Source organism: Cupriavidus pauculus (assembly GCF_008693385.1).
Classification (GTDB): Bacteria; Pseudomonadota; Gammaproteobacteria; order Burkholderiales; family Burkholderiaceae; genus Cupriavidus; species Cupriavidus pauculus_D.
This window is the reverse complement of record NZ_CP044067.1, coordinates 966,640-1,077,718: the sequence shown is the minus strand read 5'-3', so window position 1 is coordinate 1,077,718 and position 111,079 is coordinate 966,640. Positions and strand designations below refer to the sequence as shown.

Annotated in this window: 105 protein-coding genes (2 of these 105 running past the window's edge); 52 read left to right on the top strand and 53 right to left on the bottom strand. The window is 67.3% G+C overall.

Annotated features, from left to right (window positions below; all coding sequences use genetic code 11):
* Positions 1-933 carry the 3' portion of a putative bifunctional diguanylate cyclase/phosphodiesterase gene (locus FOB72_RS23200; RefSeq protein ID WP_150375039.1) on the top strand. 396 nt of this gene lie to the left of the window's left edge, so only the last 933 of its 1,329 coding nucleotides appear in the window; its start codon lies off the left edge, out of view; the stop codon is at positions 931-933.
* Positions 934-1,235: 302 nt separating this feature from the next.
* Positions 1,236-4,007 (top strand): DUF6600 domain-containing protein, encoded by a 2,772-nt coding sequence (locus FOB72_RS23195; protein WP_150375038.1) that lies wholly within the window; start codon positions 1,236-1,238, stop codon positions 4,005-4,007.
* Between the two features lie 13 nt (positions 4,008-4,020).
* Here the strand turns inward: FOB72_RS23195 and FOB72_RS23190 are convergent, their stop codons facing one another.
* A complete protein-coding gene (locus FOB72_RS23190; protein ID WP_150375037.1) occupies positions 4,021-5,457 on the bottom strand; it encodes an MATE family efflux transporter in 1,437 nt (478 codons plus the stop codon).
* A gap of 159 nt (positions 5,458-5,616) precedes the next feature.
* Between FOB72_RS23190 and FOB72_RS23185 the strand changes: the two genes are divergently transcribed.
* Positions 5,617-6,264, top strand: a complete 648-nt coding sequence (locus FOB72_RS23185) for a 2-hydroxychromene-2-carboxylate isomerase (protein ID WP_150375036.1) — start codon at positions 5,617-5,619, stop codon at positions 6,262-6,264.
* A 3-nt stretch (positions 6,265-6,267) separates the two neighbouring features.
* Here FOB72_RS23185 and FOB72_RS23180 read toward each other — a convergent pair whose 3' ends face one another.
* The 11 genes from FOB72_RS23180 to FOB72_RS23130 form a co-directional block, all read right to left on the bottom strand.
* Positions 6,268-7,041, bottom strand: a complete 774-nt coding sequence (locus FOB72_RS23180) for an ABC transporter permease (RefSeq protein ID WP_150375035.1) — start codon at positions 7,039-7,041, stop codon at positions 6,268-6,270.
* Positions 7,025-7,801, bottom strand: coding sequence for an ABC transporter ATP-binding protein (locus FOB72_RS23175; protein WP_150375034.1), 777 nt, complete (start codon positions 7,799-7,801; stop codon positions 7,025-7,027). The genes FOB72_RS23180 and FOB72_RS23175 overlap by 17 nt, the downstream gene beginning before the upstream one ends.
* 17 nt (positions 7,802-7,818) lie before the next feature.
* A complete protein-coding gene (locus FOB72_RS23170) occupies positions 7,819-9,171 on the bottom strand; it encodes an acyl-CoA thioesterase/bile acid-CoA:amino acid N-acyltransferase family protein (RefSeq protein WP_150375033.1) in 1,353 nt (450 codons plus the stop codon).
* Complete coding sequence (locus FOB72_RS23165; protein ID WP_150375032.1) at positions 9,168-10,247, bottom strand: ABC transporter substrate-binding protein; 1,080 nt, start codon at positions 10,245-10,247, stop codon at positions 9,168-9,170. Before FOB72_RS23165 ends, FOB72_RS23170 begins: the two co-directional genes overlap by 4 nt.
* Before the next feature lie 16 nt (positions 10,248-10,263).
* Entirely contained in the window at positions 10,264-11,823 is a 1,560-nt protein-coding gene (locus FOB72_RS23160) for a class I adenylate-forming enzyme family protein (RefSeq protein ID WP_150375031.1), read from the bottom strand.
* Positions 11,824-11,841: 18 nt separating this feature from the next.
* Complete coding sequence (locus FOB72_RS23155; protein WP_109584981.1) at positions 11,842-12,261, bottom strand: PaaI family thioesterase; 420 nt, start codon at positions 12,259-12,261, stop codon at positions 11,842-11,844.
* Between the two features lie 41 nt (positions 12,262-12,302).
* The gene (locus FOB72_RS23150; RefSeq protein WP_191002418.1) at positions 12,303-13,307 is read right to left on the bottom strand and encodes a zinc-binding dehydrogenase; all 1,005 of its coding nucleotides are present in this window, start codon (positions 13,305-13,307) and stop codon (positions 12,303-12,305) included.
* A 62-nt stretch (positions 13,308-13,369) separates the two neighbouring features.
* Positions 13,370-14,350 carry an ABC transporter substrate-binding protein gene (locus tag FOB72_RS23145; protein ID WP_150375029.1) on the bottom strand — a complete coding sequence of 327 codons (981 nt, stop codon included), beginning with the start codon at positions 14,348-14,350 and terminating at the stop codon, positions 13,370-13,372.
* A gap of 5 nt (positions 14,351-14,355) precedes the next feature.
* A complete protein-coding gene (locus tag FOB72_RS23140; RefSeq protein ID WP_150375028.1) occupies positions 14,356-15,192 on the bottom strand; it encodes an ABC transporter permease in 837 nt (278 codons plus the stop codon).
* 12 nt (positions 15,193-15,204) lie between these two features.
* Positions 15,205-15,957 (bottom strand): ABC transporter ATP-binding protein, encoded by a 753-nt coding sequence (locus tag FOB72_RS23135; protein ID WP_150375027.1) that lies wholly within the window; start codon positions 15,955-15,957, stop codon positions 15,205-15,207.
* Positions 15,954-16,691, bottom strand: a complete 738-nt coding sequence (locus tag FOB72_RS23130) for a GntR family transcriptional regulator (RefSeq protein ID WP_150375026.1) — start codon at positions 16,689-16,691, stop codon at positions 15,954-15,956. The genes FOB72_RS23135 and FOB72_RS23130 overlap by 4 nt, the downstream gene beginning before the upstream one ends.
* A gap of 464 nt (positions 16,692-17,155) precedes the next feature.
* On the opposite strand from FOB72_RS23130, the gene FOB72_RS23125 reads away from it, so the two are divergent.
* Together FOB72_RS23125 and FOB72_RS23120 are read left to right on the top strand one after the other, a co-directional pair.
* Positions 17,156-17,602, top strand: coding sequence for a MarR family winged helix-turn-helix transcriptional regulator (locus FOB72_RS23125; protein ID WP_223851762.1), 447 nt, complete (start codon positions 17,156-17,158; stop codon positions 17,600-17,602).
* 68 nt (positions 17,603-17,670) lie between these two features.
* Positions 17,671-18,666: an alpha/beta fold hydrolase gene (locus FOB72_RS23120; protein WP_150375024.1), complete on the top strand. Its 996-nt coding sequence runs from the start codon at positions 17,671-17,673 to the stop codon at positions 18,664-18,666.
* 29 nt (positions 18,667-18,695) lie between these two features.
* Here the strand turns inward: FOB72_RS23120 and FOB72_RS23115 are convergent, their stop codons facing one another.
* A complete protein-coding gene (locus FOB72_RS23115) occupies positions 18,696-19,274 on the bottom strand; it encodes a GNAT family N-acetyltransferase (RefSeq protein ID WP_150375023.1) in 579 nt (192 codons plus the stop codon).
* Between the two features lie 119 nt (positions 19,275-19,393).
* On the opposite strand from FOB72_RS23115, the gene FOB72_RS23110 reads away from it, so the two are divergent.
* The 12 genes from FOB72_RS23110 (at position 19,394) to FOB72_RS23055 (ending at position 31,145) form a co-directional block, all read left to right on the top strand.
* Positions 19,394-20,278 carry a LysR family transcriptional regulator gene (locus FOB72_RS23110; protein ID WP_150375022.1) on the top strand — a complete coding sequence of 295 codons (885 nt, stop codon included), beginning with the start codon at positions 19,394-19,396 and terminating at the stop codon, positions 20,276-20,278.
* 159 nt (positions 20,279-20,437) lie between these two features.
* The gene (locus FOB72_RS23105; protein WP_150375021.1) at positions 20,438-21,676 is read left to right on the top strand and encodes an MFS transporter; all 1,239 of its coding nucleotides are present in this window, start codon (positions 20,438-20,440) and stop codon (positions 21,674-21,676) included.
* Positions 21,677-21,756: 80 nt separating this feature from the next.
* A complete protein-coding gene (locus tag FOB72_RS23100) occupies positions 21,757-22,716 on the top strand; it encodes an AraC family transcriptional regulator (protein WP_150375020.1) in 960 nt (319 codons plus the stop codon).
* Between the two features lie 130 nt (positions 22,717-22,846).
* The gene (locus tag FOB72_RS23095; RefSeq protein WP_150375019.1) at positions 22,847-23,407 is read left to right on the top strand and encodes a carboxymuconolactone decarboxylase family protein; all 561 of its coding nucleotides are present in this window, start codon (positions 22,847-22,849) and stop codon (positions 23,405-23,407) included.
* Between the two features lie 12 nt (positions 23,408-23,419).
* Positions 23,420-24,493, top strand: a complete 1,074-nt coding sequence (locus tag FOB72_RS23090) for an acyl-CoA dehydrogenase family protein (RefSeq protein ID WP_150375018.1) — start codon at positions 23,420-23,422, stop codon at positions 24,491-24,493.
* A complete protein-coding gene (locus tag FOB72_RS23085; protein WP_223851761.1) occupies positions 24,490-25,383 on the top strand; it encodes an ABC transporter ATP-binding protein in 894 nt (297 codons plus the stop codon). Before FOB72_RS23090 ends, FOB72_RS23085 begins: the two co-directional genes overlap by 4 nt.
* Complete coding sequence (locus FOB72_RS23080) at positions 25,355-26,545, top strand: ABC transporter substrate-binding protein (RefSeq protein ID WP_150375017.1); 1,191 nt, start codon at positions 25,355-25,357, stop codon at positions 26,543-26,545. The genes FOB72_RS23085 and FOB72_RS23080 overlap by 29 nt, the downstream gene beginning before the upstream one ends.
* A 10-nt stretch (positions 26,546-26,555) precedes the next feature.
* On the top strand, positions 26,556-27,329 hold the full coding sequence (locus tag FOB72_RS23075; RefSeq protein ID WP_150375016.1) for an ABC transporter permease: 774 nt from the start codon (positions 26,556-26,558) through the stop codon (positions 27,327-27,329).
* Positions 27,330-27,429: 100 nt separating this feature from the next.
* Complete coding sequence (locus FOB72_RS23070) at positions 27,430-28,506, top strand: ABC transporter substrate-binding protein (protein ID WP_150375015.1); 1,077 nt, start codon at positions 27,430-27,432, stop codon at positions 28,504-28,506.
* Positions 28,503-29,390, top strand: coding sequence for an ABC transporter ATP-binding protein (locus tag FOB72_RS23065; RefSeq protein ID WP_150375014.1), 888 nt, complete (start codon positions 28,503-28,505; stop codon positions 29,388-29,390). The genes FOB72_RS23070 and FOB72_RS23065 overlap by 4 nt, the downstream gene beginning before the upstream one ends.
* Complete coding sequence (locus tag FOB72_RS23060) at positions 29,387-30,265, top strand: ABC transporter permease (RefSeq protein WP_150375013.1); 879 nt, start codon at positions 29,387-29,389, stop codon at positions 30,263-30,265. The genes FOB72_RS23065 and FOB72_RS23060 overlap by 4 nt, the downstream gene beginning before the upstream one ends.
* Positions 30,258-31,145, top strand: coding sequence for a substrate-binding periplasmic protein (locus tag FOB72_RS23055; protein WP_150375012.1), 888 nt, complete (start codon positions 30,258-30,260; stop codon positions 31,143-31,145). The genes FOB72_RS23060 and FOB72_RS23055 overlap by 8 nt, the downstream gene beginning before the upstream one ends.
* Here FOB72_RS23055 and FOB72_RS23050 read toward each other — a convergent pair.
* From FOB72_RS23050 to FOB72_RS23040, 3 genes are all read right to left on the bottom strand, one after another.
* Positions 31,108-32,706 carry a class I tRNA ligase family protein gene (locus FOB72_RS23050; protein ID WP_150375011.1) on the bottom strand — a complete coding sequence of 533 codons (1,599 nt, stop codon included), beginning with the start codon at positions 32,704-32,706 and terminating at the stop codon, positions 31,108-31,110. The genes FOB72_RS23055 and FOB72_RS23050 overlap by 38 nt on opposite strands.
* A 213-nt stretch (positions 32,707-32,919) precedes the next feature.
* Positions 32,920-33,618, bottom strand: coding sequence for an aspartate/glutamate racemase family protein (locus tag FOB72_RS23045; protein WP_150375010.1), 699 nt, complete (start codon positions 33,616-33,618; stop codon positions 32,920-32,922).
* Between the two features lie 72 nt (positions 33,619-33,690).
* Positions 33,691-34,581 (bottom strand): LysR family transcriptional regulator, encoded by an 891-nt coding sequence (locus tag FOB72_RS23040; RefSeq protein ID WP_150375009.1) that lies wholly within the window; start codon positions 34,579-34,581, stop codon positions 33,691-33,693.
* A 135-nt stretch (positions 34,582-34,716) separates the two neighbouring features.
* On the opposite strand from FOB72_RS23040, the gene FOB72_RS23035 reads away from it, so the two are divergent.
* Both FOB72_RS23035 and FOB72_RS23030 read left to right on the top strand, forming a co-directional pair.
* Positions 34,717-35,940: a CaiB/BaiF CoA transferase family protein gene (locus tag FOB72_RS23035; protein WP_150375008.1), complete on the top strand. Its 1,224-nt coding sequence runs from the start codon at positions 34,717-34,719 to the stop codon at positions 35,938-35,940.
* Positions 35,941-35,985: 45 nt separating this feature from the next.
* The gene (locus tag FOB72_RS23030) at positions 35,986-37,002 is read left to right on the top strand and encodes a tripartite tricarboxylate transporter substrate binding protein (protein WP_191002387.1); all 1,017 of its coding nucleotides are present in this window, start codon (positions 35,986-35,988) and stop codon (positions 37,000-37,002) included.
* A gap of 10 nt (positions 37,003-37,012) precedes the next feature.
* Here the strand turns inward: FOB72_RS23030 and FOB72_RS23025 are convergent, their stop codons facing one another.
* From FOB72_RS23025 to FOB72_RS23010, 4 genes are all read right to left on the bottom strand, one after another.
* Positions 37,013-37,657 (bottom strand): isochorismatase family protein, encoded by a 645-nt coding sequence (locus tag FOB72_RS23025; protein WP_150375007.1) that lies wholly within the window; start codon positions 37,655-37,657, stop codon positions 37,013-37,015.
* A gap of 126 nt (positions 37,658-37,783) precedes the next feature.
* A complete protein-coding gene (locus FOB72_RS23020) occupies positions 37,784-38,245 on the bottom strand; it encodes a carboxymuconolactone decarboxylase family protein (RefSeq protein WP_150375006.1) in 462 nt (153 codons plus the stop codon).
* A gap of 33 nt (positions 38,246-38,278) precedes the next feature.
* Positions 38,279-38,905: an FMN-dependent NADH-azoreductase gene (locus tag FOB72_RS23015; RefSeq protein ID WP_150375005.1), complete on the bottom strand. Its 627-nt coding sequence runs from the start codon at positions 38,903-38,905 to the stop codon at positions 38,279-38,281.
* Positions 38,902-39,339: a GNAT family N-acetyltransferase gene (locus FOB72_RS23010; RefSeq protein ID WP_150375004.1), complete on the bottom strand. Its 438-nt coding sequence runs from the start codon at positions 39,337-39,339 to the stop codon at positions 38,902-38,904. The genes FOB72_RS23015 and FOB72_RS23010 overlap by 4 nt, the downstream gene beginning before the upstream one ends.
* 90 nt (positions 39,340-39,429) lie before the next feature.
* Here FOB72_RS23010 and FOB72_RS23005 point away from each other — a divergent pair, with 90 nt between their 5' ends.
* The gene (locus FOB72_RS23005; protein ID WP_150375003.1) at positions 39,430-40,911 is read left to right on the top strand and encodes a PLP-dependent aminotransferase family protein; all 1,482 of its coding nucleotides are present in this window, start codon (positions 39,430-39,432) and stop codon (positions 40,909-40,911) included.
* A 3-nt stretch (positions 40,912-40,914) separates the two neighbouring features.
* Here the strand turns inward: FOB72_RS23005 and FOB72_RS23000 are convergent, their stop codons facing one another.
* The gene (locus FOB72_RS23000) at positions 40,915-43,092 is read right to left on the bottom strand and encodes a hypothetical protein (RefSeq protein ID WP_150375002.1); all 2,178 of its coding nucleotides are present in this window, start codon (positions 43,090-43,092) and stop codon (positions 40,915-40,917) included.
* A 329-nt stretch (positions 43,093-43,421) separates the two neighbouring features.
* Here FOB72_RS23000 and FOB72_RS22995 point away from each other — a divergent pair, with 329 nt between their 5' ends.
* Positions 43,422-44,711, top strand: coding sequence for an NAD(P)/FAD-dependent oxidoreductase (locus FOB72_RS22995; protein WP_223851855.1), 1,290 nt, complete (start codon positions 43,422-43,424; stop codon positions 44,709-44,711).
* 12 nt (positions 44,712-44,723) lie between these two features.
* Here the strand turns inward: FOB72_RS22995 and FOB72_RS22990 are convergent, their stop codons facing one another.
* From FOB72_RS22990 to FOB72_RS22965, 6 genes are all read right to left on the bottom strand, one after another.
* Positions 44,724-46,706 (bottom strand): 3-hydroxybutyrate oligomer hydrolase family protein, encoded by a 1,983-nt coding sequence (locus FOB72_RS22990; protein WP_191002386.1) that lies wholly within the window; start codon positions 46,704-46,706, stop codon positions 44,724-44,726.
* Between the two features lie 48 nt (positions 46,707-46,754).
* Positions 46,755-47,720: a Bug family tripartite tricarboxylate transporter substrate binding protein gene (locus tag FOB72_RS22985; RefSeq protein ID WP_223851760.1), complete on the bottom strand. Its 966-nt coding sequence runs from the start codon at positions 47,718-47,720 to the stop codon at positions 46,755-46,757.
* A 110-nt stretch (positions 47,721-47,830) separates the two neighbouring features.
* Positions 47,831-49,303: an FAD-dependent oxidoreductase gene (locus tag FOB72_RS22980; protein ID WP_411859872.1), complete on the bottom strand. Its 1,473-nt coding sequence runs from the start codon at positions 49,301-49,303 to the stop codon at positions 47,831-47,833.
* The gene (locus tag FOB72_RS22975) at positions 49,300-49,608 is read right to left on the bottom strand and encodes a (2Fe-2S)-binding protein (protein WP_150374999.1); all 309 of its coding nucleotides are present in this window, start codon (positions 49,606-49,608) and stop codon (positions 49,300-49,302) included. The genes FOB72_RS22980 and FOB72_RS22975 overlap by 4 nt, the downstream gene beginning before the upstream one ends.
* Positions 49,592-50,734 (bottom strand): NAD(P)/FAD-dependent oxidoreductase, encoded by a 1,143-nt coding sequence (locus tag FOB72_RS22970; protein WP_150374998.1) that lies wholly within the window; start codon positions 50,732-50,734, stop codon positions 49,592-49,594. The genes FOB72_RS22975 and FOB72_RS22970 overlap by 17 nt, the downstream gene beginning before the upstream one ends.
* Before the next feature lie 165 nt (positions 50,735-50,899).
* Positions 50,900-51,814: a LysR substrate-binding domain-containing protein gene (locus tag FOB72_RS22965; protein WP_150374997.1), complete on the bottom strand. Its 915-nt coding sequence runs from the start codon at positions 51,812-51,814 to the stop codon at positions 50,900-50,902.
* 142 nt (positions 51,815-51,956) lie between these two features.
* On the opposite strand from FOB72_RS22965, the gene argH reads away from it, so the two are divergent.
* From argH to FOB72_RS22950, 3 genes are all read left to right on the top strand, one after another.
* Positions 51,957-53,462: an argininosuccinate lyase gene (gene argH, locus FOB72_RS22960; RefSeq protein WP_150377341.1), complete on the top strand. Its 1,506-nt coding sequence runs from the start codon at positions 51,957-51,959 to the stop codon at positions 53,460-53,462.
* A gap of 142 nt (positions 53,463-53,604) precedes the next feature.
* Positions 53,605-54,867: an SfnB family sulfur acquisition oxidoreductase gene (locus FOB72_RS22955; protein WP_150374996.1), complete on the top strand. Its 1,263-nt coding sequence runs from the start codon at positions 53,605-53,607 to the stop codon at positions 54,865-54,867.
* A gap of 13 nt (positions 54,868-54,880) precedes the next feature.
* A complete protein-coding gene (locus FOB72_RS22950; protein ID WP_150374995.1) occupies positions 54,881-56,155 on the top strand; it encodes an SfnB family sulfur acquisition oxidoreductase in 1,275 nt (424 codons plus the stop codon).
* A gap of 16 nt (positions 56,156-56,171) precedes the next feature.
* Here FOB72_RS22950 and FOB72_RS22945 read toward each other — a convergent pair whose 3' ends face one another.
* The 3 genes from FOB72_RS22945 to FOB72_RS22935 all read right to left on the bottom strand — a co-directional run bounded on the left by FOB72_RS22945 (position 56,172) and on the right by FOB72_RS22935 (position 58,785).
* Entirely contained in the window at positions 56,172-56,372 is a 201-nt protein-coding gene (locus FOB72_RS22945) for a hypothetical protein (RefSeq protein ID WP_150374994.1), read from the bottom strand.
* 42 nt (positions 56,373-56,414) lie between these two features.
* Positions 56,415-57,767, bottom strand: coding sequence for an SLC13 family permease (locus FOB72_RS22940; RefSeq protein ID WP_150374993.1), 1,353 nt, complete (start codon positions 57,765-57,767; stop codon positions 56,415-56,417).
* A gap of 127 nt (positions 57,768-57,894) precedes the next feature.
* Positions 57,895-58,785 (bottom strand): LysR family transcriptional regulator, encoded by an 891-nt coding sequence (locus FOB72_RS22935; protein WP_150374992.1) that lies wholly within the window; start codon positions 58,783-58,785, stop codon positions 57,895-57,897.
* A 115-nt stretch (positions 58,786-58,900) separates the two neighbouring features.
* On the opposite strand from FOB72_RS22935, the gene FOB72_RS22930 reads away from it, so the two are divergent.
* The gene (locus FOB72_RS22930) at positions 58,901-59,896 is read left to right on the top strand and encodes a Bug family tripartite tricarboxylate transporter substrate binding protein (RefSeq protein ID WP_150374991.1); all 996 of its coding nucleotides are present in this window, start codon (positions 58,901-58,903) and stop codon (positions 59,894-59,896) included.
* A gap of 11 nt (positions 59,897-59,907) precedes the next feature.
* Positions 59,908-61,167, top strand: coding sequence for an amidase (locus tag FOB72_RS22925; RefSeq protein WP_191002385.1), 1,260 nt, complete (start codon positions 59,908-59,910; stop codon positions 61,165-61,167).
* A gap of 27 nt (positions 61,168-61,194) precedes the next feature.
* Here the strand turns inward: FOB72_RS22925 and FOB72_RS22920 are convergent, their stop codons facing one another.
* The 6 genes from FOB72_RS22920 to FOB72_RS22895 form a co-directional block, all read right to left on the bottom strand.
* Entirely contained in the window at positions 61,195-62,043 is an 849-nt protein-coding gene (locus FOB72_RS22920) for a PIG-L deacetylase family protein (protein WP_223851759.1), read from the bottom strand.
* Between the two features lie 141 nt (positions 62,044-62,184).
* Positions 62,185-62,772, bottom strand: a complete 588-nt coding sequence (locus FOB72_RS22915; RefSeq protein WP_150374988.1) for a hydrolase — start codon at positions 62,770-62,772, stop codon at positions 62,185-62,187.
* An 11-nt stretch (positions 62,773-62,783) separates the two neighbouring features.
* Positions 62,784-64,208 carry an MFS transporter gene (locus FOB72_RS22910; RefSeq protein WP_150374987.1) on the bottom strand — a complete coding sequence of 475 codons (1,425 nt, stop codon included), beginning with the start codon at positions 64,206-64,208 and terminating at the stop codon, positions 62,784-62,786.
* A gap of 190 nt (positions 64,209-64,398) precedes the next feature.
* Entirely contained in the window at positions 64,399-67,965 is a 3,567-nt protein-coding gene (locus FOB72_RS22905) for an ATP-binding protein (RefSeq protein WP_150374986.1), read from the bottom strand.
* A gap of 8 nt (positions 67,966-67,973) precedes the next feature.
* A complete protein-coding gene (locus FOB72_RS22900) occupies positions 67,974-68,621 on the bottom strand; it encodes a response regulator transcription factor (RefSeq protein WP_150374985.1) in 648 nt (215 codons plus the stop codon).
* Positions 68,622-69,133: 512 nt separating this feature from the next.
* Positions 69,134-69,970, bottom strand: a complete 837-nt coding sequence (locus FOB72_RS22895) for a hypothetical protein (RefSeq protein ID WP_150374984.1) — start codon at positions 69,968-69,970, stop codon at positions 69,134-69,136.
* Positions 69,971-70,324: 354 nt separating this feature from the next.
* Here FOB72_RS22895 and FOB72_RS22890 point away from each other — a divergent pair, with 354 nt between their 5' ends.
* From FOB72_RS22890 to FOB72_RS22875, 4 genes are all read left to right on the top strand, one after another.
* The gene (locus FOB72_RS22890) at positions 70,325-71,074 is read left to right on the top strand and encodes a fimbria/pilus chaperone family protein (protein ID WP_150374983.1); all 750 of its coding nucleotides are present in this window, start codon (positions 70,325-70,327) and stop codon (positions 71,072-71,074) included.
* Between the two features lie 17 nt (positions 71,075-71,091).
* A complete protein-coding gene (locus tag FOB72_RS22885; RefSeq protein ID WP_150374982.1) occupies positions 71,092-73,659 on the top strand; it encodes a fimbria/pilus outer membrane usher protein in 2,568 nt (855 codons plus the stop codon).
* Between the two features lie 151 nt (positions 73,660-73,810).
* On the top strand, positions 73,811-74,326 hold the full coding sequence (locus FOB72_RS22880) for a hypothetical protein (RefSeq protein ID WP_150374981.1): 516 nt from the start codon (positions 73,811-73,813) through the stop codon (positions 74,324-74,326).
* A gap of 75 nt (positions 74,327-74,401) precedes the next feature.
* Positions 74,402-75,406 (top strand): sensor domain-containing diguanylate cyclase, encoded by a 1,005-nt coding sequence (locus FOB72_RS22875; RefSeq protein ID WP_150374980.1) that lies wholly within the window; start codon positions 74,402-74,404, stop codon positions 75,404-75,406.
* 10 nt (positions 75,407-75,416) lie between these two features.
* Here the strand turns inward: FOB72_RS22875 and FOB72_RS22870 are convergent, their stop codons facing one another.
* The 3 genes from FOB72_RS22870 to FOB72_RS22860 are packed head-to-tail and all read right to left on the bottom strand — an operon-like array spanning position 75,417 to position 77,953.
* Complete coding sequence (locus tag FOB72_RS22870; RefSeq protein ID WP_150374979.1) at positions 75,417-75,872, bottom strand: RidA family protein; 456 nt, start codon at positions 75,870-75,872, stop codon at positions 75,417-75,419.
* Positions 75,869-76,621, bottom strand: coding sequence for a creatininase family protein (locus tag FOB72_RS22865; protein ID WP_150374978.1), 753 nt, complete (start codon positions 76,619-76,621; stop codon positions 75,869-75,871). Before FOB72_RS22865 ends, FOB72_RS22870 begins: the two co-directional genes overlap by 4 nt.
* A gap of 27 nt (positions 76,622-76,648) precedes the next feature.
* Positions 76,649-77,953, bottom strand: a complete 1,305-nt coding sequence (locus tag FOB72_RS22860) for an MFS transporter (RefSeq protein WP_150374977.1) — start codon at positions 77,951-77,953, stop codon at positions 76,649-76,651.
* A 141-nt stretch (positions 77,954-78,094) separates the two neighbouring features.
* Between FOB72_RS22860 and FOB72_RS22855 the strand changes: the two genes are divergently transcribed.
* The 6 genes from FOB72_RS22855 to FOB72_RS22830 all read left to right on the top strand — a co-directional run bounded on the left by FOB72_RS22855 (position 78,095) and on the right by FOB72_RS22830 (position 82,472).
* Positions 78,095-79,018, top strand: a complete 924-nt coding sequence (locus FOB72_RS22855) for a LysR family transcriptional regulator (protein WP_150374976.1) — start codon at positions 78,095-78,097, stop codon at positions 79,016-79,018.
* A gap of 212 nt (positions 79,019-79,230) precedes the next feature.
* The gene (locus FOB72_RS22850) at positions 79,231-80,046 is read left to right on the top strand and encodes a transporter substrate-binding domain-containing protein (RefSeq protein WP_150374975.1); all 816 of its coding nucleotides are present in this window, start codon (positions 79,231-79,233) and stop codon (positions 80,044-80,046) included.
* Positions 80,047-80,056: 10 nt separating this feature from the next.
* Positions 80,057-80,725, top strand: a complete 669-nt coding sequence (locus FOB72_RS22845) for an amino acid ABC transporter permease (RefSeq protein WP_150374974.1) — start codon at positions 80,057-80,059, stop codon at positions 80,723-80,725.
* Complete coding sequence (locus FOB72_RS22840) at positions 80,722-81,378, top strand: amino acid ABC transporter permease (RefSeq protein ID WP_150374973.1); 657 nt, start codon at positions 80,722-80,724, stop codon at positions 81,376-81,378. The genes FOB72_RS22845 and FOB72_RS22840 overlap by 4 nt, the downstream gene beginning before the upstream one ends.
* On the top strand, positions 81,359-82,090 hold the full coding sequence (locus tag FOB72_RS22835) for an amino acid ABC transporter ATP-binding protein (RefSeq protein WP_150374972.1): 732 nt from the start codon (positions 81,359-81,361) through the stop codon (positions 82,088-82,090). The genes FOB72_RS22840 and FOB72_RS22835 overlap by 20 nt, the downstream gene beginning before the upstream one ends.
* Before the next feature lie 130 nt (positions 82,091-82,220).
* Entirely contained in the window at positions 82,221-82,472 is a 252-nt protein-coding gene (locus tag FOB72_RS22830; RefSeq protein WP_150374971.1) for a hypothetical protein, read from the top strand.
* Here FOB72_RS22830 and FOB72_RS22825 read toward each other — a convergent pair.
* From FOB72_RS22825 to FOB72_RS22815, 3 genes are all read right to left on the bottom strand, one after another.
* A complete protein-coding gene (locus FOB72_RS22825; RefSeq protein WP_150374970.1) occupies positions 82,469-82,906 on the bottom strand; it encodes a BLUF domain-containing protein in 438 nt (145 codons plus the stop codon). The two genes, FOB72_RS22830 and FOB72_RS22825, sit on opposite strands and share 4 nt — an antisense overlap.
* A gap of 3 nt (positions 82,907-82,909) precedes the next feature.
* The gene (gene folE, locus FOB72_RS22820) at positions 82,910-83,656 is read right to left on the bottom strand and encodes a GTP cyclohydrolase I (RefSeq protein ID WP_223851758.1); all 747 of its coding nucleotides are present in this window, start codon (positions 83,654-83,656) and stop codon (positions 82,910-82,912) included.
* A 67-nt stretch (positions 83,657-83,723) separates the two neighbouring features.
* Complete coding sequence (locus FOB72_RS22815; protein WP_150374969.1) at positions 83,724-84,650, bottom strand: LysR substrate-binding domain-containing protein; 927 nt, start codon at positions 84,648-84,650, stop codon at positions 83,724-83,726.
* 103 nt (positions 84,651-84,753) lie between these two features.
* Here FOB72_RS22815 and FOB72_RS22810 point away from each other — a divergent pair, with 103 nt between their 5' ends.
* From FOB72_RS22810 to FOB72_RS22790, 5 genes are all read left to right on the top strand, one after another.
* On the top strand, positions 84,754-85,920 hold the full coding sequence (locus tag FOB72_RS22810; protein WP_150374968.1) for a CaiB/BaiF CoA transferase family protein: 1,167 nt from the start codon (positions 84,754-84,756) through the stop codon (positions 85,918-85,920).
* Between the two features lie 24 nt (positions 85,921-85,944).
* A complete protein-coding gene (locus tag FOB72_RS22805) occupies positions 85,945-86,403 on the top strand; it encodes a MaoC family dehydratase (protein WP_150374967.1) in 459 nt (152 codons plus the stop codon).
* A gap of 80 nt (positions 86,404-86,483) precedes the next feature.
* Positions 86,484-87,503 carry a Bug family tripartite tricarboxylate transporter substrate binding protein gene (locus FOB72_RS22800; protein WP_150374966.1) on the top strand — a complete coding sequence of 340 codons (1,020 nt, stop codon included), beginning with the start codon at positions 86,484-86,486 and terminating at the stop codon, positions 87,501-87,503.
* A 21-nt stretch (positions 87,504-87,524) separates the two neighbouring features.
* Positions 87,525-88,685: an acyl-CoA dehydrogenase family protein gene (locus FOB72_RS22795; protein WP_150374965.1), complete on the top strand. Its 1,161-nt coding sequence runs from the start codon at positions 87,525-87,527 to the stop codon at positions 88,683-88,685.
* 13 nt (positions 88,686-88,698) lie between these two features.
* Positions 88,699-89,679 carry an acyl-CoA dehydrogenase family protein gene (locus FOB72_RS22790; protein ID WP_150374964.1) on the top strand — a complete coding sequence of 327 codons (981 nt, stop codon included), beginning with the start codon at positions 88,699-88,701 and terminating at the stop codon, positions 89,677-89,679.
* Positions 89,680-89,698: 19 nt separating this feature from the next.
* On the opposite strand, the gene FOB72_RS22785 is transcribed toward FOB72_RS22790, so the two are convergent.
* From FOB72_RS22785 to FOB72_RS22775, 3 genes are all read right to left on the bottom strand, one after another.
* On the bottom strand, positions 89,699-90,964 hold the full coding sequence (locus tag FOB72_RS22785; RefSeq protein ID WP_150374963.1) for an arsenic transporter: 1,266 nt from the start codon (positions 90,962-90,964) through the stop codon (positions 89,699-89,701).
* A 144-nt stretch (positions 90,965-91,108) separates the two neighbouring features.
* A complete protein-coding gene (locus FOB72_RS22780) occupies positions 91,109-93,169 on the bottom strand; it encodes a penicillin-binding protein 1A (RefSeq protein WP_150374962.1) in 2,061 nt (686 codons plus the stop codon).
* Positions 93,170-93,179: 10 nt separating this feature from the next.
* Entirely contained in the window at positions 93,180-94,070 is an 891-nt protein-coding gene (locus FOB72_RS22775; RefSeq protein WP_150374961.1) for an alpha/beta hydrolase, read from the bottom strand.
* A gap of 129 nt (positions 94,071-94,199) precedes the next feature.
* Here FOB72_RS22775 and FOB72_RS22770 point away from each other — a divergent pair, with 129 nt between their 5' ends.
* Positions 94,200-94,430 (top strand): hypothetical protein, encoded by a 231-nt coding sequence (locus FOB72_RS22770; protein ID WP_109583804.1) that lies wholly within the window; start codon positions 94,200-94,202, stop codon positions 94,428-94,430.
* A 12-nt stretch (positions 94,431-94,442) separates the two neighbouring features.
* Here FOB72_RS22770 and FOB72_RS22765 read toward each other — a convergent pair whose 3' ends face one another.
* Entirely contained in the window at positions 94,443-94,850 is a 408-nt protein-coding gene (locus FOB72_RS22765; RefSeq protein WP_150374960.1) for a VOC family protein, read from the bottom strand.
* A gap of 30 nt (positions 94,851-94,880) precedes the next feature.
* Complete coding sequence (locus FOB72_RS22760; protein WP_150374959.1) at positions 94,881-95,759, bottom strand: LysR family transcriptional regulator; 879 nt, start codon at positions 95,757-95,759, stop codon at positions 94,881-94,883.
* Positions 95,760-95,887: 128 nt separating this feature from the next.
* Between FOB72_RS22760 and FOB72_RS22755 the strand changes: the two genes are divergently transcribed.
* The 4 genes from FOB72_RS22755 (at position 95,888) to FOB72_RS22740 (ending at position 99,734) form a co-directional block, all read left to right on the top strand.
* Positions 95,888-96,673, top strand: coding sequence for an SDR family oxidoreductase (locus tag FOB72_RS22755; RefSeq protein ID WP_150374958.1), 786 nt, complete (start codon positions 95,888-95,890; stop codon positions 96,671-96,673).
* A 29-nt stretch (positions 96,674-96,702) separates the two neighbouring features.
* Positions 96,703-97,428, top strand: a complete 726-nt coding sequence (locus FOB72_RS22750; protein ID WP_150374957.1) for a ribonuclease activity regulator RraA — start codon at positions 96,703-96,705, stop codon at positions 97,426-97,428.
* Between the two features lie 102 nt (positions 97,429-97,530).
* On the top strand, positions 97,531-98,559 hold the full coding sequence (locus tag FOB72_RS22745) for a Bug family tripartite tricarboxylate transporter substrate binding protein (RefSeq protein WP_150374956.1): 1,029 nt from the start codon (positions 97,531-97,533) through the stop codon (positions 98,557-98,559).
* A 5-nt stretch (positions 98,560-98,564) separates the two neighbouring features.
* A complete protein-coding gene (locus tag FOB72_RS22740) occupies positions 98,565-99,734 on the top strand; it encodes an alpha-hydroxy acid oxidase (protein WP_150374955.1) in 1,170 nt (389 codons plus the stop codon).
* Here FOB72_RS22740 and FOB72_RS22735 read toward each other — a convergent pair.
* The 3 genes from FOB72_RS22735 to FOB72_RS22725 are packed head-to-tail and all read right to left on the bottom strand — an operon-like array spanning position 99,712 to position 102,020.
* Positions 99,712-100,029, bottom strand: coding sequence for a YnfA family protein (locus FOB72_RS22735; RefSeq protein ID WP_150374954.1), 318 nt, complete (start codon positions 100,027-100,029; stop codon positions 99,712-99,714). The genes FOB72_RS22740 and FOB72_RS22735 overlap by 23 nt on opposite strands.
* A complete protein-coding gene (locus tag FOB72_RS22730) occupies positions 100,026-101,042 on the bottom strand; it encodes a 5'-nucleotidase (RefSeq protein ID WP_150374953.1) in 1,017 nt (338 codons plus the stop codon). Before FOB72_RS22730 ends, FOB72_RS22735 begins: the two co-directional genes overlap by 4 nt.
* 21 nt (positions 101,043-101,063) lie before the next feature.
* On the bottom strand, positions 101,064-102,020 hold the full coding sequence (locus FOB72_RS22725; protein WP_150374952.1) for a LysR family transcriptional regulator: 957 nt from the start codon (positions 102,018-102,020) through the stop codon (positions 101,064-101,066).
* A gap of 91 nt (positions 102,021-102,111) precedes the next feature.
* Between FOB72_RS22725 and FOB72_RS22720 the strand changes: the two genes are divergently transcribed.
* The 4 genes from FOB72_RS22720 (at position 102,112) to FOB72_RS22705 (ending at position 106,488) form a co-directional block, all read left to right on the top strand.
* A complete protein-coding gene (locus tag FOB72_RS22720; RefSeq protein ID WP_150374951.1) occupies positions 102,112-103,944 on the top strand; it encodes a gamma-glutamyltransferase family protein in 1,833 nt (610 codons plus the stop codon).
* A gap of 107 nt (positions 103,945-104,051) precedes the next feature.
* Entirely contained in the window at positions 104,052-105,029 is a 978-nt protein-coding gene (locus FOB72_RS22715; RefSeq protein ID WP_150374950.1) for a Bug family tripartite tricarboxylate transporter substrate binding protein, read from the top strand.
* A complete protein-coding gene (locus FOB72_RS22710; RefSeq protein ID WP_223851757.1) occupies positions 105,026-105,595 on the top strand; it encodes a GAF domain-containing protein in 570 nt (189 codons plus the stop codon). The genes FOB72_RS22715 and FOB72_RS22710 overlap by 4 nt, the downstream gene beginning before the upstream one ends.
* A gap of 200 nt (positions 105,596-105,795) precedes the next feature.
* Positions 105,796-106,488 carry a DUF2968 domain-containing protein gene (locus FOB72_RS22705; protein WP_150374949.1) on the top strand — a complete coding sequence of 231 codons (693 nt, stop codon included), beginning with the start codon at positions 105,796-105,798 and terminating at the stop codon, positions 106,486-106,488.
* A 118-nt stretch (positions 106,489-106,606) separates the two neighbouring features.
* Here the strand turns inward: FOB72_RS22705 and FOB72_RS22700 are convergent, their stop codons facing one another.
* Entirely contained in the window at positions 106,607-106,894 is a 288-nt protein-coding gene (locus FOB72_RS22700) for an RNA 2'-phosphotransferase (RefSeq protein ID WP_150374948.1), read from the bottom strand.
* 243 nt (positions 106,895-107,137) lie between these two features.
* On the opposite strand from FOB72_RS22700, the gene FOB72_RS22695 reads away from it, so the two are divergent.
* Entirely contained in the window at positions 107,138-108,607 is a 1,470-nt protein-coding gene (locus FOB72_RS22695; RefSeq protein ID WP_150374947.1) for a PQQ-dependent sugar dehydrogenase, read from the top strand.
* A 97-nt stretch (positions 108,608-108,704) separates the two neighbouring features.
* Positions 108,705-109,541: an enoyl-CoA hydratase/isomerase family protein gene (locus tag FOB72_RS22690; protein WP_150374946.1), complete on the top strand. Its 837-nt coding sequence runs from the start codon at positions 108,705-108,707 to the stop codon at positions 109,539-109,541.
* A 3-nt stretch (positions 109,542-109,544) separates the two neighbouring features.
* Here the strand turns inward: FOB72_RS22690 and FOB72_RS22685 are convergent, their stop codons facing one another.
* Complete coding sequence (locus FOB72_RS22685) at positions 109,545-110,267, bottom strand: MgtC/SapB family protein (RefSeq protein ID WP_150374945.1); 723 nt, start codon at positions 110,265-110,267, stop codon at positions 109,545-109,547.
* A 91-nt stretch (positions 110,268-110,358) separates the two neighbouring features.
* A protein-coding gene (locus FOB72_RS22680; RefSeq protein WP_150374944.1) for an alpha/beta fold hydrolase crosses the window boundary here: on the bottom strand, positions 110,359-111,079 show its 3' portion. Its footprint extends 338 nt past the window's final position; 721 of the gene's 1,059 nt are visible here — the last part of the coding sequence; the start codon falls outside the window, past its right edge; its stop codon occupies positions 110,359-110,361.

Sequence of the window (111,079 nt, the reverse complement as noted above, 5' to 3'; positions counted from 1 at the left end):
CATGTGCTGGCCAGCGTCGGCGCGTGCGTGCTGCCGGCCGGCGGGGATACCGCTTCCGACGTGCTGGCCGCCTCCAGCCTGGCGCTCGCGCGCGCCAAGCACGATGGCGGCCGGACGATCCGTTTCTTCAAGCCGCAGATGCGCACGGACGTGACGACGCGCCTGTCGCTGGTCCAGGCCCTGCGCGAGGCCTATGCCCAGCGGCAGTTCGAGCTGCTGTACCAGCCCCAGGTCGATCTGCGCGACGGGCGGGTGCTCGGTGCCGAGGCGCTCATGCGCTGGCGCCATCCGACGCTCGGCCTGCTCACGCCGGCCGCGTTTATCGACGCGCTGGCCGCCAGCAGCGTCGCCAGCGACGTCGGCATGTGGCTGCTCCATACGGCCTGCGCGCAGGCGCGGGCGTGGTCGCTCCAGTTCGGCGAGGAAGCGCCGCGCGTCGCCATCAACCTGTTTGCCGCCCAGCTGGCCGAAAGCCGGCTGCTGACCGAAGTCCGGCACGTGCTGCGCGCGCTCGAGCTGCCGCCCTCGCTGCTCGAGATCGAGATTACCGAAACGATCGCGCTCCAGCAGGGGGACGACGTTTCCGACCAGCTCCAGGCGCTGCGCCGCGACGGCGTGACGCTGACCTGCGACGACTTCGGGACGGGCTACGCCTCGCTGTCGTTCCTCAAGTCGTTTCCCGTGGACCGGCTCAAGATCGACCAGTCCTTTATCCGCAACGTCGTCGATGACGGCGTGGACGCCGCGATCGTCAATTCCGTCATCACGGTCGGCAACAGCCTGGGCATCGGCGTGGTGGCCGAAGGCGTGGAGACCGCGGGCCAGCGCGACTTCCTGCTCGCGAACGGTTGCTACGAGGCGCAGGGCTACCTGTATGGCCGGCCGATGGCGCCGGATCGCCTGACCGATTTCCTGCGCAACCAGCCGCGCTGAACGTCGCGCCCCCCTCGCTTCTCCCCCGGTTGGTGCGGCGCAGCAGTAGCCCTCGAATGGCTCTCCGACTGCAAGACTTGTTTCCGTGTGCGTCCGCCTGCGGGGACGCTGTCCGCCGTCGCCGCCCGGGCAGCCGCCCGCCGCCGGCCTTGGCGGGAAGGATGCCCCGCCGGCGTGCGGGCACGGGGAAATACGTGCTTACAAAGTCCTCCCGCGCCGTTGCGCGCCGCGCCCCGTTCCGCATATAGGGTGACAATACGACTGCCGCCTCCGGTGCGGACTCCCTGAACAAGACCGAAGCAATGCGCCCCTTTTCTATCTCCATCGATCCCCAGCGACCGAAGCGTCCGAAGCTTGCGACCTCGTGGCGGCTTGCGCCCGTGGTGCTGGCCAGCGTGATCGCGGCCTCGGCCGGCGCGCAGGGGTACGGTCAGGGAGGCTATGGGTACCCACCGGGGCAGGGCGGACAGGATTATGGCCAGCCCGTCGATCCCTCGGGCAATCCGCTCGGCGATCCCGGCAACGCGGCGCTGGGCGCCGACCCCTCGTCGCGGGTGGCCACGCTGACCGATGTCGGCGGCAACGTCAGCTTTGCGCCGGCGGGCTCCGACACCTGGGCGGCGACGGGGCTCAACCGCCCCGTGACCACGGGCGACCGGTTGTGGGTCGATCCCGGTGGCCGGGCGGAACTCCATGCGGGCTCGACGGCGGTGCGGCTGGCCGGGGCGACCGCGGTGTCCGTCCTCAATCTCGATGACGACACCACGCAGGTCAAGCTCACGCAGGGCACGCTGCAGTTGCGCGTGCGCGCGCTGCCGCAGGGACAGACCGTCGAGGTCGATACGCCGAACCTGGCATTCGTGCCGAGCGAGCCGGGCGACTACCGGCTGGATGTCGCGCCCGATGGCAGCACCACGACGGTCACGATGCGGCATGGCCGCGCCGTGCTCTATGGCGACAGCCGCTCCACCGAACTCGAGCGCGGCGAGCGTGTGCGGTTCGCCGGAACCGATCTGGCCGACGCCGGCGCGGGCAATCTTGCGCCGACCGATGCGTTCGACCGCTGGACCGCGGACCGCGATGCGCGCGAAGACCGGTCGGTGGCGGCGCAGTATGTCCCGCGCGACATGACCGGGTATACGGCGCTCGACGATTACGGCGACTGGCAGCAGGACGCCGACTATGGCGCGGTCTGGTTCCCGCGCGCGGTGTCGCCGGGATGGGCGCCGTATAGCGTGGGGCAGTGGGCATGGGTGGCGCCCTGGGGCTGGACGTGGGTCGATGATGCGCCATGGGGGTTTGCGCCGTCGCATTATGGGCGTTGGGCGCATGTGGGCAATCGCTGGGGATGGGTGCCGGGGCCGGCCAACGTGCGGCCCTATTACGCGCCGGCCGTGGTCGGCTTTATCGGCAGCTCGACGCAGATCCGCATCGGCGGCGGGCCCGGCGTCGCGTGGTATCCGCTGGGGCCCGGCGAACGGTACCGGCCGATCTATCGGTCGAGTCCGACGTATCTGACGCGCATCAACTATGGGGCGCGCGACTGGAACGGGCGTGGCGATCGGGATCGCTGGTTCAACCGGGGCGTGCCCGGCGCGATCACGGGCATGCCGGCGCGCGGGTTCGTCGAAGGGCGGCCGTCCGCGCCCTATCGGGCAGGCGGGCACAACGACGAGTGGCGCCGGATTCCCGGTGGCGAGGCGCATGGCGGACCCGCGATCGCCCCGGTCAAGACGAGCCTGATCGGCGGTGCGCCGGTTCGCAATCTTCCGCCGCAGGCGCGGCAGACGTTCGATCGCGAGGCCATCGCGGCGCGGGCGCCGGGGTTTGTCCGGAGCGACGACCTCGCGCGGCGGTTTGCGCGGGAAGGCGGCACGGCGGGCGCCGGTCCGGCATGGCGCGGGCCGCAGGTGCCCGATGCACGGCAGCCGGGCCGCTCGCCGCAGCCCGTGGCGTCGTATTCGGATGTGCGGGTCAGTCAGGCGGCGCAGCATCCGCGCGACCGGCAGTCGTGGCAGCAAGGGCAGCCGGGCCGATCGGGGCAGCCGCAGGGTTTCGTTTCGGCGCCCGGTGCGGCGGACAACGGCCGCACCTACTCGACGCGGCCGGACCAGATGCGAGGCTTGCCGGCCGAGGCACAGCGCCAGCAACAGGCATTGCAGCGGCAGCAGTTCGAGCAGCAACGGCAGTTGCAGGAGCAGCAGCGGCAGGGGCCGGATTTCCAGCGGCAGCAGCAACAGGCATTGCAGCGGCAGCAGTTCGAGCAGCAACGGCAGTTGCAGGAGCAGCAGCGGCAGGGACCGGATTTCCAGCGGCAGCAGCAACAGGCATTGCAGCGGCAGCAGTTCGAACAGCAACGGCAGTTGCAGGAGCAGCAGCGGCAGGGATCGGACTTCCAGCGGCAGCAGCAACAGGCGTTGCAACGGCAGCAGATGGAACAGCAACGCCAGCTCGGCGAGCAGCAGGCGGCGGGCGACCGCGCGCGACAGGATCAGCAGCGGGCATTTACCCAGCAGCGGCAGCAGCAGGATGAACAGCGGGCGGCCATGCAACGGGCCCAGATGGAGCAGCAGCGCGCGCAGGACATGCAGCGGCAGCAGCAGGACCAGCAGCGGGCGGCGATGCAACGCGCGCAGATGGATCAGCAACGGGCGCAGGACATGCAACGTCAGCAGCAGGACCAGCAAAGGGCGGCGATGCAGCGCGCGCAGCAGGAGCAGCAACGCGCGCAGGACATGCAGCGGCAGCAGCAGGATCAGCAGCGGGCGGCCATGCAGCGGGCTCAGCAGGAACAGCAACGGGCGTTCGAGCAGCAGCGGCAGCAGCAGGATCAGCAGCGGCAGGCGATGCAACGCGCGCAGCAGGAACAGCAGCGCGCGCAGATGGAGCAGCAGCGGCAACAGTCGATGCAGCGCCAGCAGATGGAACAGCAACGCCAGGCGCAGGAGCAGCAACGGCAGGCATTCGAGCAGCAGCGTCAGCAACAACAGCATCAGCAGCAGCAACAACAGCAGCAACAGCGTCAGTTCCAGCAGCAGCGCGGCCAACAGGCCCGCAACGAAGACCGTCGCTGACGGAGAGGCGCGCTCAGCGCCTCGGGGCGCTGGCCAGCGGCTTGCTCCCCTCTCCGTCAGGGAGAGGGGCCGGCGGAGTCGGCACCCAGGGCACCGCGTTCACCGCGGCAAAGATCGCGAGCCCCAACACCAGCGCCGCGAAAAACGCCCCGAGCTCGCCATGCCATAGCGTCAGCGTCAAATACCCGAGCAACCCGATCACCGCCACCCGCGACACGGCCGCGATGACCGACCATCCCAGTCGCCGCGCGCCCTGCGAAGCGAAATACAACGCCAGCCCAAGCCCGAAGAGCCCATACGCGGGCGCCACCGCCCGCAGATACGCCGCGCCCATCCGGATCGCCTCCTCGTCCTGCGTGAAGAGCGAGAGCCATGCCGCCGGCCAGATCGCCGCGGCAAGGCCGATCAGCTCGCACAACCCGGCGGCGACCAACGCGCCCGTCCATGCCACCCGCCGCGCCCGCGCATGCTGCCCGGCGCCCGTGTTCATGCCGACCATCGCCACCATCCCGGCCCCGAAGCCAAAGATCAGCGGCACCAGCAGATACTCGAGCCGGATACCGAGCCCGAAGCCCGCCAGCGCATGCGGCCCGTGCATCCCGATCATCGCCGTGGCGGTGATCACGGACAGATTGATCATCAGGCTGTTCACCGCGGCATAGATGCCCACGCCGAGAATCTCGGCAAACATCGACCACCGCAGCCGATGCGCGAACGACAGCCGGATGCCGCCATATCCGCGCAGCAGCGCCACCAGCAGCACCACGAATCCCACCGCGTAATAGCAAACGAGCGCCAGCCCGGCCCCGGCGATCCCCATCGGCGGAATCGGCCCGGCGCCAAAGATCAGCACCGGCGATGCCACCACGAGGACCAGCACGCCACCGGTGACCACGGCAGCGGGTAGCAGCATGTTTCCGGTGCCGCGCAGAATGCTCGCGAACGCATTGAGCAGCCAGAGGAAGGTGGTGCCCAGAAACACCGCGTTGGAGTAGGTGACCGCCGCCGCCAGCGTGCTGTCGCGCCCGCCCAGCGCCCGATAGATATAGGGCCCGAGTCCCAGCATGGCCACGCTCAGCACCACGCCGAACACGATCCCGATCACCGTCGCATGGAGGGCAAGCGCCTCGGCCTCCGCGTGCCGCCCGGCCCCCAGCGCCCGGGCGATGGCCGAGGAAATCGCGCCGCCGACCGCGCCGGCGGACAGCATCTGCATGGCCATGACCAGCGGCACGACCAGCGCCGCCCCGGCCAGCGCGGGCACGCCCAGTTGACCGACGTAATAACTCTCGAGGAAGTTCGCGGCCGCCTGTGCGAGCATGACGACGATATTGGGCGCCGCCAGCCGCAACAGCGTCGGCAGGATCGGATCGTTGAGCAGACGCTTTGCCCGCGCGGTCTGGCGGGGCGCGGCGGTGGCCGGGGCGGCGGCGGGTGATGGCTCAGTCATGCTGCGTATCGGAATGCGATTCCGTGTGGGAAACACCGAAACACGGTGCGAATGCGCGAGATTCTATAGTGGCGCCTGAAATCCTGCTTGGCGCGGTTGCAGGATGGATTGCAGTGCAGTACATTGTTCCGCAATACAAAGACAATTCGGAGACCCGACATGCCCGAGGCAAACCATGCGAAACCCGCGGTGAGCGCCCAGTTCTGTTTCGATTTCGGCAGTCCCAATGCCTATCTGTCGCACAAGGTGCTCCCCCGCATCGCGGCGCGCACGGGCGTTCCGTTCGAGTACGTGCCGGTGCTGCTCGGCGGTCTGTTCCGCCTGACCGGCAACCGCTCGCCCGCGGAAGCGTTCGCGGGCATCAAGAACAAGCAGGAGTACGGCCGGCTGGAAGTCCGCCGCTTTGTTGCGCGCCACGGGCTCGATGCCTACCGCCCGAATCCGCATTTCCCCGTCAATACGCTGCAACTGATGCGCGGCGCGGTGGCCACGCGCATTGACGACAAGTCGGATGGGACCTTCGCGCGCTATGTGGACGCGATCTTCAAGGCGATGTGGGAAGACGGGAAGAAGATGGACGACCCCGCGATCTTCGCGGCCACGCTCGGCGAAGCCGGCTTCGATCCCGAGGCCTTTGTCGCGCGTATCGGTCAGGCCGACGTCAAGCAGACGCTGATCGACAACACGCAGGCCGCGTTCGACCGCGGCGCGTTTGGCTCGCCGACATTCTTCGTCAATGACGAGATGTGGTTCGGCAAGGATGCGCTGCCCGCGGTCGAAGAAGAGATCCTGCGTGTGAAGGGCTGACGCTTACTGTTTCCGCGCCTGCCAGAACACCACGCGTCGCTGCAACGCGCGCACGATCTCCGCACCCGTGAGTCCCGTGACCGCGAGCAGAATCACGCCCGCGAACATCGTGGCCAGACTCATGCTGACCGAGGACGAGGCGATCAGATAGCCAAGCCCCTTCTGCGCGGACAGGAACTCGCCCACCACCGCGCCGATCAATGCGAGCGACACGCCGATCTGCAACCCGGCAAAGATATCGCCGAGCGCGGCCGGCAGTTTCACGTGCCATAGCAGGAACCATCGCGACGCGCTGAACGCGCGGCACGCTTCGAGCAGTTCCGGATCGGTGCGCCGGATACCGTTGACCGTGTTCACGAACAGCGGAAAGAAGCAGACCAGCGCGACGAGCACGATCTTCGACGCGGCCCCGAAGCCGAACCAGACCAGGATGATCGGTCCGAGCGCGACCTTCGGCGTGGCCTGCAGGCCGACCAGCACCGGGTAGACGAAGCGTTCGAACGTCTCCGACTCGGCGAGCAACGCCCCGAGCGCGATAGCCAGTGCACAGCCGATGGCATAGCCGCTGAACGTATTGACGAGCGTGGCCCAGATATGCGGCCACAGGCTGCCGCTGGCGAAGCCCGCCGACAGCGCGTCGAAGACGGCCGATGGCGGCGGCAGCAGGTAGTCGGGAATCTGCCAGATGCGTACGGCCAGATGCCAGACGAGGAGCAGTACGCCGAGGCTGATCAGCGGGTAGAGCGGTGCCGGCAGCAGTCTAGATCGGCGAGGCATTGAAGTGTCTCCGCAGGTGTTGGGTCAGCGCCGTGAACGCGGGCGTATCGAAGGTATCGAGCGTCCGCGGGCGGGGCAGGTCGATCTGCAGCGATTCCACGATGCGCCCCGGACGCGGCGACATCACGAGCACCCGGTCGGCCAGGAATACCGCTTCCGGAATGCTGTGCGTGATGAACAGCACGGACTTGCGCTGCACACTCCAGATTTCCTGCAATGCGAACGTCAGCGTCTCTCGCGAGAGCGCATCGAGCGCGGCGAACGGTTCGTCCATCAGCAGGAGGTCCGGATCGGGCAGCAGCATGCGCGCAATGCCCACGCGCTGTTGCATGCCGCCCGATAGCTCGAACGGGTATGCCTTGGCGAACTGCGCAAGCCCCACGAGTTCGAGCAGTTCGTCGGCACGGCGCCCGGCGGCGCGAAGATCGAGCCGCTGCGTGCGCGCGGGCAACAGCACGTTGTCGCGTACGGTCTTCCACGGCAGCAGGTTCGGCTTCTGGAACACCACGCCCGCGCGGCGGCTCGGTCCCTCGATGGGTTTGCCGTGCAGGTGGAGCGTGCCCGTGCTGGCCGGCATCAGGCCCGCCGCCAGCCGCAGCAGTGTGGACTTGCCGCAGCCCGACGGACCGAGCAGTGCCACGAATTCCCCGTCGCCGATTGCGAGGTCGATGTCCTTGAGCGCTTCGGTTTCGCCGCTGCGGGTGGGGTAGGTCAGGCCGACGTGCCGCGCGTCGAGCGCGGGAGACGCAACGGGCGACATGACAGGCAACGCCGCGGTCATGCCTGTTTGCCCGTTGTCACGGCATCCGCGAGGAATGCCAGCACCGCTTCCCACGACTGCGCGCTCGCCCGCGCATTCGCTTCCGCCGTACCGCCGCCATCGAGCAGCAGGCCCGCCACCGGATGGGGCTTGGCAATCAGCGTCGCCGGCAGTTGCGGCACCCCGATCGCATGCCCCGCGCCCGTGCCGACCACATGCTTCACGGGCCAGCGCGCGCCGTGCTCGCGCAGCGTGCGTTCCACCTGCTCGCTATACAGCGTGGACGGCCAGAAACCGTCGTCGGTGCCGGAGATCAGCAGCACCGGCCCACGAATCTGTTCGACCGGAATCCGCGCGGCCGCGACGAAGTCCGCGTTCCGCAATACCGTGTGGAATGCGGCCGCCTGCCGGACCGGCTGCCCCGGCGCGGCGGGCGCGTCGAATGCCGACCAGTCGGCATCGGGATTGCCGCGCCAGACATTGGGCAACGGCTCGCCGCGCCAGGTCCATGCCGTGGCGTCGCGCGGCGCACCGGGCTTGCCCGCGCGCAACGTGCCGTTGACGACGGCGCTCGGCACATAGGCGATGACCGCCGAGACGAGTTCCGGAAAGCGCGCGCCGAGCAGCAGCACGAGCTCGCCGCCGCGCGAGACGCCCGATACCGCGACGAAGCCATTGGCCGGCTTCAGCGTCGCGTGCATCCATTGCAGCGCGCTTTCGAAATACTCGAGCGGGGTGTCGTCGATATGGTCGGGACGTCCCGGTGCCTTGAAATATCCGAGCGCAAGCGCCGTGTAACCGCGCGCCGCGTAGAGGGCCGCGCGCTGCTCGTGCATGCCGCCGCCGGACCCCGCCAGCACGAGCACGGCCGGATGCGGGCCGTCGCCCGCCGGCGTATAGAGCGTGCCGGTCAGGAGCGTGCCGGTCAGGCCCGCCTCGCGGACTGGGCGCAGTGCGACGCCCGGCCCAAGAAAGCGCAGCGTGTACGTGGCCGATGCCCGCGCGCCGTGCTCGCCCGTGGCGGACAGCACGATCTCCAGCGGGTTCACGTCCTCGCTCAGTTGAGGCCGTACGGGCGCCTGCGTGCGCTGCATGGCCCAGACCGGGGCGGTGGCATCCGCGATGCGCCAGTCTCCGGCGATCGGAATGACGCGCGCGATATCGATATGGCCATCGGCATCGGCGTTGAACTCGGCATGGCTCTGCCATGCGCTGCCATCGGGATGCGCGAGCGTGGCGTCCAGTGCCACGCGCTCGCCCGCGCGAAAGCCGCGCACGACGATCTCGCGGGGCACATCGACGAGGGCGTCGGCGGGCGTGACCGAAAGCACGGGCGTGCCGGTGGCCAGTTCGTGGATCGTTCCGCTCATTGCGCCGCCTTTGCCCGGCGCAGCAATGCCGCGCGATCGAAGTCGGTGAACGCGGGCACGAACTCGTTGCTGAAGATCTTCTGCAGCGGGACATCCGCGCTCGGATACTCGCCGGCCTTGGCCATGGCATCGATGCCGCGCTGGATGGCGGCCAGGTCGTACTGCCCCGGCACACGCGCGGCGCCGGCGGGCGTATGCAGGACGCGCTTGAGGCGGCGGCTCAGCAGTTCGGTGGCCTCGGCGAGATTCTTCGCTTCATCGCCGGCGGGCCTGGCCTCGGGGTTGTGCTTCCAGAAGGCCTTGACGCAGAACGTCGGGTTCGCCTCGCACACGAGTTGCGCCTGCGTATAGGCGCGGCCGAAGCGCCGTACGAGATCGGGCTGGTCGCGCAGCGTGTCCACGTGGGCGATAAAGCCATTGCCGGCGGTTTCCTGGAATACCGGCGGATAGGCGATGCGGCGGATCTTCACGCCCGAGAACTCGAGCTGGTCGTCCCAGCTGCTGTTGAAGTTGAGCGCATCGACCTTGTGCGTGCGCAGGGCCTGGAAGCCCGCGCCCAGCGCGCCGACGGCCACGTACTCCACGTTCTTGCCGGGTTCGAGGCCCGCCGTGCGCAGCGCCGCGCGGCCGCCGGGAATCGTGCCCCATGTGAGCGCGCCCACGCCGATCTGCTTGCCCTTGAGGTCGGCCAGCGTCTTGATGGGCGAGTCCGCCAGCACCGCGAACTCCATCGTGTTGCCGGGCACGCCGTTGTAGAAATAGCGCAGGGGCAGCGGATCCTTGCCCGAGAAATAGCTGGCGATCACGGGTTCGGAGGTCGGATAGCCGAACGTCACGCGCTTGCCGGCCACCTGCGGCAGCAGCGCGCCCGCGCCCTGGAACACGATGGTCTTGACGCTGAGGTTGGCCTCCTTGAACAGTCCGAGCTCCTCGGCGGCCGCGTAGGGCGCGCCGTCGTGCACGGCGGGCGGAATGGCCAGCGCGACGGTCACCTCGTCGAGCGCGAACGCGGGCGCCGCGCACGCGGCAAGAAGAGAGAAGGCCACGGCGCGAGCCGCCGGGTGCTGGAAAGACATCGGAATACTCCTGCGGTTAATGATGGGCGTGCTCGCCGCCAAGGCGCTGCAAGGCATCCTCGGTCAGTGCGCGCCGGTCGATCTTCTGCGTGGCCGCGAGCGGCAGCGCATCCACGAACCAGATGCGTCGCGGATGCTCGTAGGCGGCCAGCTGGGTCAGCGAGAACGCCTTGAGTTCGTCTTCGCTGGGGACGGCATGGCCCGGGCGCGGCACGACGAATGCCACGGGCTTGGTGCCCTTGATGTCGTCCGGCACCGGCACCACGCTGGCCTGCTGCACGGCCGGATGACGCTCGAGCGCTTTCTCGATTTCGCCGGGATACAGGTTCTCGCCACCGCTCACGAACATGTCGTCGCGGCGGCCGACGAACGTGTAGAACCCGTTGGCATCGCGACGGAACACATCGCCGGTCACGTAATAGCCGTCGGGCGTGAATGGCGACAGCTCGGGACGCTGGTGGTAGCCGAGCATCAGGCCCGGACTCTTCAGTTCGAGCACGCCTTCCTCCGCGGCCTGGCCTTGCGCGTCGACCAGCCGCATCTGCACGGCCGGATGCGCGGCACCGACCGATTGGGTGGGTGTGGGCAGGCCGTCGGGGTGCGGACCGAACACGACCGGACCGCCTTCGGTGGTGCCGAACGCGTTGATCACGCGCGCATTGGGCAGCAGCTTGTGAATCTGTTCGAGCAGGCTGGGGCTCACGGGCGCGGAGCCCATGCGCACCACGCGCACGCTGCCGAGGTCCGTCTGCGCGAGCAGTTCGCGCTCGCGCAGCATCATTGCGATCATCGGCGGCACGGCCGTGAGCCAAGTGCAGCGATAGCGGGCGATCGCGCGGATATACGCGGCCGCCTGGAACTGCGGCAGCAATACGGCCGGCGCATGGCTCGCGAGCGTCAGCAGGATGAGCGCGAGCGCATTCATGTGGTACAGCGGGGCGGCAATCAGTACGCGTTCGTCGGCCAGCGGCGTGGCCGCCTGGCGTGTGCGTACGACCCAGCGATGGGACGCATGGCTCAGCAGGACACCCTTGGGACGTCCCGTGGAGCCGGACGTATAGAGAATGAGCGCAAGATCCCGCTCGCCGGGCTCGAATGCCTCGAATGGCTCGGCATTCGGTTGCGCGACGGCCAGGGCGGCGAACGCCGCCGAGCCGAACACGAGGTGCGGCAGGGCGGCGGGCACCTGCGGCGCGCGCGCGGCGTCGCACAGCACGAGGCGCGCGCCGCTGTCGGCCAGGATGTACTCGACGATCGTGGCCGGCAGCTTGAAGTTGACGGGCACCGCCACGAGCCCCGCACGGACGATGCCGAGCAGCGAGACGACGTAATCCACCGCGTTCACGCCGAGCAGCGCCACGCGATCGCCGGGCACGAGCCCGCGCGCGAGCAGCCCGCGCGCCATGGCATCGGCACGCGTGTCGATCTCGCCGAAGCTATGCTCGGTGGCATGGCCTTCCAGATCGAGGCCCACGATCGCGATGGCGGCACGGTCGAAACCTCGATCGATGATCCGACCGAGGTTTCGACTGACGTTCGGGCTGGAATCAGGGCTGAAACTCGAGCGCTCGTCCATGATCGTATCCGTGTCCGGTCAGGCGGCAGGCGTCGAATAGACGCCGCGGCCGCTGGCCACGAGCCGTCCTTCGGCGTCGAACACGCTCGCCTCCGCGACGGAGACCTGGCGGCCGGTCTTGATGACCTTGCCGACGACCTTGAGGTCGCCGCGCGCGGCACGGTGGTAGTCCACGCGCAGGTCGATCGTCGGCACGCCCTTGCCGGTGTGCGAGACGAGCGCCCAGTCCGCGCCGAGGTCCACCAGCGCGGCAAGAATGCCGCCATGGATATAGCCGCCCTCGACGTTGACGACCCATTCGTCGCGGAACTTCGCGGTGATGGTGATCTCGCCGTCGGCGACGTTCTGGACTTCGAGGCCCAGCCATTGGTGATAGGGGCCGCGCAGCAGGCGTGCCTGCACGTCGGCGGCGGTCGGAAGGGTGGTGTTTTCGGACATGATCGGGGGTATGGGAAGTAAGAGGGAATCAGGCGTGACGCTCAGGGCGTGACAATCACCTTGCCGAGCACGGCGCGATCGCGAATCAGCGCGAGGCCGTCGGCGGCACCGGTGAGCGGTACCACGCTGTCGATGACCGGATCGAGCTTGCCTTCGGCCACCAGCGCGAGCAGCGCCTTGAGGTTGTCGTCGTAGAAGCTGTTCGAGCCCTTGATGTTCAGCTCGAAGCTCCATACGTAGCGCAGATCTTCCTTCGGGTCGTGCCCCGCGGTGGCGCCGCACACGAGCAGCGTGCCGCCGCGCTTGAGGCTCTTGATCGACGGCAGCCACGTGTCGCCGCCCGTGAAGTTCACCACGACATCGACGCCGCCGTCGAAGTTGCGGCGCTGCGGCTTGCCGTAGCGCTCGATGACCCATTTGCCGAAATCGACTTCGCGGTAGTTGACGACATGGTCCGCGCCGATCGCCTTGAGCTTTTCGCCTTTCTCGTCGCTGCCGGCCGCGGCAATGACTTCCGCACCGAGCATCTTGGCCAGCAGCACCGTCGCCGTGCCGACACCACCGCTCGCGCCGAGGACGAGCACCTTGTCGCCGGCCTTGACCGTGTTGTGCGTGATCAGCATGCGGTGCGCGGTGCCGTAAGCCACCGGCAGCGCGGCGGCCTGCTCGAACGTCACGTTCTCGGGCAGCGCGATCAGCTGTTTGGCATCGACCCGCGCGTACTCGGCCATGCCGCCGTCGACCATCTCGCCCATCAGGCCCACGCCGGGCTTCAGCGGATTGACGAGCACGCGATGGCCGATCTTCCAGCCGGACACGCCCTCACCGATCTCGGTGATCGTGCCGGCGAGGTCCAGCCCGATCACGACGGGCAGCGGCACCTTGATGCCGGGCATGCCCTGCACGGTGAATACGTCGTGATAGTTGAACGAGGACGCGCCGACGCGGATCACGACGTGACCTTCGCCTGCCGTGGGAACGGGCTTGTCGCTGACGACGCGGAGTTGATCGAGGGTACCGTGCGCATCGAGAACGAGCGCCTGCATGGTTTGGCTCACGGGATGTTCCTTGCTTGGGGGAAGAAAAAAGGGGGGGCGAATCTATCCAATTACTTGAGCGTCTTCGACTGCTCGTACGGACCGCGCGCGAACAGGTCGTCCTTGAGTTCGCCCTTGACCAGACCTGACTCGACGAACACCGCATGCTGGCGGCGCAGCGTATCGATATCGGCCGGCTCGAAGGCCACGCGGTTCATGTCGTTCCAGTGGCTCACGTAGACTTTGGCGTCGTCGGCGGGCAGGTTGGCCTTCTTCTGAAGGATCTGCACCACTTCGTCGCGGTTGGCGTTGCCCCACGCGAGCGTGTCGCGCAGCGCGGCGATCACGCGTGCCACCGTCTCCGGCTGCTTGTCGATGAGCTCCGTGCGCACGGCGCCCACGCCGATATACGGCACCGCATCGGACTTCGTGAGCTTCTTCCATTCGTCGGCAAACGTGCTGAGCTTGCGCACGGGCAGTTCGCTGCCGAGCTGTGCCACGGTCACGGACCGCAGCGCGGCCGCGTCCACCTGCTTCTGCACGAGGAACTGCGCAAGGCGTGACTCGTTGCCGCCGATCAGCGAGAACTCGCTGCTCTTGATCTGATAGTTGCCCGCGAGCACGGCGCTCGCGATCACGGCCACCGAGGAGCCGGCCGGCGACATGCCGATCTTCTTGCCCTTGAACTCGGCGATCGACTGGATCGGCGAGTCCTTCGGCACGACGAACTGCACGTCGGCGGGCTGCGTGGCCGCGAAGATGCGGATGGGCACGCCCGAGGCCGCGGTGCCGAACACGCCAGCCACCGGGGCACCGAACGCGAGGTCGATCGAGCCGGCCGCCAGCGCGCGCAGCGGGGCGTTCACGTCGGGAAAGTGCACGAACTCGGCCTTGATGCCGCGCTTGGCCAGAAAGTCCTTCGCTTCCAGCACGGAGCCGTAGCCCAGGCTCACGCCGCTGGTCCAGTAGCCGATCTTCACGGTGTCGGCGGCGCTTGCGGCGGCCGAAAACAGCGACAGCGCGGCAAAGGTGGCAGTAAATAGCTTGCGCATGATGGTCATCCTTGAACTTGAAGCAGAGAAGAGGTGTTGCGTGACGGGGCGGCGGACTTGCCGGATGCACCGGCCGGCGCCTTCCAGCGGAACAGCCAGCGTTCGGCGGGCTTGAGCACGCCGCCTTCGAGCAGCAGCATCAGGCCGACCAGCAGCACGGTCCACGCGAAGACCTGATCCGTCTGCACGAGGTCCGCGGCCTGGCGCAGCCGGTAACCGATGCCGCTGGAGGAACCGATGGTTTCCGCCACCAGCGAGACGCGCCAGCCGAAACCGAAGGCGAGCCGCGCGCCGGCGAAGAAGTGCGGCAGGATCGTGGGCCCGTAGATCTTGCGCAGGATCTGCAGCCGCGACATGCGGAAGCTCCGCGCCAGATCCACGTACTGCGCATCGACGGTCTTCGCGCCTTCCCACACGTTCGTGAGAATCAGCGGCATGGCGGTCATGAACACGACGAAGATGGTGGTCGCGTCCGAGATGCCGAACCAGATGATCGCGAAGATCGCCCAGATGGCCGACGACACGGTGTTGAAGACGGTGAGGATGGGCTCGAAGAAGCGCGCGAGCATCCGGCTGCCACCGAGCGCGAGCCCGAGTCCCGTGCCGATGACGGTGGCGATCAGGAAGCCCGTCAGCACGCGTCGGAACGTGGCGCCCACATCGGCCGCGAACGTATCGCTGTGCCACAGCGCGACCAGTGCGTCGGCAACCTTGGCCGGGCCCGGCAGCACGAACGACGGCACGTGCGACGCGCCCCACCACCACAGCCCAAGCACGGCGCCGACCAACAGCAGACGTTGCGCGACGAGTTGGAGCGCGCGGTTCTGGATCACGTTAGACATGGCGGCGGCTCCTTACGCGGCGGCCCGCAGCACGCGGACCTGTTCGGCGACGACCGGTGCCGTCGGAATACGGGGCCGCACGAGTGTCGCGAGATCGACGACGTCGGCGACACGCCCCGGGCGCGCGGCCAGGCGCACCACGCGGTCAGCGAGCACCACGGCCTCTTCCATATCGTGCGTGACGAAAACGACTGTCATGCGCTTGTGGTTGGGATTGCCGGCCTGAATGCGCAGCAACTCTTCATGCATCTGGCTGCGCGTATGCGGGTCGAGCTTCGAGAACGGCTCGTCCATCAGCAGCACGTCCGGCTGCACGGCGAGGCTGCGCGCCAGGGCCACGCGGCTGCGCATGCCGCCCGACAGTTCGTGCGGCCATGCGTCGGCGCGGCCATGCAGGCCCACGAGCGCGAGCATCTCGTCGGCGATGCGGTCGCGTTCGCCGCGCAGCATCGGCGAGGCTTCGAGCCCGAACGTCACGTTGTCGCGCACCGTGCGCCAGGGCAGGAGCCGGTCTTCCTGAAACATGTACGCGATGCGGCGCCAGTCCCTGACCTGCGTCGACGGCACGCCTTCCACCAGCAACTGGCCCGCATCGGGCGCGACGAGGCCCGACAGGATATTCAGCAGCGTGCTCTTGCCGCAGCCCGACGGGCCGACCAGCGCAAGGACTTCGCCGGCGTTCACGGTCAGGTCGATGTCGTCGAGGATCGTGGTTGCCCCGAAGCGCTTGGTGATGCCCGTGGCAACCAGAACGGGGGGGCTCATCGCACACCTCCGGCCACGACGAGCGGCAGATACGTCCCCGCCTGCGACAGACTTGCGTAGACCTTTTCCATCGTCTGCGTGCGGAAGGTCTCGATATGGCGGCGCGCGATCGTTTCCGCCGCGCGTTCGTCGCGATCCTCGAATGCCTTGATCATCGAGTTGTGGTCGTGACGGATCTCCGGCTTCACGCGCTGCACGTTGAAGCCGAGCGCGACCAGCCGCGACATCTCGTCCATCAGGCCCGACAGCGTGCGCAGCAGGCGCTCGTTGCCGGTGGCTTCGGCGATGGCGAGGTGGAATGCCTTGTTCGCATCCATGAAGACGTCGATGCGATGCGGCAGCGGACCGATGTGTTCGACGCGGCAGGCCGCTTCGAGCCGATGCAGCAGCTGCGTGTCGACGCGATTGACCGCCAGCCGCGCCGCCATCGGCTCGAGCTGCACGCGCAGCGCGAAGACTTCCTCGACGTCCTTCAGCGTGATGGGCGCTACCTGATAGCCCTTGCGTGGCCGCGCAAACACGAGGCGCTCGTGCGCGAGCCGGGTCAGCGCGATGCGGCAACTGTTCTTGCCGAAGCCATACGTCGCCATCAGCTCGCCCTCGGTCACCATGGACCCGGGGACGAGTCGGCACGTGAGGATGTCGCGACGAATCGCGGTGTAGGCCGCAAGACCGAGGCTGACGCTATCGGCGTCAGTCTCGCGGGATGGCGCGTGGAATTGTGGTTCGCTCATGGGTTCATTGACTCCTGTGAGCCGCTCACAGAGCTATGCAGTGACTCTCAATCAGAGAGGCAAAGCTTAAGACCGTGAACGCTGTGACCAAACGAAGCGTTTCTCAGAAGCACATGTAATGCCTGATCGTTGTGGGCTGCTCACCATTGCCGTGTGGCCGGGCGAGTTGTCTGCATGAGGCGGAGCGTCTGCCCTCAGGCCCCGCGCCAGCTCGAGGGTGGCGGACCCCCCGCATCGGGAGGGGATATGTCTGGTCTGTGAGCGGGCCAGCGTGGCGCGAGCGGGCACGATGCCGCGATCGGGCGTGCACCAGTGCCGGGAGGGCATCGCACGGAATGGTGCTGGGCTGCTCAGTAGGTTGTGCATGAATGAGGGCAGCGACCGCACATCAAAAAAGTCGCTTGACAATATATCGTGTGCGATATAAATTTCGCTCCATGCCCAGTGACCAACGGAAACCCACGATGAAACGGCCCGAATCGAATGCCCTGGCGCTCGACGCGCAGCTGTGTTTCGCCGTCTATTCCACGGCGCTGAGCTTCAACAAGGTGTATCGCAAGCTGTTGCGCGAGCTGGACGTGACCTATCCCCAGTATCTGGTGCTGCTGGTGTTGTGGGAGAAGGAAGGCGTCAATGTCTCCGAGATCTGCGAACGCCTCGCGCTGGAGACCACCACGCTGACGCCGTTGCTCAAGCGGCTCGAGGCGCAGGGTCTGGTCAGGCGGACACGATCGGCGGCCGACGAGCGGCAGGTCATCGTCACGCTGACGAAGCAGGGCGAGGCGTTGCGCGAGAAGGCCGAGCGCATTCCCGCATGCGTGGCGGAAGCCACGGGGCTGAATGCGGCGGAGATTCGCGAGATGCGGACCCGGATGCTGAACCTGCGGGGCAGCCTCGGCGACTACACGTGAAGCGAGCTTTTTTTGACCTTAAATATCGCACGCGATATAAATACGTACGATCTTAATCGGAGCCCATCATGTCTGCAAAGAACGAGAAGAACGAAGCCGTAGCCGTACCCGCCCGCCGCTCCCTGCTGCTCGGCAGCGCCCTCGGCGCCGCTGGCGCACTGCTGGCCACGCAGGCGGTTGCCGCCAGCGCGGCAGGCCAGCCGGGTGCCGGCGCATCGCCGGCCGGTGCGAACGCCGGTGGCAGCTTCATCACCACGAAGGACGGCGTGCAGCTCTACTACAAGGACTGGGGCACGGGCCAGCCGGTCGTGTTCAGCCACGGCTGGCCGCTGTCTTCGGACAGCTGGGAATCGCAGATGATGGCCGTTGCCAACAACGGCTTCCGCGCGGTCGCGCATGACCGCCGCGGCCACGGCCGTTCGAGCCAGCCGTGGAACGGGAACGACATGGACCACTACGCGGACGACCTCGCGACCGTCATCGAGACGCTGGACCTGCGCAATGTGATCCTGGTGGGCTTTTCCACCGGTGGCGGCGAGGTGGCACGCTATATCGGCCGGCACGGTACGTCGCGCGTGGCCAAGGTCGTGCTGGTCTCGGCCGTGCCGCCGCTGATGCTCAAGACGCCGGCCAACCCCGGTGGATTGCCGCTGGAAGTGTTCGACGGCATTCGCAATGGGCAACTGGCCAATCGTTCGCAGCTGTATCGCGATATTCCGTCGGGTCCGTTCTATGGCTTCAACCGTCCGGGCGCGAAGGTGTCGCAGGGCCTCGTCGAATGGTGGTGGGCGCAGGGCATGCAGGGCGGACACAAGAACACGTACGACTCGATCAAGGCCTTCTCGGAAACCGATTTCACCGAGGACCTGAAGAAGATCGATCGTCCGACGCTCGTGATTCATGGCGACGACGACCAGATCGTGCCGATCGATGCGGCGGGCCGCGCCTCGCACAAGCTCGTGAAGAACTCGAAGCTGATCGTCTATCCCGGTGCGCCGCACGGTCTGACCGACACGCACAAGGAACGCTTCAACAACGACCTGCTCGCGTTCATCAAGAGCTGAGCGCCAGGGTTTTGCGCCAGTCCTTTGCGCTAGTCCTTCGGGCTAGTGGACGGCAGCGACCGCGCGCCTTCGCCGAGCGGTCGCTGCATCAATACGGTATCGAGCCAGCCGCCGAACTTGAAGCCGACGTTCGCGAGCGTGCCGACATATTCGAAGCCGTGGCGCGCATGGAGCGCGCGCGAGCCCGCGTTCGCGCTATTGCCGATCACGGCGATCATCTGCCGCCATGGTCCCTGCTCGCAGCGCGCGATCAGCGCGGCCATCAACGCATTGCCGATGCCGCGTCCCGCGAGCCCATCGGCCACATACACCGAATCTTCCACCGTGAACCGGTACGCCGGGCGCGGCCGATAGGGCGTGGCGTAGGCATAGCCCACCACCCGGCCGCCGAGTTCGGCGGCCAGATAGGGCAGGCCGTGGCCGAGGACGCCCGCGCGCCGCGCGCGCATGTCGTCCAGCGTCGGCGGCACTTCCTCGAAGCTCGATTTGCCATGCAGGACGTGATGGGCGTAGATGGCCTGGATCGCGGCCATATCGTCGTCGGTGGCGTCGCGTACCTGCACCGTGGTGTGGATGGCGGGATCGAGGGAAGAGGCAGCGGTGGACATGGTGGGTCATGGGTCAGGCGTTGCCGCATCTTGCCTCAATCGCTACCATAAATGAAGCTTCATCCTTTGATGCAATGTATAAGCGATTGTTTGAGATCGTCTCATATCGCCCGGCCGCCATGAAATCTCCGACCCCCGGTCTCAACCTCAATTACCTGCGCACGTTCGTGTCCGTCGTCGAACTCGGCAGCTTCTCCGCCGCGGCGCAGCGCCTCGACCTCACGCAGCCCGCCGTGAGCCAGCAGATCCGCCAGCTCGAGCGCAGTCTCGGCACGACGCTGCTCGAGCGTGTGGGGCGGCAGGCGCGCGCGACGGCCGCCGGTGCCGAGTTGCTGGCCCACGCGGGGACGATCGATTCGGCCGTGGAGGCCGCGGTGGAAGCCGTGACGCGCCGCAGCGGCGTGGCGGCGGGGCCGGTGCGCATCGGCACCGGCGCTACCGCATGCATCTTTCTGCTGCCGCCGTTGCTGAAGGATCTGCGGCAGCGGCATCCGGACCTCGAGATCGCCGTGACGGTGGGCAATACGGCGGACATCGTCAAGGCCGTGGAAGACAATCTGCTCGATATCGCGCTCGTGACGCTGCCCGTAACGGGCCGCAGCCTCCATATCACGCCGGTCATGGAAGACGAGTTCCTGCTGATCGCGCCGGCGGGCATGGCGCTGCCGGCCCGGATCACGGCCGCCGCGCTGGCCACGCGGCCCGTGCTGCTGTTCGAAGGCGGCAATACGCGCCGCATCGCCGATACGTGGATCGCGCGCGGTGGCGCGAGCATTCGTCCCGTGATGTCGCTGGGCAGCGTGGAGGCGATCAAGGCCCTGGTCGCGGCAGGGTTGGGCTGCGCGATCCTGCCGGGAATGGCCGTGCGGCAACCGCCCAGCGATGTGGTCGTGCGGCCGCTGTCGCCGCGTCTGCACCGGGGGCTCGCCGTGGTGATCCGGCGCGACAAGCGGCTGCATGCGGGACTGGCGGAGGTGTATCGCGCGCTGAAAGGCCTGCGTTGAAGGTGGCGCGCGGCAGGCATCGCGGTTTTGTTGGACAATAGCGCCTTCCCCGCAAGGGAAATATGACGATAGAGGCCGGCACGCGGACCCGAGCATGCAGTCCACGGCACGCGCTTCACGTCACGGAGACGTTTTCGCGATCTCTCTCTCCTCGCCCTCATGGTAGTGACTCCAGACCAGTCAAACGACACAGACTCGAACGCCCCCGCCACCCCGGCCGATACGCCTGACCGCGCCACCTCCCGCAAGGCGCTGCTCGCGCTCGGCGTCGGCGGCTTTGCGATCGGTACCGGCGAATTCGTCATCATGGGCCTGCTGCCCGATGCCGCGCGCGATCTCTCGATTTCCATTCCCGAGGCCGGGCATCTGATCAGCGCCTACGCGCTCGGCGTCGTGATCGGCGCGCCACTGCTCGCGGTGCTCGGCGCGCGATGGCCGCGGCGCAATCTGCTGCTCGCGCTGATGACCGTCTTCGCGATCGGCAATTTCGCGAGCGCGGTGGTGCCCGATTACGGCGCGATGCTCGTTGCGCGGCTGCTGACGGGTTTTCCGCATGGCACGTATTTCGGCGTGGCGGCTCTCGTCGCCGCGAGCCTCGTGCCGCGGCATGCGCGCGCGCAGGCGGTCGGGCTCGTGATGCTGGGGCTGACCACGGCCACGCTGATCGGCGTGCCGATTGCCGCGGCCATCGGCCAATGGCTCGGCTGGCGCTCCGCGTTCGCGCTCGTGGGCGCCATCGGTGTGCTGACGGTGGTGCTCGTATGGCGCTGGGTCCCGTTCGTGGCCGGTGACCGCCTGGCAAGCCCGTTGCGCGAACTGTCGGCGCTGGCGCGCAAGCAGGTCTGGCTGACGCTCGGTATCGGCGCCATCGGCTTTGGCGGCATGTTCGCGGTGTTCAGCTACATCAAGCCGACCATGCTCGAAGTGGCGCATATGTCGGTGGACAGCATCCCGTTCGTGCTTGCGCTGTTCGGTGTCGGCATGGTCGGCGGCAACCTGATCGGCTCGCGGCTCGCGGACAAGGCGCTGATGCCCACGATCGGCGGGCTGCTGGCCTGGTCCGCGGTAGTGCTCGGCCTGTTCGTCTATACCGCGCCGCATCCATGGCTGGCGTCGGCCAACGTGCTGCTCATCGGCACCATCGTCGCCATCGGGCCGGCGTTGCAGATCCGCCTGATGGACGTGGCCGGCGAAGCCCAGACCCTCGCCGCGGCACTCAACCACTCCGCCTTCAACATGGCGAACGCCCTCGGCGCGTGGCTCGGCGGCGTGACGATCAGCGCGGGGTATGGATGGACGTCGACGGGCTGGGTCGGCCTTGTGCTGGCCATTGGCGGGCTGATGGTCTACGCGGTCTCGCTGTCTTCGTCGCGGCGCGTGATGGCCATGCAGGCCTGACGCGTCTGTCGATTTCCGTATATCGACATGACATCTTGATCGTTCGCGGCGGTACGGAGGTCGGCTAGTCTGACGGGACTATGCCTCAGTCCGATCGCGCCGACCGTATCATCCATTGGGTCCTGAACAGTCTCGAACTCGAGACCACGCTGTTCCACATGGGTCAGTATTGCGGCAGCTGGCGCGCGTCCGTGGCGGGGCGCGCACGCGCGGGGTATCACCTCGTGCTGCATGGCGAATGCTGGCTGCATGTGCCCGACCGCGAGCCGCCATTGCGGCTGGCGCCCGGCGATGCGGTGTTCTTCCTGCGCGATGTGCCGCATCATCTGGGCCCGTCGGAGCAGGCCGAGGCGTGCCGGCCCGAGGCGGCGATGCAGCCGCTCGACCGCGCGCAGGCCGGGTCCACCGGCCTGGCCTGCGGGTTCTTCGACTTCCGTCCGGGCCTTGCCGAGGCGCTGCTGGCGCCATTCCCCGATTACCTCGTGCTGCGTGCCGACGATCCGTCGGTGCGGGGCACGCGCGCGCTGTTCGACCTCATCGTTGCCGAGGCGGAATCGGGCAGGGGGCAGGCCGGCGCCGAGCCGTCGCCGCTGATCGCGCGCCTCGTGGAGCTGCTCTTCTTCTACGTGGTGCGCGAGCTTGCCGCGCGCGAGGATGTGGCGCGCGGGCTCTGGCCGATGCTGCGCAGCGCGGAGTTCTCGTCGCTTGTGCTCGAGCTCATCCGGCATCCCGAAGCGCGCTGGTCCGTGGAGACGATGGCCGAGCGCGTCCACATGTCGCGCGCGACGTTCTGCAAGCGGTTTGCCGCGGTGTGCGGCGAGACGCCGGCCGCGTTCCTGTTGCTGCTGCGCATGAAGATCGCCGCGCGATTGCTCGACGATCGCCGCAGCGTGGCGCAGGTGGCGGAGCGCGTGGGCTACGGTTCGGAGGCCGCGTTCGCGAAGGCGTTCCGCAAGACCACGGGCGCATGGCCCGGTGCGTGGCGCCGGCGTACGAACGCCGACGCCCCCGATGTGGCGTCCGTCGCGCAGGCCGCCTGAGCGCATTGTCTCCATACATCGCCCATACATAAGGCCAGACGAAACAGCACGATTTCCATACGTTTGCACATGGCAGGACGCGCGATCATCGACCACACTCGGGTCATGTTCAATCGCTGATGGATATGCCATGAGTCGCCTCCCCCTGCAGACTTTGGAATCGGCCCCCGAAGCAAGCCGGCCGTTCATCGAACGCGCCATCGCCAACAACGGCTATCTGCCGAACCTGATCGCCGCGCTGTCCAACGCGCCCGTGGCGCTGGAAACGTACCTGACGGTCTCGGGTATCAATGCGCGCAGTTCCCTCACGCTGGCCGAACGCGAAGTGGTGCAGATTACCGCCGCCGCGACGCATGGTTGCGGTTTCTGCGTGGCCGGGCACACCGCCGTCGCGCTGAAGAAGGCGAACCTGCCGCAGGCGGAAGTGGACGCGCTGCGTGCGCAGGCACCGGTGGACGACGTACGTTTGAACGCTGTGGCAGACTTCACCCGCGCGGTCATTCGCGACCGTGGCGCGGTGCCCGATGCCGATCTGCAAGCCTTCTATCGAGCCGGTTACAACGAGCAGCAGGCGCTGGAAGTCGTGCTCGGCGTGAGCCTGGCCACGCTCTGCAATTTCGGCAACAACCTCGCGCAGTCGCCGCTGAACAGCCAGCTCGAGCCGTATCGCTGGACGCCGCCCAACGCCTGACAGAACTCCGCCATGACGCTTTCTCCGGAACTCGCAAGCTGGCTCGATACCCACGCGGAAGCATTGGACAGCGGCCGCAATGCGCCGTCCGACCTGCTGGGCACGCTCGCGCGTGCCGGCCTGTTCCGCGTCGGCGTGCCGTCCGCACACGGGGGCAGCGGTGGCACGACCACCGACGCCGTGCTCGCCATCGCCGCCACGGCCGCGCATTCGCAGACCGCGGGCTTCGTGTTCTGGGCCCAGCGCGTCTTTATCGAATACCTGCTGCAATCGCCCAACCAGGCATTGGCCGCGCGCTGGCTGCCCACGTTGCTCGATGGCACGTTCGCGGGCGCGACGGGGCTGTCCAACGCCATGAAGTACCTCGGCGGTATCGAGGCCCTGCAGACGCAACTGGTTCCCGCGCCGGCGGGCTGGACGGCCAATGGCGTGGTGCCGTGGGCCACGAACCTGATACCGGGCAACTTCGCCGTGGCGGTGGCCGCGGACGATGCGGGCACCGGACGCCCGGGCGTCTACGCGATTCCGCACGATGCGCCCGGTGTGAGCCGCAGCGAGGACCTCGACCTCGTCGGCCTGCGCGGCAGCAGCACCGCATCGCTGCGCTTTACCGACGCCACGCTCGCGCGTGACTACCTGCTGCACGATGACGCGCACGACTATCTGCCGCGCGTGCGTCCTGCCTTTCTCGGCATGCAATGCGGGATGTCGATCGGCCTCGCGCAACGCTGCATCGCCGGTGCGCGTGAACGCGCCGAAGCCGGACGCTCGGTGCTCGGCGACGAGCTCGATGCGCTGGCCGTGACGCTCGACGAGCAGACGCGCCTGCTGGGCGAGGGCATCGAAGCCGGCACGTTCGTCACCGCGCCGCGCGCATTGTTCTCGCTGCGCATCGGCCTCGTCGATTCGGCCACCGCGGCCGCGCAGCTGGAAGTGCAGGCTCGCGGTGGCGCTGGCTACATGAACGGCCGCGATGGCGGGCTGGCACGCCGCTGGCGCGAAGCGTCGTTCCTGCCGATCGTCACGCCGAGCCTCGTGCAACTGCGCACGGCGCTCGCGGAGGCCAGCCAGCGGAAAGCCGCATGAGCGGGACGGACGCGGCGCCCATCGCACCGCCCATGGCACAACCCATTGCACCGCTCTTGCGGACCGACGCGGTCTCGCTGTCCTACGCGGGGCGCGATATCTTCGCCGGCATCGACCTCGCGCTGCACGCGGGCGAGATCGTCTCGATCATCGGTCCGAGCGGCGCGGGCAAATCGAGCCTGCTGCGGGTTCTCGCGGGCCTGCAGGCGGGATCGTCGGGCCACGTGCGCATGGGCGATGCCGCGCTGACGGGGCCGCATCCCGATATCGCGGTGGCGTTCCAGGATGCGTGCCTGCTGCCGTGGCTGTCGGTCGAGCACAATGCGGCCTTCGGTCTCGACTTCCGCCGCCAGCCCGCCACCACGCGCAAGGAGCGTCACGAGCGCGTCGCGCGCATGCTCGACGCGGTAGGCCTGTCGCATGCGAAGCACCTGTTTCCCGCGCAGATCTCGGGCGGCATGGCGCAACGCGTGGCGCTCGCGCGCTGCATGGCCCGTCAGCCGCGCGTGCTGCTGCTCGACGAGCCGTTCGGCGCGCTCGACGAGATCACGCGCGCGGACATGCAGACGCTGCTGCGCGATATCGTCCGCATCCATCGCCCCGCCACGCTGCTTATCACGCACGATCTCGACGAGGCATTGCTGCTGTCGGACCGCATCATCCTGCTTGGCGCCCATGCGGGCGAACCGGCCCGTATCGCCCACACATGGCACGTCACGCTGCCGCATCCGCGCGAGGCGCAGGTCGAAGCCATGGGCGCGCTGCGCGTGGACCTCGTGCGCAGGCTGCGCGAGCTCGTGCAAACCGGCGGCCCCCGCGCCGTGACATCACCGTCTTCCATCCATCCGAACGAGGGAAATCATGTGCCAGGTACCAATGTCCCGGCGTGAGTGGCTGAAGCTGTCGGCGCTGTTCACGGCCGGCGGCGCGCTGCCTTTGCTCAACGCACTCGAAGCGCGCGCCGCGGCGGAGCCCGACGCGCCGGTACGTATCGGCTATCTGCCGATCACCGATGCCACACCGCTGCTGGTGGCACACAACAACGGCTATTTCGATCAGGAAGGCGTGCGCGCGGAAAAGCCCACGCTGCTGCGCAGCTGGGCCCAGCTCGTGGAAGCGTTTATCTCGGGGCAGGTCAATGTCGTGCACCTGCTGTCGCCGATGACGGTATGGGCGCGCTTCGGCAGTCAGGTGCCGGCCAAGGTCGTGGCCTGGAATCATGTGGGCGGCTCGGGCCTCACGGTGGCGCCGCAGGTCAATTCGCTGCGCGATCTCGGCGGCAAGACCGTGGCGATTCCGTTCTGGTACTCGATCCACAATGTCGTCCTGCAGACGATGCTCAAGCAGGACGGCCTGACGCCGGTGTCGCGCAAGACGGGCGCCATCGCCGCCAACGAGGTCAACCTGACCGTGATGGCGCCTTCGGACATGCCGCCCGCGCTGGCGTCGCGGCAGATCGAGGGGTATATCGTCGCCGAGCCGTTCAACGCCGCCGCGGAGACGCTCAAGATCGGCAAGATCCTCCGCTTTACGGGCGACGTCTGGCGCAACCACGCGTGCTGCGTGGTGTTCATGCACCAGAACGACCTCGACAAGCGGCCCGAGTGGTCGCAGAAAGTCGTGAACGCCATTGTCAAGGCGCAACGCTGGACGCAGGACAACCGCGCGGAAGCGGCTTCGCTGCTGTCGAAAGAGGGCGCCAACCGCTACACGCCGCATTCGCTGGAGGCGTTGCGCAAGGTGCTGGCGCCCGATCCGTCGGATCATGGCCGCTACCTCGCCAGCGGCGCCATCAAGCACGCGAACTGGAACGAGAAGCGCATCGACTTCCAGCCTTATCCGTATCCGAGCTACACGGAGGAACTCGTGCGCCGGCTCAAGGGCACGATGATCGAGGGCAACAGTGCGTTCCTCGCGTCGCTGGACCCGCAGCGTGCCGCGCGCGAGCTCGTCGATGACCGCTTCGTCCGCCGCAGCATCGAATCGGTGGGCGGTCTCAAGTCGTTCGGCGTCTCCGAGTCGTTCACGCGGCAGGAGGAGATTGCCGCATGAGGATGCTCGCATGACCGCGGCAACGCTCCGGCCCAGCCTGTGGTCGCGCACGGCGCATGCGCGGCTTGGCCTCGGTGGCCTCGCCGCGCTGATCATCGCGTGGTGGCTGGCCACGCGCGGCGCCGACGGCCTGGCCGCGCGCTTTGCGCCGGTGCCCACGTTCGAGAGCGTCTGGGCGCTGCTCCATCAGCCCGACTTCCTCGTGCATATCTGGGTGAGCCTGCGGCGCGTGCTCATCGGCCTTGCGCTCGCGCTTGCGGCGGGCGTGCCGCTCGGCCTGCTGATCGGCGCCGCGCGCCATGCGGATGCCGCGCTGTCGCCAGCCTTCCAGTTCCTGCGCATGATCTCGCCGCTCTCGTGGATGCCGCTCGTGGTGATGGTGCTGGGCGTCGGCGACCGCCCCGTGCTGTTTCTGGTCGCGTTTGCCGGTGTCTGGCCGATCTTGCTGGCCACGGCGGCCGGTGTGCGGCAGCTCGATGCGCGATGGCTGATGCTCGCGCGCAGCCTCGCCGCCACGCGCGCGGAAACGCTGTGGCGCGTGATCCTGCCTGGCGTGCTCGGCAACGTGCTGACGGGGCTGCGTCTGGCCATCGGCATCGTATGGATCGTGCTCGTGCCCGCCGAGATGCTGGGCGTGAATGCGGGGCTCGGGTACTTCATTCTCGACACGCGCGACCGGCTCGCCTATTCGGAACTGCTGGCCACTGTGCTCGTGATCGGTGCGCTCGGGTTTGCGCTCGATAGCGCGGCACGCCGCCTGCACAAGTGGTGGGTCCCCGGCTGAGCGCGCAGACGGCCGACATATCGATAGACGAAACCGTTCGTTGTGCGGCATATGGCCGCACGTGATACTGAATGCTGCCCATCATTCAGGAATCACGTCGATGTCCGAAGCTCACTCCACGCAGCCCGCCCGCCGCGTCGCCCTCAGGCAACTCGCATCGCTCGCGCTCGCGGGCTCCGCCGGTTCGTTGCTGGCCGCGTGCTCGCGCGGCGATGGCGGCGACGGTGGCAAGGCCGCCGCCGCGAAGACCCCGGAAGCGCCCGCCGTCATCGGCAAGGCCGGCGAGAAGGTCGAGTTCCGCTATCCGGACAATCCGACGTTCGACCTCGTGTATCTGGCAGACCAGCTCGGCTACTTCGAGGGCACGAATACGCGGCCCAAGTACATCGGCAAGGTCGCCGCGCCGCAGATCATTCCGCTGACGGGCACCGGCGAGATCGACTTCGGCTCGCGCATGGTGCCGCTCGTGATCTCGGCCGTGGCCAGCGGTTCCGATATCAAGGTGGTGGCGGCCGGCAACAAGACGCTGCAGGATGCGCCGCATATGAAGTACTTCGTGCGCAAGGACTCCGGCATTCGCGCGCCGAAGGATCTCGAAGGCAAGACCATCGGCATCAACAGCTTTGGCGCCTGCGCGGAATTCGTGACCAAGACCTTCCTGCGCCAGAAGGGCGTCGATGTCACCAAGATCAACTTCGTCGTGATTCCCGACGATCAGGCCGAGCAGACGCTTGCCACCGGCAACACCGACCTCGCGATCATCCACGCGCCGTTCTCGGGCCGCGCCGACCATGCGGACAAGCTCGTGCGCCTGTGGAGCGACTTCGACCTCGACGGCGGGCTGGGCGGCATGCAGCCGTACAGCGCGCACGGCAAGTTCATTCGCGAGCATCCGGAGTCGGTGAAAGACGTCGTGACCGCGCTGGCCAAAGCCGCGAACTGGGTCAATGCCCATCCCGAGGAAGCGCGCCAGCTCGTGTCCAAGCGCATCAACCTGCAACTCGAGTTCGTCGATCGCTATGCATATGTCGACAATCTCGTGGTGACGGAGCCGCCGATCCAGTATTACATCGACGTGCTGGAAGCGGAGGGCAAGCTGGCCAAGGGCAAGGTCGCGGCCAGGGATATCTATACCAACGCGTTCAATCCGTACGCACAGTCACCCGCCAAGGCATGACCGATCCGCGCCATCACAAGATCGTCGCGCGCGACGTGCGCATGGACTATGCGGTGCGCAACGATGCGGGCCGCACCGAAGCGCTCACCGTGCTGCGCGATTTCGACCTCGATATCCGCGAGGGCGAGTTCATCTCGATCCTCGGGCCGTCCGGCTGCGGCAAGTCCACGTTCCTGAGCATCCTTGCGGGGCTCACCGATCGCACGGGCGGCACGATCAGCGTCGATGGCCAGCCGCTGCGCGGTATCCATCCCGCGCAGGGCGTGGTGTTCCAGGGATATGCGCTGTTTCCGTGGCGCACCGTGCTCGCGAACATCGAGGTCGGTCTCGAGATTCGCGGGGTGGCGCGTGCGGAACGCCGCCGCATTGCGGGGGAGTATCTCGATCTCGTCGGCCTGACCGGGTTCGGCGAGCGCTTTCCGCACGAGATTTCGGGTGGCATGAAGCAGCGCGTGGCCATTGCGCGCTCGCTTGCGTACAAGCCCGAGGTACTGCTGATGGACGAACCGTTTGCCGCGCTCGACGCGCAGACGCGCGAGATCCTGCAGGGCGAACTGCTGCGTATCTGGGAGCAAACGCGCAAGACCATTGTGTTCATCACGCACAGCCTCGACGAGGCCATCTTTCTGTCGGACCGTATTGCGGTGATGACGCGGCGGCCCGGCACGATCAAGGAGATCATCGACGTGCCGTTGCCCCGGCCGCGTGCCGCCGAGGTGCGCAACTCCGAGGCGTTCGTGCGGCTGCGGCAGCAGGTGTGGGAGATTCTCAAGGACGAGGTGCAACTGGGCAGTCCGGCCAGTGTGCCGCGTCCGCTCGGGGCTACGGCCAATCCGGCCGAGCGCGGCAATGCAGCGCCGGCCATTGCAAAGGTGTCGTCATGAGCAGCACGATCGAATCGTCCGCGGCAGCGGAAGCGGTTGGCGTTTCCCGCGACAGGAAGACCGTTGCGCGCGCCGCGGCACCGGTGACGCTGAAGCCGGCGGGCGCCTCCGCGCTGGGCGATCGCGCGCTCGGCCTGCTCGGCATCGTCGGCTTTCTCGCGCTATGGGAGCTCGTGCCGCGGCTGGGCATCGTCAGCGAGGCCTATCTGAGTCCGCCGTCGCAGATTATCGTGACCATCTGGCAGCTGATTGGCAGCGGCGAGCTCTGGAAGCATCTGGCGGCCAGCTTGCAGCGCTCGCTGTGGGGGCTGTTGACGGCCATCGGGCTTGGCGTGACGCTCGGGCTGCTGATGGGGTGGTTCAAGCGCTTCGAAGCCATCGTCGATCCGATTCTGCAGCTGTTCCGGCAGACTTCGGCGTTTGCGTTGTTTCCGGTGTTTATCCTGTTCCTCGGCATCGGCGAGACGTCGAAGGTGGCGATCATCTTCTGGGCGTCGTTCTGGCCGGTGCTGCTGAGCACGATCAGCGGCGTGCGGCAGGTGGACAGGCTGCTGATCGATTCCGCCCGCTCGATGGGCGCGTCGCAGTGGTTCGTGTTCACCAAGGTCGTGCTGCCGGCGGCGTCGCCGTCGATCTTCACTGGCATTCGCCTCGCGGGCACGTATTGCATTACCGCACTCGTCGCAGCCGAGATGATCGGCGCGCATTCGGGCCTCGGGTTCCTGACGCTGAACTCGCAGGAGGTATTCCAGATTCCGACGATGTATGCGGGCATTCTGCTGCTGGCATTGCTGGGGCTCGCGCTGAACTACGTGCTCGCGCTGATCGAACGGCGGCTGACGCGCTGGCGCCGGGGGCTGACGCTCAATGGCTGACGCATCGATTGGCTGGCCGCCATCGCGACACCCGGGGCCCGATTCGCACGGCGATACATTCGCCAACGCCCGCGCGCGCTCGCGCCGCCTGGCCGTCGGCACGGTGTTCGCCATCGCGCTGGCGGCCGCGGCCGCACTGCTGTGGCATGGCGCCCGCGCACCGGCGGGTCCGCTCCTCGAGGCTGTCCTTGCCAAAGGCGAACTCGTGGTCAGCGTGCGCGAGTATGCGCGGCCCGCGCCTCCGGGGCAGCCATCCCCACCCGAACCCGACGCCTTCGACGTCGCAGCGGCCCGCTATCTGGCCGACCGCCTGCACGTGAACCTGCGCATCGTCACGGGATGGCAGGCAGGCACTGCCGATCTCGATCTGGCCGGCGCGCGTGCGGTCCGCGCCAACGCCGTGGCGACCCCCTACACAGGCGGCACCGGCGCGCTGGTCGTGCTGCGCGGCAGCGCTTACGCGCGCGCCGGGGACCTTGCGCAACGCGAGGTCTGCGTGCCGCAGGGGAGTCCCTACCTCTCGACGCTGTCCCAGCGCACGAACGCCGTGCCGCGCCTCTATCCCTCGGCCATCCGCGCGGTCGCGGGCTTTATGGCCGGCGAATGTCAGGCACTGGCGGACGACGAGGTCGTCATCGCGCGGCTGCTGAGCCTGCCCGAATGGCGCTTCTACCGCCGCCTGAGCGACAAGGTGCCCGCCGACGAGGGCAACCCCGAGGTGACGATGCGCGCCGACGACCGCGCGTCCGCCGCATGGCTCGACCGCGCGGTGCGCGACTGGCGCAGCGGCGGCGCGCTGACCCACGCGCGCGAACGCCGCGCCGGCGATATCGCGTTCGAGGTCACGCAGCTGCAGGACGGGCTGGTGTGCCACTCGTAACGGCGCTAATGTCGCTAACGTCGCTAATATCGCTAACGTCAACAACGGCGGGCTTCCGGAACAGGATGCCTGCCGAAATGGCGGCGCCCGGCGTCACGCCCCGACCCCACGGCACATCCCAGCCCGGCGCCACCACGGCGCCGAGCAGGGACCGCAATTCCCGCATCTTTCCGGGCATCACGGGCGCGAGCAGGTTGGAGACGCTGTAGAGCCCTTCCAGCAACGTATGCAGGACCGTATCGAGCCGCGCCGCCGCGCCCGCATCCTTGGCAAGCGTCCACGGCGCGCTGCGCGCGACATAGCCGTTGAGTTGCGTCACGAACTCCATCACGTGCTCCACCGCGCGGCCCACCTTCATGTCATCGACGAGCGCCAGCACGATGGCCGGCAGCTCGGCCGCGCGCGCGACAATCGCCTGTTCCGCGGCGTCGTGCCGGTGGGGCGCGGGTATCGTGCCCCCGCGGTACTTCGTCACCATCGCCAGCGTGCGCGACGCGAGGTTGCCGAGGTCGTCCGCCAGATCGCGCGTCAGCCGCTGCGCGATCACGGCGTTGCTGATGATGCCGTCGAGGCCGAAGCTGACCTCGCGAATCAGCGCATAGCGCAACGCATCGACGCCGTAGGTATCGGCGGCCTCGAGCGGATCGACGCCGTTCCCCAGCGACTTGCTCATCTTGCGGCCATCGGCGCCGAGCAGATGCCCCGATACGTGCAGGCGCCGATAGGGCGCGATGCCCAGCGCATGGGTCATGCCGAGCCAGAACAGCGTATGCGTGCGGAGGATGTCCTTGCCGATCACGTGCCGCGCCGATGGCCAGTAATCGGCAAAGGCCTGTCCATCGGGGTAGCCGAGCGGTGAGACATAGCTGAGCAGCGCGTCGAACCAGACATAGGTGACATGTCCCTTGTCCCACGGAATGGGGATGCCCCAGTCGAGCCGCGACACCGGCCGGGAGATGCTGAGATCGCCGATGGGTGCCTCCAGCAGGTTCAACACCTCGTTGCGGTACTGGGCCGGCTGGATGAGGTCGGGCGTGTCCCGCAGCAGATCGCGCATCCATGCGCGATGCGACTCCATGCGGAAAAAGTAGTTGGGCTCGCGCCGCAGCACCGGGGGTTCCCTGTCTTCGGGCAGCTTGCCATCCACGAGTTCCTTGTCCGTGACAAAGCGCTCCTGCCCCACCGAGTAGAGCCCTTCGTACTCCGCCAGATAGATCTCGCCCGCCTCGTACAGCCGGGCCAGACAGTCGGAGACGACGCGCGCATGCGCGGGCGCGGTCGTGCGGACGAACACATCCGGTTCCACAGCCAGGCGCCGCCACGCGTCCTGGAACGTACGCGCATGGCGCTCCGCGAACGCGGCCGGCGCTTCATTGTTCCGCATGGCGGCCTTGGCAATCTTCTCGCCGTGCTCGTCGGCGCCCGTGACAAGCATCACCTGCCGGCCCGCCGCGCGCAGATAGCGCGCCATGATGTCCGCATGCACGCTCGCGTAGGCGTGGCCGAGATGCGGCCGGTCGTTGACGTAGTAGATGGGCGTCGTGATGTATCGATATGTCATTGCCGCTCCAATAAAAAAAGGGACGCCGTGGCGTCCCTTTTCTGAAAGCAAAAAGCCCTCACCGCCCGGGGGGATAACTTTCCGGGGGCATGCGCATCGAATGAACGAGGGCCTGGATTGCGCTAACCAGCATGGCGAGTGTTGGGCAAGATATTCGAAATCGGATGACCGATGCTGCCAGCAAACGGTCCGGGTGTAAAGCGTGGCAACGACCTAGGCCGCCAGCGCCCACTCCGCGGCGTGAATCGCGTGCAGCCGCGTGGTGTCGAACAACGGCATGTCTTCCATGTGCCGCGGCGCGATCAGCAGCGAGATCTCGGTGCAGCCGAGGATGATGGCTTCCGCACCGTCGTTCCTCAAGCGCTCGATCACGGACAGGTAGGTGTCGCGCGACGCGTCGCGGATTTCGCCGAGGCACAGTTCCTCGTAGATGATGCGATGGACCGCTTCGCGATCTTCCGCCTGCGGCGTCACGACCCGCAAGCCATGCGCTTCTTCCAGCCGCGATCGATAGAAGGCCTGCTCCATCGTGAAGCGCGTGCCCAGCAGGCCGATACGGGACAGCCCGGCAGCCCGGATGGCGCGCGCGGTCGGATCGGCGATATGCAGCAGCGGCACATCGACCGCAGCTTCGATCTGCGCGGCCACCTTGTGCATGGTGTTCGTGCAGAGCACGAGCGCGTCCGCGCCGGCCCGCTCGAGCCGGCGGCCGGCATCGGCCACGAGCTCGCCCGCCTCGTCCCATCGCCCGGCATGCTGCAATTGTTCGATCTCGTGGAAGTCCACGCTATAGAGCACGATGCGTGCCGAATGCAGGCCGCCCAGATGCTGTTTGACGGTTTCGTTGATCTGCCGGTAATAGGGGATGGTGGATTCCCAGCTCATTCCGCCGATGAGGCCCAGTGTTTTCATCCGTTCCAGTGACAAGTTCGGGGTAAGCCGCATGGTATGCCGAATCGTCGGGCGCGGTGTCGTGGTATCGACCTAGGCAGCGGCCTTTTCCCGCAGAAACGCAATCAGCGTGGTCACCGCCCGCGTCTGGTAGCGCGTCGGCAGATACAGCAGATACATGGTCGTCCGCAGAAATGCCAGATCCTTCGGCGGCAGCGGCAATCGCAGCAGCGTACCCGCCTCGATATCGCGCGCGACCATATAGCGGGGCAGCAGGCCGACCCCGAGCCCCTGCAGGATCGCATCGCGCAGAAAGAAGAAATTCGCCGACGTCAGGCGAGGGTGGATCTGCGGCTGCCCGCCGGCGGTCCCGGGCCGTCCGGCCGCCAGCAGCTTCTGCCCCGTGAGCTCCGACGTAATCAGCGGCAGATCGCCGAACTCGTCGAGCGTGCGGGGCATGCCGCTCTCGCGCGCCAGCGCCGGTGTGGCACAGGCCACGTACTCCACGTCGCCCAGGCTATGCGCGACCGCATGCGTCGGTGCCTCGCCCATCACGCGTACCGAAAAGTCCACCGCCCCCTTGATCAGGTCCTCGATATCGTTGTCGAAGATCACGTTGAGCGTGATGGCCGGATACAGCGCCATGAACTCCATGAACCAGGCGGCCATCGTGTGCTGCCCGAATCCGCTCGGCACGCTCAGCCGCACCGTGCCGCTGAGCCGTTTGCCCAGGCTCTGCACCGATTCCTGCGCGGCCATCAGCTGATGGCGGATGGCGCGTCCATGCTCGTACAGCTGCCAGCCGAGCTCGGTCGGCTCCAGCTGCCGTGTGCTGCGCCGAAGCAGTTCGGCGCCCAACTGCCGCTCGAACTGGTTGAGCCGCTTGCTGACATTGGCCCGGCTCATGCCGAGTTGACTCGCGGCCCGGCTCAGGTTGCCGGCATCGATGATGTCTACGAGCAGAGACAGCGCGGTCTGGTCCATTGTCAACTCTGAGTTGTCGTATATGGTGAATTTACGTAGCAATTGTCAAACATAAAGAACATATACACAATCGCTGCTGAACAAGACAACCGGACCGCCACCTGGATCCGCGTGGGTTCGGGGAGACAATCTGCAATGCAATCACCAGGCAACGAACAATCGACGGCCGTGCTGCCCCTCGCGGGGGTACGCGTCCTGGACCTCTCGCGCGTGCTCGCGGGACCGATGTGCGCGATGGCGCTGGCCGACCTCGGCGCGGACGTCATCAAGGTCGAGCATCCCGCGCGCGGTGACGATACCCGCGACTGGGGCATCCGCATCGGCACGCGCAATACCTCGTATTTCAACAGCGCCAACCGCAACAAGCGGTCCGTCACCATCGACCTGCAGAACGAACAGGGCGTGGCGCTCGTGCGCCGGCTCGTCGCCCAGAGCGACGTCGTGATCCAGAACTTCAAGGTGGGCGGTGCCGAGAAACTCGGCCTTGGCTACGAACAGCTCAGCGAGATCAACCCGCGCATCGTGTATTGCTCGATCTCGGGCTACTCGCGCGCGTCGCCGGAAGCCGAGCGTCCCGGCTACGACCTCGTCGTGCAGGGCGAGTCCGGCGTGATGGCGACCAATGGCGAAGCGGGGCAGGGCCCGCTGAAGTTCGGCGTGGCCGCGGTGGACATGTTCACGGGCATGTATTCGGCGCAGGCGATTCTCGCCGCGCTGTTCGCGCGGCAGGCCACGGGCCGTGGCCGCCACGTGCAGATGGCGCTCTACGACTGCGGCCTGATGATTCCGTCCTACTACGGCATGGAAGCGATGCTGCGCGATGCCGAGCCGCCGAAGTTCGGCAATGCGCATCCGTCGATCGTGCCCTACGGCGTGTTCGAGGCGGCCGACGGCCCGCTCGTGATTACCGTCGGCAACAACGGGCAGTTCCAGCGCTTCTGCCGCGAAGTGATCGGCCGTCCGGAATGGGCCGAGGACGAGCGCTTTGCCACGAATACCGCGCGCTCCGCCAATCGCGACGTGCTGCTGCCCGAACTCCGCTCGGTACTGCGCAGCTTCTCGCGCGTGGACCTGCTGGCGCGCCTGAATGCCGCCAACATCCCCTGCGGCGAAGTGCTCGGCATGCTCGAGGCGCTGCAATCGGAACGCACCGCGCAGGCGGGGCTGCTGCACCGGTTCGAAGACAGCGAAGCGGGCCCGCAGGCCGTGCTGGCCCCGCCGTACGCCATGGATGGCGCGCGCATGCCCGTGCGCATGCCCCCGCCGCATATGGGCGAACACACGCAGTCCGTATTCAGCGAGCTGCTGCAGCTCGACGACGATGCCATCGCGGCGCTGCGCGCCGACGGCGTCATTTGACCAGAACAGCGACGATCGACAAGCAACAAGCAAGGAGACAAGACCATGAAGACCACCACCACCGACACGATGACCAACGCGCAGCGCCGCCACTGGCTCAAGGCCGGCGCGGCTGCCGCGATGGCGGCAGTGATGCCCGCCGCGTTCGCCAAGGCCGGCTGGCCGGACAAGTACATCAAGATGGTGGTGGCGTTCCCCGCCGGCGGTCCGACCGATACCGCCGCGCGCATCCTTGCGCAGAAGCTGTCGGAGCGTCTTGGCCAGCAGGTCGTCATCGAGAACAAGCCCGGCGCGTCGGGCTCGATCGGTACGGCGGGCTTTATCAAGAGCGCGGCCGACGGCTACAACCTGTCGATGTTCGGCATGCCCGCGCTGCTCGCGCCGCTGATGTACAAGAACAACGCATACGACGTGAAGAAGGACTTCCTGTCGGTGGCCACCGTGTATGTGCTGCCGATGGCGATCGTGATCAATCCGGCGGTGGTGCCCAAGGTGGAAACGCTGCCCGACCTGATCCGCTTTGCGAAGGCCAGCAAGACGCCGCTGAACTACACGAGCTCGGGCACCGGCAGCTTTGGCCACCTGGCCATGGAGCAGTTGAAGGACCTCGGCGGCTTCGACATGCAGCACGTGCCGTACAAGGGTAGCGCGCCGGCCGTGTCGGACCTGCTCGGCGGCCAGATTGGCGTGATGTTCGCCGACGTGGTGGCCGCGCTGCCGCATATCCGCGCGGGCAAGCTGAAGGCCATCGCCCTGAGCTCGCCGAACGCGAAAGTACTGCTGCCGGGCGTGAAGACCGTGTCGGAACAGGGTTTCGCCAACTTCGACTTCGACTCGTGGGGCGGCCTGATCGTGCCGCTGGACACGCCGCAGTCCATCGTGGAGCGCCTGACCAGCGAGACGCGCGACATCGTGACCACCGACAAGGAGCTTCAGCAGAAGCTCGTGACGGCGGGCGCCATCGCGTCGTTCCAGGACGGCAAGCAGATGCAGGCGCGCCTGAACAAGGACTACGATCGCTGGAGCGCGATCGTGAAGGCCAAGGAGATCAGCGCGCTTTGACGGCCTGGCGTTACATCGCGGCCACGACTTCGTCCGTGGTCGGGACCTGGTGGGCCAGGAACCGATAGTTGACCAGGGCCGCGGCGTAGCCGTCTCCCCAGACGGGATGACGGGGACCCGCGACCGCATCCTTCACGACCGCGACCTCGAATCCCTCCTCGATCAGATGACGGAGGTGAGACTCGACACACATGTTGGCAAGCATGCCACCGAGAATCACCTTCGAAATCTTGCGCTTTCTCAACTGCAGGACCAGGTCGTTGGTCTGCGGACCGAACACCTTGTGGGGGCCGACCACGACGGTCTTGCCGTCGTCGATATAAGGCTTGAACGTCTCCAGCCAATCGGCACCGGAACCTTCGAAACCCTTCAGATTCAGCACCCCCGCGCGCGCGAAGCTGCGGTTCTCGGCCTCCATCGCCTCGAGCGGCCCGTTCATCTTCCACGTGACGTCGGTCGGGTAGAAGTAGTGTGGAGAGATAAAGACCTCGTAGCCCCTGGTCTTCGCCGCCTTGAAGATCTTCTCCATGTTGCCGATCGTCCCGTTCTCCCGGACGCTCGCGCCTACGGCTCCCCAGTTGACGCCGTGCTCGCTGAGCACATCGTTCTGCGGATCGATGAATACCACGCCGGTGTCACTGCTGCTCAGTTCCATCTTCGTTCTCCCAAGGGCGGTCAGACCGCGGACCGTCTTCATCCTAGGCGACGCCCCCGGGCCCGCGCGGCTACCCACCCATAACGCCGTTCGAAAATGAAATCTGGGTAGCAACGCCCGATACGATCATTCGATCGGCGTGTCGTCCACGGGCTGGTGCATGCCGATCGCCATGCGGTTCCACGCGTTGATCGCCGCCACGGTCCAGCTCAGCTCGACGATCTCCTGCTCGGTGAAGTGTGCGCGCAGCGCCTCGAATTCCGCATTGCGGTCGTCGAATCCGGCCGGCAGGTTCGTCAGCGATTCGGCCCACGCCAGGGCGGCCTGCTCCTTCGCCGTGAACAGATTCGGCACTTCACGCCAGGCCGACAACACATTCAGGCGCTTCCAGGACTCGCCAGCCTTGCGCAGATCGCGCACGTGCATGTCCAGGCAGTACGCGCAGCCGTTGATCTGCGACACGCGGGTCTGAACCAGCTCGACCAGTACCGGGCCAAGCGAGGACTTTGCGCTGGCCATGCTCACGGCCGCCAGCGACTTGTATTGAACGGGTGCCAGCGTGTTCCACGGCAGACGGGGTGCATTCATGATGTTTCTCCAGAGAGGTTGGGTGACGAAAAATCAGGCTTCGGGCTGCGCGTCCGCGAGATAGCGGCGCACATGCTCTTCCACGGCGGCCAGCGGTACATCGACCATCGCCAGCTTCGTGGAGGGGATATAGGTAATGTCCTTGAGACCGATCACGCCCAGCACGGCCGTGAGGTAGGGGCGGAAGAAATCGGGCTGGATCGCCGGTTCCCGGAACATCGCGCCCCCAGCGGTCACCGCCACGAACGTCGGGCGGTCGCGCAGCAGGCCGACCTTGCCGGCCTCCGTCGTGACGAACGTCACGTCGCGGCGCACCACATGGTCGATCCAGTTCTTGAGCACGGCGGGCACCGTGAAGTTGTGCACCGGCGTGGAAATCCACACGACATCGGCCCCATCGAGTTCGCGGATCAGTTCGTCCGACACCGCAAGCTGGTTGCCATAACGCGCGCGCGCTTCGTCGCCGGACAGCACGAGAGACTCCGCGTACTCCGCGGTGATCGCCGGCAGGGGCCTGACGCCGAGATGGCGCTGGGTCACGTGCACGGGCCGGCCAAAGCGGCGCGTCAGCGCGGGCAGCAACTGGTTGGTCAGATGCCGGCTGGTCGAGGTCTCGCGGCGCGGGCTGCAATCGAGCAGCAGGAGTTCGAGCGGTTTCATTGCAGTTCCATGCAGAAGTGGAGGCCGCGGGACAGCAGTCCGGCGCGGAAGTAGAAGCGCTGGGCCAGCGCGTTGGCCAGTCCCGTGTCGAGCACGAGCTGCGCGCAACCCTGGGCACGCGCGATCTCGGCAACCGCCTCGAGCAGTTGCTCGCCATAGCCGCGGCCGCGTTCGCCGGCGTCGGTGACCAGGTCGTCCACATAGACGAAGGGACCGTAGATCAGGTTGTCCATGCGGCGGTAGCCGGCGGCGGCGACGGGGCGGCCCGCGTTCCACACCACGAGCAGGCGATAGCCCTGCGCGCGTTGCGTGGCGGTGCGCTCGACCAGTTCCTGCGCCGAGCGCAGATGGGGGCGAAGCTGCTGCACGAGCCCGAAACAGGCCGCAAGTTCGGCGTCCGTTTCGGCATGCTGCAAGGTGATCTGTGTGGCCATGGTGCTGAAGGTTGCTGGTTGGTGTAGGCTCAAGTGTCGTCGACCGATGGCACAGCCGACAGGCACATAAATCTCTATTTCGACTAGGCCATGCCTTCCACCCGATCCTCCACTCCAGGTTCGCCGCAGCCCTCCACCATCCACGCCCAGATCTACGGCCGGTTCCGCGCCATGATCGAGACCGGCCAGCTCAAACCGGGCCAGCGGGTGTCCTCGCTGCGCGCGCTCGCGGAGGAACTGGGCGTGGCGCGCGGCACCGTCCAGGTGGCGTTCGACCGGTTGCTGGGGGAGGGCTACCTGGTTGCGCGCGGTCCGGCCGGCACGTTCGTCGCCGAGCACATCACGGCGGCGCCGTCGCGGGCGCGGGCTGCGAAGAAAACCGCCACGGCCGGCAAGCTGCCGGCGCCGCGTGCCCCCCGGTATGCGGCGCTGAAGGACACCAACGAAGTCGTGCTGGAATCGGGCGGCGGGGCGCCCGCCATGCTCCAGCTTGGCGTGCCCGCGCTCGACGAGTTTCCGCGCAAGCTGTGGACGCGGCTGATGACGGGACTCGTGCGGCAGGTCAATACGCTCAATCGCCCGGCACCGGCCGGCTATGCGCCGCTGCGCGAGGCGCTGGCCACGTATCTGCACAGTTCGCGCGGCATCGCCCTGCGGGCGTCGCAAGTGTTCGTCGTGCCGGCCTACACGGCGGGGCTCGAACTGGCGGTCAATGCGCTATCGCTGCAGGGCACGCATGGGGCGTGGGTGGAGACGCCGGGCTATCCGCCGACGGGACAACTGCTGCGGAGGCTGGGGGTGCCACCCCATTTCGTGCCCGTGGACGACTGCGGTATCGATGTCGAGTACGGCATCGCGCGTCACCCCGACGCCAGTCTTGCGGTGGTGACGCCCTCGCACCAGAGTCCGACCGGCGTGGCGCTCACGCTCCAGCGGCGCGTGGCGTTGCTCGACTGGGCCGCGCGGAATGGAGCATGGGTGGTGGAGGACGACTACGACGGCGAGTTTCGTTATCGCGGCCATCCGCTGCCCGCGCTCAAGAGTCTGGATGCGGGCCAGCGCGTGATTTACTGCGGCACGCTGAGCAAGGTCATGTTTCCGGGGCTGCGGCTTGGGTATGTGGTCGTGCCCGAGAGCCAGGTGGAGGCATTCGAATCCGCGATTGCGCGCGCGACCTACGGCGGCTGTCCGGAGCTGATGCAGGCGGCGGTCGCGGAGTTCATCACCGCGGGCCATTTCTCGCGGCATATCAAGCGCATGCGCACGCTCTACGCGCGCCGCCGGGCGTTGCTGGCGGACGCATTGCGCGCCTACGAACCGCACGGCTTTCGCGTGCGGCTCGAGGACGGCGGCATGCATCTGCTGCTCGACGTCCCCGAGGACCGCGACGACATTGCGATGGCGCGCGTCGCGCATGAGGCCGGTTTCGGCATTCATGCGCTGACGGGCTGGCGCCGTGGCGCGCCGGGGCGGCGCGCACTGCTGCTGGGCTTTACGAATATCGGCACGCAGGCGGAGGCCGAACGCGTGGTGACGAAGCTGATGCGGGCGCTGGGGGAACCGCGTACGTAGCGATCAATCGCGCTTCCCGCGGTCTCCCGATCCCAGCACCACCTCCGCCATCTCGATCTGCCTCGCCACCCGCTCCATCGCCACCGCCGCGCGCCCGTTCGCTTCCGCCGCCGCCAGACGCCCCTTGACGTCGATCGGCAGCGCCATCGCGCCATACAACGTCTGCTGGCCCAGCGACAGCTTGTCGTCCGCCTCCTTCCCATGGTTCTTGATCGTCGTGGTCGTGCCCTGGCTGTAGGCGGCAATCGCCCCAAGCCCGAACCCCAGTGCCGAAAATCCCGAGATATAGGACGTCTTGAGCTTCGACGATCCACCGACCACCGCCGCCGCCACCCGTCCGATCGACGACGACGCAAAGCTGCCCAGCACGCCCATGTGATAGGTCTGGCCGACCCGCTGCGCCACCTGCGTCCTGATCTCGTCGGCATTGAGGTTGCGCTTGCTGTCGCGCCACACGCCGGGCAGCAGCGCCTCGGTATTCGACGCCAGCGTCGCCCGCGCATGCCCGTCGGCGGACAACCCGGTCAAGTCGTTCGCCTTGAGCTTTTCCTTGTCCGCTTCCAGTACGCCGAGCTTCGCTTCGAGACCCTTCCGCGCTTCGCTGCCCGCCGGTGCCGCATCGCGTTCCGCCTCGGTCTGCCTGATGACGTCGTCGAGCGACTTCGTCACGCGCTTGACCAGCGACTGCGCCGGCGAGGCAATCAGCCCGCGCAGCTTGCCCTCATCGATATCCTCGGGCCCGATCGTCTTGCCCGCATCGACGCGCGCCTTGCCGGCGTCGGTAAAGAAGTCCCCATAGATCAGGTTGAGCGCGTTCTTGTAATCGACCTTCGCCACCTCGTCATAGCCCGCCGACACATGCTGCACGCCGGTCAGCGCCAGCGCCCCCATGGCCTGGATCGTCGCGATCGACATCGGATGGAGCCGTGCGACGCGCTCGATGACATGTGACCCGATGACGTGCGACCCGATGACGTGCGCGGCCATCGTCGCGGCCTGATCCCTCGGCACGCCGGATGCCAGCCCCATCAGACTCTGGAACACGGGCCGCATCACGCGAGAGACGGACTGAAGGCGGTTACCGATATGCTGCCGCGTGTGCCCGGCCTGCGTCATCAGCACGCCTTCGTGGAGATCGCGCATCGCGGTCAACGCCTCGGAGAACGCTTGCGCCGATTCGCGTAGCCGTACCACGTCCGCGTCCGTGTCGTTCGCGTGCAACCACGCAGCCAGCTGCTCGCTGGTCTTGCCGTCCGCGCTACCCGGCACGCGCGCGGCAATCGCATCGAGCTGCCGCCCGAACGCCTTCGATGCATTGTCGAGCGCCTCCGCCTGCGCGGATGCGCGGCGTGCGATCTCGGGCAGCCATTCCTTGTGATGCACGTTCGCCTTGTCCACCTGAATCACGGGACCGTTGCGCTCGGCCGTATGCTCGACGAACTGCACGACCACGGGCTGCTGCGCGGCATACATCGGCGTCTGCGCAAGGCCGGCGACACCCAGCCCGAGCCCGGTGCCGGCCCACGGCTTGCCCGTGCCCGCGGACAGGAACGGCGAGGCAAAGAACTGCAGCAGGTTCGAGACCAGTCCCGCGCTCGGATAGATGAGCCCCGACACGAACGCCGCGTGGTGCACCTGCCTGATATCCGCATCGGTCAGCCCCTGCGCGTGATACCAGTCGTTGCTGCGTTGCGTGGCGCCGGACATCAGCGTGCTGTTGCTCACCGACGCGTCCTGCCGCTGTACCCGCAGCGTATTGACGAGATCCGCGGCCTGATGACGATCGACGTCGCGTTCGCGGCATTCGCCGATCGCGCGCTGCAGGTCGCCCAGCAGCGCGTCCGTATCGGTATTGCGGTAAGACGCCACCGTGGTGCCAACCGCCGAGCGCGCCGTGCCCGTGCCGGCGGTGCCCGCCTCGAGATCGGGGGCTTTCTCCAGGCGCGCCAAACCGAGGCCACCCAGTGCCCGCCGCGCGAACGAAGGTGTCGCGGCGTCGCGTGGCCGCGGCGGCGGTCCCGACAGGCCCGACAGCGACGCATCGGCCGCGGGCTTTTTCGCGGGCAGGCGCGTGGGGGGCGGTTTGGAAGGCGCGTCGTGCAGCGGCTGGATCTCGGCGCTTTGGTCGAGGCTATGCGCGCGGCTGGCCGCGGGCGAGTGAACGGACGGCGGAGGAGGCATGGCGGATCCCGTCGAAAGAAGGTTCGACCGAGCCTACGAACCGCATATGACAGCTGTGTGCAACGGCCCGCAACGTCGCGCGCGGATCCCCGAACGCTTCGCTACGCGCGGCATCGTTTCGGATTTGCGCGGGGAGGCAATGGCCCGTACCCGTTACAAATTAATCAGTATGCGATTGAAATAGCACGTTTACCGATCGCGCCCCTGCCATTAGACTCGCTCGGCATTCGCTTACCCGCCCGCGTCGGTGTCGCCATGCACGTCGCCATGCACGTCACCCTCCACGTCGCACCATGATCGCTTCCTCTCCCGTCCACGCATCCCACGGCATGCCGCGCACCTCGGTGCTCGCGACGCACTCGCTCTGGGCCGCCACCGCGCCCGCCGCCCTCCCGACGCCGCCGTTGTACGACGCCAGGGCTGTGGACGTGCTCGTGATCGGCGCGGGGTACACGGGACTCTCCACCGCGCTGCATCTGCGCGAATGCGGCGTCGATGTCTGCGTCGTCGATGCCAATGAACCGGGGTGGGGCGCGTCGGGCCGCAATGGCGGTCAGGTCAATCCGTCGCTCAAGCACGATCCGGACGAGCTCGTGCAGAACCTCGGCGGCGAGCGCGCGGAGGCGCTCATCGATGCGGTATCGCGTTCGGCCGATCTCGTGTTCGACCTCGTCGCGCGTCACGGCATCGACTGCCACCCGGTAAGGCAGGGCTGGCTGCAGCTTGCCTATGGCCCGCGCTCGGTGCCCGCGCTGCATGCGCGCGCGCGGCAGTGGCAGCGGCGCGGTGTGCCCGTGGAAATGCTCGATCGCGCCGATATCGAGCGGCGTGTCGGCACACGCGCCTTCGCCGGTGGCTGGTGCGATGGCCGCGCGGGCGCCATCCAGCCGCTCGCGTACGCACGCGGACTCGCTGCCGCCGCGCAGCGTGCGGGCGCCGCGATCCATGGGCGCACCGCGGTCACGGCGCTCGAACGGTATGACGGCAACTGGATCGCGACGATGGCCACGGGCGCGCGCGTGACGGCGTCGCATGTGGTCATCGCCACCAATGGCTATTCGGATGGCCTGTGGCCGGGTTTGCGGCAAACGCTGCTGGCGGCCAACAGCTTTATCGTCGCCACGCGGCCGATGTATGGCCAGGCCGCGCAGGCCATCCTCGCGCGGGGCGAGACCGTGGCGACTTCGCAGCGGCTGCTGCTGTATTTCCGCAAGGACCATACGGGCCGGCTGCTGATCGGCGGTCGCGGCGCATTCGCCGATCCGCGCAGGCCGAAGGATTTCGCCCACCTCGAGCGCGCGCTGGCGCTGCTGTTTCCGCAGCTGGGGCCGCTCCAGTTCGAATATCACTGGGCCGGCCGCATCGCGGTGACGCGCGATTTCATGCCGCATGTCCACGAACCCGCGCCGGGCATCACCATCGCGGTCGGCTGCAATGGCCGGGGCATCGCGCTATGCACGAGCTTCGGCAAGCACGTGGCGGAGCGGCTGACGCGGGAAACGGCGGTGTTTCCGTATCCCGTGTCGCCGCTCGCACCGTTCCCGTTCCACGGCTTGCAACGGTGCTATATCGGCGCGGGCGTTGCGTGGTACAGCCTGCTGGACAGGCTGTCGCGATAACGCCGGCTCGCGTCAGTCGGGCACCTTCACCACGCCACGCACGGCGACGATCCGATCGCCCGCCGCGGGCGACGATGAGATCGCGGGCAGATCGGCCGCTTCCACCCGCGGCTTGCCGCCAGCCATCCCGCTCGGCGCGGATGTCCGCACGACCTGGCTCGGCGGCAACGGCGTGGCATTCGCCAGATGCGCCCACATCGCCTCCAGCGCGCGCAGCTGATACGGCGTCAGCGGCACGAGCCCCGTCGCCGTCGCGCCGGGCTCGCCATGCGTGGCCCGCGTGACCTCGATATAGCGGAGGTTCGCGGCATCGCCCGATACCAGCGAATGCAGCCCGACATACGGGCGGCTCGTGAAGTCCGGCGGTTCCACCGGATCCGCGCGGCCATGCACGATCAGCGTCGGCAGCCCGCCGATATCGCCCGTCGCGAGCACCGATTGCAGCCCCGCCTGCACGCGCTTCGCATTGGCCGACGTGCCGACCGACAACTCGCGCAGGCACATCGCCGCATCGAAGTTGTAATCCTGCCGCCCCGTGGAGGCCGACGTGGACAGCGACGATTTCCGCGGCCCCGCCGGATCGGCGTCGTTGATCATGGTCACGACCGTGCCATCGGGCGTACCGCCGGCCTGCGTCACGTACCATTGCGCGGCCTCGGTGGCCGTGGGCCTGCGCGGACGCCCCGCGGCATCGACCGATGCAAAGCTGAGCCCGCACAGATGATCGCCCGCGGTAAAGCGCCCATACTGGCTCGCCTGGCCCAGCGTGCTCTGCTCGGCCAGCGCGCCGCCCGCGATCTGCGCGTCGGCTTCGGGCTGCATGCCATAAGCGTGCAGCTTGTCGAGCGCCTCGCGTGCCTGCTCGCGCGTGGTCTTCGCTTGCAGCAGCCCCGCGTCGGCCAGCGACGCGCAGCGGTTGGCCGCATGCGTCAGCCCCGACGCCCCGGGCGTGTCGGGCAGCGCCAGCGCCGCGCAGGCGTTGTACAGGTTCGTGAACGTGAGCTTGTCGAAGATCGTGTGCGCGGCATTGCGTGGCAGGATTTGCGGCGACATCGCGACCACGCCGTCGAGCAGATGGCGCGTATCCTGCTCCGCCGCCTTCAACACCGCACCGCCGCCATTCGAGAATCCCGTGGCGATAATGCGCGTATTGGCGCGCGTGACCACCGCCCCCGCGGGCCACTTGCGCTGGCCGAGCTCGAACAGCGCGAACTCCACCGCGCGCAGCACCGATGGCCCCCAGTCCGCTTCCTGCGTCCATCCCGCATCGGCCCACTTGTACGCGAGCCGGTTCGGATACGCGGCGGCAATCTTCCGCGTGGCCGCATCGTCCTGCTGCATCAGCCGCGCGCCGCGCGATACGAGTTGCCCGTCGATGCCGACGCCACGGCCAGCATCGATGTCATGCACGCCGGCGCCGAGCGCCTTGTCGGCCCACACCACCGCGCAGCCATGCGTAAAGCCCCAGTACCCGGCCCGCAGCATATCGCTGAGCACGTTCTGGCTGCCCGGCGTGGCAATGGCGACGAGGCACGCGCGTTGCGCGTCGAAACTCGCCGGCACCTGCAGCAGCAATCCCGCCATCTGCGTACCGCTGCCATCGTCGGCATAGGCGAGCACTTCGTCGCCAGCCACGCGGCCCGTCCCCGCGACGCGGCCCGTGGCCGGATCGACGTTCGGCCCGAACAGCCGGCCAAAGCCATTGGCGGCGGAGGGCGGGCGCTTGATGACCGCGCGCCGCAGTTCGGCGTAGGTCGGCGCGGCCGGATCGCGATACAGCGTTGTGGCCGCACTGACGCCGGCGGCGCCGAGTCCGCCGGTGACCAGATCGTCGGTCACGCCGTCATAGGCATCGCGCCGCACCACATGCAGCCAGCCCGGCGCGGCCGAGGCGGCGTTCGTGGATGGCGCGGCCCACTGATTGCCGCCGCACGCGGACATCGCGGCGGCAGCCATCAGACCGAGCGCGACGTAGCCGCCTCGGGCAAAAGACATTCCCGTCATGCTTTACCTCTTCAAAGGCCAGTACGACGTTGACGGGAATCAGTCGAGCTTGATGCCGACGCTCTTGACCACCTTGTCCCACTTCTGCGAATCGCGATTCACGAGCTGCGTGAACTCCACGGGGCCGAGCGCGGCCGGCTCCATGCCCTGCTTGGTAATCGACTCGCGGATCGAAGGCTGGTTGACCACCGCCGCAATTTCCTGCGCAAGGCGGTTGACCACGGGCATCGGCGTGCCACCGGTCGTAAAGACGCCGTACCACGACACCACCTCATAGCCCGGCACGCCCGACTCGGCAATCGTCGGCACGTTCGGCATCGTCTTCACGCGCTCGGTGCTCGTCACGGCGATGATGCGTACCTTGCCCGAGTCCGCGCCGGCCTTGGCCGAGGGCAGGCTCGCGAACGTCATCTGCGCCTGGCCTGCCATCACATCCTGCATGGCCGGTGCGTCGCCGCGGTACGGGATATGCGTGATCTGCACGCCGGCCATGCTCTTGAACAGTTCCGCCGACAGGTGCGAGATCGTGCCATTGCCCGGCGACGTCACGTTGAGCTTGCCCGGATTCGCCTTCGCGTAGGCCAGCAGTTCCTGCACGTTCTTGACGGGCAGATCGTTGTTCACGACCAGCGCGTTGGCGGACTTGGCCACCAGCGAGACCGGTTGCACGCCCTTCACCGGATCGTACGGCAGCTTGCTGTAGATCGACGGCGCGATGGCCTGGCCGCCGACCGAGCCGAGCAGCAGCACCGAGCCATCGGGCTTCGCGCGTGCCATTTCGGCCGTGGCCAGCGTGCTGCCGCCACCGGGCTTGTTCTCCACGACGATCGTGGTCTTGGTATTCAGCTGGAACTGCGTGGCAACGGTGCGCGCGATGACATCGTTGCCGCCGCCCGGCGCAAAGCCGACCAGCATGCGGAGGGGGCCCGCGGGCAGATCCTGAGCCATGCCCTGGGCTGCGGCCAGTGCGAGCGCGAGAGCGGGGACGATCTTGGATAACGCCATGATGATTTCTCGGTAATTAGGTTAAGGGTGCTCTCAGGATGTCGTCGCTATGCTGGTCCAACGTGGCGGGACCGGCGTACCGGAGCCCGCTCTTTCTTTGTATTGATGCGTTACTTCTTGAACCGCACGACGGCCTCGCGCGATGCCTGCGTCTGCGGCAGCGTCGCGAGTTCGCCGAGCGTGACCGGCTTTGTGGGAAAGCGCAGCCGGTAGTAGCCCACGTCGCGCGGATGGCGCTGTTGTTCGTCGGCAATGAGTTCGGTCACGGTGAGCCCGCAGAAGCGGCCCTGGCACGGCCCCATGCCGCAGCGCAGGAACGCCTTCAGCTGGTTGGGTCCCTGGCAGCCGATGCGCGCGGCATGGCGCACCTGCTCCGCGGTGGCTTCCTCGCAGCGGCATACGATGGTGTCGCCCACGGGGCGGCGGAACTGTGGCAGCGGGCGGTACAGCACCTCGAAGAACTCGCGGCCGCGCGTCGCGCGTTCGAGGGACGCCAGATGCGTTGCCGCCTTGGCATCGCGCGTGGCCGTATCGATGCGCCCCAGTGCCGCGGCCGCATGCACGGCGGCGATGCGGCCGCGATGCTCGGCGGCCATCGCACCGGCGATGCCCGCGCCGTCACCGGCAATGGTCACATTGGGCACGGACGTCGCGCCCCATGCATCCACCTGCGGCTCCCAGCAATCCTGACGCTCGTTCCACACGTGCTCGGCGCCGATGGCGCGCGACAGGTTGGTGTTGGGCACCACGCCCTGATGCAGCAGCAACTGATCCACCGCGATCGTGCGGCGCTGGCCATCGGCTTCGTAGTGCAATTGCGCGACCTGCCCGTTGGCCCCGGCCACCGCCTCGAGCGCGGTCACGCCGCTGACGATTTTCACGGCCTTGCGCACCGCGCGCAGCAGCTTCAGACCCTTGCCGAGGTACGGCGAGCGCAGGAAGCCCCATGCATGCGGGAGCGCCGCGCGCCATTGGCCGCTTGCGGTGGTTTCCAGAATCGCGTCGAGCTTCACGCCCGCGTTCAGGTACTGGTACGCGAGCAGATAGAGCAGCGGACCGCCGCCCGCGAGCACGGTGCGGCCTTCGGGCACCACGCCCGACGTCTTCAGCAGGATCTGCGCGGCGCCGGCCGTGATCACGCCCGGCAGGGTCCAGCCCGGAATCGGGAACGGACGCTCCTGCGCGCCGGTGGCGAGGATGATGTGGCGGCAATGCAGCAGCGCGGCCTGCGGATCTTCGCCGGGGCGCGCCACGGAGTACGCGACTTCGTAGCCGGCCGGCGCACTGTTGGCTTCGGCCGCGCGCGCATTGACCGACCAGACGGTGGCGGACGACAGATGCCGCGCGCCGCTCGTGGCGAACGGCTCCAGCAGGTTCAGGCCATGCCAGTAGTCCTGGCCCAGGATCTCGCGGTTCTGCACGGGTGTGGTGCTGATCGCGCGATAGATCTGTCCGCCCGGCGCGGGCTGCTCGTCGATCAGTACCGTCGACAGGCCCAGCTGCGCGGCCTGCGTCGCGGCGGCGAGACCCGCGGGGCCCGCGCCCACCACGAGCAGATCGCACGTCATGATGTCGGCGCTCATACGGCCACCTCGCGCGCGCCAAGCTGGCGCTCCACGGTCATGCCGTCGCGCACGCGTGCCATGCACGCCTGCTGGTTGGGCCGGCCATCGATGCGTACGAGGCAGTCGTAGCAGACGCCCATCATGCAATAGGGGCCACGCGCGGTGCCGGAGACCGCGGTATCGCGGCAGGCCAGCACGTTGGCGGCAAACAGGGCCGCGGCGACGCTGTCGCCCTCGCGGCATTCGAGCACGGTGCCATCCACGGTGACCCGTACCTTGCGTTCGGTCGCTTGCAGGACCGCCGCGTCAATGCGTCTGAACATGGAATCTCCGCGTCGAAAAAATGGACAGCTCGGGCGGCAGGGCACCCGCGGCGATCATCGGGGCGAGGTGCATCGCATGCGTTGCCGCCAGCGTGACGCCGCTGTGGCACGTGACGATGAACGCGCCGGGGTGCGTCGCCGACTGTTCGTAGACCGGAAAGCCGTCTTTCGCGCGCACGCGCAGCGCGGACCATGCCCGCACCGTGCGCACGTCGCGCAGCGCGGGCAGCGTGCGGACCGCGCGGTCCGCCAGCGTGGCGAGCACGGGCAGCGTCGTGATCTGGTCCGCGTAGCCCGCGTCTTCCTGCGAGTCCCCGACGAGCCAGCTGCCTTCGTCGTTCTGACGCAGCGTGACCATCGGCGTATCGAGCAGACGGCGCGTGCGTTCCAGCACGAGAATCTGGCCGCGCTGCGGTGCCATCGGCAGGTCGATGCCGACCATGCGGCCGAGGTCCCCATTGCGCAGCCCGCCGGCCAGCACGATCTTGCGCGCGCGCACCTCGCCGTTCGGCGTGGTCAGCACGAAGTCGCCGCTGGCCTGCTGCACGATGTTCGTCACGCCGTGATTGGGCAGGTATTCGACGCCGCTCGTGCTGAACGCGGTATGGAACGCGCGCAGCAGCTTGAGCGGATTGACGATGCCGTCGTGCGGGGTCCAGATGGCCCCCGTCACGTCGGGGCCCAGGCCCGGCACCAGCGACGCGGCCTGATGATGGTCGAGCAGCTTCCACTCGTACGGTTCCACGCCCGGCTGCGCCATCAGCGTGTTGACCCACGCGAGGCGCGCCTCGACTTCGTAGTCGCCCATCAGCGGCGTCAGGCCGCCTTTCTGTTCGAGCGCGACGTCGATGCCGGTTTCCTTGAGGATATCGGCCGCGAGTTTCGGCCACAGGCGTGTGGAGTTCAGCGTCCAGCGGCTGTAGGCACCCATGCCGTAGCCCTTGCTCTGGAGCCAGACCAGCCCGAAGTTGCCGCGCGAGGCACGCAGCGCGATATCGCCTTCGTCGAGTACGGCGACGGTGCCCACGCTACGGCGCAGGCCGTATGCCACGGCGGAACCGACCAGACCGCCGCCGATCACGGCGACGTCGAACAGCGGATAGCGGTGAGGAGAGGCCGCGGTCATTAGCGGAGCCTCCCGTGGGGGATTTGCGGGCCCTGGGCCCTGCCTGGAATCATGTTCGGTACTCGCAAGAATCGTGACCGCACGGGGCTGTCAGTTTCGAACGAGTATGCGGAAGGGTGACCTATACGCGCAAATACGAATGCGTCAGGCGTCCATACGAAAACCTTATGGGGCGGTCGGCAGCGACAATGGCAGCGAGGCCGTCTCCGCCGCGATGACCTCGATCATCCGCTCGGTAAAACGGTCCACGAGCACGTTGGCGGGCCGGTTGCGGGCCAGCAGCAGGTAGCTGACGAACGGGATGCGGGGCAGGAACGGGCGAATGACCACCTCCGACATATGCATGCGGGCGACCAGCGGGTTGACGATGGCCACGCCGAGCCCGAGGCCGACCATCTTGCAGATCGTGGCGCCGTAAGGGGTCTCAAAGTGCATCTTGCGCCGGTCGTCGTCCACGAAGGCGGCATCGATCGCGGCCCGCAGGCCATCGCCGTGGCCCATGGAGATAAACGATTCGCCGGCCAGATCGGCGGGCGTAAGCACCTCGCGCCCGGCAAGACGATGGCCCGGCGGCAGCACGCAACAGCCCGAGAGCTCGGCCACGGGCATGGCTTCCGTGACCACGGTGGGCGGCAGGAACGACACGAGCCCGAGGTCGCAATAGCGGCTGCCGACGCGCTCCGCCACCAGCTGGGTGCTGCCGGTTTCCATCGCCACGTTGACGTCGGGATAGTCGGCATGGAAACGCTGGAGCACCAGCGGCAGCACCGTCAGCGCAAGCGACGGCACCGTCGCGATACGTAGCCGGCCCTTGCCGAACTGGCGGATATTGCGGGCCGCGTCCTTGAGCGCATCGATGCCGACGAACGCGCGGTCCACCTCGCGCAGGAACGCCAGACCCTCCTCGGTGGGCGTCAGCCGCCCGGCCGTGCGCGTGAACAGCGTCAGGCCAGTCGAGTGTTCGAGCTGCGCGATCAGGCGGCTCACGTTCGGCTGCGAGGTGTAGAGCTCCGTCGCGGCGGCCGTCATCGAGCCGGAACGCATGACGGCCTGGAATGCGGCGATTTCCTTGAATTTCATGGGGGTGGGGGCGGCTTGTTATCGCTGCGATGGTATATCAGATCCGTATGCCTGCCCCGGAAAAACTGATTTGACGGTATGGGGTCGCGATTTTCATACTGGGTGCCATCGAGAGAGGACTCCCCACATGGAAGCGAACCGCATGGAATCGAAAGTCAGCCGCCGCCTCACGCAGCCCACGGCGCCCGAGGTCTGCACGCATATCTACGCGCCGCGCCTGCGCGACTTCGGTGCCGGCTTCGGCTACCTGACGGACATCAACGCGGCGCATCTGCTGATGCTGCATGGCACGGGGCTGATTCCCGCCGACACGGCGGCAACGCTCGCGCGCGCGCTCGTGCGCATCGGGCAGGAAGGGCCCGACGCGGTGCCGCTCGATCCGCAGCGCGAGGATGCCTACTTCAACTACGAGGCGCGCCTGATGGCGGTGGCCGGTGCCGATGCGGGCGGGCGCCTGCACGTCGCGCGCAGCCGTAACGACATCCTTGCCACGCAGGACCGGTTGCGCGCGCGCGATGCCGTGCTGGGTTTGCTCGACACGCTCGCCGATACGCGCGGCGTCGTACTGCGGCAGGCGGTCGCGCATGCCGACACGGTCATGCCGGGCTATACGCACCTGCAGGCCGCGCAGCCGATTACCTACGGCTTCTATCTTGCTGGTGTCGCGCAATCGATGGGGCGCGACATGACGCGCCTGCGCCATGCGCTGGCGACGCTCGACGCGTGCCCGCTCGGGGCCGGTGCGCTGGCGGGTACCGCGTTCCCGATCGATCGCGCGGCCACGGCGCGGTGGCTGGGTTTCTCGGGCTACGTGGGGAACGCGCTCGATGCGGTGGCCTCGCGCGACTTCGCCTGGGAGATCCTGGCCGCGGTGACGATTGCCACGGTCACCTGGGGGCGCGTGGCGCAGGATCTGTTCGTGTGGGCGACCCCCGAGTTCGGGCTGATCGACTTTCCCGATAGCGTCGCGGGCACGTCGAGCATCATGCCGCAGAAGAAGAACCCCGTGGCGCTCGAGTACCTGAAGGGGAAGGGCGGCCATCTGCTCGGACTGCTGACGGCATCGCTGGCCGCGCTCAAGGGCACGCACTTCACGCACTCGGGCGATGGCAGCCGCGAGACGATGCGGGGTTTCTGGGAGGCGATGGTCGAGGCGCAGCGATGCGCGGAGGTCCTTCGCCTCGTGCTGGAACACGCGACGCCGCAACCGGCCACGATGCTGAATCGCGCGCGACGCGATTTCTCGTCGGCCACGGACCTCGCGGACATGCTCGTCCGCGACGCGGGCATGTCGTTCCGCGAGGCGCACCACGTGGTGGGCGCGGTCGTCCGCGAGGCGCTGGACCGGCATCTGCCCGCATGCGAGATCGACAGCACGATGGTGACGCGCGCGGCACTGGCCCACACGGGGCGCACGATCGCACTGGACGCGCATGTCGTGGCGGCATGCCTCGACCCCGTCCATGGGGTCGCCTCCCGCACCGCGGCCGGCGGCCCGGCACCGGCGCTGGTGCGCGAACAGGTGGAAACCCAGTCGGCCTCGCTGGCCGCCGATCGGGAGGCCATTACCGCCCAGCGCGGCGCCGTAGCGGCGAGCCGCGCCGCGCTGAAGCAGGCGACGGAAGCGCTTGCAGGCGCGGCGCATTGACGGGACCACGGCCCCTTCCGAGTCGGGCGGGCGAGGGGCTGCCTCATATTCCGAGCATCGATCCTCGATAATATTCGTCGTCCCCCGGCACCCCCCATGCTGAAATGCCTGTCCATCTCACGCGACAGCCATCGGGCAATCCATGACGAATCTGTCAGACCAGCACGCGCTGCAACTCCCGTCCCTCGTCCACACAGCAAAACGCCTGACCACCGACGCCGAAGCGATCGCCGCCGCGGAAGCCTTCGCCGCAGCCGTCAAGGACACCGCATCGCACCGAGACCGTGAGCGCATCCTGCCGTGGCAGGAACTGGACCAATGGTCGGCCAGCGGCCTCGGCGGCATCACCGTGCCGCGCGCCTACGGCGGCCCCGAAGTCTCGTACGTGACGCTGTCGGAAGTCTTCGCCATCGTCTGCGCCGCGGACCCGGCGCTGGGCCAGATCCCGCAAAACCACTTCGGCCTGCTCGGCGTGCTGAGGGAAATCGGCACCCCAGCGCAGAAGCAGCGCTTCTACAGCGAAGTCCTCGCAGGCCAACGGCTCGGCAATGCTGGCCCCGAGCGCCGCTCGTCCACGAGCGCGACCATCCTGCAAACGACCACCCGTTTGCGCCGCACGCCGCAGGGCCTGCGCCTGACGGGCACGCGCTTCTACTCGACCGGCGCGCTGTTCGCCCACCGCGTCCCCGTCCGCGCGCTCGACGACGACGATCGCCCCGTGCAGGTCTGGGTCCCGCGAGACGCCGCCGGCCTCACCGTGATCGACGACTGGTCGTCGTTCGGCCAGCGCACCACCGCCAGCGGCACCGTGGAGCTCGACCACGTCGCCGTTTCGGAAGACGACGTGCTGCCCATCTGGCAACTCGCCGATCGCCCCGGCCTCTACGGTCCCACGTCACAGATCATTCAGGCCGCGATCGACCTCGGCATCGCCCAGGCCGCCTTCGACGAAGCCATCGCGTTCGTGCGCGCCCACGCCAGACCATGGATCGACGCCAACGTCGAACGCGCCGCCGACGACCCGCATCTGATCGGGGACGTGGGCCGCCTCTCGGTCGAACTGCACGCCGCGCAGGCCGTGCTGCGTGAAGCCGCCGAAACCCTCGACAGCCTCGCCGCATTCACGCGGCAGACGAACGACACCGAACTCGATCCGGACCTCAGCGCACAGGCATCGGTCGCTGTCGCCGAAGCCAAGGTCCTCACCACGGACATCGCGCTGAAGGCCAGCGAAAAACTGTTCGAACTCGCGGGTTCCTCGGCCACGCGCGCCGCCCATAACCTCGACCGTCACTGGCGCAACGCCCGCACGCACACGCTGCACGACCCGGTGCGCTGGAAGCTTCATCTGATCGGCAATTACTTCCTCAACGGCGCCCTGCCGGCCCGGCACTCGTGGAACTGAATCCGGAATCGATATGACGCAGCTGTCCATCCCCGCCCCCCGTGCCGACGACCCCGCAAGCCGCCCCGCGCCAGCGCGCGCGCCCTCGCGTGTGCCGGACCGTATCCGCGACGACGCGGAGGCCATCGCCGTGGCGCACAGGCTTGCCGACCAGTTCGCACCGGACGCCGCATTGCGCGACCGCGAACGCCGGCTGCCCTGGGCCGAACTCGATGCGCTGAGCGCCAGCGGCCTGCTCGCGATCACCGTGCCGCGTGCGTTCGGCGGCGCCGGCGTCTCCACCGGCACGCTCGCCGAGGTCATTGCCATCCTCGCGGCCGCCGACGGCTCGATCGGCCAGATTCCGCAGAACCACTACTACGCGCTCGAAGTCGTGCGCGCGGGCGGTACCGAAGCGCAACAGCAATGGATCTACGACCGCGTACTGGCCGGCGAGCGCCTCGGCAACGCGCTTGCCGAAATCGGCCACAAGGATTTCAAGCGCCGCACGCGGCTGATTCCCGATGGCGACGGTTTCCGCGTCACGGGGCAGAAGTTCTATTGCACGGGCGCGGTCTTCGCGCACTGGATTCCGACGCTGGTGGTTGCGGAGGAGGGGACGGAGGCCGAGCCGAAGCCAGTCACCTATCTGGCCATCGTCCCGCGCGAGGCGGCGGGTGTGTCGATCGTCGATGACTGGGATGGCTTCGGTCAGCGTGTCACGGGCAGCGGCTCGGTCACGTTCGACGAGGTACGTGTGGAGAGAGACTGGGTCGTCCCGTTCCTTGCCTCGTTCGAAACGCCGACGACGATCGGACCGTTCGCGCAGATCCTGCACGCGGCCATCGACCTCGGCATCGGCCGCGGGGCTTTCGCGGCCACGCTGCCGTTTATCCGCGATCGCGCACGTCCCTGGATCGATGCGGGCGTCGCACGCGCCAGCGACGATCCGCTGACGATCCATCATGTCGGCGAGGTTCGCGTGAGCTTGCGTGCCGCGGAAGCGCTCGTACGGAGGGCGGGCCGGTTCGTCGATGCCGCGCAGCAGGCGCCCGACGAACGCACGGTCGCGGCCGCATCGATCGCCGTGGCCGAGGCCCGCGCCGCCACGACCACCGCGTCGCTGCTGGCCGGCACCCGGCTGTTCGAACTCGGCGGCACGGCCGCGACGCTCGACGGCCTGGGCCTCGACCGTTTCTGGCGCAATGCCCGCACGCATACGCTGCACGACCCCGTGCGTTGGAAGTACCACGCGATCGGCAACTACTACCTCAACGACAAGCTGCCGGCCCGCCACGGCGCGCTATGAAGTCCGCCGCGTTCGCTCAATCGTTGCGCTCGTCCTTCGGTAAATCCTTCAACTGATCGTGCGCGGTGAGGTCGCCGCCCTCGCCGAGCCGGTCCTCGCGATCTTTTCGCTCGCTGCGGCCCCGCGAAGGGCCCGTGCCGCCCGTACCCGGCTTCCAGCCGGGCCACGGACTGTCCTTGTCCTTGCGTGCATCGGGCATATCGTTCGGTTTGGTCATATGGCGTTACTCCGTCACGGTAGATCGACGCAGTGACGCAATCTATGTGCCAAGCACGACGAACAGGAACCACAACACCACCGGCGCAATCAACGTCACCAGCGCGCCGTACACCATCAGGCTCCGGAAGAATGCCTGCCGATCGACGCCCTGGGCATTAGCCAGCACGAGCGCCCCATTGGTCGAGAACGGACTCACGTCCACGATCGTCGACGACACGGCCATCGCGGCGATAAACCCGATCGCGCTCACATCGCCGCCCTGCAGGAACGGCACCGCAAGCGGAATCAGCGAGCCCAGCACGGCCGTGGACGATGCAAAGGCCGACACCACCGCGCCGATAAAGCAGAGCAGCAGCGCCGCCATCAGCGGTGAAGTCAGTCCCGCCACGCTGTTCCCGACGAACGCGATCGTCCCCATCTTCTCGAGCACGCCCACGTAGGTGCTCACGCCCACGATCAGCATGATTTCGGGCCAGGAGATCTGATTGAGCGCCTCCTTCTGCAGATTGGGCGCCATCAGCGTCAGCAGCAATGCAATCGTCAGCGAGACGAAGCCGATATCGAGCTTGAAGTAGAGCGTCAGCACGCCCAGCGCAACGAGCCCCATTACCGTGAGGTACTGGCAGAACGTTCCGGGCGCATCGTCCTTGCGCGCATCGTGCGCGGAGGCATCGTCGTCGAGATGCGCGACCACGGTGGCCCCGGCCATCGCCCGCGCGCTGAACGCCTCGTGCATGGCCATTCCTCCCGCCATCGCCGCCACGGGCTGCGCCACGCGCCGCGGCTTGCGCATCAGCTTCAGGCCACCGAGCAGGCAGAAAAGCCCGGCCGCGACGGCAAGATTGAAGCCGAGGCTGGCAAAGGCCGTGGCCATCTCGTTGAGCGGCAGCCCCGCCTTGTGCACGATCTTGTTCGTAATGCCGCCGTAGATGCTCATCGGCGAAAAGCCGCCACCCTGCGCGCCGTGCACGACCATCAGTCCCATCAGCAGCGGATTGATGCCATGCCGCGCGGCGAAGCCCAGCGCGATCGGCGCGATGATGGCCACCGCCGCGGGGCTCACGGCCCCGACCGACGTCAGCAGCGCCGCAATGCCGAACATGATCCATGGAATCGCCGCGATCCGCCCGCCCACGGCGCGTACCGAAAGCCGCACGAGCCAGTCGATGGTGCCGTTCTTCTGCGCCACCGCGAACAGATACGTAATGCCGGCCAGCGTCAGGAACAGATCGGCCGGAAAACCCATGAAGATGGCCTTGGCGGGCATTCCCGCCACGAACGTGCCAACGAGAAAGGCGCCGACGAAGGCGAGGACCCCCATGTTGATGGGGAGTACCGTGGCCACGACGAACATCAGCGCGAGCACGGCGATGGATAGCAAATGTTGCGACACGGCTTGTCTCCGAGAATCTAGGAATCGTTTTATGGAGACGACGATAGGAGACGCCCGATGCCCACGTCAATTAAGCTCGGGCGCGAATCCTTACCCGCGCAGGAAAGAACGGTCGTTCAGAAGTGGTTCAGAAAGGCCGCTCGCCGATGATCTCGAGAAAAGGCGCAATGGCCGGATTGCCGTTGGCGGGCAGATGCGCGGCATACAGCTCCGCCTGCATCAGGCCCTCGCCACGCAGCGCGAGATAGGCGAGCGCATCCGCGCGCATGCGCGACAGCGACCCCGGTACCACGGCCGCGCCGAATCCCGCTTCCACGAGCGCGAGAATCGTCGGAATCATGCTTTCCTGCACGATGCGCGGCGGCTTGCCCGTGCTCGCGAGCATACGGTGCAGCACCTGGCTGAAGTACCGCGAATACACGCGCGAGTATCCGATCAGGTCCAGCTCTGCCACCTGCGCGAGCGTCACGGACCGGCGCCGCGCGAGCGGATGTTCGCGTCGCACGGCCAGCACCATGGGCTCGGTATGCACGAGCTGCGGCACGAGGTCCGCATCGGCGAATGGCGGACGCAGCAGGGCGAGGTCGAGGCGACGATCATGCAGCGCGTCCGGCATCTCGTTCGAGTTCATCTCGCGCAGGTCCAGCGCGATGCCCGGGTAGCGCTGGCGAAACGCGAACATCGCCTGCGGCAGATCCGTGTAAGCGGCGCTCGGCGTAAGACCTATCGTGAGCCGGCCCACCTTGCCGGTGCTGGCCTGCCGCACGGCCTGCACGGCCAGGCCGGCATCGGCCTGCAGCCGCTGGACGCGGCGGTAGAGCTCGGCGCCTGCCGGCGTCAGCCGCACCGAACGCGTCGTGCGTTCCAGCAGCCGGACCTCGAGCAGGGTTTCCAGCCGGCGAATCGCCTGGCTCAGCGGCGGCTGGCTGATATGCAGCCGCAGGGCGGCGCGCCCGAAATGGAGCTCCTCGGCCACCACGGCGAACATGTCCAGCAGCTTGCTGTCGGGCCAGATCATTATGTTTCCCAGCAAATCAATCCCGACAGAATAATGTATTGGACTACCTAATCGGTCGATTCGTACCATCGCAGCACGATATTTCAACCGATCTTTCCCTTCACGGGGCACCACCATGAAACGAATCGACCCTCGACGCCGGCGCCTGCTCGGCGCCACGCTGAGCGCCCTCGCGGGCAGCCTTGCAGTGCCCGTGGCGGCCCAGCCCGCCTACCCGAGCCAGCCGATCAAGTTCGTCGTCCCCTACGCGGCCGGCGGCAGCTCCGATACCCGCGCGCGCCAGCTTGCGCAGCTGATCGGCAAGTCGCTCGGCGTGCCCGTCGTGGTGGACAACAAGCCCGGCGCCAGCGGCAATATCGGCACGGGCCAGGTCGCGACGGCAAAGCCCGACGGCTATACGATCGGCCTCGGCAACTTCGCGCCGATGGCGGTCAACAAGTCGCTGTACACGCTCGGCTTCGATCCGATCAGGGACCTCGCGCCCATCGCGCTGATCGAGCGCGGCCCGCTCGTGCTCGGCGTGAACACGCAGTCGCCGTACCAGACGCTCGACGCACTGGTCAAGGCGTCGAAGGCCACGCCCAGCAAGCTCAATTACGCGTCCACGGGCGCGGGCAGCGCCTCCCACCTCGGCACCGAGCTGTTCCGGACCGTCGCGCAGGGGGAGGCCACGCACGTCGCCTATCGCGGCGGTGCGCCCGCGGTGAACGACCTGCTGGCCGGCAACGTCGACTTCTACCTCGAACTGCCGAGCCTGCTGATGCCGTATGCCACCGGCGATGCGCCGCGGCTGCGCCTGCTGGCCGTCTCTTCCGAGCGCCGCGTGCCGAGCCTGCCCAACGTGCCCACGTTCAAGGAACAGGGCTTTCCGGGCATGGTAATGTCCAACTGGTTCGGCGTCGTCGCGCCGGCCGGCACGTCGCCCGAGATCGTGCGCAAGCTCAACGACCATATCAATCGCGCGCTCAAGGACCCCGGCTACCGAAAGATCGTGGAAGCGCAGGGCGGCGAGGTCGCGGGCGGCTCGCCCTCGGAATTCCGTGACTTCATCAACAGCGAGAGCGATCGCTGGTCGCAGCTGATCCGCAAGCAGAACATCACCGTTCAATGACGCAGACATCGTTGGCACAAGCGGCAACATCTCCATGGGCCCTGTCGCTGCCGGAAGCGCGGCGACGCAGCCGCGAGCAGGACGCGGACCTCCGCGCATGGGTCTGCCTGTCCGATGGGGATATCGAGCAGAAAGGGGAGACGGGCGGAGGATCGCTCGCGGGCGTCGCCTTCGGCGTAAAGGACGTCATCGACGTCGCAGGCCTGCCCACGCGCTCCGGCGCCACGGCCACCAACGATATGTCGACCAACGACATGCCGCAACCATGGGATGCGGCCTGCGTCGCGCAACTGCGCGCAGCCGGCGCGGTACCCATTGGCAAGACGGTGACCGCGGAATTCGCATACATGTCGCCGGGTCCGACGCGCAATCCGCATCGGCTCGACCATACGCCCGGCGGTTCGTCCAGCGGCTCCGCGGCCGCGGTGGCCGCGGGTCATGTCGAACTGGCATTGGGCACGCAGACGGGCGGCTCGATCATTCGTCCCGCGGCATTCTGCGGCGTCATCGGCTTCAAGCCGACCTTCGGACGCATCCATCGCGGCGGCATGCGCGTCCTCTGCGATTCGCTCGACACGATCGGCTGGTTCACGCGCACGCTCGACCAGTCCATCGCCACGGCACAGGCGTTGCTCGGTCCCGACGCATCGGTGGCCATCGGTACGCATGGCACACGCGCGCCACGCGTCGCGGTGCTGCCGAGCCGCGCGCTGGCAACGCTGAGTCCCGCGGCGGATGCCGCGCTCGTGCAAGGCGTTGCGAAATTGCGCGCGCTCGGCGCCGAGATCGTGGAGCCCTCGTGCGACGACGAGCAGGCCGAACTTCTCGCCGTGCACGGCGCGATCATGCACGCCGAGTTCGCGCGCGGGATGTTGCCCATCTTCGGCGCGCGCGGCGCTGGCCTGCGTACGCCGGACATCACGACGGCGACGCGCGAGGGGATCGAGAAGGGACTCGCCATCTCGCCAGCGGATTACGCGAAGCATCGGCAGGCGCGGGAGCGCCTCGCGCGTATCTGGGAGGATCGTTTCTCGGCGTTCGACGTCATTCTTGCGCCGAGCGCGCCGTCCGAAGCGCCGGCGGGGCTTGCCAGCACGGGCTCGTCGATCTTCAATCGCATCTGGTCGCTGCTGGGCTGGCCCTGCGTGCATCTGCCCACGGGCACGACGCCGCTGGGGTTGCCGGTTGGCGTGCAACTCGTGGCCACGCCCGCGCGCGACCTGCCGCTGCTTGCGTGGGCGCGCTGGCTCGGTCTGGCCGAGTCTGACTGAGTGCGACCGGGTGCGGCCTGGTCCGGCCTAGCGGGAACTAGCGGCGGTGGCAACCACCGGTGTCCCCAGCGACCAGTATCGCTCGGGCGCGCCGAGGTCGGCCAGTTGTTCGGCATTGAATAGCGGCAACTGGCTTTCGTAGGCTTCGATCGCGCGCATCTTCTGCGTCTGGAACGGTGCGATGGGCAGCGTCACGGGGGCGGCAAGCAGGCCTTCCTGCCACCACGCCATCAGCCGGTTCTGGATCATGCCGGGCATGCGGCGATAGATCGCGTCCTCATAGAACAGCCATTGCACGGAAGGCGGCGCAGCCACGGGGTGCTCGCCTTCGGCATCGTCAGGCGGGGCCTTATGCGGCGCCAGAGGGGCGGAGTGCGCGGCGGCTTGGGCGGCGGCTTGGGCGGCGGATTGGGCGGCGGCTTGAGCGGCTGCGCCAGCGGGCGCATCGGCATGCACGGCTTCACGCACGAGCATGCAGGCGGCGTTCACCAGCACATGATCGGAATGGAACAGGCCCAGCGGCGCGACGATCGTGCCATGCGGCTGCATCGCGAGAAGCCGCCCGAGCCGCACCGCGATATCGACGGGGTCGTAGCGCTTGCCGTACTGGCTATCGAGAAAGTCGAGCCACACGGGCTCGGCCGCCAGCATCGCCAGCGCCCGTGCATCCTCCTGACGCCGGGCATGTACCGACGCCTGAGCAGTGCGGAAGCCGGCCGCGCGATCCCAGTCGGGCGCATCGACACCGTCGGGCGGGATACCCGCGAATACGGTGACGACCAACGGGTTGCGGCAGGCAGCAATCAGCGCGCCGCAGCTGAACACCGCATCGTCGAGATGCGGCGAGATGATTGTCAGCGATTCTGGGACTTGCATATTCATTCGGGTTGCCGGGGTGGAGGGGCTGCGCACTCCCGTGCTGCAATCCCCATGCCAGGCAGCCGCGGCATGCACGGCGCGGCACATGCCTGCCCCGGCATCCATGCAATGCAAATCTATCGCGCGTCACTGCAAGTTTTACTGGTCGCTTCCCAGTGCCGCCAGGACCTCTGCGGATTGCCGCACAAGCCCGATCCGCGGAAAGATGAAGCGCACGGCCGCATCGTGATGCTCGGCCGCGGCGCAGCTCATCGCATCCTCGGCCAGTACCAGCGTGTAGCCATGCTCGTAAGCGGCACGTGCCGTCGATTCCACGCCGATATTGGTCGAGATTCCCGCGAGCACGATCGTGTCGACGCCGCGACGGCGCAGTTGCAGGTCGAGCTCGGTGCCATGGAACGCGTTCCACTGCCGCTTGACGATCTGGATATCCCGCTCGCTGACTTCGAGCACGGCCGGCTGCGTCCACCAGTCCGCCGGCAGGCCGCCCGGTGTGCGCGGCGCGGGTTGATCGACGGGCTGCTGGAGCGCATCGCCGAAATCCGCGCTCCAGCCCACCCGCACGAGGACGACCGGCGCACCGACCTCACGGAAGCGCTTCGCGAGCGTTGCCGCCGTCGCGAGCGCCTCGGTCCCCGGACGAGGGGCCTTTCCGAATCCGAGAATGCCCTGCTGCAGGTCGATGAGTACCAGCGCGGTGGAGTGGGGAGCGAGCTTGTGCAACATGTGGGCCTCCATCAGGCATCCGCATCCGCGGTCATGGCCGCCTCGGCGGCGGAAGGTTTGCGGCCGTCGCGCGGACCGCCGCCGCCGCGCTCGTCGCGCAGGCGGCTCAGGCTGATTGCCGCGCCGATCGCGGCCACCGTGGCCGCCACGAACAACGCGCTGCGTGCCGCGCTCGACCGGTCGATGCTGAACAGCAGTGCCACGAAGGCCGTGCCCGTGGTCTGGCCAAGCAATCGCGTGGTCGCCTGCGCGCCGCTCGCACCGCCGCTCCGTTCGCGCGGCGTCGCGGAGATCATCGCGCGATTGTTCGGCGACTGGAAGAGGCCGAAGCCCAGTCCGCACAGGCCCGTGCGCCAGGCGATATCGAGGTTGCCCGCATCATGCGAGATCAGGCCGAGACTCAGCAGGCCGCCCATCATGCACAACAGGCCGACCCCGGCCAGCACACTCGCGGAATAGCGATCGGACAGCCGGCCCGATACCGCGGCCATCACGGCGACCATCAGCGGCCAGGGCGTGATCAGCAGCCCGGTTTCCTGCAAGCCGCGTCCGAGCTGGTATTCGAGGTAGAACGGCAGCGACACGAACGCGAGCATCTGCGTCATGAACGAACAGAACGAGGTGCCCACCGCCAGCGTGAACGCGCGGCTTCTGAACAGATCCACGGGCACCAGCGGCGCGGGTTTGCCCTGCTGGCGGCGCACGAGCACCCAGCCCAGCACGATCGCGAGCACGAGGCCGGCCGCGCCGGCCACACGCAGTGCGGGATGACCAAGGTGATCGACGCCGAGAATGAACAGCGCAAACACGATCGCCGAAAGCACCGCGCTCGGGTAATCGAATTCGCGCGGCTGGGCCGGTGTAAGCGGCAGCGCGCGCTTGCTCAGCGCCAGGGCGAAGATCGCCACCGGCACATTGATCGCGAACAGCCACGGCCAGGTGCCGAACGACAGGATCAGCGCGCCCAGCGACGGCCCCACCGCGATGGTCGCGCCCACGACCAGTGCGTTGAGGCCGATACCGCGGCCGAGCTTCGTCGGCGGATAGATAAAGCGAATCAGCGCCGTATTCACGCTCATGATGCCGGCACCGCCAATGCCCTGGAGCACGCGCGCGGCCACCAGCATCGGCAGGTTGACCGAGACCGCGCACAGCAGCGAACCGATAAGGAACGTCGCGAGCCCGGCGCGATAGACGCGCTTGTAACCGAGGATGTCACCGAGCGACGACAGCGGCAGCAGGCATACGGTCACCGTGAGCTGATAGGCATTGACGACCCAGATCGTGCTCGCAGGGTCCGCATTGAGGTCGCGCGAAATCGACGGCAACGCGATATTGGCGATGGACCCGTCAAGCACGGCCATGATCAGGCCGCAGAACACGGTGATGACGGCCCAGGTGCGCTGGGGTTTAGGTAGGCCTGGATACGGCTGCATGAGGGCGAGGGGGGCGAGGCGGGCGAGAAGCTGAGCTGAGCGGATCGGAGCAAAAACCGGCGCGTCAGTCTGGCGCGATCTTGCACCGCCGGACGAGTGACGGCCGCGACATTATCGTCCTCGCGCCCCAACTCCGCAAATCCGCTCGCCCACGCAACTGGCACGCTGTCGAATGTCTCAGCGAATGTCTCTATTTGTCTGCCTGGCCCCCGGGGCCGGATTCCGGAGTCTCGCCCGCGGCCGCGGCAGGCGCGCCCCGCTGGTGATAGGCGCGGACGGCCGCGTGGAGCGCCTGCGCGCGCTTGTCGATCTCGGCCGTCCACACGTCCGTCTCCCGGCACTGCCGTTCCACCTCGCGACACATCGCGACGATCGCGCGTTGTTCCACTATGCGGAAGGCTCCAGCCGCGCGATGGGCCCAATGGAAGAGCGCCTCGGTATCGCGGCGCTCGCGGCAACTGGCCAGCTGCGGCAGATCGGTATCGAGCTGCGTCCGCAGCAACGCGTCGTAGTAGGCGATCGGCTTGGCGGATAGCCCGGGGGCTGGGACGTCCGGTGCAGCGGGTCGCGGCGCCACGCGACGCAATGTCGCCTCGATATCGCCAAGCGAGGCGGGCTTGGCGATATGCCCCGCGAAGCCGCGCTGCCGCCAGTCTTTGCCGTCATCGGCCGACGCACCCTGCGGCGCGTCTCCGGCCGCATGCGTCAATGCGCTGAATGCAAGCACGGGCAGCGCCGGATGCGTGACCTGCAACGCGGCCAGCAACGCGTAGCCGTCCATGACCGGCATATGGATATCGGTCAGGACGATATCGAAGTCTCCACGCTCGAGCGCTTCGACTGCCTGACGTCCATCGCCCACGACGGTCGGGCGGCAGCCAAGCACCGCCAGTTGCTCGGCAATCAGCGTCTGGTTGAGCAGATTGTCCTCGGCCACCAGCACGCGCAGCGACCGGACGGCGTCGGGGACCGTGGTCGCGACGCCTGCCGCTGCCAGGGCGGGCAATGGCGCTGCCGTCGCGGCCGTCTCGGTCGTCTCGGTCGTCGCGTGCGTCTCGGTTGTCGCGTGGGTCTCCACCGCGCTTTCCATCGCAGTTTCCCCCGCGGTCCGCGCCCCGGTTTCCACCTCCGTCTCCACCGCCGCAATCACCCCTCGGTGATGGAACGACCCGACCTCGACGATGCCGCTCGCGCGCGGCGTGGCGTGGGGAGGGCCGTCGCGCGTGACCCATACGATATGGGCGGCATGGCCCTCGGACCGTTGTGCCAGATACGCGCGCAGTGCGCAGACGACCGGCAGATCGTAGTCCCCCGATACCAGCATCACATGCGGACGATTGACGTCGAGAAAGCGCTCGGCCGCGGCCATCGACTGCACCGCGTGCGTGCGCCATCCCCGCGCCTGCAGCCATGCCTCCGCATAGCCGCCGGTCTCGCTCTCCTGGCTCACGATCAGCGCGCTCGTGCCCCGCGATGGCGGCGGCGCCTTGGCGACCGTATCGCCCTCGCGCAGTCCCACGGGCACATGCACGGAGAAGGCGCTCCCGACGCCCTCCACGCTTTCGACGGCAATATGCCCGCCCATCAGTTCGCACAGCCGCGCGCAGATCGAGAGCCCGAGGCCGGTGCCGCCATAGCGGCTGGCCGTATTCGGCTCGGCCTGTACGAACGGATGGAAGATGCGCGCCACCAGCGTGGGCGGCATGCCGATGCCGGAATCCTTGACCTGGCAGACGAGTACCGTGCGGTCCTTTGCATCGGTTGTCAGGCGCGCGCTGAGCGTGACCTTGCCGCTTGACGTGAACTTGAATGCGTTGCTGAGCAGGTTGTTGACGACCTGCATGATGCGCGTGCGATCGCCGACGATCGTCGTGTCCAGCGAAGGCGAGATCAGCGGATAGAAGCGGACCGGCCTGTCCGCGATCATCGGGCAGTACGACAGCGCCAGGCTCTCGAGATCCTCGATCGGATGAAACGGCTCCATCACGAGCTTCATTTCTCCCGCGTCGATCTTCGAGAAGTCCAGGATATCGTTGACGATGCGGCGCAGTCCACTGGCGGCGACATCGAGCGCGCGCAGCCGCGACGCATGCGCATCGAGGCCCGGCGCGCGCGCGAGCAGTTCGAGGTTGCCGAGCAGCGCGTTGAGCGGGGTACGAATCTCGTGGCTCATCGCCGCAAAGAAGTTGGAGCGCGCGCGCATCATGCTCTCGGCCGTGCGCTGCGCGGCCCGCAGCCGTTCCTCGAGCTGCTGCTGTGCGGTGACATCCTGGATCGCGCAGAACAGCACGTCCTCCTCGCGATAGCGAACCGGCGCATAGGTGATCTGCAGAAAGCGCCGATCCTCGGGGGGCAGCTCGGGCTCGGCCGGCACGATGAACTGTGCCGTCGCCGCGAGGCGGCCCACCTTGATGTTCAGCGGCCCGGGCGGAAACGCGGACACGATATGCCGGGGCAGCCGTGGCGGCTCGCCGAGCCGCAGCAGCGTGTCGGCCAGCTGGTTCGACTTGACCACCGCGTCGTCGTGCAGCCTGACGATGCAGAGGCCGATCGGCGTGGTGCTGACCAGCACGTGATTGATCGTTTCGTTCTCGAGCGCGCGCGTCGCTTCCACATGGCTCCGCCGGAGCAGATGAATGTCCCAGTAGCGCGCGGTGATCAGGATCGCGGCGCTCAGCAGCAGCGCCAGTGCGCCGATGAGGGACAGATCGCTGGCCAGCGACGCGATCAGCGCACCCGCGGGCACGAAGTAGACGAAGGCGCCGAACCCCGCGCGCAACGGCTGCACCAGCAGGACGCCGGCGCGCGTGATCTCGAACTTCTCGCGCGGCGCCCGGCGTACCCGGGTAACGATGCGATCGAGTTCGGCCTGCGACATCGCGGGCAACGCGTCGATCGGCTGCTCGGCGCTGTTGAGCAGCAGCAGCGTGGCGCGGTCCTGCATCCGGCTCGTGCGCTGCAGCCGCGCCAGAAATTCCTCGACCGGAATCACGGCCGCGATCAGCGTGGTCGCGAATGCGCCCGAATAGACGGCGGAAACCACGGTCATGACGGGCGTGCCGAGCACGGGGTCGATGCTCGGCCCCAGCCAGACCTGTTCGTTGCGCCGGGGGACCGGTTGCCCGATACGCGCGCGCAGCGCCTCCCCGAGGCGGTCGCGAATATCGGTCGCGAGCGTCGCGGCGAGCAGCGTGGAATGGCCATGGCTGGGGTGATCGCGCGCGATGACGATCGCATACTCGGCCTGCACGTCGACGATATAGGCGCGATGATCGAGTTCGAAGGCCTGCTGCGTCGTGATCGCGGCAGTGGCGATCTGCTGCAGTTGCGCGAGCCGCTCGGGCAGGGCGCTGCCCCATGCCGCGCGCGTGGCGGGTGGCACGAGCACCGCGTATCCGGGGTCCAGTGCCTCGCCGATGCCGGTCTGCTGCACCTGCCGCACGATCTCGGCATCGGCGGGCTGCCGCGCGGGGGTCTCGCGGTTGTACCGCACGGTCAGGTCCGTGCGCCGCAGGAACGACACCTCGCCCTGCAGCATGAGCGAGATCGCGGCGACATGCTGGCCCACGAGGCTACGCCGGTCGTCGAGGTGCCGCGCGGCGGCCAGGCCCGCGAGCAGGGTCGCCGAGACCAGCACGATCGCGATCAGCAGGCCGATGGTCGCGTAGTACAGGTTCCGCTGGCGCCGGGCGTTTTGCGCCAGGGCCTCGAAAGCCTGCGCGAGCGCCTGCTCGGTGCGGTCGAGAATCTGCTGCATGGCGTGCGTCAGATCAGCCCGTTCTCATACGCGTAGCGGATCAGGTCCGTGTTGGTCTGAACGCTGAGCTTGCGCATGGCTACGGTCTTCTGGCTCGAGATCGTACTGACCGAGCGCCCGAGCTTGCTCGCGATCTCGTTGAGCTGGAAGCCCTGCGCATAGAGACGCACGACCTCGAGCTCGCGCAGTGTCAGATCCGTAGCGGGCGCGGTCATCGCCGCGGCGCTGTCGAGGACCGCGCGGATCGATGGCGAATAGAAGTGCCCATTGCTGACCGTGACGTGCACGCATGCGCGCACGATCTCGTCGAGTTCGTCCTCCTTGCTGACGAACGCGCGCACGCCGAGTTTCATCGCCCGCGTGACCACGCCGGGGTTGATCTGCGCGCTGACCACGACGATGCGCGTCTCGGGGTAGCGCCGCGCCAGCCGGCGCAGCAGATTGAAGCCATCCAGCGAGGTGTCGCCGTGGCCCATGCTGAAATCGGTCACGGCGACATCGACCGGGTTCTGGGCCAGCGCCGCAATCAGCTCGCTGCCATTCGTGCATTCGCACGTCACCTGAAATCCCGGCGTTCGATGCAGGCAGTCGCGCAACGCAACCACTACCAGGGGATGATCGTCGGCCAAGGCCACACGGAGGGTTTTCGCCGGCATCCTGAAATTCCTTTCCGCTGTCACGCAGCGTGCTCGTGGCAATCGCTCGTTAAAGTTTAATGCGTCTAAGAGAATAAGGAATACAAGGAATCTACTGACTCAGTCTGAATGGCATGCGAATGTGGAAATCGGAGAGAGGTAAGAGGCGTCTGTGATGACGAAGAGACAATGCGCTAAAGTCAGTCATTGTGTTTGTGATAATCAGATTGCGAAATAGTATTTCTACGAAATCAGAGAAATCGAGTGATGTCGGGAGAATTAAATTTCGCTAAGCAACGATTTAAGTTTCGGACGGGTTTCGGCAAACTCGGGCCCCAGGACGGAACAGCCCGAAGGATGATGTGTCCCCCGGGCTGCTCCGTGCCTGCGATAGGTAAGCCCATATGTCCCGTTACGTATGTCCCGCCACGTATGTCCCGCCACGTATGCCCAGCCCCGTATGTCAAGCGTCAAGCCGACACCCTTATCGATGCCGCTCGGGAACGACCATTGGCGCCAGCGCCGGCCGGCACTCAGGCGGTCTGGAGCCGTTCCGCCTGCCGCAGCAGCGCCTGTGGCAGCCCGCCGTACTGCGGCAGCAGGCGCATCACACGCTCCATGAACTGCATGCATCGCTGCGACTGCGCGGGTGCGCCCGGATGCACGAGCTCGGCAGCGGGGTGCTGCATCACGGGGTGGGTCGCGAGCCATGGCGGAACCGTCTTGGCGCCGCGCAGGCGCATCAGCATCAGCAACTCCACCGGGATGGCCTGTTCGACGGGATGGTCGAAGTCGAACAGGTTCGCGCCCGAGTCGAGGCGGCATTGCCGGATACGCCGTTCCGCGAGTTGCAGCATCGTCGCGGCGAACGTGCTTTCGTCCATCCGCCAGCGCTCGCGCGCCTGCGCAAGCGCCACGTCGGCTTTCTGAAACGTGGATGGCGGCACCGGGATGCCAAGCCCCTCGCCGGCAATGCCCACGATCATGCCGGCCATGCCGCCAATCTGGTGGGTGCCGGACAGCTCGCCATCGGCCTCGAACCAGGATTCCAGCGCGAACGCCGCCAGTTCGGACCAGTCGAGCGCCAGCAGCATGGCGATCTGCAGCGCCATGTCGCGCTCGTACACCTGCCGCCGGCAGGGTCCGCTCCACTGCTCCTTGTGAAGCGCGAGCGCATGCGTGCCGGCAAGCCCTTCCACCACGCCTAGCTGCAGCGACAGCCAGTTCGTCGCCGGCAGCGTTTCGCCGCCGCTGAGGTCGATGGCCCGCCATTGGCGCAGCCGGCCGAGCCAGTACATGGCACGCGCCGCACGCGGTAACGGCACTGCGTGCGGCGTGGCGAGAAACGTCGCGAGGGTGTCGCGGTACATGGCGTTCAGCGCCACAGCCTCGGCCTGTGCCGTGTGAATGACGGTTTGCCGAGCTAGTTCTGCCTCCATTCCTTTGGTGATCTTCCCTGGCATTTGAGATCTCGTCGTTGTGTGAAAGGCGACACTAAGGCGAGACGTATTTATGGTCCATCGGAATTTATCTAAAAGAAACAAAGCGTGATGTTGTTTCCTAGTATTCGAATGAGGTCCCGTTTGGAGGAGTGAGAATGAAATTTAAAGATATTGCTATTTAAGAGTGTGATCTGGTTGTGGAAAATCGCTCGGTTTTGAGTAAATGGCCACGCAAATACAGTCGCGTGGCGATCCAACAGGAAGAACATGATGAGAACTCCTATGTTTCGATGCCGCGTTGCCGCGGCGGGGGCCGCGCTCCTTGCGGGTCTTTCCACCTCGGTGCTCGCCACCGGCATGGTTCCCGAGACGTCGGTCGTGCTGCTCAACGAGGCCGACGGCGAGACGACGATGAACGTCAAGAACAGCGACGCGGTGCCGCAGCTCCTCCACTCGTCGATCAACCACATCGAGGAAGACACGGAAGACCTGGTCGTGGTCACGCCGCCGGTGGCGCGCGTGGAAGCCAACGAGACGCAGGTCGTGCGCTTCCTGTTGCGTACCAAGACGCCGCTCAAGACCGAGCGGCTGGCGCGCGCCGTTTTCGAAGGCATTCCGCCCAAGGAAACCAAGCCCGGCGAGGCGCGCGTGACGATGACCGTGCGCCAGGACGTGCCGCTGGTCATTCATCCCAGGGGCCTGCCTCTGGAACGCGAACCCTGGAAGCTGCTCAAGGTGTCGGTGACCGGCGGCGAGCTGGTCGTGACGAACGACAGCCCGTATGTCGTGCGCCTTGCCCAGAACGTGCAGTTCCAGCCCGGCGGCCAGAGCGCCGAACTGCCGCGGCCTTACGTCCTGCCGAAGACGACCGTCAAGGTCGATCTGAAGAGCGGCCTCAAGGACGGCCCGAAAGATGCGCCAAAGGTCGCGCCCGCGGCTGCCGCGAGCCTGCGGCTGTTCCCCGCGACGTTGTATGGATATGCAGTGGAGAGCTATGACGTACCGCTGACATCCGCGCAGGCCGCCAAGTAGTCGTGTTGGAGCCTGTCATGCATCGTTCTTCGAGGGTGGCGCGTCGCGCCGCCGCGCCCGCACTGTCGGCCATCGCGCTGGCAGTCCTGGCGCTCGGCGGCGTCCAGCCCGCCCGGGCCGCGCAACCCGAATCTTCCCAGCCTACTCCCCCGCCCGCCGCGCCGGCCGGCGAGACGCAGTTCGACCTCGAGATGATGAAGTCGCGCGGCATCGATCCGAAGGTGGCCGAGTACTTCATGCAGCAGGCCAGATTCACGCCAGGCATGACCGCGGTGACGCTCAGCGTCAACGGCCAGCGCAAGGGCGCCGCGATGGCGCGCTTCGACGAAAAGGGGCAACTCTGTTTCGATCGCCGCTTCCTGACGCGCGCGGGGCTGCGTTTGCCGAGCGATGCGCAGGCGCCCCTCACACAGGACGCGCGGGCCGACGCGGGCCGGCCCGCGCTCGACGCGGCGGCGCAGGGCGGCCAGTGCCTTGGCTTCCGCGAGGCCTATCCGCAGACGGTGGTCACGCTCAAGCCCAATGCCGCGCTCGTCGAACTGCTCGTTCCGACCGACGCGCTCGTGCCCGACGCGCAGGCACAGGCCGACTACACGAGCGGCGGCACGGCCGCGTTGCTCAACTACGATCTGCTGGCGGTCGGCAATACGTTCGCCGGCGGCAGTTCGAAGTACTATTCGGCCGCCACGGAGCTCGGCTTCAACATGGGCGACTGGATCGTGCGCAACCGCAACATGTACAGCAACGACGGCACCACGTCGACGTTCTCGCATCTGTACGCGTATGCGCAGCGCACGTTCGTCAGCCAGCAGGCTGTGTTCCAGGGCGGCGAGATCAATGTCGCCAACTCCATCTTCCCGGGGCCGGCCATTTACGGCGCGCAATGGATGCCCGAGATGGCACTGCGCCGGCCCGCCAATCCCGGCACCGCGGTCGAGGGCATCGCGCAGACGCAGGCGCGCGTGGAAGTGCGCCAGGCCGGCGCGGTGATCTACACGACCGTCGTGCCACCGGGGCCGTTTACGCTGACGAATATCCCGCTGCTGAACGGCAGCAACGATCTCGAGGTCACCGTGATCGAGGCGACGGGGGCTTCCCGCCGTTTCGTCGTGCCGGCGGCGCAGCTTGGCGGCGGCACGCTCGGCGTCACGCCCGGCTATGCGTTCGCGGCCGGCAAGCTGCGGCAGCTCGGTGGCGACCCGGCGGTCAAACCGTGGATGGCGACCGGTACCGGTACGTGGCAACTCGGCCGGAACGCGGGACTGACCGGCGGCGTGATGGTGGGCACCCAGTACCAGGCCGCCGCGGCGGGTGTCGATGCGCGGCTCTTCGGCAATACCAATGCGAGCCTGCGCGGCATTTTCTCCAACGCCACGCGCGAGTCCAACCGGGGCGCGCAGCTGACGGGATCGCTGTCCACGCAGCTGAACGCGTCGTTCTCGGTCAACGTCACCGCGACGCAGCAGACGCCTGGCTACCGGTCGATCACCGATACCACGCAGGACACGACGAACGACTGGGTCAACAGCCACTATCGCGGGCAGTACACGGGCGGCGTGGCATGGAGCCACGAAGTGCTCGGCGCGTTCTCCCTGAACTACAGCCGGTCCACGCTGTTCGTCGGTAGCGCCACGCAGCGCGTGACGGGCTCGTGGGGCAAGACGTTCAAGTATGCGACGGTGTCCCTCAGCGTGGAGAAGGGCATCGGCGGCAATTCGGCCAACAACGGCAACTCCGTCTACCTCAGCCTGTCGGTGCCGCTCGGCAGGCGCAGCGTGCGCGGATACGTCAATCGCGTCGACGGTTCGACGCGACTCGGCGCCACGTACAACGAGGTGGTCAACGACGTCTTCAACTACAGCCTCAACGCCGAGACGCGGCCGGGCGAGGGCAGTGCGTCGGCCTCGGCGAATGCGTCGATCACGCCGTACTACACGCGGGCCAATGTTGGCGTGGCGCAGTACGGTTCCAGCAGCACCTCGTACAACGCGGAACTCAGCGGCGGCGTGCTGGCGCACAAGCAGGGCGTGACGTTCGCGCCGTACCCGATCAGCGATACGTTCGGCGTCGCCTCGCTCGGCAGCGATCTGTCGGGCGTCAAGATCTCGACCCCGCAGGGTCCGGTATGGACCGATGCCTGGGGCCGCGCGGTCATCTCGACCGCGCCCGCGTACGCGCAGTCGCGGCTGGAGGTGGCCACGAAATCGCTGCCGCGCAATGTCGATATCGGCAATGCGTTCATGCAGATCAATCCGGGCCGCGGGTCCGTGAGCTACGTGAACTTCGATGTCGTCAAGGTCCGCCGCCTGCTGCTGCGCACGGTCGACGCGGCGGGCAATCCGCTGCCGCGCAATGCGACGGTGACCGATGCCGGCGGCAACTTCGTCACGACGGTGCTCAACGACGGCACGATCTTCCTCTCGAATTCGAGCGTCGGTGCCGGCCTGCGAGCGGTGGATCAGTCGGGGAATGCCTGCGCGCTGGAATTTACGGTGCCCGTGGCGCAGGACCTGGATGCCTATTTCGACGAGGTGGAGGCACGTTGCGTGCCGCTGGCCGCGTCAACGGAAGGAGCGCGCAAATGACGCGAGATGACACGATGCCCGCTGCCATGCGGGCGATGACGGCACGCCTGCTCGCCGTTGCGGCCCTGACCGCGACGGGTGTGGCGATGGCGCAGGCCCCCAGGGGCCGCAGGCGCCGCGCCCCGCGGGCCCGGCCGCGCCAGCCGCGCCGATGGTCTCGGCACCGCCGGCGGAGCGTTGCCAGCTGATGCTCAGCGAAGGCGGCCTCGAGTACGGCGCGATGACGCGCTATCGGCTGGAGTCCAGCAATGGCGGTACCGAGCTGTCGCTGGGCAAGCGGCGCATGACGATGAACGTGACCTGCACCAAGGCATCGATGCTCGGCATCGTGTTCCGGGCGCCGTCCGCGGGGGGCGACTATGTGTTTGGCAACGTTGGCGGCAAGAGCGGCAAGGTCGCGCTGCTGATGTCCGAGGCGCAGATCGATGGCCAGCCCGTGCAGCTTGGCAACGCGACCGCCGCGGGTACGCTGCCCGCGACGCTCGGCAGTTCGGCGCGCTTCATGCCGGGCCAGGCGATCGTCCCCGTGATCGATGGCCGTCCGGCGCAGGGCATGCGCTTCTCGGCGACCGTGGAGATCGATCCCTCGGTGCCGCGCGGCAACAGTCAGGTGGCATCGCCTACGCCGCTCCAGTCCAATGGCGCGTTCGAGGTGCTCTGGCGATGAGGGGCGGGCCCGATGGTACGGATCGGGCATTTTGCTTAGAATGGTTCGCATCGTCGTGCCCCATGGAAGCTGCCGATGCAAGTGCCCCCGAAACTGCCGGACGACATGGCGCGCGTGGCCACGCTGCGCGCGCTCAACGTGCTCGACACCTCTGCCGAGGAGCGGTTCGATCGGCTGACGCGTCTTGCCAAACGCCTGTTTGATATCCCGATCGCGCTGGTCAGCCTCGTCGACGAAAACAGACAGTGGTTCAAGTCCTGCCAGGGCCTCGATATCAGGGAGGCGCCGCGCAGTACATCGTTTTGCGGGCATGCAATCTGCAGCGACGACGTGTTGCTGATTCCCGATGCCACGCTCGACCTCCGCTTTCACGACAACCCGCTTGTCACGGGCGACCCCCATATCCGCTTCTATGCCGGGCGGCCGCTGGCGGCGCCCAATGGCGCCAAGCTCGGCACGCTGTGCCTGATCGATCGTCGGCCGCGCACGCTCGATGCCGAGGAGATGGCGCTGCTGCATGACCTCGCCGACATGGCCGAGCGCGAACTGGCCGCGGTGCAGATGGCCACCATCGATGAACTGACGGCACTCTCCAACCGGCGCGGATTTGCCATGCTGGCCCAGCACGCGCTCGATATGTGCCGGCGCTTTCTGCGGCCGGCGACGCTCGTCTACATGGACATGAACGGCTTCAAGGCGATCAACGACCGCTTCGGCCATGCCGAGGGAGATCGCGCGCTGGCCGCGTTCGGCCAGGCGCTGCGCACGGCGTTCCGCGACTCGGACCTCGTCGCGCGCATGGGGGGCGACGAGTTCGCGGTGCTGCTGACCAATACCGATTCCGACGGCGCCGGCGATGCGCTCGTGCGGTTGCGCACCCATGTCGAGACGTGGAACGGCGGCAATACGCGCGCCTATGCGCTCGATTATTGCGCCGGGGTCATCGCGTTCGACCCGGCACGTCATATGAACGTGCAGGACCTGATGGCCGAGGCCGACGGCGCGATGTATGCGCAGAAGGCCCAGCGCAAGCGCCGGCGCGCATCGCCATCGTCGCGCGGCCGGTCCTCGGCGGCCTAGGCCGGGGACGTCAGGAAACCTCCACGCAGGCCTCGATCTCCACGCAGGCACCGAGCGGAATCTGCGCGACACCGAACGCGGAACGCGCGTGGCGGCCGCGCTCGCCAAAGACTTCCGCCAGCAGTTCCGATGCCCCGTTGGTGACGAGGTGCTGCTCGGTGTAGTCCGGCGTGGAATTGACGAGGCTCATGACCTTGACGATGCGCGTGACGCGGTTGAGGTCGCCAAGATGCGTATGCAGCGTGGCGAGCAGGTCGATCGCGACGCGGCGCGCGGCGGTCTTGCCTTCCTCGGTGGTCATGGTCGCGCCGAGCTTGCCTGCCCATACGGCGCCATCGCGCTTGGCGATATGGCCGGACAGGTACACCACGTTGCCTGTCTGGGCGCTCATCACATAGGCCGCGGCGGGCGCGGCGGCGGCGGGCAATTCGATGCCGAGTTTGGCCAGCTTGTCGTAGACGTTCATGCTTGAGGTTTCCGTTCGCTGCTGAATCCATCGAGTTCCTTCACAAGGCTGCGCGCGGCCAGTTCGACCAGTGCGCCGCCTTTTTCGGGTGTCGCCAGTGCGGGGTTGGAGCCGATGCGGCCATCGGGAAAGCGCGCGCGGAAGTCGCGGGCTTCGCGGATGGGACCGTTCGGCGCGATGGGGGGCGAGAAGTCCGCGGTCTTCTTCAGTTCCGGGAACGCCCACTGCGTGACGGCGATCTCCGACGGCGTGGCATGGGAGCCGTGGCCTTCGGGGAACTGCTCGCGCGCGAGGTCGCCCACGCCTTCGAGGTCCCACCAGTTCACGAGCTTCAGCGCAAAGCCGGCATCGCGCCTTGCGAAGCTCGACTCGGCATAGATCTCGGAGAATGCGGCTTCGATCGAGGCGATATTGCCGCCGTGGCCGTTCAGGAACAGGATCTTCTCGAAGCCGTGCACGGACAGCGAGCGGATCCAGTCCGTGATCGCGGCGACGAAGGTGCTTGGACGCAGCGAGATGGTGCCCGGGAAGCCCAGATGATGCTGGGCCATGCCGATATTGAACGTGGGCGCGACCAGGATATCGGCGTTCTTTTCCGCTTCGCGCGCGATGATCTCGGGGCACAGCCAGTCGGTGCCGAGCAGGCCGGTGGGGCCGTGCTGCTCGTTGGAGCCGATCGGCACGACCACCGTGCGGCTGCGCTTGAGGTAGGCCTCGATCTCGGGCCAGGTCGAAAAAGATAACAGCATGGGTTGCTCCTTGTTGCGCGGATAGCTTTATTGGGGAGTGGCGACGGTCGTCGTCTTCGGGAGTTTGTTGGCGAACACGATCAGCGCGGCGACAACGGGCAGGACGGCCATCATCAGCACGCCGAGATGCAGGTTGCCGGTGGCGGTCTTGGCCCAGCCGATCATCGCGGGACCCCAGAAACCGCCGGACAGGCCGATCGTGTTGATCAGTGCGATGCCGCCCGCGGCGGCCGGGCCCTTGATGTACTCGGGCGGCATGGCCCAGAACACGGTGTAGGCCATCCACAGGCCCATGGTAGCCACGGTCAGCAGCGCGAGCGACAGGTAGAGGTGGCCGTCCGCGAGCGTCGTGCAGGCGAGGATGACGCCGGCGCCCAGCGCGGGCAGCGCGCAGTGGAAGCGGCGTTCGCCGAGCCGGTCCGAACGGCGGCCCATGTAGTACATGCCGAAAGCGGCGGCGATATAGGGAATGGCCGCGTACCAGCCCAGTTGCACGAGGTCCGTGACGCCCTGCGCCTTGATGATGGTCGGCAGCCAGAAGCTGATGGCATAGATGGCCGCGATGATGCAAAAGTATGCGAACGCGAGGACGTACACGCGCATGTCCTTGGCCACGGCGAGGAACGAGTGGCTGTGCGCCGCATGCGTGCCGAGTTCGGACTCCAGCAGCACGCGCTCGCGGTCGGTCAGCCATTTGGCGTCGGCCGGGCGATTCGGAATGAGGCGCAGCGCGGCAATGCCGAGCAGGATGCAGGGCAGGCCTTCGACGAGGAACATCCATTGCCAGCCGGCCAGATTGCCGGTGCCGGCGAGCGTGGTCATCAGCCATGCGGAGGCGGGCGCGCCGACGATGCCGCCGATGGGGCCCGCCAGGAACACGATGGCGATGGCGCGCGCCATGCGCTGCGGGCCGTACCAGCACGACAGGTAATAGATCATGCCGGGCGCGAAGCCCGCTTCGAACACGCCGAGCAGGAAGCGCATGGCGTAGAACGTGGGCACGTCGCGGACGAACAGCATGCAGGCCGAGGTGATGCCCCAGAGCACGAGGATGCGGCTGAAGGTCTTGCGCGCCCCGATGCGCGGCAGCATGAGGTTGCTCGGGATCTCGAACAGCACGTAGCCGATAAAGAAGATGCCCGCGCCCACGCCGTAGGCCGCGTCGGAGAACCCGAGGTCGCTCTGCATCTGCAGCTTGGCGAAACCGACGTTCACGCGGTCCAGATACGCGAACAGGTAACAGACCAGCAGGAACGGCAGCAGCCGGAAGTTGATTTTCCGGTAGAGCGCCGAAATCTCGTCGACGACCCCCGTGGTCGAAATTGCCAGCATGCCTGTCTCCTGTGGGTGTGCTGTCGATCATGGCAAACGGTTGGATGACTACCAAGAGCAACTAAGTTCACGGATCGTTCTGATTTGAGCAACGCAGGGCGGAATTGCGGTATCTTGGCGGGCAGACAGGGAGGGGCGGGGATGCGGGAAATCAACCAACAACGGCTGCGGTACTTCCGCGAGGTACTCGTGCACGGCACCATTCGCGGGGCGGCCGATGCGCTCAATACCTCGCCGTCGGTGATCACGCGGCAGGTCAAGCTGCTCGAAGACGAGCTCGACGTCACATTGTTCGAGCGGCTGCCGCGCGGCGTGCGGCCGACCGAGGCGGCGCTGCATCTGCTGGAGTTCTGGCAGGGATACCGGTCTCATCAGGAAAAGCTCGAGGACCAGCTGCACGCGCTCAAGGGGCTTCAGCAAGGGCGGGTGACGCTCGCGATCAGCGAGGGGTTCGTCGATCCGCTCGTGAACCAGGTGCTGGCGCCGTTCTGCGCGCAGTACCCGAATCTCGATATCGACATGCAGATCCTGCCCGTCGATGACGTGCTGGGCGAGGTGGCGGAGAGTCGCGCGCATATCGGACTGGCCTACAACCCGCCGCCGCACGCGAATATCGTGTACCGGGCGAGCTCGCCGCAGCCGGTGGTGCTGCTGGCGCGGCCCGATCATCCGCTCGTGACGCGCGGCGGCAGCGCGCGGATCGCGGACCTGCTCGACTATCCGCTCGCGCTGATGCCGTCCTCGTTCGGTATCGGGCATGCGGCCAAGATGGTGGAGTTCGCCGAGAACGTGAAGATCCGCGCGACGCTCGTCACCAACTCGCTGACCGCGCTCAAGCAGTTCGTCGCCTACGAGAACTTCGTCACGCTGATTGGCGCGTTTGCTGCATACAGGGAGATTGCCGCGGGGACGCTCGCGGTGGTGCCGATTGCCCACCCGCTGTTCCAGGGCGTCCACGCGCGGCTGCTGGTCAAGGAAGGCAGGCCGCTGCCGGCGGCGGCGCTGGAGCTGCTCGATCATCTGCTGCGGCATATGCCGATGTTTGCCGGCGACCGGAAGCCGTGATGTCGATGCCCCGCAAGGGTGCCTGGCTCCGGGCTTGCACCGTCTTGGTGCCGCCGCCGAATCGTTCGCGATGATCGTATGCACGGCTGTGGGGCCGGAGTGCCCGCGCGGCGTCTGCGATTGAGACCAAATATTGCATACAAAGCTGGCATGCCGTTTGCGTTGTCAGAGGCCATCGACAATCCGCCCCTGACAAAAAGGACCTGCCGCCCATGCCTTCGAATGTTTTCGTTTCGCGCGTCCGTCGCACCTTTCTGCTGGCCACCGCGGCCGGCGCCTGTCTCGCCAGCCTGACGCTCTCCGCGCCGGCCCGCGCCGATGCGCTGGACGATGTGACGAAGGCCGGTGTCCTGCGCGTCGCCGTGCCGCAGGACTTTCCGCCGTTCGGCTCGATCGGTGCCGATATGGCGCCGCAGGGCCTCGATATCGACGTGGCCGCGCTGATGGCCAAGAAGATGGGCGTCAAGCTGCAGCTGGTGCCCGTGACGAGCACGAACCGCGTGCCGTACCTGCAGACGAAGAAGGTCGATCTGATCATCTCCAGCCTCGGCAAGAACCCCGAGCGCGAGAAGGTGCTCGACTTCTCGGAAGCCTATGCCCCGTTCTATAACGGCGTGTTCGGCCCGGCCGACATGGCCGTCAAGACCGCCGCCGATCTGGCCGGCAAGACCGTCGGCGTGACGCGCGGCGCGGTGGAAGACCTCGAACTCAGCAAGATCGCGCCGCCCAATGCCACGATCAAGCGCTACGAGGACAACAACGCGACGATCTCGGCGTTCCTGTCGGGCCAGGTGCAACTGATCGCGACCGGCAACGTGGTGGCGTCGGCGATCATCGCCAAGCATCCGCCCAAGACGCCGGAAACCAAGTTCCTGGTCAAGAATTCGCCGTGCTTCATCGGCCTGAACAAGGGCGAGACGCGCCTGCAGGAAAAGGTGAATGCGATTCTGGCCGAGTCGAAGAAGGATGGCTCGCTGAACTCGCTGTCGATCAAGTGGCTGCTGCGTCCGCTGCCGGCACAACTCTGATCCGCGGCGAATGGCATATCAGTTCGATTTCGGCTCGATCCTCGGCTATACCGACGTGCTCGCGAAGGGCATCGCGGTGACCGCGCAGCTGACGGTCACCGGGGGGGTGCTCGGCGTGGCCGTGGCCATCCTCGGCGCGTGGGCACGCACCGAGGGGCCGCGCTGGCTGCGCGCCGTGGTGGGGGCGTATGTGGAGGTCATCCGCAATACGCCGTTCCTGATCCAGTTGTTCTTCATCTTCTTCGGGCTGCCCAGCCTGGGCGTGCAGTTGCCCGAGATGGTGGCGGCCTCGCTGGCGATGGTGATCAACCTGGGCGCCTACGGCACGGAGATCGTGCGCGCGGGCGTGGCCGCCACGCCGCGGGGCCAGTACGAAGCGGGTGCCAGCCTCGCGATGTCGCGCGTGCAGGTGTTCCGGCACGTGGTGCTGCGTCCGGCGCTGCAGAAGATCTGGCCCGCGCTGTCGAGCCAGATCGTGATCGTGATGCTCGGGTCGGCGGTCTGCTCGCAGATTGCCGCGCAGGACCTGACCTATGCGGCCAACTTTATCCAGGGCCGCAACTTTCGCGCGTTCGAGGTGTATCTGGTCAGTACGTTGATCTATCTGGGGCTCGCCTTGCTGCTGCGGCAGTTGCTGCGCGCGTTGGGTCGGAGCCTTTTTGTCAGGAAGTCCCGATGATCGAGTTTTCGTTATGGGACATCGTCCGCAACCTGCTGCTCGCGGCGCGCTGGACGGTACTGCTGTCGCTGGTGGCATTCGTCGGCGGCGGGCTGGTCGGGCTGCTGGTGCTGTTCGGCCGCACGTCGCGGCGCGCATGGGTACGGCGCGCGATGTCCGTCTACATCGAAGTGTTCCAGGGCACGCCGCTGCTGATGCAGCTGTTCCTCGCGTTCTTCGGGCTCGCGCTGTTCGGCATCGACGTGCCCGCATGGCTCGCGGCCGGACTGGCGCTGACGCTCTGGACCGCGGCATTCCTCGCCGAGATCTGGCGCGGCTGCGTGGAGTCGATTCCGCGCGGGCAATGGGAAGCCTCGGCCAGTCTGGCGATGGGGTACGTGCAGCAGATGCGTCACGTGATCCTGCCGCAGGCGCTGCGCATCGCGGTGGCGCCGACGGTCGGGTTTGGCGTGCAGGTGATCAAGGGCACCGCGCTCGCGTCGATCATCGGCTTTACCGAACTGTCGAAGGCCGGCACGATGATCGTCAATGCGACGTTCCAACCGTTTACCGTTTATGCGGCCGTGGCGCTGATGTACTTCGCGCTGTGCTGGCCGCTCTCGCAATACAGCAGGAAGCTCGAGGAGAAGTTCCATGGCGCTCATCGCCATTGAGGATGTCCGCAAGTCGTATGGCGCCAACGAGGTGCTGAAGGGTGTGTCCCTGTCCGTGGAACCGGGCGAGGTCATCGCGATCATCGGCAAGAGCGGCTCGGGCAAGAGCACGCTGCTCCGCTGCATCAACGGGCTCGAGCAGATCGACTCGGGCGCGATCACGGTGGCGGGCGCGCATCTGGCGAACAGCGAATTGCAGCTGCGCGCGCTGCGGCTCAAGGTCGGCATGATCTTTCAGCAGTTCAACCTGTTTCCGCATCTGAGCGCGGGCCGCAACGTGATGCTGTCGCCGATGATCGTCAAGGGCACGCCCGAGGCGAAGGCGCGCGAACTGGCCGAGACCAATCTCGCGCGCGTGGGGCTGTCGGCGAAGTTCGATGCCTACCCCGACCAGTTGTCCGGCGGGCAGCAGCAGCGCGTGGCCATCGCGCGTGCACTGGCGATGGAGCCGATGGCGCTGCTCTGCGACGAGATTACGTCGGCGCTCGATCCGGAACTGGTCAACGAAGTGCTGCAGGTCGTGCGCGGGCTGGCCAGCGAAGGCATGACGCTGCTGATGGTCACGCACGAGATGCGCTTTGCGCGCGAGGTGTGCGACCGCGTTGTGTTCATGCATCAGGGCAGGGTGCACGAAATCGGCGCGCCGGAGAGCGTGTTCTCCAATCCGCAGACGCCCGAACTCCAGCAATTCCTCGGGATGGTGACGGCCTGATCGCTCAGGAACGGGCAACGCGGCGCGCACAATATATGCGATGCCGTTGGGGTCTTCGCGCGTGCCATACGCACGCCTGAAATTTGTGGCAGGCTTGCTCCGCTGACCTACCCCCGCCTGGAGGTGTGCCATGACGCAACGTCAATTCGAGCAATTCCCGTCCAACGAGCAACAGGATGTGGCGGCCGTCGTCCAACTGGTTGGACTGATGCCGCAGGACTTCGAGATTTCCGATGTCAATGGCACATCGGCTCGCCAGGTGACAGTCAGGCGCCAGAGTACGGGCGCGGCCAGCGTCTACGACGCGGGGCCGGGCACCGCATGGGTGGAGGAGTTCGAGAGCGATCTCGAGTGCGGGTTATTCGGGCAGGTTTCGCATTAAGCCTGGCGCGAAGCGGACTGAACAATCGACGCACCGGCCGCGAGTTCCTTGAGCAGCGACAGCGACGCTACCGCGGGCATGCGGTAGGGGTCCAGCTCGCCCTGCGCCGAGTACTTGAGCAGCGTGGCGGGATTGAGCTTGCCCACGTTGACGCGCCCCATCGACCAGACCGAGAACTCGCGTTCGGCGATCTCCGCGAAATCGAGCAGTACCACGTCCTTGTGGCGCGCGTCGCGGCCGATGTTCAGGAACAGCCGCGACACCGTCGCACGCTCGCCTTCGAGCGCCTGCAGGAAGATGCCATTGCCGTGGCACAGCACGCCCGTGATGCCATGGCGCGTGTTGCCGGCCATGCTCGTCTCGAAGATGGCATCGAGCGTGGCGGCGTCGAGGGGTTCCTTCGCGCGGCTTGCGTAGAGCAGTCGGACTAGCATGGGTCAGCCTTTGTTGAGGTGCAGCAGCGTGAGGAATTCGCGCCGCAGCTTGTCGTCCTTGAGGAACGAGCCGCGCATCACGCTGTTGGTCATCTTGGCGTCGGTATCGCGCACGCCGCGCCAGTGCATGCAGAAGTGCTCGGCTTCCATGACGATGGCGAGGCCGTCGGGGTTCATCTTTTCCTGCAGCAGGTCGGCCACCTGCGCAACGGCTTCTTCCTGGATCTGCGGGCGGCACATGATCCATTCGGCAAGGCGCGCGTACTTCGACAGGCCGATCAGGTTCGAATGCCGGTTCGGCATCACGCCGACCCACAGCTTGCCGATGATCGGGCACAGGTGGTGCGAACATGCGCTGCGCACGCGGAGAGGCCCGACGATCATCAGTTCGTTGAGCTGCTCGACGTTCGGGAACTCGGTAGTTTCCGGCGCGCGCGCATAGCGGCCCGCGAAAATTTCCTTGAGGTACATCTTGGCCACGCGCCGCGCGGTCTCGCGCGTGTTGTGGTCCTGATCGACGTCGATCACGAGCGTGCGCAGCACCTCTTCGAGCTTGGCCTGCACTTCGCCCTGCAGCGCATCGAGTTCGCCGGGCTCGATATAGCGCGCGATATTGTCGTTCGCATGGAACCGCACGTTGGCGGCCAGCAAACGCGCCCGAATGCGCTCGGAAACACCGCTGGCCGCGGAAACCTCGGTTGCCGGCGGGACGGAGACGGGGACGGGCGCGGGTTGATCCTGATCTGACATGTAAACCGCTGTCTGTGGAGAGGCGCCATCGTGCGCAATGCTTCACTATATGGCAGTTCGAATGTTGCTACAACCGCGCGACGGGCACCTCGCCGGACGGCGCCTGCGCGGCGATCCGCCGAGCCGCGGCCAGAAACTGCTGGACATGGCGGTCGTCCGTATCCTGCTGCGTGGCCAGCGCGATGCCGATGCGGGCTGCGGGGCGAGGGCTCGTGATGCGCAGAAAGCGCACGCGGCGGTTGGTATAGCGGGCGGTGACGCCCGGGACGAGCGCCACGCCGAGGCCGCTTTCGACAAGGCTGACGATGGTCTGGACCTGCACGGCTTCCTGCGCGATGCGGGGGACGAAGCCCGCCTGCTGGCACATCAGCATCGCCACGGCCTGCAGGTTGGGGACGTCGGCGCTCGGGTGCATGATGAACGGTTCGCTGGCCAGCGTCTTCAGCGCGATGCCCGATTGCTGCGCGAACGCGCTGTCGGCCGGCACGGCCGCGACGAAGGTGTCGGACTCCAGCGGCAGCAGCGTGAACGGGCCGCTGCTCAGGATCGGAAAGCGCACGAGGCCCGCATCGAGCTGGCCGCGTTCGATGCGGTCGAGGATCGACGCCGATGTCGACTCGTGCAGGATCAGTTCGATGCCCGGATGGGCGTCCCGAAACGCAGGAATCAGCTTGGGCAGCAGCGCATAGGTGGCGGACCCCACGAAACCGATGCGCAGCGCCCCGCGCTCGCCATGCGCGGCGGAAACCGCGGCCGCGCGGGCCTGGCCAGCGTGGAACAGTGCGCGCCGGGCATCGTTGAGCGCGGCCTCGCCGGCTTGCGTCAGCCGCACGCCGCGTGTGGTGCGCACGAACAGCGGCGTGCCCAGTTCGGCCTCGAGCTTGCGGATGGAAATCGACAGCGGGGGCTGGGCCATATGCAGGCGCTCGGCCGCCCGGTGGAAGTTGCCGGTCTCGGCGAGCACGACGAACTGCTGCAACTGGCGCAGATCCATGGTGATATCCAGACGATATCGGTTATTAAAAAACTAATATTAGACTGAATACCCTCGGCTGGACTAGTCTTTGGCCTCGAACAAAATAGACAGGAGACCCGGCATGTTGCCCCTATCCGGAATTCGCGTGGTCGATCTCTCCACCGTGGTCATGGGGCCCTACGCGAGCCAGTGGCTGGCGGACCTCGGCGCGGAGGTCATCAAGGTGGAGACGCCCGACGGCGACTCCACGCGCCGGACGGGGCCGGCGACCGAAGACGGCATGTCCGCGATCTTCCTCGGCGTCAACCGCAGCAAGAAGAGCGTGGTGCTCAACCTCAAGCAGCCCGCCGCGCAGCAGGCATTGCACCGGTTGCTCGAGACTGCGGACGTCTTCCTGCACAGCATGCGGCCGCAGAAGCTCGGCAAGCTCGACCTCGATCCCGCCAGCGTGATGGCGCGCCATCCGCGGCTGGTCTACGTGAGCCTGCTCGGCTTCGCGGAAGACGGCCCTTACGGCGGCCGCCCCGCCTACGACGACATCATCCAGGGCCTGTGCGGCAATGCGGCGCTGATGGCCGCGCAGACGGGCACGGTGCGCTATTTTCCGACGATCGCGGCGGACAAGACCAGCGGTCTCGTGGCCGCGCTGTCGATCTCGGCGGCGCTGGCGGGACGCGAGCGCAATGGCGGCAAGGGCACGATGGTCGAGGTGCCGATGTTCGAGTCGATGGTCGCGTTCAACCTCGTCGAGCATCTGTACGGCCAGCACTTCGAGCCGCCGCGCGCGCGGGCCGGCTATCCGCGCGTGCTGGCGCCGCTGCGCCGGCCGTATCAGACCGCCGACGGGTACGTCTGCATGATGCCGTACACCGATGCGCACTGGCGCGACTTCTTCCGCGCATCGGACCGAGACGACCTGGCCACCGATGCGCGCTTCGCCGATATCGCGGCGCGCACGCGGCATATCGAGACGCTGTACGAAATCACGGGCGAGCTCGTGCGCGAGCGCGGTACCGACGAGTGGCTCGGCATCTGCGAAGACCTGCAGATTCCGGTGGCGCGTGTGAACGGGCTGGACGAGCTCGTCGATGATCCGCATCTGCGCGAGACGGGTTTCTTCGATACGGTCGCGGACCCGGCGATGGGCACGCTGCGCTTCCCCGGTGCGCCGGTGCGGTTCGATGGCGAGCGCGGGCACGCCGCGGTGCCGCCAAGGCTGGGCGAGCATACGCGCGAGGTGCTCGGCGGCATTGGGCTGACCGATGCGGAGATCGATGCGCTGCGATAAGCAGATCCATAAAGAGGAGACGACATGACGCAACCGCAACGCCTTGGACAAGGCTTCTACTGGCAGGACATCAAGGAAGGGCAGGTGTTCGAGACCTTCCGCCGCACGGTCACGGAGACCGACCTCGTCAACTTTATCTCGGTCACGGGCATGCTCGAGGCCATCTTTATCGAAGCCGGATACGAAGCCGGTGCGATCAAGGGCCGCCCGGTGCCGGCGGCGCTGACCTATGCGCTGATCGAGGGCTTCATCCTGCAGACGATGATCCAGGGCACGGGGCTGGCCATGCTTGAGCTCACGCAGAAGATCCATGGCCCCGTGCTGGTGGGGGACACCATCGGCGCGCGCGTCACGGTGACGGGCGTGCGGCCGACGTCCAAGAGCGGACGCGCGGTGGTGGACTCGTCGATCGAGGTGTTCAACCAGCGCGGCGAATGCGTGATGACTTACACCGCGCGGCGCTTGCTGGCGGGACGGGAGTAACGGGGGAGGCAACCACGCGGGGAGCGCCTCCGTCTGGTTGCCTTCATAGCAGTCACGGTTTTTACCGGAGGAGACACGACATGCCATTCCAGAGCAAAAATGCCGGGCATATCCATATCGCACCGTCGCGCCGCACGCTGCTGCGCGCGCTGACGGGTATCGCGCTGGGCGCGGCCCTCGCGCCGCACGCCGCGCGCGCATCGGACTACCCCGACCGGCCGATCCGGCTCGTGGTGCCGTTCCCGCCGGGCGGTCCGACGGACCTCGTCTCGCGCGTCATCGCGAAGAAGATGTCCGACGAACTCGGGCAGCAGGTGCTGGTCGATAACCGTCCCGGGGCCAACGGCAATATCGGCAACGAGATCGTGGCCAAGGCGCCCGCCGACGGGTACACGGTGCTGTACAACACGTCGTCCATCGCGCTTAGCCCCGCGCTCTACAAGAAGCTGTCTTATGACGTGAAGCGCGACCTGCTGCCCGTGGCGATGACAGCCAACGTGCCGCTCGTGCTCGAGGTCAACGCACAGGTGCCGGTGAACACGGTGCCCGAGTTCGTGGCGTGGGTGAAGGCCAATCCGGGCAAGTTCACCTATGGGTCCGCAGGCAATGGCAACGTCACGCATCTGACCGCGTTCCTCGTGCTGCAGGCGAATGGCCTTAGCGCCGTGCATGCGCCGTACAAGGGGAGCGCCCCGGCGCTGACGGACCTGGCGAGCGGACAGGTGCAGTTCATGACCGATACGATCAATTCGTCGCTGCCGTTCATCCGCGACAAGCGCATGAAGGCGCTGGCGGTCACCAGCAGCACGCGCAGTGCGCAGCTGCCCGATGTGCCGACGCTTGCGGAGTCGGGCATGCCGGGATTCGAGGCGGGCGCATGGCAGGGGATGATGGTGCCGGCGAAGACGCCGCCGGAGGTCGTCAGGAAGCTCAACGCGGCCGTGACGAAGGCACTGGCCTCGCCCGACGTGCGCGCGAGTCTCGCGCTGCAGGGCGCGGAGCCGCGCGGGTCGTCGCCGGAGGCGTATGGCAAGTATCTGACGCAGGAGCTCGATCGCTGGCGGAAGGTCGTCGGGGATTCGGGCGTGACGCTCGACTGAGGCGGGATCCCGCACGCATCCATGACCAATATCTTTGGCACGTTCACCCTTACCACGCTGCCGCCGTCGGCGTCGTCGTTCCGGCAGGAGGTCAAGGCGTTCCTGCGCGATCATCTGCCCGCGCTGCCGCCCGACGTGCGGGCGCGATCGTGGATGGGCTTCGACCCCGCGTTCAGCCGCGCGCTGGCCGCGCGTGGCTGGGTCGGCGTCACGCTGCCGTGCGCATATGGCGGCGCGGGGCTCGATGCGTTTGCGCGCTTCGTGCTCGTCGAGGAGTTGCTGGCGTGCGGGGCGCCCGTGTCCGCGCACTGGATCGCGGACCGGCAGAGCGGGCCGCTGATTCTGCGTTATGGCACCGAGGCGCAGCGCGCGTTCTATCTGCCGCGGATCTGCCGTGGCGAGGCCTTTTTCTGTATCGGCATGAGCGAGCCCAATGCGGGGTCGGATCTGGCCAGCGTGACGACGCGTGCGACGGCGGTGGAAGGCGGCGGCTTTCGGCTCAATGGCCGCAAGATCTGGACGACCAATGCGGACCGGTGCCAGTACATGCTGGCGCTCGTGCGGACGTCCGGCGAGCCGGGGGATCGGCAGACGGGGTTGTCGCAGGTGGTGGTCGATCTGTCGTTGCCGGGCGTGACGGTGCGGCCCATTCGCGATCTTGCGGGCGATGCGCATTTCTCGGAGGTGTTCTTCGACGATGTGTGGCTGCCAGCCGAAGCGTTGATCGGTCGTGAGGGGGCGGGGTGGGAGCAGGTGAACGCGGAGCTTGCGTTCGAGCGCAGCGGGCCGGAGCGGATTTACTCGAGCGTGGTGTTGCTCGATGCGTGGCTCGCGGCATGGCGGCGGTCGTCCTCGGTCCGGCAGGACACGGCTGTGGTGGGACGCCTGCTGGCGAAGATGGCCACGCTGCGCGCCATGTCGCTCGCGGTGACGGCGCGCCTGGCCGCGGGCGAGAGCCCGCTCGTGGAAGCGGCACTGGTCAAGGACCTCGGCACGGCACTCGAGCAGTCGATCGGCGAGTTGGCGGAGGCCGCGCTGGGCGACGATCCGGCATTGGCTGCCGATGCCGATCTCTATCGGACGTGCGTGTATGTGAACCAGATTTCGCCGACCTACTCGCTGCGCGGCGGCACCCGCGAGATTCTGCGCGGAATGATCGCGCGTGGGCTTGGGCTGCGCTGAACGGGGGACGGTGATGGATAACGAGTATTCGGATGCATTGGAAGCGCTGCTGCGCGACCATTGCACGCCCGCGATCGTGCGGGAGATCGAGGCGGGCAACGCGGCATCCTGCGATGCGCTGTGGCGCGTGCTGCAAGAGAGCGGGTTTGCCGATTGCCTGTTGCCCGATGCCGGGCTGACCTTGGCCGATATCGGGCCCATGCTCGTGGCGATGGGGCGGTATGCCGTGCCGGTGCCGCTGGCGCAGACGATGGTCGCGCGCGCGTTGCTCGACATGGCCAATGTGCCCGTGCCCGATGGCCGCATCACGCTCGTCACGGGGGATGGCGCCGCGCGCGCGTATGTGGCCGAAGGGGCCACGGCCGACTGGTTCCTTGTGCAGGACGGGGATCGCGCGATGCTGCTGTCGCGGGACGCGGCCGCTGTGGCGACGACCGGCGCGCACGGTGACCTCGCGGTGACGATTTCGGGAAGCGCGCCGGAGGGGGCGTCTTCCTTTGCGCTACCGCGCGGCACGTTGCGGACGGCAGGGGCGGCGCTGCATACGGCATTGATCGCCGGCGCGATGACACGCGCGTTCGACCTGACGTTGCAGTACGCGAACGACCGCGCGCAGTTTGGACGCCATATCGGAAAGTTCCAGGCGATCCAGCATCAGATCGCGCTGCAGGCGGAGCACGTGGCCGCCACGCGCGTGGCGGCGCAGCTGGCTTGTCAGGCGGAGGGATGGCTGCCGGATCCGATGCGGGCGGCGCTGGGCAAGTGCCAGGCGAGCGAGGCCGCGCATGCGGTGGCGTCAATTGCGCACGCGGTGCACGGGGCGATCGGCGTGACCGAGGAATACGACCTCCAGCTGTTCACGCGCCGGTTGCATGCGTGGCGGATGGCGGATGGTTCGGAGGCGTACTGGGGGCGGGTGATTGGGGAGGCGGCGGTTGCCGGCGGTTTGGCCGCGGTGGATCAGGTTCGGGTCTGGAGCGGTGAGCCCGCCTGACGGAGGCGGGCGGCGGGGCTTACAGCAACTGCGCCGCGAGTGCCGCCACCAGCGCGATCGGCGTCACCATTGCGCCGATTCGCAGAAACTGCATCGCGGTAACCATATGTCCCTCGCGTCGTAGCGCCGTCAGCCACAGCAGTGTCGCGAGCGAGCCGGTGACCGAGAGGTTGGGGCCGAGGTCCACGCCGATGAGTACCGCGCCGGTGACGGCTTCGGAGGCGTGGCCGGCGGAGAGGGCTGACGCGGCGATCAGGCCGGCGGGCAGGTTGTTCACGATATTGGAGGCGAGGCCGACCAGCACGCCTGCCGCGATCGTTCCGATATGGCCCGCCACATCGTGCGGGTGCGAGGACAGCCATTGCACCCAGTGCGCCAGTTGCGTAATGACCCCGGTGTGCTCCAGGCCCGCTACCAGCACGAACAGCCCGGCCACAAGAGGCATCACGCCCCATGAGACTTCGCGTACCGCGGGCATGAACAGCCGCGGCTGCGATACGGATACCGCGCCTAGCGTGATCAGACCGCCCAGCGCCGAGGGCCAGCCCAGGTCGCGGCCGAGTAGCGATGCGGTCAGCAACGCCATGCCCGTGATGACGATGCCCGCGGTGGTCAGCCATGCCTGCAGCGTCAACGGTGGGGTGGGGACGTCTTCCGCGATGCGTTCGGCCAGTGCCTCGCGTTGCGTCCAGTAGAGGACCGCGAACGTTACGACGATCGCGATGATCGATGGCAGCGTGAAGCGCGCCAGCCATGCGGCCAGCGGTGGCATGCGTTCGCCGAACAGCACGAGGTTGGCGGGGTTCGAGATCGGCAGCGCGAAGCTCGCCGCGTTGGCGATGAACGCGCAGGCGAACAGATAGGGCAGGGGATGCTTTACGCGGGCGGCACGCGTGGCGGCCAGCACGGCGGGGGTCAGCACGACGGCGGTGGCGTCGTTCGACATAAAGATGGTGACGGCGGTGCCGAAGCCGTAGACCAGCGCGAACAGCCTGCGCGCGGAACCCCGCGCGCGCCGTACCGCGAGTGCGGCCACATGGTCGAACAGGCCCGTCTTCCGCGCGAGTTCGGAGACGATCATCATGCCCGCGAGGAACAGATAGACGTCATTCCCGCGCGCCACCGCGGCCCACGCGTCGGCCAGCGGCAGCAGGCCCGCGACACAGAGCGCAATCGCGCCCGCCATCGCCCAGCACCATTCGGGCAGACGGAACGGGCGCAGCAGCACGCCGAGCGTGGCGGCGCACGCGATGCTCCAGATCAGGGGGGTAGACCAGGCGGACACAGATTCGTCAAGTTAAGGTGGAACGCGCCCCGGTGCGCCGATCGCGCAGCGGAACAGGGGGCATGCGCGGTGCGCGGGCCGCGCACGCGGGCGGTGCGATGCGCCGGGGCAAGGGCGTGGGCGTGGGCCGGGCGCGCACGATGCTCAGAGCTGACCGGGGCCGCGCGGGGCGGCGTTCGTGGCGGGCATGCCCAGCGCGGGCGTTGCCGCGCCGCCATTGCCATCGCGCACGGCCGCGGGGCCGAAGCCGTCGTTAGCGGGCGTGGCGCCGTCGAGCGGGGCCTCCGCGGGCGCGGGCGGCGGAAAGCCGATGGACGCCACCGCGTGGACGCCGTCCGGATATTCGGTATAGGCCCAGTCCCCATTGATCCGCGCGACGCCCGACGGCGCCTCGAACAGCGACACGGGCACGCCCGCGAGCCGGCCTTCCATATACGCCGCCCAGATCGGCAACGCCGTGGTCGCGCCGAACTCGCGCTTGCCCAGCGGGCGATTGTCGTCGAAGCCCATCCACGCGACCGTGACGATCTCGCCCGCATAACCGGCGAACCAGCCGTCGATCGAATCGTTGGTCGTCCCGGTCTTGCCGGCAACGTCCTGACGCTTCGTATAGCGGCGCACGCCCGTGCCGGTGCCGGCATCGACCACGCTATGCAGCAGGCTGTCCATCACGAACGCATTGCGCTCGGAGATCACGCGCGTCGGTGCAACGGCCGTATCGGCCTGAAACAGGACATTGCCCTCGCCGTCGGTGATCTTCTGGATCAGATACGGCTCCACGCGGTACCCGTGGTTGGCGAACACGCCGTAGGCGGCAGCCAGGCGCATGGGCGACGTGGTGCCGGTGCCGAGCGCCATCGGCAGGTACGGTGGCAGGCGGCTCTTCGAGAACCCGAACTTGCCCGCGTAGTCGATCGCATATGGAATGCCGATCTCGCGCAGCGTGCGGATGGCCGGCAGGTTGCGCGACTCGGCCAGTGCCTCGCGCACGGGAATCGGACCGACAAAGCGATCGTCATCGTTGGACGGGTTCCACTTGGGATCGTCGAGCGGCGCATCGTTGATGAGCGTGCCCGGCGAAACACCACGCTCGAGGGCGGCCGAGTAGATGAACGGCTTGAACGTGGAGCCCGGCTGGCGCTGCGCCTGCGTGGCATGGTTGAAGCGGTTGGTCTGGAAGTCCGAGCCGCCGATCATCGCCTCGATCGCGCCTGTCTGGCTGTCGAGCGAGATCAGCGCGGCCTGTGGGGTAGTCCCGCCATGGCGCTGTCCGTACTTGTCGATGCCCGCGCGCACGGCGTCATAGGCCATGGTCTGCCGCACGGACGACACCGTCGTGTAGACGTTGAGGCCGCGCGTGTACGCGTCGTCGCCAAAGCGGTCGTGCGCGAGCTGGCGCGCGAGTTCGGCCACGTATTCGGCGTGCCCCGCATAGCGACCGTTGCCGTCCGTCACCACGCTGATCTTCTCGGCGCGCGCATCGCGGTACTGTTCCTGCGTGATCATGCCGAGCGAGAGCATGCGGCCGAGCACGTACTCCTGCCGGCGCGTCGCGCGCGGCAGGTTCACGGCCGGGTTCATCGTCGAGGGCGCCTTGGGCAGGCCCGCGAGCATCGCGGTCTCCGCGATCGACAGGTCCGCGAGCGGCTTGCCGAAATAGACCTGCGCGGCGCTGCCGAAACCATAGGCGTGCTCGCCCAGGTAGACCTGGTTCATATAGAGCTCGAGCACGCGGTCCTTGGGCAGCGAGCGGTCGATCTGCCAGGCCAGCAGGATTTCGTACCACTTGCGGGACAGCGTCTTTTCGCGCGACAGATAGAAATTGCGCGCGACCTGCATCGTGATCGTGGACGCGCCCTGCGCATAGCCCTCGCCGATATTGGCGAGCGCCGCGCGGATCAGGCCCGAGAAGTCCACGCCGACGTGCGAGTAGAACTGATCGTCCTCCGCCGCGAGCAGGGCCTCGGTCATGCGCTTGGGCATATGCTCGATCGGGATGAACTCGCGGTGCTCGGTGCCGAATTCCCCGATCAGCGTGTTGTCGCTGGTGAAGATGCGCAGCGGCACGTCCGGACGATAGTCGCGCAACGCGTCGATCGAGGGCAGTTGCCGCAGGCTGACCACCGCGGCGAAGCCGGCGAGCAGCACACCGGCGGCCGCCATCCCGCCGAGGGCGGTGGCGGTCCAGATTGCGATTCTTTTCATGGCCGCGATTCTACCGCGCCGCAGCGAGCGGTAATGGCTCGCCCGCCTCCGTGTGATCCGCGGGAGGCGCCGCGACCGTGTTTGCGGGTGCCTGGGACGGCACCTGACGTGCAAAGGCGCACAATGCCAGCCAGGTTTCCTCGCGTTCGACGATCGTGAAATGGTCGGTGCCGGGGATGGTTTGCAGGGCGACGGGGCCCGGCCACGCGGCAATCAGGCGCTCCGAGCACTCGTGCGGGACCACGGCGTCGGACTCGGCCAGCAGGACCTTTGTGCTCTGCACCACTTTCTTGCAATGGGAGATCGAATCGAAGTGGTGACGCATGAGCTGGCGCAGCGGCACCAGCGGAAAGCGCTTGCGCACGATTTCCAGCAGCGAGTCGTAGGGCGTGATCAGCTGCAGGCTCTCGAAGTCCTGCAGGTCCGCGAGCTGGATGGCGACGCCGGTGCCCAGCGAGCGGCCGACCACGTGCACGCGCACGCCGGGGAACGCGCGGCGGATATGGAGCAGGAACTGGCTGGCATCGGCCACGGCCGAGGCCTCCGAGGGCATGCCGTCCGAGTGGCCGAGACCGCGATAGTCGAACGTGGCGAAGCCCATGCCGTCGGGCAGCCATTTGACGTACTGGAGCGTGTCCAGCACGTCCTCGCCCCGGCCGGGCAGGTAGAACAGCAGGTCGTCCACGCCGTCGTCGCCGGCGTGATACAGGTAGCCGCGCAGCATGCCGCCGGGCACCGTATGCGAATACGCGAGGATCCCTTCCGGCAGGTCGCGGGGCGGACGGCGCCTTGCGTCGAAGAGCAGGCGTTCCTGATTGACCGCGAGGTAGGTCCAGTAGCAGACGAAGCCGCCGGCCGTGACGAGTGTGGTGGCGAGCGTCCGGCGGATCAGTGTTGACATGAGGCTCGATGACATGAAGCCTGTTTTTTGTGATGGATCCATTCAGACAGCAGGTGGTTGACGCAAGTTCGTGCGCAAGTTCTTGTACGATACGCGCTTTGAGGCATTACACGGCCGAGGGGGCCAGCCATGGACGAACAGAAGCGCGCCGAGGAGGCGCAGGCAATGGAGCGCGTGGTGGCCGCCACGCGGCAGGTACAGGTCGCCTTTACCGCCTTGCAAAGTCAGTATCCGCCAGAGGGCGCGGGCAAGCCATCGAAGCTGGCGTTGCAAACGTTCGATGCCGCACTGCAGGCGCTGGAAGACGCGCAGGCGACGTTCGACGAGATGCTCAACGACCTGCTGGACGGCAATCGCTGACGTTTCGGTGTCTCAGGCCGGGGGATAGCTGGCGACCTCGATGAGGTTGCCATCGGGATCCCGGCAGTAGACCGAATTCATTGGGCCGAGCGCGCCGGTGCGCTGCGCCGGGCCGGCCTCCACGGGCACCTCGTGCGCGAGGAAATGCGCGACCACTTCATTGGGCGGCATCCGCGTGATGAAACAGAGGTCGTCGCTGCCCGATGTCGGGTTCACGCCCGTGAACCACGCAACCGTGTCTTCGTCGATCGGGCGCAGGTTGATCTTCTGCTGGCCGAACTTGACGGACACGCGCGGGCCTGTGCGCGACGGGAAGTCTTCGCGTTGCATGCCCAGCACGCGCTGATACCACGCGGCGCTGGTTTCGACGTCCTTCACGTTGAGGACGATGTGGTCGATGCGATCGATCGCAAGGGTCATGCGGGGCCTCCGTTTGTGATGGGGGTTACTTTACAGCGTTTTGCCCTCACCCTCGGGCCTGCTATTCACCATGGCCTCGAACAATCTCGCGTATTGCGATTGCCTGGGCCACAGGAAGCCCAGCTGCCGGACCGGCCGGCCTTCGGGCAGGGGCAGGATCACGGCGGTATCGGGTACCGCGGCGCGTGGATAGCAGTCCGGCACCAGCGAGACGCCCAGTCCCATGCTCACCAGCAGCAGAATGCCGTCGGGCGAATCCAGTTCGAAGCGTTCCTGCGGATGCAGGCCGCGCTCCTGCAGATATTGCTCGCCCAGCAGGCCGCCCCATGTGCGGCGGTCATAGCGGATCATCGGCTGCTCCGCGAGGATCGCGTCGGGGTCCTGGCCGGCGAGGTGGGCGGGCGCGAGCAGCACCAGCGGCTCCGTCCGCAGCATGTGCCAGACGTACGCCTTGGGCAGCTTGAACGGCGGCTCCACGAGCAGCGCGGCGTCCACCTTGCCCGTGACCAGCTGATGGTAAAGATCGTGCGAGGTGCCGATTTCCATCGTGGCATCGAGGCTTGGATGGCGCAGGGCGATATACCGGAGCAGATCGGGCATGACGTTGGTCAGCGCGGTCCGGATCGTGCCGATGCGCAGGCCGCCCGGGAAGCCTTCCTCGGATACGGCCATTTCCAGTTCCCGCACATCGCGCTGGAATTTTCGCGCGCGGGCGAGCAGGCGGGCGCCGGCTTCCGTCAGCCGCACGAAGCGGCCCGACCGCGTCACGAGCGGGGCGCCGAGCTCGCGCTCGAGCGTGCGCAGGCGCTGGGATAGCGCGGTGGGCGTGATATGGATCCGCCGTGCGGCCTCGGCCATCGAACCGCATTCGGCGACCATGACGAAGGTGTCGATAAAGCGCGTGTCCATATTTGAAAGGGGGCCCTCTCTCCGACGGCAATCCACAAAACGTTCATTCTGAACGCGAGAAAATCCAATTGTCTTAGAGTTTCCGCTTCCTCACAATGGCTCAACAGACCAATAAGGAGGAGACACCCATGGATCTCGGGATCGATGGCAAGACCGCGCTCGTGCTCGGCGCGGGCGGCGGCCTCGGCGGCGCGATTGCGCGGACCCTGGCGCGCGAAGGCGTCAAGGTGGCCGTGGCCGACATCAATGCCGAGGCGCTCGCCCCGGTGGTGGCGGACATCGAGCAGGCCGGCGGCAAGGCGTTCGCGCTGCAATGGGACCTCGCCGACCTCGGCGCGATCGAAGCGCGCGTGGCCGCCATCGAAGCCGCGCTGGGCCCGGTCGATATCCTCGTCAACAACACTGGCGGCCCGCCGCCGACGCCCGTCTTCGGACAGGACACCGCCGTCTGGCAACGCTGGTTCCAGGCCATGGTGCTGTCCGTGATCGCGATCACCGATCGCGTGCTCCCCGGCATGCGCGCCCGCCAGTTCGGCCGCGTGATCACGAGCACATCGTCGGGCGTCGTCGCCCCGATTCCGAACCTCGGCCTGTCCAATGCCCTGCGCACCTCGCTCGTGGGCTGGTCCAAGACGCTCGCGGGCGAAGTCGGCCGCGATGGCGTCACGAGTAATATCGTGCTGCCCGGCCGCGTCGCCACGCCGCGCATCCAGTTCCTCGACGAGCAGAAGGCCGGGCGCGAGAACCGCCCCGTGGAGGACGTCCGCGCGCAAAGCATGGCATCGATTGCCGTGGGCCGTTACGGCGAGCCGCAGGAGTACGCCGACGTGGTGGCATTCCTTGCCAGCGCCCGCGCCGCGTACGTGACCGGCTCGGTCGTGCGCGTCGATGGCGGCCTGATCGCCAGCATCTGAACCATCAACTTCCAAATCGAGGCTTATCCATGTCCGTTGAATCCCTGCCGCTGGACGCGCGCACGATCGAAGTGCTCTCGAAGATCACCACCGCCACGCTGACGACGGTGCTGCTCAAGAAAGGCCTGCGTAACGTCTGGCTGCGCGGCGCGATGCCGTTGCATGCCAACAGCCCGCGTCTGGTCGGCCGCGCGTTCACGCTGCGCTTTGTGCCGGCGCGCGAAGACCTGGCCACGCCCGCATCGTGGTCGTCGCCGATTTCCACGCGTGCCGCCATCGAGGACATGCCCGCGGGCTGCATCGCGGTGGTCGATGCGATGGGCGTCAAGGATGCCGGCATCTTCGGCGACATCCTCTGCGCGCGCATGGGCAAGCGTGGTGTCACGGCGCTCGTCACCGATGGCGTGGTGCGCGACGTGGACGGCGTGCGTGGCACGGGGCTGCCCGTGTGGAGCAGCGGCGCGGCCGCGCCGCCGTCGGTGGCGGGCCTGACCTTCGTTGCGTGGCAGGAGCCGATCGGTTGCGGCGGCGTGGCCGTGTTCCCGAACGACGTGGTGGTGCTCGACAACGACGGCGCGGTGCTGATTCCCGCCGATATGCTTGAGGCCGTCGTGGCCGAGGCCGAGGAGCAGGAGCGCGTCGAGGGCTGGATCATGCAGCAGGTGGAAGCCGGCGAAAAGCTGCCGGGCCTGTATCCGCCCAACGAAGAAAACAAGAAGCGCTATCAGGCCTGGCGCGCGCAGCAGAAGGACTGATTTCAGGCATCGGCAGGGCAGGACAACGCGCGTCACGCGCGCGTTGCGGGGACGGTCGCGCCCGACGCGGCCGCCCCAGAACAATAATCAAAGGGGACAGACATGACACGCATCGACGGGGAAACGCTCGCGGTTCTTCCGGTGGCATCGCGCCGCACCTTCATCACGGCATCGCTCTGCGCGGGGCTCGCCGTGACGCTTGGCAACGCGGGCATCGCCCGCGCGGCCACCGATTACCCCACCAAGCCGGCCACGCTGCTGGTCGGCTTTTCCGCAGGCGGCGCGGTCGATCAGGTCGCGCGCCTCGTGGGGCAGGGCCTGGGCAAGGACCTCGGCCAGTCGTTCGTGATCGAGAACCGCGCCGGTGCCACGGGCACCATCGCGGCGGAGGCCGTGGCGCGCGCCAGGCCCGACGGCTATACGCTGCTGCTGGGCACGCAATCGACGATGGTCGTGGCGCCCGGCATGTATCCGAAGCTGCGTTTCAATCCGGTCAAGGACTTCGTACCGGTCTCGCTGATCGCCTCGGTGCCGCTGGTGCTGGTCGTGCATCCGTCGCTGCCGCTGCATACCGTGCAGGACGTCATCAAGTACGCCCGCGAGAAGAACGGCGCGCTCAACTACGCGTCGTCGGGCCCCGGCGGTCCGCAACACGTGGCGGCCGAGCTGTTCTCGACGATGGCCGGCGTGCAGATGGTGCACGTGCCGTACAAGGGCGAGGCGAACGCGATTGCCGATGTGCTCGGCAATCAGGTGCCGCTGATGTTCAGCAACCTGCCGACGCTGCTGCCCTATATCCGCAGCGGCAAGCTGCGCGCGATCGCGGTGTCGAGCCTGGAGCGCGCGCCGAGCGCGCCCAGTATCCCGACCGTATCGGAATCCGGCCTCAAGGGCTTCGAGGCGCTGACGTGGTTCGGCCTGTACGCGCCGGCCGGCACGCCCGCCGATATCGTGCAGAAGCTCGAGCACGGCGTGCAGGTCGTGGCGTCGGACCCCGACACGCGCGCCAAGATGGCCGCGCAGGGCATGAAGGTGGAAGCTTCGGACAGCGCGACGTTCAGGCAGTACATGGCGTCGGAGAGCGTCAAGTGGGGCGACCTCGTGCGCAAGTCGGGCATCAAGCCGGAATAAGCATCATGGCAAGCCCGGAGGCGTTGTGCCTCGATGACTTCGAGGCGGCCGCGCGCCGCCGCCTGCCGGCACCGGTGTTCGGCTATATCGCCGGTGCGGCCGAACGTTACCGCTCGTTCCACGATAACCGCGACGCGTTCGACGACGTCGGGCTCGTCACGCGCGTGCTCGTCGATATCTCGCGCCGGTCCACGGCCACGTCGCTGTTCGGCCGGACCTATGCGTCGCCGTTCGGCATTGCGCCCATGGGTCTCGCGGCGTTGTCCGCGTACCGGGGCGATATCGTGCTGGCGCAGGCGGCCGCGGAGGAGAACGTGCCAATGATCATGAGCGGGTCGTCGCTGATTCCGCTCGAGCAGGTGGCGCGGGTCAATCCGGAAGCCTGGTTCCAGGCCTATCTGCCCGGCGACGAGCCGAACATCGTCGCGCTGATCGAGCGCGTGCGGGCGGCGGACTTCGGCACGCTCGTCATGACGGTCGATACGCCGGTGCCCCCGAACCGCGAGAACTATGCGCGCGCGGGTTTCTCGGCGCCGCTGCGGCCCAGTGCGCGACTGGCGTGGGAGGGCATCACCCATCCGCGCTGGCTGTTCGGCACGTTCTTCAAGACGCTGGTGCGCCATGGCATGCCGCATTTCGAGAACAACTACGCCACGCGCGGCGCGCCGATTCTCTCGCAGAACGTGCAGCGCGATTTCTCGGATCGCGGGCATCTGGACTGGCGCCATTTCGCGCTGATTCGCAAGATGTGGCCGGGCACGCTCGTCATCAAGGGCATTCTCGATGCGCGGGATGCGCGCATCGCCGTCGATGCGGGCGCCGATGGCATCGTCGTGTCCAATCACGGCGGGCGGCAGCTCGATGGTGCGGTGGCGCCGTTGCGCGTGCTGCCGGACATCGTGCGCGCGTGTCCGACCGTGCCGGTGATGCTCGACAGCGGCGTGCGGCGCGGCAGCGATGTGCTCAAGGCGCTCGCGCTCGGGGCGAAGTTCGTGTTCGTGGGACGGCCGTTCTGCTATGCGGCGGCGGTGCAGGGCATGCCGGGGGTGCGCAAGGGTATCCAGCTCATGAAGCAGGAGGTCTCGCGCAATATGGCGATGCTCGGCGCGACGTCGGTCCACGACATCGACGAGAGCTTTCTGTGGTCGCCGGTCAGCGCGGCTGGAACACGATGATCGCCATGCCGGCCACTGCCACCGCGACGCCGGCGATATCCCATGGGCTCGGACGCACGCCGTCCACGAGCCATAGCCAGCAGATGGCCACCGCGATATAGATGCCGCCGTACGCGGCATAGACGCGTCCCGATGCATCGGGATGCAGCGTCAGCAGCCATGCGAATACCGCGAGCGATACGGCGCCCGGCACCAGCAGCCAGGCGCTGCCGTTCTGGCGTAACCACAGGTAGGGCAGATAGCAGCCGAGGATTTCCGCGAGGGCGGTCAGCATATACAGCGGGACGGTCTTCATGCGGCGTCGGTGGGAGCGTCGGGTGCGGCGTCCGGTGCGGACTCGGCCTGCGTCAGCAGGTCGGCGTCGGCCATGGCGCTTTTGACCGTGCGGCGCTTGCGCGGCGGCGCGAGCAGCTGGCCGCCCTTGTACGGCACGTGACCGGCGGGCACCACGGTGGCGGCGCTTTCCACATGGAATTTCTGATCGTCGAAGAACATATGGGCGCCGAATGCGCGCAGGACCTGATCCTTGGGCAACCCGCCGAGGAAGAACGCCTCGTCGATCTCGACGTTCCACGTGCGCAGCGTATGGATGACGCGTGTGTGGGCGGGGCTGTTGCGGGCCGTGACGATGGCGATGCGCACGGGGCATTCGCCGGACGGAAAGCGCTGCTGGACTTCGGCCAGCCGCAGCAGCAGCTTGGCAAACGGCCCTTCGGCCATGGCCTCGTGCCGGTGCTTCTGTTCGTGCCGGACGAAGGCTTCCAGACCCTTTTGCTTGTAGATGCGTTCGGATTCGTCCGAAAACAACACGGCGTCGCCGTCGAAGGCGATGCGGATCTGGTTGTCGGGGGCCTGGTAGTCCGGCGGCACGTCGTACAGCTGCGCCGCGGCCACGCCACCGTCGATGGCGGCCTGCACGTCGGCGGCATCGCGCGACAGGAACAAGTCCACCTTGAACGCATGCAGATACCGGTCGATGGCTTCGCCGCCCGTGAACGCCGCGCGGGTGATATCGAGCTTGTGCGCTTCGATGGCATTGAACGCACGCAGGCCCGTGTCGGGCGAGTTGCGCGAGATCACGACCACCTCGACGAGGCGACGGCCGGGGATGGCGGCGTTGAGCTTCAGCAGGGCACGGACGAGGGGGAACGCGGTGCCGGGGCGCAGCGGTTCGTCTTCGTGTTCGCGCTGGTGGGCGGTGTAGGCGGCAACGCCGTCGCGCTGATAGATACCGTTTTCGAGCTCGAGGTCGAACAGCGCGCGGGAGGAGATGCCGATGACGAGTTTGTCGGTGAGATCGTAGGCCATGCGGCAGTATATGCGCGATGTCTACGCGACGACCTTCCGTAATGCCGTCACCAGCGCCGACACCACCTCGTTCTGCTCCGCCTGCCGTCGCCACATGATGCCCACGGGCGGCAAGTCCCAGCTCAGCGTATAAGGCAGCACCGCCGCGCCGCCGCCATCGACGAGTTCCGCCGCGACGGACTTGGGGACGATCGTGATCGTCGACGGCTGGCTGCGGAGCAGGGTCGCGGTGGTCTTGATCGAATAGGTCTCCACCGTCGGCAGCGGCGGCGCGACGCCCGCCGTGGCGAACATCGTGTTGATCGTGCGGCGGACCGGCGTATGCGGCGGCGGCAGAATCCAGTCGAGCGCCGCCAGCCGGTGCCAGTCCAGCGCCCCGCGTGCGAGCCGTTCCGCCGCGCCGGCCGGGACCACGAGGACCGGTTCCTCGCGGTAGAGCGGCGCCTGCACGATATCCTCGCCGGGCACATAGAACGACCGCACGATCACGCAATCGAGCTCGTGCAGCCGCAGCGCGTTGACGAGTTCGTCGGTCGTGCCCTCGCGCACCAGTACCGAGAGCCGCGGCTGCTGATCGAGCCCATACGCACACGCGGCATCGAGCACGGGCCGCGACACGTATGGAATGACCCCTAGCCGCAACCGCCCGCGCAGTCCCGCCTCGATCGCCGTGAGCTCGCGCCCGAGCGCCTCCGCTTCCGCGAGCGACACGCGCGCGTGCGCCAGCACGGCGCTGCCCGTGGCCGTCGGTTCCAGCCCGCGCCGGGTGCGCTCGAACAGCGGCGTCATGAAGATGTCCTCGATCTCGCGCAGTGCCTTGGTGACCGCCGGTTGCGAAAGATCGAGTTCGGCCGCCACCCGCGATACGGAGCGCTGCCGCTCCAGCGCGAGCAGCAGCGGCAGATGCCGCAGTCTGAGCCGGGAGACGACGTTGTGCAGCAACTGGTCGGAGGTATGGGGTGCGGAACGTGGCGGCATAACCAAATAGTAATACCACAATAAGAAGATCGCACGAACAGGTTATTCGCTAGTCCTATACTCGAGACATTCATACAGAATCATTTCGCCCATGTTCACTACCCGCCCGGAAATCGTCGGAACCTTCGGTGTGGCCGCGTCCACGCACTGGCTGGCCACGCAGACCGCCATGGGCGTGCTCGAGCGCGGCGGCAATGCGTTCGACGCCGCCGTCGCGGCGGGTTTCGTGCTGCAGGTGGTGGAGCCGCATCTGAACGGCCCGGGTGGCGAGGTGCCCATCCTGTTCTGGAGCGAACGCGACCGCGCCGTGCGTTCGGTCTGCGGCCAGGGCCCGGCGCCGGCCCTCGCGGACCCGGATGCCATGCGGGCCATGGGCCTCGAGATGATGCCCGGCATCGGGCTGATGCCCGCCACCGTGCCGGGCGCATTCGGCGCCTGGATGACGATGCTGCGCGACCACGGTACGTGGACCGTCGCGCAGGTGCTCGAGCCTGTGATCGGCTACGCGCGCAACGGCTTCCCGCTCGTGCCGCGCATCTCGCAGGCCATTCTCGCCGTGCAGTCGCTGTTCCGCGACGAGTGGCATAGCTCGGCCGAGACGTGGCTGCCCGACGGCAAGGTGCCGCGCCCCGGCAGCCTCCACACGCTGCCCGTGCTCGCGGGCACCTACACGCGCATCGTCGAAACCGCCATGGGCGCGGCCGACACGCGCGAAGCGCAGATCGACGCGGCCATGGACTGCTGGTATCGCGGCTTCGTCGCCCAGGAAATCGATACGTATTGCCGCACCACGCCGGTGCGCGACACGACGGGCGAGCGCCACAAGGGCCTGCTCCGCTACGACGATATGGCTGCCTTCGCGCCGACCGTCGAAGCGCCGGCCACGATGGACTTCGGCCGCTACACGGTGGCCAAGTGCGGCATCTGGAGCCAGGGCCCCGTGTTCCTCCAGCAGCTCGGCATGCTTCGCCATGCGGGACTGGAAGCCCATGCGCCGACCTCGCTCGAGTTCGTGCACCGTGTGGCGGAAGCCGCCAAGCTCGCGATGGCGGACCGCCTCGCATGGTATGGCGACCCCGACTTCGTCCCCTCGCAACTGGCCGCGCTGCTGGACCCCGCATACCTCGCCGCGCGCGCGGCGCGCATCGGCATCCACGCCGCGACGGCCATCGACGCCGGCACGTTGCTCAACGGCCTTGCGCCGCGCCTGCCGGACCTCGGCGTGGCCGAGCGCACGCTGGCCACGGCCGACGTGCGCTTTGGCATCGGCGAGCCGACCTTCGCCTCGCTGCCCCCGGTGAGCGAATGGGCCGAACGCGAACTGTTCGTCGGCGACACCTGCCATATCGACGTGATCGACCGCCACGGCAATATGGTCGCGGCCACGCCGTCGGGCGGCTGGCTGTCGTCGAGCCCGACCATTCCGTCGCTCGGCTTCGCCCTGAATACGCGCCTGCAGATGACGTGGCTCGAGCCGGGCCTGCCCAATTCGCTGGCGCCGGGCAAGCGGCCGTGCACCACGCTGTCGCCGTCGCTCGCGCTGCGCGACGGCGAGCCGTACATGGTGTTCGGCACGCCCGGTGGCGATCAGCAGGATCAGTGGTCGCTGGCATTCTTCCTGCGCCATGCCGTGCATGGCATGAATCTGCAGGAAGCGATCGACGCGCCGGCCTGGCATATCGACCATTTCCCGGGCTCGTTCTGGCCGCGCCAGACCGTGCTCAACCGCCTGAGCGTGGAAGGCCGGCTGCCGGCGGAAACCATCGCCGGCCTGCGCGAGCGCGGGCACGAGGTGCGGGTGGGCGACGACTGGTCAGAGGGCCGCATGTCGGCCGCCACGCGCGAGCGTGACGCCCGGGGACGATTGGTGCTGCGCGCGGGTGCGAATGCGCGCGGCATGCAGGGATACGCGGTCGGCCGGTGAGCCGGACGCGCGAAGCACATAACGACAACAAGAGACAACTCAGAGAAAACCCGCGGCAATCCGTCGATACAAGCAAGGCGTGCCGCAACACGACAGGGAGTTGAAACATGAGGTCCGTAGTCAAGAGCCTGCTGCGCGGTATGGCCGCGATGGCAATGTGCATGGCCACCGCCGCGGGTGCGGCCGATGCGTATCCGACCAAGCCGATCACGCTGATCGTGCCCTGGGCAGCGGGTGGGTCCACGGACATCCTCGCGCGCGTGCTGTCGGAACACCTGACGAAGTCGCTGGGCCAGCCCGTGATCGTCGACAACCGGCCGGGCGCGTCGGGCAATATCGGCTCGGCATTCGTGGCGCGCGCGCAGCCGGACGGCTACACGCTGCTGGTGGGCTCGATGAGCACGCACGCGATGAACCCCGCGCTGATGCCCAAGATGCCGTTCAAGGGCGTGGAAGACTTCACGCCGCTGGGTCTGCTGGCCTACGTGACCAACACGATGGTCGTGCATCCGTCGGTGCCGGTGAAGAGCGTGAAGGAGCTGATCGACTACGCCAAGGCGCATCCGGGCAAGATCGCGTACGCCTCGGCCGGATCGGGTTCGACCAACCACCTGAGCGCCGTGCTGTTCGCGAAGATGGCCGGTATCGAGATGCTGCACGTGCCGTACAAGGGCGGCGCGCCGGCGGTGGTCGACCTCGTGGCGGGCCAGACCCAGCTGCTGTTCTCGGCCGGCACGCAGACGCTGCCGCACGTGAACGCGGGCAAGCTGCGCCTGCTGGCGGTAACGGAGGCCAAGCGCTCGCCGCTGCTGCCGAATGTGCCGACGGTGGCCGAGACGCTGCCCGGCTATGAGCTGTCGGTCTGGTACGGCGCGTTCGGCCCCAAGGGCATGAACCCCGATCTGGTCAAGCGCCTGAACGCCGAGATCAACAAGGTGATGACGCTGCCGGAAGTCAAGGCGCAGATGGACAAGATTGGCGTGGAGACGGCGACGTCGACGCCGCAGGAGTTCGGCAAGATCCTGCGCCGCGACGCGGACCGCTACGGCAAGCTGATCCGCGAGCTGGGCATTCAGGCGGAATGATGGCCGGCCGCATGATGGGCGTCGATACGTACGTCAGTGACGCCGCGGACGGCCGCGACGATAGCGACGAGCTGGTCCTGCTCACCATCGGTCAGGTCGGCCGGCTGTGCGAGGCGTTGCGGGGCGCCGCCAGCCCGGCCGACGTGTTCGACACGGTGGGCAGGGCCACGCTTGCGCTCCTCGGGCCCGGCCTGCTGACCATCAACGCCTGGCATGCCGAGGCCGCGACGATCGAACGGCTCTGGTCCTCGGACCCGGCCGCCTACCCCGTCGGCGGCACCAAGGCCAAGGGCGATACGCCGTGGACGCGGCAGTTGCTGCAGCGCGGCGAAGTGTTCGTGGGCGAGGGCGATGAAGCGCTGTCGGCGGTATTCGACGATATCGCCCTGATTCGCGAGCTCGGGCTGCGCGGCGTGGTCAATGTGCCGCTATGCCACGGCGGCCGCGTGGTCGGGACGTTCAATTACCTGGCGGACGTCGAAGGCTGGCGCGCCGCGCAGGTGGCCATGCTGCAATGGCTTGGCCAGCTGGCGCTGCCCGGCGTACTCGGGCTGAAAGACCGATAACCCTGTCCGGTTCCGATCCTCCAGATTCCCCTAGTGTGGCGCGATTGCAAAAATCAACCACGGAACGGTCATTTCTGACAAAATCCGCTCCTTGGGCCTAAAGCTATCAGAATGCCCAGCCGTTAATACGCCGAGTCCGAGTCTGCACGGCGTGGTTTGCCCTGCGATGACGGGGCCTTTCCGAATGGGGGAATAGGGATATGACGAAGTTCATGGGTCGATCGGAGGCCGTATCGGGCTTTGCCGTCGCGATGCTGCTGGCGGCGGGTCAGACGGCATTCGCGCAGGGCGTCGCTGCCCAGAACAAGGATCCATCGGCACAACAATCGGCGCAACAATCTGCACAACAACCGGTCGTGGTCGCCGTGGATGCCAGCAGCGCCGGCACCGCTCAGGAACTGCAGCAGCGCATCGGCGGCGGTACCGTCGCGGCGCTGCGCAAGACCGCCAACGGCAGCTACGAAGCGCAGCTGCTGTTCGATCGCCAGCTCGGCAAGTACTACGTCGCGCTGCTCCAGCAGCAGAACTACTGGCGCGTGATTCGCACCGGCGACGAGGTGCGCGCCAACGCCAACTACGCGATGTTCGTGCGCCAGACGGAGCGGCTCGCGGACGTGGAAATGCAGCGTGCGCGCGTGGAAACGCAAAAGACGCAGGTCGTGCAGAAGCTGGTTGCCGCGCGCGAGGTGGAGCGGCGCCTCGAGGCCGATATCGGGGTTGCGCAGGAGCAGGCCCGGCTTGCGGCCGAACGCGGCCAGGAAGAACGCAGCCTGGTGCAGGACCTGCAGGCACAGCAGGATGCCGCGCAGGCCGAGCTCAAGGAAACGATGAGCCGTATCGCGCGCCTGCAGCAGCAGGAAAAGGCCAGCGGCACGGTGACGCGCACGCGGTGATCCGCCTCGGCTTGCCGAGGAAGCATCGCCAACGAAGCATCGCCAACGAAGCATCGCCAAAGAAGCATGGCCAAAAAACGCCGGACCCCTGGGTCCGGCGTTTTTTTCTTTGCGCATCTCAGCGGATAAAGCAGGCCGGCACGTGCTCGGTCAGCCAGTTGCCGTCGGCATCCTGATAGAAACGAAATCCCTGGTCGTGCATGCGCAACGCATGCACCGTCAGCACGACGCCCTGTCCGTAACGCTGTCCCACCACGGCCGCACGATGCGGATCCTGCGCAAGATGGACATGGCGGCGTGACCCCGGCAGCAATCCCTGCGCGAGAATCGATGGAATAAATCGGTTGGCGGTGCCGTGAAACAGCATGTGCGGCGGCATGGCGGGCTTTGAATCGTCAGGAATCATTGCGTGTGCTGTCCGTCTGGAAAATATCGACGATGGTACAGACGCGCCGCGCGTTCATTTCAATCCAGATCAATTGGCGACCATATTCGACGAATCGTGGTCGGTAAATTGCTTGAGTCGAGCGCTCCCTTCCTACCCGTGCACGCGGGGCCGACGTTTAAACGCTTGTATCTGGATTCGATGTAAATCTGTCCTGCATTTATTTCATTTTGCAGCGGAATATCCTTTTTCAAGGAGGCGGTCATGCTTACCGTAATCCGGCAGTTTTCGTGTCTCGTTCTCGGTGCCTGCGTGTTGTGGCTGGCCGGTTGCGGAGGGGGCGGCGACGGCGGCGCCGCCGGTACGCCGGGCGGCCCGGCCGATCCCGGTTCGCCCGGCGGTGGCGGTACCGGCACGCTCGCGGTGTCGGTGTCGGGGTTGCCCACCGGCACCCCGGCCAATGTGTCCGTGACGGGGCCGGGCGGATTCACTCGCGCGCTGACGGCCTCGGCCACACTGACGGGGCTGGCGGCGGGCACCTATACGGTTGCGAGCGACAACGTGCTCAACGGGACCTCGCTCTATAGCGCGGCGCAGCCGAGCCAGACGGCGAGCGTGGGCGCCGGGGCATCGCCGTCGGTGACCGTGGCCTATGGTGCGCCGCAGACATTCCGCCTTGCGCTGACGACCGTGGCGTCGGGCCTGACGTCGCCGATCTTTCTGACCGCGCCGGCCAACGATCCGCGGCTGTTCGTGGTCGAGCGGGCGGGGCGCATCCGCATCCTGCCGAACGGTACGGCGCCGGCCACGCCGCTGGCCACGCCGTTCCTCGATATCTCGGCGCTGACCACGACCGATGGCGAGCGCGGCCTGCTGTCGATGGCGTTCGATCCCGACTATGCAACAAACGGCCGCTTCTACGTCTACTACACGGCCGCCGACGGGGCGATTACCGTGGCGCGCTATCAGGTCTCGACCGGCAACGCCAATGTGGCCAATGGCACGGGCACGGTCCTGCTGTCGATTCCGCATCCGGGCCAGTCGAACCACAACGGCGGGCAGCTCGCATTCGGTCCCGACGGCATGCTGTACCTGGCGACCGGCGACGGCGGCGGGTCGAACGATCCCGCCAACAATGCGCAGAACACCGCATCGCTGCTGGGCAAGGTCATTCGCATCGACGTGCGCGGCACCGGCTATGCGGTGCCGCCCGGCAATCCGTTTGCCAATGGCGCGGGCGGCCGTGCCGAGATCTGGGCGCGGGGATTGCGCAATCCGTGGCGGTTCTCGTTCGATACCGACGGGCTGCTGTATATCGCGGATGTGGGCGAGGGGGCGCGCGAGGAAGTCAACGTGCAGCCCGCGACGGCCGGCGGTCTCAACTATGGGTGGGATCGCATCGAGGGCACCGCGTGCGTGGGGGCCGCGACGTGCGACACCACCGGGCTGACGCCGCCCGCGTTCGAGTACAGCCATGCGGATGGCGGGTGCGCGATCCTTGGCGGCTACGTGTATCGGGGCAGTGCGGTGCCCGAGTTGCGGGGGCGCTATTTCTACACCGATCTGTGCACGGGACGGTTGCAGAGCTTTGCCTATCGCGACGGGGTGGTGACGGAGTCGGTGGACTGGTCGCTGCCGCTGCCCGGGACCGTGTTCTCTTTCGGGGCCGATGCGGCGCGCGAACTTTATGTGCTGAGCAATGGACAGGTGCTGCGCGTGGCGCGCGGGAGCTGATGCGGCGGTGAGGTACACCGCGCTACGACTTTGGGATTGTTGACTTTTGACCTGTCGGCGCCAATGCTTCGATGACTTCGTTGAACGGAGGATCGACATGACGCAGCAATTCCGGATCACGCGCGAGACGCCCGCGTACTGGCGCGTGACGATCGACAATCCGCCGTTCAATATCTATGGGCCCGATTCGATGCCGCAGTTGAACGCGGTGGTCACCGAGATCGAGAACGATCCGAACCTCAAGGTGGTCGTGTTCGACAGCGCGGTGCCGGGCTTCTTTCTCACGCATTACGATTTCAAGCCGCCGCTCGAGGCCACCACGCGCATGCCGCCGGGGCCCACGGGGTTACCGCCGTTGCCCGATATGCTCGTGCGGTTGTCCCGCTCTGCCGTCGTGTCGATCGTGTCGATTCGCGGGCGGGCGACGGGTGTGGGCAGCGAGCTGGCGCTGGCCGCCGATATGCGGTTTGCCAGCCGCGAAAAGGCGGTGCTGTCGCAGTTCGAGATCGGTGCTGGTTTCGTTCCCGGCGGCGGGCCGATGGCGCGGTTGCCGCGGTTGATGGGACGCGGCCGCGCGCTGGAGATTCTATTGAGCGGCAACGATATCGATGGCGATGTCGCGGAGCGCTATGGGTATGTCAATCGATCGCTGCCGGACGCGGAGCTCGATGCGTTCGTCGATGCGCTCGCGCGCCGCATCTCCACATTCGACAAGCAGTCCATCGGGCAGATCAAGCGGCTCGTCGATCATGCGAGCCTGCCGCCGGACGACGATATCGGGGCCGAATGGGAGGCGTTTATCGCTTCGGTGCAGCGGCCGGCGGCGCAGCACCATATCGGCAAGCTCATGGAGCTGGGTCTGCAGCAGACGCCCGATGTGGAAATCCACCTCGCCCGTTACACGGGGCAGGTGAATCTGCCTGACGGCAAGTAGCGTTCACTCGGTCGTGCTGGCGTTCCAGAATGCCTGCGTGACCGCGCTCGACGCCGCCAGTTCGGCGACGATCCGGTCGAGCGTGTCGCCGTCGACGGACGTGGCGGCCAGCCTGGCTTCGATCTGCACGTCCTGCTCGCCAAACGCTTCCACCTCGAGGTCGCTGGCCGGATGGCCGATGGCTTCGAGCGCGTCCTCGAGCAGGCGCATGACTTCCTTCTGCCGCGCGCGGGAGGCGATGACGTGGATCGAATGCGCGACTTCCACCGCGGGCGTGTCGAGCGGCTGACGGTTGATACGGTCGGCCATCGGGCGCAGGAGGGTGTTGGCCGCGAGGATGAACGCGCAACCGACGGCCGCTTCCAGAATCAGGTCGGCGCCCGCGCAGGCACCCACGGCCGCCGAGCACCATAGCGTGGCCGCGGTATTGAGGCCGCGCACGTTGCCTTCCTCGCGCATGATCACGCCGGCGCCCAGGAAACCGATGCCCGACACCACGTAGGCAATCACGCGCACCGCACCGTCATGGCCCGCGATATGGTTCGCCAGATCCACGAATATCGCCGCGCCGAGCGCCACCAGCACATTGGTCCGCAGTCCCGCCGTGCGCTGGCGGTACTGCCGCTCGTACCCGATGACGGCACCCAGCACGAACGCCGAGGCGAGGCTGATGGCAGTGTCCAGCAGGGATTGCGGGTTGACGTTCTGGAAGGCTTCGAGGGACATGGGCGGGTGCTGTGCGGAGCCGGGATTGGGCCGCATTGTGGCACAGCACGATGACAGTCCCTCACCCGAAGGCGAGGGCCGGGCTACAGGCTCAGGCCGCCCACTTGTCCACGTCCAGCACGGCCTGCGCAAACGCGGCCGGCGCTTCCTGCGGCAGGTTGTGCCCCACGCCGCCGCCGATGTCCCGATGCTCGTACTTGCCCGTGTACTTGCTGCGATAGGCGCTGGGCGCCGGATGCGGCGCGCCGTTGGCATCGCCCTCCATCGTGATCGACGGCACGCCGATCGTCGGCCCCGCGGCCAGCTTCTTCTCGATATCGTCGTACTTGGCCTCGCCCTCGGCCAGGCCCATGCGCCAGCGGTAGTTGTGGATCGTGATCGCGACGTGATCGCGGTTGTCGAACGCCGCGGCGCTGCGGTTGAACGTCGCGTCGTCGAACTTCCACTTCGGCGAGGCCAGTTGCCAGATCAGCTTGGCGAACTGGTGCGTGTACTTTTCATAGCCGAGGCGGCCGCGATCGGTCGCGAAGTAGAACTGGTACCACCATTGCAGTTCGGCTTCCGGCGGCAGCGGCTGCTTGCCCGCGGCCTGGCTGCCGATCAGGTAGCCGCTCACGGCCACGAGGCCGCGGCAACGCTCGGGCCACAGCGCGGCGAGGATGTCCGCGGTGCGGCCGCCCCAGTCATAGCCGGCCACGACGGCCGTCTTGATCTTGAGCGCATCCAGCAGGGCGATCGCATCGACGGCGATGGCCGCGGGCTCGCCATTGCGGGGCGTGTCGGCGGACAGGAACGTCGTGGTGCCGAAGCCG

What these genes read in the sequence shown, in the direction of transcription:
- FOB72_RS22920 (WP_223851759.1), bottom strand. Translation starts at nt 62,043, where the DNA reads ATGCAAGTCCCAGAATCGCTGACAATCATCTCGCCGCATCTCGACGAT.
- FOB72_RS23185 (WP_150375036.1), top strand. Translation starts at nt 5,617, where the DNA reads ATGCCCGAGGCAAACCATGCGAAACCCGCGGTGAGCGCCCAGTTCTGT.
- FOB72_RS22905 (WP_150374986.1), bottom strand. Translation starts at nt 67,965, where the DNA reads ATGCAGCAGATTCTCGACCGCACCGAGCAGGCGCTCGCGCAGGCTTTC.
- FOB72_RS23155 (WP_109584981.1), bottom strand. Translation starts at nt 12,261, where the DNA reads ATGTCCGAAAACACCACCCTTCCGACCGCCGCCGACGTGCAGGCACGC.
- FOB72_RS23015 (WP_150375005.1), bottom strand. Translation starts at nt 38,905, where the DNA reads ATGAAACCGCTCGAACTCCTGCTGCTCGATTGCAGCCCGCGCCGCGAG.
- FOB72_RS22895 (WP_150374984.1), bottom strand. Translation starts at nt 69,970, where the DNA reads ATGTACCGCGACACCCTCGCGACGTTTCTCGCCACGCCGCACGCAGTG.
- FOB72_RS22810 (WP_150374968.1), top strand. Translation starts at nt 84,754, where the DNA reads ATGTTGCCCCTATCCGGAATTCGCGTGGTCGATCTCTCCACCGTGGTC.
- FOB72_RS22995 (WP_223851855.1), top strand. Translation starts at nt 43,422, where the DNA reads ATGCCGCGCACCTCGGTGCTCGCGACGCACTCGCTCTGGGCCGCCACC.
- FOB72_RS23095 (WP_150375019.1), top strand. Translation starts at nt 22,847, where the DNA reads ATGAGTCGCCTCCCCCTGCAGACTTTGGAATCGGCCCCCGAAGCAAGC.
- FOB72_RS23090 (WP_150375018.1), top strand. Translation starts at nt 23,420, where the DNA reads ATGACGCTTTCTCCGGAACTCGCAAGCTGGCTCGATACCCACGCGGAA.
- FOB72_RS22985 (WP_223851760.1), bottom strand. Translation starts at nt 47,720, where the DNA reads ATGGCGTTATCCAAGATCGTCCCCGCTCTCGCGCTCGCACTGGCCGCA.
- FOB72_RS22910 (WP_150374987.1), bottom strand. Translation starts at nt 64,208, where the DNA reads ATGCAGCCGTATCCAGGCCTACCTAAACCCCAGCGCACCTGGGCCGTC.
- FOB72_RS23085 (WP_223851761.1), top strand. Translation starts at nt 24,490, where the DNA reads ATGAGCGGGACGGACGCGGCGCCCATCGCACCGCCCATGGCACAACCC.
- FOB72_RS22935 (WP_150374992.1), bottom strand. Translation starts at nt 58,785, where the DNA reads ATGATCTGGCCCGACAGCAAGCTGCTGGACATGTTCGCCGTGGTGGCC.
- FOB72_RS23055 (WP_150375012.1), top strand. Translation starts at nt 30,258, where the DNA reads ATGGCTGACGCATCGATTGGCTGGCCGCCATCGCGACACCCGGGGCCC.
- FOB72_RS23120 (WP_150375024.1), top strand. Translation starts at nt 17,671, where the DNA reads ATGTCTGCAAAGAACGAGAAGAACGAAGCCGTAGCCGTACCCGCCCGC.
- FOB72_RS23115 (WP_150375023.1), bottom strand. Translation starts at nt 19,274, where the DNA reads ATGTCCACCGCTGCCTCTTCCCTCGATCCCGCCATCCACACCACGGTG.
- FOB72_RS23010 (WP_150375004.1), bottom strand. Translation starts at nt 39,339, where the DNA reads ATGGCCACACAGATCACCTTGCAGCATGCCGAAACGGACGCCGAACTT.
- FOB72_RS23035 (WP_150375008.1), top strand. Translation starts at nt 34,717, where the DNA reads ATGCAATCACCAGGCAACGAACAATCGACGGCCGTGCTGCCCCTCGCG.
- FOB72_RS22685 (WP_150374945.1), bottom strand. Translation starts at nt 110,267, where the DNA reads ATGTCCCTCGAAGCCTTCCAGAACGTCAACCCGCAATCCCTGCTGGAC.
- FOB72_RS23175 (WP_150375034.1), bottom strand. Translation starts at nt 7,801, where the DNA reads ATGTCGCCCGTTGCGTCTCCCGCGCTCGACGCGCGGCACGTCGGCCTG.
- FOB72_RS22900 (WP_150374985.1), bottom strand. Translation starts at nt 68,621, where the DNA reads ATGCCGGCGAAAACCCTCCGTGTGGCCTTGGCCGACGATCATCCCCTG.
- FOB72_RS23040 (WP_150375009.1), bottom strand. Translation starts at nt 34,581, where the DNA reads ATGGACCAGACCGCGCTGTCTCTGCTCGTAGACATCATCGATGCCGGC.
- FOB72_RS22790 (WP_150374964.1), top strand. Translation starts at nt 88,699, where the DNA reads ATGGATAACGAGTATTCGGATGCATTGGAAGCGCTGCTGCGCGACCAT.
- FOB72_RS22865 (WP_150374978.1), bottom strand. Translation starts at nt 76,621, where the DNA reads ATGCTGTTATCTTTTTCGACCTGGCCCGAGATCGAGGCCTACCTCAAG.
- FOB72_RS22870 (WP_150374979.1), bottom strand. Translation starts at nt 75,872, where the DNA reads ATGAACGTCTACGACAAGCTGGCCAAACTCGGCATCGAATTGCCCGCC.
- FOB72_RS23005 (WP_150375003.1), top strand. Translation starts at nt 39,430, where the DNA reads ATGCCTTCCACCCGATCCTCCACTCCAGGTTCGCCGCAGCCCTCCACC.
- FOB72_RS22755 (WP_150374958.1), top strand. Translation starts at nt 95,888, where the DNA reads ATGGATCTCGGGATCGATGGCAAGACCGCGCTCGTGCTCGGCGCGGGC.
- FOB72_RS23060 (WP_150375013.1), top strand. Translation starts at nt 29,387, where the DNA reads ATGAGCAGCACGATCGAATCGTCCGCGGCAGCGGAAGCGGTTGGCGTT.
- FOB72_RS23165 (WP_150375032.1), bottom strand. Translation starts at nt 10,247, where the DNA reads ATGTCTTTCCAGCACCCGGCGGCTCGCGCCGTGGCCTTCTCTCTTCTT.
- FOB72_RS22845 (WP_150374974.1), top strand. Translation starts at nt 80,057, where the DNA reads ATGGCATATCAGTTCGATTTCGGCTCGATCCTCGGCTATACCGACGTG.
- FOB72_RS22890 (WP_150374983.1), top strand. Translation starts at nt 70,325, where the DNA reads ATGTTTCGATGCCGCGTTGCCGCGGCGGGGGCCGCGCTCCTTGCGGGT.
- FOB72_RS22835 (WP_150374972.1), top strand. Translation starts at nt 81,359, where the DNA reads ATGGCGCTCATCGCCATTGAGGATGTCCGCAAGTCGTATGGCGCCAAC.
- FOB72_RS22955 (WP_150374996.1), top strand. Translation starts at nt 53,605, where the DNA reads ATGACGAATCTGTCAGACCAGCACGCGCTGCAACTCCCGTCCCTCGTC.
- FOB72_RS23130 (WP_150375026.1), bottom strand. Translation starts at nt 16,691, where the DNA reads ATGAGCGAACCACAATTCCACGCGCCATCCCGCGAGACTGACGCCGAT.
- FOB72_RS22930 (WP_150374991.1), top strand. Translation starts at nt 58,901, where the DNA reads ATGAAACGAATCGACCCTCGACGCCGGCGCCTGCTCGGCGCCACGCTG.
- FOB72_RS22800 (WP_150374966.1), top strand. Translation starts at nt 86,484, where the DNA reads ATGCCATTCCAGAGCAAAAATGCCGGGCATATCCATATCGCACCGTCG.
- FOB72_RS23190 (WP_150375037.1), bottom strand. Translation starts at nt 5,457, where the DNA reads ATGACTGAGCCATCACCCGCCGCCGCCCCGGCCACCGCCGCGCCCCGC.
- FOB72_RS23050 (WP_150375011.1), bottom strand. Translation starts at nt 32,706, where the DNA reads ATGACATATCGATACATCACGACGCCCATCTACTACGTCAACGACCGG.
- FOB72_RS23145 (WP_150375029.1), bottom strand. Translation starts at nt 14,350, where the DNA reads ATGCGCAAGCTATTTACTGCCACCTTTGCCGCGCTGTCGCTGTTTTCG.
- FOB72_RS23180 (WP_150375035.1), bottom strand. Translation starts at nt 7,041, where the DNA reads ATGCCTCGCCGATCTAGACTGCTGCCGGCACCGCTCTACCCGCTGATC.
- FOB72_RS22770 (WP_109583804.1), top strand. Translation starts at nt 94,200, where the DNA reads ATGGACGAACAGAAGCGCGCCGAGGAGGCGCAGGCAATGGAGCGCGTG.
- FOB72_RS23125 (WP_223851762.1), top strand. Translation starts at nt 17,156, where the DNA reads ATGAAACGGCCCGAATCGAATGCCCTGGCGCTCGACGCGCAGCTGTGT.
- FOB72_RS22780 (WP_150374962.1), bottom strand. Translation starts at nt 93,169, where the DNA reads ATGAAAAGAATCGCAATCTGGACCGCCACCGCCCTCGGCGGGATGGCG.
- FOB72_RS22915 (WP_150374988.1), bottom strand. Translation starts at nt 62,772, where the DNA reads ATGTTGCACAAGCTCGCTCCCCACTCCACCGCGCTGGTACTCATCGAC.
- FOB72_RS23170 (WP_150375033.1), bottom strand. Translation starts at nt 9,171, where the DNA reads ATGAGCGGAACGATCCACGAACTGGCCACCGGCACGCCCGTGCTTTCG.
- FOB72_RS23075 (WP_150375016.1), top strand. Translation starts at nt 26,556, where the DNA reads ATGACCGCGGCAACGCTCCGGCCCAGCCTGTGGTCGCGCACGGCGCAT.
- FOB72_RS22730 (WP_150374953.1), bottom strand. Translation starts at nt 101,042, where the DNA reads ATGGCCTACGATCTCACCGACAAACTCGTCATCGGCATCTCCTCCCGC.
- FOB72_RS23080 (WP_150375017.1), top strand. Translation starts at nt 25,355, where the DNA reads ATGTGCCAGGTACCAATGTCCCGGCGTGAGTGGCTGAAGCTGTCGGCG.
- FOB72_RS23195 (WP_150375038.1), top strand. Translation starts at nt 1,236, where the DNA reads ATGCGCCCCTTTTCTATCTCCATCGATCCCCAGCGACCGAAGCGTCCG.
- FOB72_RS22885 (WP_150374982.1), top strand. Translation starts at nt 71,092, where the DNA reads ATGCATCGTTCTTCGAGGGTGGCGCGTCGCGCCGCCGCGCCCGCACTG.
- FOB72_RS23135 (WP_150375027.1), bottom strand. Translation starts at nt 15,957, where the DNA reads ATGAGCCCCCCCGTTCTGGTTGCCACGGGCATCACCAAGCGCTTCGGG.
- FOB72_RS22965 (WP_150374997.1), bottom strand. Translation starts at nt 51,814, where the DNA reads ATGAAATTCAAGGAAATCGCCGCATTCCAGGCCGTCATGCGTTCCGGC.
- FOB72_RS23105 (WP_150375021.1), top strand. Translation starts at nt 20,438, where the DNA reads ATGGTAGTGACTCCAGACCAGTCAAACGACACAGACTCGAACGCCCCC.
- FOB72_RS22875 (WP_150374980.1), top strand. Translation starts at nt 74,402, where the DNA reads ATGCAAGTGCCCCCGAAACTGCCGGACGACATGGCGCGCGTGGCCACG.
- FOB72_RS22840 (WP_150374973.1), top strand. Translation starts at nt 80,722, where the DNA reads ATGATCGAGTTTTCGTTATGGGACATCGTCCGCAACCTGCTGCTCGCG.
- FOB72_RS23000 (WP_150375002.1), bottom strand. Translation starts at nt 43,092, where the DNA reads ATGCCTCCTCCGCCGTCCGTTCACTCGCCCGCGGCCAGCCGCGCGCAT.
- FOB72_RS22710 (WP_223851757.1), top strand. Translation starts at nt 105,026, where the DNA reads ATGATGGCCGGCCGCATGATGGGCGTCGATACGTACGTCAGTGACGCC.
- argH (WP_150377341.1), top strand. Translation starts at nt 51,957, where the DNA reads ATGGAATCGAAAGTCAGCCGCCGCCTCACGCAGCCCACGGCGCCCGAG.
- FOB72_RS22830 (WP_150374971.1), top strand. Translation starts at nt 82,221, where the DNA reads ATGACGCAACGTCAATTCGAGCAATTCCCGTCCAACGAGCAACAGGAT.
- FOB72_RS22705 (WP_150374949.1), top strand. Translation starts at nt 105,796, where the DNA reads ATGACGAAGTTCATGGGTCGATCGGAGGCCGTATCGGGCTTTGCCGTC.
- FOB72_RS22745 (WP_150374956.1), top strand. Translation starts at nt 97,531, where the DNA reads ATGACACGCATCGACGGGGAAACGCTCGCGGTTCTTCCGGTGGCATCG.
- FOB72_RS22690 (WP_150374946.1), top strand. Translation starts at nt 108,705, where the DNA reads ATGACGCAGCAATTCCGGATCACGCGCGAGACGCCCGCGTACTGGCGC.
- FOB72_RS22945 (WP_150374994.1), bottom strand. Translation starts at nt 56,372, where the DNA reads ATGACCAAACCGAACGATATGCCCGATGCACGCAAGGACAAGGACAGT.
- FOB72_RS22795 (WP_150374965.1), top strand. Translation starts at nt 87,525, where the DNA reads ATGACCAATATCTTTGGCACGTTCACCCTTACCACGCTGCCGCCGTCG.
- FOB72_RS22855 (WP_150374976.1), top strand. Translation starts at nt 78,095, where the DNA reads ATGCGGGAAATCAACCAACAACGGCTGCGGTACTTCCGCGAGGTACTC.
- FOB72_RS22970 (WP_150374998.1), bottom strand. Translation starts at nt 50,734, where the DNA reads ATGACCGCGGCCTCTCCTCACCGCTATCCGCTGTTCGACGTCGCCGTG.
- FOB72_RS23030 (WP_191002387.1), top strand. Translation starts at nt 35,986, where the DNA reads ATGAAGACCACCACCACCGACACGATGACCAACGCGCAGCGCCGCCAC.
- FOB72_RS22740 (WP_150374955.1), top strand. Translation starts at nt 98,565, where the DNA reads ATGGCAAGCCCGGAGGCGTTGTGCCTCGATGACTTCGAGGCGGCCGCG.
- FOB72_RS23160 (WP_150375031.1), bottom strand. Translation starts at nt 11,823, where the DNA reads ATGGACGAGCGCTCGAGTTTCAGCCCTGATTCCAGCCCGAACGTCAGT.
- FOB72_RS22775 (WP_150374961.1), bottom strand. Translation starts at nt 94,070, where the DNA reads ATGTCAACACTGATCCGCCGGACGCTCGCCACCACACTCGTCACGGCC.
- FOB72_RS23110 (WP_150375022.1), top strand. Translation starts at nt 19,394, where the DNA reads ATGAAATCTCCGACCCCCGGTCTCAACCTCAATTACCTGCGCACGTTC.
- FOB72_RS22735 (WP_150374954.1), bottom strand. Translation starts at nt 100,029, where the DNA reads ATGAAGACCGTCCCGCTGTATATGCTGACCGCCCTCGCGGAAATCCTC.
- FOB72_RS22720 (WP_150374951.1), top strand. Translation starts at nt 102,112, where the DNA reads ATGTTCACTACCCGCCCGGAAATCGTCGGAACCTTCGGTGTGGCCGCG.
- FOB72_RS23150 (WP_191002418.1), bottom strand. Translation starts at nt 13,307, where the DNA reads ATGCAGGCGCTCGTTCTCGATGCGCACGGTACCCTCGATCAACTCCGC.
- FOB72_RS23065 (WP_150375014.1), top strand. Translation starts at nt 28,503, where the DNA reads ATGACCGATCCGCGCCATCACAAGATCGTCGCGCGCGACGTGCGCATG.
- FOB72_RS22760 (WP_150374959.1), bottom strand. Translation starts at nt 95,759, where the DNA reads ATGGACACGCGCTTTATCGACACCTTCGTCATGGTCGCCGAATGCGGT.
- FOB72_RS22765 (WP_150374960.1), bottom strand. Translation starts at nt 94,850, where the DNA reads ATGACCCTTGCGATCGATCGCATCGACCACATCGTCCTCAACGTGAAG.
- FOB72_RS22805 (WP_150374967.1), top strand. Translation starts at nt 85,945, where the DNA reads ATGACGCAACCGCAACGCCTTGGACAAGGCTTCTACTGGCAGGACATC.
- FOB72_RS22975 (WP_150374999.1), bottom strand. Translation starts at nt 49,608, where the DNA reads ATGTTCAGACGCATTGACGCGGCGGTCCTGCAAGCGACCGAACGCAAG.
- FOB72_RS22750 (WP_150374957.1), top strand. Translation starts at nt 96,703, where the DNA reads ATGTCCGTTGAATCCCTGCCGCTGGACGCGCGCACGATCGAAGTGCTC.
- FOB72_RS23140 (WP_150375028.1), bottom strand. Translation starts at nt 15,192, where the DNA reads ATGTCTAACGTGATCCAGAACCGCGCGCTCCAACTCGTCGCGCAACGT.
- FOB72_RS22725 (WP_150374952.1), bottom strand. Translation starts at nt 102,020, where the DNA reads ATGCCGCCACGTTCCGCACCCCATACCTCCGACCAGTTGCTGCACAAC.
- FOB72_RS22950 (WP_150374995.1), top strand. Translation starts at nt 54,881, where the DNA reads ATGACGCAGCTGTCCATCCCCGCCCCCCGTGCCGACGACCCCGCAAGC.
- FOB72_RS23070 (WP_150375015.1), top strand. Translation starts at nt 27,430, where the DNA reads ATGTCCGAAGCTCACTCCACGCAGCCCGCCCGCCGCGTCGCCCTCAGG.
- FOB72_RS22715 (WP_150374950.1), top strand. Translation starts at nt 104,052, where the DNA reads ATGAGGTCCGTAGTCAAGAGCCTGCTGCGCGGTATGGCCGCGATGGCA.
- FOB72_RS23020 (WP_150375006.1), bottom strand. Translation starts at nt 38,245, where the DNA reads ATGAATGCACCCCGTCTGCCGTGGAACACGCTGGCACCCGTTCAATAC.
- FOB72_RS22990 (WP_191002386.1), bottom strand. Translation starts at nt 46,706, where the DNA reads ATGTCTTTTGCCCGAGGCGGCTACGTCGCGCTCGGTCTGATGGCTGCC.
- FOB72_RS22880 (WP_150374981.1), top strand. Translation starts at nt 73,811, where the DNA reads ATGGTCTCGGCACCGCCGGCGGAGCGTTGCCAGCTGATGCTCAGCGAA.
- FOB72_RS22850 (WP_150374975.1), top strand. Translation starts at nt 79,231, where the DNA reads ATGCCTTCGAATGTTTTCGTTTCGCGCGTCCGTCGCACCTTTCTGCTG.
- FOB72_RS22825 (WP_150374970.1), bottom strand. Translation starts at nt 82,906, where the DNA reads ATGCTAGTCCGACTGCTCTACGCAAGCCGCGCGAAGGAACCCCTCGAC.
- FOB72_RS22700 (WP_150374948.1), bottom strand. Translation starts at nt 106,894, where the DNA reads ATGATTCCTGACGATTCAAAGCCCGCCATGCCGCCGCACATGCTGTTT.
- FOB72_RS22695 (WP_150374947.1), top strand. Translation starts at nt 107,138, where the DNA reads ATGCTTACCGTAATCCGGCAGTTTTCGTGTCTCGTTCTCGGTGCCTGC.
- FOB72_RS22860 (WP_150374977.1), bottom strand. Translation starts at nt 77,953, where the DNA reads ATGCTGGCAATTTCGACCACGGGGGTCGTCGACGAGATTTCGGCGCTC.
- FOB72_RS23025 (WP_150375007.1), bottom strand. Translation starts at nt 37,657, where the DNA reads ATGGAACTGAGCAGCAGTGACACCGGCGTGGTATTCATCGATCCGCAG.
- FOB72_RS23100 (WP_150375020.1), top strand. Translation starts at nt 21,757, where the DNA reads ATGCCTCAGTCCGATCGCGCCGACCGTATCATCCATTGGGTCCTGAAC.
- FOB72_RS23045 (WP_150375010.1), bottom strand. Translation starts at nt 33,618, where the DNA reads ATGAAAACACTGGGCCTCATCGGCGGAATGAGCTGGGAATCCACCATC.
- folE (WP_223851758.1), bottom strand. Translation starts at nt 83,656, where the DNA reads ATGTCAGATCAGGATCAACCCGCGCCCGTCCCCGTCTCCGTCCCGCCG.
- FOB72_RS22815 (WP_150374969.1), bottom strand. Translation starts at nt 84,650, where the DNA reads ATGGATCTGCGCCAGTTGCAGCAGTTCGTCGTGCTCGCCGAGACCGGC.
- FOB72_RS22980 (WP_411859872.1), bottom strand. Translation starts at nt 49,303, where the DNA reads ATGAGCGCCGACATCATGACGTGCGATCTGCTCGTGGTGGGCGCGGGC.